At 71.5% G+C, this 114484-nt stretch carries 99 protein-coding genes, 3 pseudogenes and 1 riboswitch (1 of these 103 running past the window's edge); of the genes and pseudogenes, 61 read left to right on the top strand and 41 right to left on the bottom strand.

The window, feature by feature from the left end:
• Positions 1-4: 4 nt before the first annotated feature.
• Entirely contained in the window at positions 5-130 is a 126-nt protein-coding gene (locus ABT025_RS04675) for an AMP-binding enzyme (protein WP_350989831.1), read from the top strand.
• Here ABT025_RS04675 and ABT025_RS04670 read toward each other — a convergent pair.
• Both ABT025_RS04670 and ABT025_RS04665 read right to left on the bottom strand, forming a co-directional pair.
• Positions 100-353, bottom strand: a pseudogene (locus ABT025_RS04670) (hypothetical protein); the annotation flags it as partial. The gene ABT025_RS04675 and the pseudogene ABT025_RS04670 overlap by 31 nt on opposite strands.
• A gap of 295 nt (positions 354-648) precedes the next feature.
• Entirely contained in the window at positions 649-2691 is a 2043-nt protein-coding gene (locus ABT025_RS04665) for a SpoIIE family protein phosphatase (RefSeq protein ID WP_350989798.1), read from the bottom strand.
• A 244-nt stretch (positions 2692-2935) separates the two neighbouring features.
• Here ABT025_RS04665 and ABT025_RS04660 point away from each other — a divergent pair, with 244 nt between their 5' ends.
• On the top strand, positions 2936-4825 hold the full coding sequence (locus tag ABT025_RS04660) for a rhamnogalacturonan lyase (protein WP_350989796.1): 1890 nt from the start codon (positions 2936-2938) through the stop codon (positions 4823-4825).
• Here the strand turns inward: ABT025_RS04660 and ABT025_RS04655 are convergent.
• The gene (locus ABT025_RS04655; protein WP_350989794.1) at positions 4773-6167 is read right to left on the bottom strand and encodes a DUF6777 domain-containing protein; all 1395 of its coding nucleotides are present in this window, start codon (positions 6165-6167) and stop codon (positions 4773-4775) included. The two genes, ABT025_RS04660 and ABT025_RS04655, sit on opposite strands and share 53 nt — an antisense overlap.
• A 141-nt stretch (positions 6168-6308) precedes the next feature.
• Between ABT025_RS04655 and ABT025_RS04650 the strand changes: the two genes are divergently transcribed.
• Complete coding sequence (locus tag ABT025_RS04650) at positions 6309-7607, top strand: streptophobe family protein (RefSeq protein ID WP_350989792.1); 1299 nt, start codon at positions 6309-6311, stop codon at positions 7605-7607.
• Positions 7608-7763: 156 nt separating this feature from the next.
• On the opposite strand, the gene ABT025_RS04645 is transcribed toward ABT025_RS04650, so the two are convergent.
• The 6 genes from ABT025_RS04645 to ABT025_RS04620 form a co-directional block, all read right to left on the bottom strand.
• Positions 7764-9524, bottom strand: coding sequence for an Ig-like domain repeat protein (locus tag ABT025_RS04645; RefSeq protein WP_350989790.1), 1761 nt, complete (start codon positions 9522-9524; stop codon positions 7764-7766).
• 322 nt (positions 9525-9846) lie between these two features.
• Entirely contained in the window at positions 9847-10878 is a 1032-nt protein-coding gene (locus tag ABT025_RS04640) for a serine/threonine-protein kinase (protein ID WP_350989788.1), read from the bottom strand.
• Entirely contained in the window at positions 10878-11483 is a 606-nt protein-coding gene (locus ABT025_RS04635; RefSeq protein ID WP_350989786.1) for a hypothetical protein, read from the bottom strand. The genes ABT025_RS04640 and ABT025_RS04635 overlap by 1 nt, the downstream gene beginning before the upstream one ends.
• Before the next feature lie 9 nt (positions 11484-11492).
• Positions 11493-13838 (bottom strand): FHA domain-containing protein, encoded by a 2346-nt coding sequence (locus ABT025_RS04630; protein ID WP_350989784.1) that lies wholly within the window; start codon positions 13836-13838, stop codon positions 11493-11495.
• Between the two features lie 122 nt (positions 13839-13960).
• Complete coding sequence (gene pgm / locus ABT025_RS04625; RefSeq protein ID WP_350989782.1) at positions 13961-15601, bottom strand: phosphoglucomutase (alpha-D-glucose-1,6-bisphosphate-dependent); 1641 nt, start codon at positions 15599-15601, stop codon at positions 13961-13963.
• Positions 15602-15647: 46 nt separating this feature from the next.
• The gene (locus ABT025_RS04620; protein ID WP_350989780.1) at positions 15648-16370 is read right to left on the bottom strand and encodes a 4'-phosphopantetheinyl transferase family protein; all 723 of its coding nucleotides are present in this window, start codon (positions 16368-16370) and stop codon (positions 15648-15650) included.
• Between the two features lie 201 nt (positions 16371-16571).
• Here ABT025_RS04620 and ABT025_RS04615 point away from each other — a divergent pair, with 201 nt between their 5' ends.
• Positions 16572-17066, top strand: coding sequence for a GNAT family N-acetyltransferase (locus tag ABT025_RS04615; RefSeq protein ID WP_350989778.1), 495 nt, complete (start codon positions 16572-16574; stop codon positions 17064-17066).
• A gap of 245 nt (positions 17067-17311) precedes the next feature.
• Here ABT025_RS04615 and ABT025_RS04610 read toward each other — a convergent pair whose 3' ends face one another.
• On the bottom strand, positions 17312-17686 hold the full coding sequence (locus ABT025_RS04610; protein WP_350989776.1) for a hypothetical protein: 375 nt from the start codon (positions 17684-17686) through the stop codon (positions 17312-17314).
• Between the two features lie 627 nt (positions 17687-18313).
• Here ABT025_RS04610 and ABT025_RS04605 point away from each other — a divergent pair.
• From ABT025_RS04605 to ABT025_RS04550, 12 genes and pseudogenes are all read left to right on the top strand, one after another.
• Positions 18314-22603, top strand: coding sequence for a discoidin domain-containing protein (locus ABT025_RS04605; RefSeq protein WP_350989774.1), 4290 nt, complete (start codon positions 18314-18316; stop codon positions 22601-22603).
• A gap of 214 nt (positions 22604-22817) precedes the next feature.
• On the top strand, positions 22818-24242 hold the full coding sequence (locus ABT025_RS04600) for an extracellular solute-binding protein (RefSeq protein ID WP_350989772.1): 1425 nt from the start codon (positions 22818-22820) through the stop codon (positions 24240-24242).
• A gap of 91 nt (positions 24243-24333) precedes the next feature.
• Positions 24334-25293, top strand: coding sequence for a carbohydrate ABC transporter permease (locus ABT025_RS04595; protein ID WP_350989770.1), 960 nt, complete (start codon positions 24334-24336; stop codon positions 25291-25293).
• A 15-nt stretch (positions 25294-25308) separates the two neighbouring features.
• Positions 25309-26268: a carbohydrate ABC transporter permease gene (locus tag ABT025_RS04590; RefSeq protein ID WP_350989768.1), complete on the top strand. Its 960-nt coding sequence runs from the start codon at positions 25309-25311 to the stop codon at positions 26266-26268.
• 248 nt (positions 26269-26516) lie between these two features.
• Positions 26517-28142, top strand: coding sequence for a glycoside hydrolase family 13 protein (locus ABT025_RS04585; RefSeq protein ID WP_350989763.1), 1626 nt, complete (start codon positions 26517-26519; stop codon positions 28140-28142).
• A gap of 101 nt (positions 28143-28243) precedes the next feature.
• Positions 28244-28570 (top strand): cupin domain-containing protein, encoded by a 327-nt coding sequence (locus ABT025_RS04580; protein ID WP_350989761.1) that lies wholly within the window; start codon positions 28244-28246, stop codon positions 28568-28570.
• Positions 28571-28659: 89 nt separating this feature from the next.
• Positions 28660-29286, top strand: a complete 627-nt coding sequence (locus ABT025_RS04575; RefSeq protein WP_350989759.1) for a GNAT family N-acetyltransferase — start codon at positions 28660-28662, stop codon at positions 29284-29286.
• 99 nt (positions 29287-29385) lie between these two features.
• Positions 29386-30258, top strand: coding sequence for an ABC transporter substrate-binding protein (locus ABT025_RS04570; RefSeq protein ID WP_350989757.1), 873 nt, complete (start codon positions 29386-29388; stop codon positions 30256-30258).
• A 159-nt stretch (positions 30259-30417) separates the two neighbouring features.
• On the top strand, positions 30418-30681 hold the full coding sequence (locus ABT025_RS04565; RefSeq protein WP_350989755.1) for a type B 50S ribosomal protein L31: 264 nt from the start codon (positions 30418-30420) through the stop codon (positions 30679-30681).
• A gap of 7 nt (positions 30682-30688) precedes the next feature.
• Positions 30689-31087: pseudogene (locus ABT025_RS04560) on the top strand (ATP-binding cassette domain-containing protein); the annotation flags it as partial.
• Between the two features lie 230 nt (positions 31088-31317).
• Positions 31318-31860: a glycoside hydrolase family 32 protein gene (locus ABT025_RS04555; protein WP_350989829.1), complete on the top strand. Its 543-nt coding sequence runs from the start codon at positions 31318-31320 to the stop codon at positions 31858-31860.
• A gap of 661 nt (positions 31861-32521) precedes the next feature.
• A complete protein-coding gene (locus ABT025_RS04550; RefSeq protein ID WP_350989752.1) occupies positions 32522-33454 on the top strand; it encodes a carbohydrate kinase family protein in 933 nt (310 codons plus the stop codon).
• 322 nt (positions 33455-33776) lie between these two features.
• On the opposite strand, the gene ABT025_RS04545 is transcribed toward ABT025_RS04550, so the two are convergent.
• A complete protein-coding gene (locus ABT025_RS04545; protein WP_350989749.1) occupies positions 33777-35093 on the bottom strand; it encodes a hypothetical protein in 1317 nt (438 codons plus the stop codon).
• Between the two features lie 167 nt (positions 35094-35260).
• Between ABT025_RS04545 and ABT025_RS04540 the strand changes: the two genes are divergently transcribed.
• The 5 genes from ABT025_RS04540 to ABT025_RS04520 all read left to right on the top strand — a co-directional run bounded on the left by ABT025_RS04540 (position 35261) and on the right by ABT025_RS04520 (position 40674).
• Positions 35261-37162, top strand: a complete 1902-nt coding sequence (locus tag ABT025_RS04540) for an acyl-CoA dehydrogenase family protein (protein ID WP_350989747.1) — start codon at positions 35261-35263, stop codon at positions 37160-37162.
• Positions 37159-37332: a hypothetical protein gene (locus tag ABT025_RS04535; protein ID WP_350989745.1), complete on the top strand. Its 174-nt coding sequence runs from the start codon at positions 37159-37161 to the stop codon at positions 37330-37332. Before ABT025_RS04540 ends, ABT025_RS04535 begins: the two co-directional genes overlap by 4 nt.
• A 145-nt stretch (positions 37333-37477) precedes the next feature.
• A riboswitch (cobalamin riboswitch) is annotated at positions 37478-37664 on the top strand.
• Positions 37665-37727: 63 nt separating this feature from the next.
• On the top strand, positions 37728-38768 hold the full coding sequence (locus ABT025_RS04530) for an ABC transporter substrate-binding protein (RefSeq protein ID WP_350989743.1): 1041 nt from the start codon (positions 37728-37730) through the stop codon (positions 38766-38768).
• 98 nt (positions 38769-38866) lie between these two features.
• On the top strand, positions 38867-39889 hold the full coding sequence (locus tag ABT025_RS04525) for a FecCD family ABC transporter permease (protein WP_350989827.1): 1023 nt from the start codon (positions 38867-38869) through the stop codon (positions 39887-39889).
• Positions 39886-40674: an ABC transporter ATP-binding protein gene (locus ABT025_RS04520; RefSeq protein WP_350989741.1), complete on the top strand. Its 789-nt coding sequence runs from the start codon at positions 39886-39888 to the stop codon at positions 40672-40674. Before ABT025_RS04525 ends, ABT025_RS04520 begins: the two co-directional genes overlap by 4 nt.
• Positions 40675-40903: 229 nt before the next feature.
• Here the strand turns inward: ABT025_RS04520 and ABT025_RS04515 are convergent, their stop codons facing one another.
• Positions 40904-41944, bottom strand: a complete 1041-nt coding sequence (locus ABT025_RS04515) for a PRC and DUF2382 domain-containing protein (protein WP_350989739.1) — start codon at positions 41942-41944, stop codon at positions 40904-40906.
• 522 nt (positions 41945-42466) lie between these two features.
• On the opposite strand from ABT025_RS04515, the gene ABT025_RS04510 reads away from it, so the two are divergent.
• The 6 genes from ABT025_RS04510 (at position 42467) to ABT025_RS04485 (ending at position 49388) form a co-directional block, all read left to right on the top strand.
• Positions 42467-43267: an IclR family transcriptional regulator gene (locus ABT025_RS04510; RefSeq protein WP_350989737.1), complete on the top strand. Its 801-nt coding sequence runs from the start codon at positions 42467-42469 to the stop codon at positions 43265-43267.
• 128 nt (positions 43268-43395) lie between these two features.
• Positions 43396-45063 (top strand): OPT/YSL family transporter, encoded by a 1668-nt coding sequence (locus ABT025_RS04505; protein WP_350989735.1) that lies wholly within the window; start codon positions 43396-43398, stop codon positions 45061-45063.
• Positions 45064-45148: 85 nt separating this feature from the next.
• Positions 45149-46207 (top strand): 2,5-dihydroxypyridine 5,6-dioxygenase NicX family protein, encoded by a 1059-nt coding sequence (locus ABT025_RS04500; RefSeq protein ID WP_350989825.1) that lies wholly within the window; start codon positions 45149-45151, stop codon positions 46205-46207.
• A 128-nt stretch (positions 46208-46335) separates the two neighbouring features.
• Positions 46336-47637: an alpha/beta fold hydrolase gene (locus tag ABT025_RS04495; RefSeq protein WP_350989733.1), complete on the top strand. Its 1302-nt coding sequence runs from the start codon at positions 46336-46338 to the stop codon at positions 47635-47637.
• Between the two features lie 136 nt (positions 47638-47773).
• Positions 47774-48427: an adenosylcobinamide amidohydrolase gene (locus tag ABT025_RS04490; RefSeq protein ID WP_350989823.1), complete on the top strand. Its 654-nt coding sequence runs from the start codon at positions 47774-47776 to the stop codon at positions 48425-48427.
• Positions 48428-48482: 55 nt separating this feature from the next.
• Positions 48483-49388, top strand: coding sequence for an NAD(P)-dependent oxidoreductase (locus ABT025_RS04485; protein WP_350989731.1), 906 nt, complete (start codon positions 48483-48485; stop codon positions 49386-49388).
• 64 nt (positions 49389-49452) lie between these two features.
• Here the strand turns inward: ABT025_RS04485 and ABT025_RS04480 are convergent, their stop codons facing one another.
• The 11 genes from ABT025_RS04480 to ABT025_RS04430 all read right to left on the bottom strand — a co-directional run bounded on the left by ABT025_RS04480 (position 49453) and on the right by ABT025_RS04430 (position 63484).
• On the bottom strand, positions 49453-50721 hold the full coding sequence (locus ABT025_RS04480) for a sulfite oxidase (protein WP_350989729.1): 1269 nt from the start codon (positions 50719-50721) through the stop codon (positions 49453-49455).
• Between the two features lie 43 nt (positions 50722-50764).
• Positions 50765-51958: a homoserine O-acetyltransferase MetX gene (gene metX / locus ABT025_RS04475; protein WP_350989821.1), complete on the bottom strand. Its 1194-nt coding sequence runs from the start codon at positions 51956-51958 to the stop codon at positions 50765-50767.
• Positions 51955-53316: a bifunctional o-acetylhomoserine/o-acetylserine sulfhydrylase gene (locus tag ABT025_RS04470; RefSeq protein WP_350989727.1), complete on the bottom strand. Its 1362-nt coding sequence runs from the start codon at positions 53314-53316 to the stop codon at positions 51955-51957. Before ABT025_RS04470 ends, metX begins: the two co-directional genes overlap by 4 nt.
• Before the next feature lie 133 nt (positions 53317-53449).
• A complete protein-coding gene (locus ABT025_RS04465) occupies positions 53450-53560 on the bottom strand; it encodes a putative leader peptide (protein ID WP_350989725.1) in 111 nt (36 codons plus the stop codon).
• Positions 53561-53852: 292 nt separating this feature from the next.
• Positions 53853-54836, bottom strand: coding sequence for an RNA polymerase sigma factor SigF (locus ABT025_RS04460; protein ID WP_350989723.1), 984 nt, complete (start codon positions 54834-54836; stop codon positions 53853-53855).
• Positions 54837-55148: 312 nt separating this feature from the next.
• A complete protein-coding gene (locus tag ABT025_RS04455; RefSeq protein ID WP_350989721.1) occupies positions 55149-55763 on the bottom strand; it encodes a helix-turn-helix domain-containing protein in 615 nt (204 codons plus the stop codon).
• A 68-nt stretch (positions 55764-55831) separates the two neighbouring features.
• Positions 55832-57763 (bottom strand): ABC transporter ATP-binding protein, encoded by a 1932-nt coding sequence (locus ABT025_RS04450; RefSeq protein WP_350989719.1) that lies wholly within the window; start codon positions 57761-57763, stop codon positions 55832-55834.
• Positions 57763-58587, bottom strand: a complete 825-nt coding sequence (locus ABT025_RS04445; protein ID WP_350989717.1) for an ABC transporter permease — start codon at positions 58585-58587, stop codon at positions 57763-57765. The genes ABT025_RS04450 and ABT025_RS04445 overlap by 1 nt, the downstream gene beginning before the upstream one ends.
• Entirely contained in the window at positions 58584-59642 is a 1059-nt protein-coding gene (locus ABT025_RS04440; RefSeq protein ID WP_350989715.1) for an ABC transporter permease, read from the bottom strand. Before ABT025_RS04440 ends, ABT025_RS04445 begins: the two co-directional genes overlap by 4 nt.
• The gene (locus ABT025_RS04435; protein WP_350989713.1) at positions 59639-61774 is read right to left on the bottom strand and encodes an alpha/beta hydrolase family protein; all 2136 of its coding nucleotides are present in this window, start codon (positions 61772-61774) and stop codon (positions 59639-59641) included. The genes ABT025_RS04440 and ABT025_RS04435 overlap by 4 nt, the downstream gene beginning before the upstream one ends.
• 57 nt (positions 61775-61831) lie before the next feature.
• Complete coding sequence (locus ABT025_RS04430; protein WP_350989711.1) at positions 61832-63484, bottom strand: ABC transporter substrate-binding protein; 1653 nt, start codon at positions 63482-63484, stop codon at positions 61832-61834.
• A 319-nt stretch (positions 63485-63803) separates the two neighbouring features.
• Here ABT025_RS04430 and ABT025_RS04425 point away from each other — a divergent pair, with 319 nt between their 5' ends.
• The 8 genes from ABT025_RS04425 to ABT025_RS04390 all read left to right on the top strand — a co-directional run bounded on the left by ABT025_RS04425 (position 63804) and on the right by ABT025_RS04390 (position 70993).
• Complete coding sequence (locus tag ABT025_RS04425) at positions 63804-64541, top strand: SAM-dependent methyltransferase (RefSeq protein WP_350989709.1); 738 nt, start codon at positions 63804-63806, stop codon at positions 64539-64541.
• A 151-nt stretch (positions 64542-64692) separates the two neighbouring features.
• Complete coding sequence (locus tag ABT025_RS04420; RefSeq protein WP_350989707.1) at positions 64693-65613, top strand: NADP-dependent oxidoreductase; 921 nt, start codon at positions 64693-64695, stop codon at positions 65611-65613.
• A complete protein-coding gene (locus ABT025_RS04415) occupies positions 65610-66374 on the top strand; it encodes a GNAT family N-acetyltransferase (protein ID WP_350989706.1) in 765 nt (254 codons plus the stop codon). The genes ABT025_RS04420 and ABT025_RS04415 overlap by 4 nt, the downstream gene beginning before the upstream one ends.
• A gap of 221 nt (positions 66375-66595) precedes the next feature.
• Positions 66596-67810 carry a PP2C family protein-serine/threonine phosphatase gene (locus ABT025_RS04410; RefSeq protein WP_350989705.1) on the top strand — a complete coding sequence of 405 codons (1215 nt, stop codon included), beginning with the start codon at positions 66596-66598 and terminating at the stop codon, positions 67808-67810.
• Between the two features lie 113 nt (positions 67811-67923).
• Positions 67924-68595 carry a TetR family transcriptional regulator gene (locus ABT025_RS04405; RefSeq protein WP_350989704.1) on the top strand — a complete coding sequence of 224 codons (672 nt, stop codon included), beginning with the start codon at positions 67924-67926 and terminating at the stop codon, positions 68593-68595.
• Complete coding sequence (locus ABT025_RS04400; protein WP_350989703.1) at positions 68592-69365, top strand: SDR family NAD(P)-dependent oxidoreductase; 774 nt, start codon at positions 68592-68594, stop codon at positions 69363-69365. The genes ABT025_RS04405 and ABT025_RS04400 overlap by 4 nt, the downstream gene beginning before the upstream one ends.
• Before the next feature lie 57 nt (positions 69366-69422).
• Positions 69423-70463 carry an NAD(P)-dependent alcohol dehydrogenase gene (locus tag ABT025_RS04395; protein WP_350989702.1) on the top strand — a complete coding sequence of 347 codons (1041 nt, stop codon included), beginning with the start codon at positions 69423-69425 and terminating at the stop codon, positions 70461-70463.
• Between the two features lie 215 nt (positions 70464-70678).
• Complete coding sequence (locus ABT025_RS04390; protein ID WP_350989701.1) at positions 70679-70993, top strand: DUF6191 domain-containing protein; 315 nt, start codon at positions 70679-70681, stop codon at positions 70991-70993.
• A 111-nt stretch (positions 70994-71104) separates the two neighbouring features.
• Here the strand turns inward: ABT025_RS04390 and ABT025_RS04385 are convergent, their stop codons facing one another.
• Together ABT025_RS04385 and ABT025_RS04380 are read right to left on the bottom strand one after the other, a co-directional pair.
• Complete coding sequence (locus ABT025_RS04385) at positions 71105-71707, bottom strand: phosphatase PAP2 family protein (RefSeq protein ID WP_350989700.1); 603 nt, start codon at positions 71705-71707, stop codon at positions 71105-71107.
• Positions 71704-72374: pseudogene (locus ABT025_RS04380) on the bottom strand (DedA family protein). The gene ABT025_RS04385 and the pseudogene ABT025_RS04380 overlap by 4 nt, the downstream one beginning before the upstream one ends.
• Before the next feature lie 305 nt (positions 72375-72679).
• On the opposite strand from ABT025_RS04380, the gene ABT025_RS04375 reads away from it, so the two are divergent.
• From ABT025_RS04375 to abc-f, 3 genes are all read left to right on the top strand, one after another.
• A complete protein-coding gene (locus ABT025_RS04375) occupies positions 72680-73012 on the top strand; it encodes a BlaI/MecI/CopY family transcriptional regulator (RefSeq protein WP_350989819.1) in 333 nt (110 codons plus the stop codon).
• On the top strand, positions 73009-73947 hold the full coding sequence (locus ABT025_RS04370; protein WP_350989699.1) for a M56 family metallopeptidase: 939 nt from the start codon (positions 73009-73011) through the stop codon (positions 73945-73947). The genes ABT025_RS04375 and ABT025_RS04370 overlap by 4 nt, the downstream gene beginning before the upstream one ends.
• Before the next feature lie 242 nt (positions 73948-74189).
• A complete protein-coding gene (gene abc-f, locus ABT025_RS04365) occupies positions 74190-75833 on the top strand; it encodes a ribosomal protection-like ABC-F family protein (RefSeq protein WP_350989698.1) in 1644 nt (547 codons plus the stop codon).
• A gap of 36 nt (positions 75834-75869) precedes the next feature.
• Here abc-f and ABT025_RS04360 read toward each other — a convergent pair whose 3' ends face one another.
• From ABT025_RS04360 to dhaK, 4 genes are read right to left on the bottom strand one after another with little or no spacing between them, the layout of a single operon-like run.
• Entirely contained in the window at positions 75870-76382 is a 513-nt protein-coding gene (locus ABT025_RS04360) for an NUDIX hydrolase (protein WP_350989696.1), read from the bottom strand.
• 49 nt (positions 76383-76431) lie between these two features.
• Positions 76432-76842 carry a PTS-dependent dihydroxyacetone kinase phosphotransferase subunit DhaM gene (locus tag ABT025_RS04355; RefSeq protein WP_350989694.1) on the bottom strand — a complete coding sequence of 137 codons (411 nt, stop codon included), beginning with the start codon at positions 76840-76842 and terminating at the stop codon, positions 76432-76434.
• A complete protein-coding gene (gene dhaL, locus ABT025_RS04350) occupies positions 76839-77453 on the bottom strand; it encodes a dihydroxyacetone kinase subunit DhaL (RefSeq protein WP_350989692.1) in 615 nt (204 codons plus the stop codon). Before dhaL ends, ABT025_RS04355 begins: the two co-directional genes overlap by 4 nt.
• Before the next feature lie 53 nt (positions 77454-77506).
• A complete protein-coding gene (gene dhaK, locus ABT025_RS04345) occupies positions 77507-78493 on the bottom strand; it encodes a dihydroxyacetone kinase subunit DhaK (protein WP_350989817.1) in 987 nt (328 codons plus the stop codon).
• A gap of 185 nt (positions 78494-78678) precedes the next feature.
• On the opposite strand from dhaK, the gene ABT025_RS04340 reads away from it, so the two are divergent.
• Together ABT025_RS04340 and ABT025_RS04335 are read left to right on the top strand one after the other, a co-directional pair.
• Positions 78679-79971, top strand: a complete 1293-nt coding sequence (locus ABT025_RS04340) for an MFS transporter (RefSeq protein ID WP_350989690.1) — start codon at positions 78679-78681, stop codon at positions 79969-79971.
• A gap of 129 nt (positions 79972-80100) precedes the next feature.
• The gene (locus ABT025_RS04335) at positions 80101-80646 is read left to right on the top strand and encodes a DUF1697 domain-containing protein (protein WP_350989688.1); all 546 of its coding nucleotides are present in this window, start codon (positions 80101-80103) and stop codon (positions 80644-80646) included.
• A gap of 10 nt (positions 80647-80656) precedes the next feature.
• Here the strand turns inward: ABT025_RS04335 and ABT025_RS04330 are convergent, their stop codons facing one another.
• Positions 80657-81079 (bottom strand): arsenate reductase ArsC, encoded by a 423-nt coding sequence (locus ABT025_RS04330; RefSeq protein ID WP_350989686.1) that lies wholly within the window; start codon positions 81077-81079, stop codon positions 80657-80659.
• A gap of 92 nt (positions 81080-81171) precedes the next feature.
• Here ABT025_RS04330 and ABT025_RS04325 point away from each other — a divergent pair, with 92 nt between their 5' ends.
• Both ABT025_RS04325 and arsB read left to right on the top strand, forming a co-directional pair.
• A complete protein-coding gene (locus ABT025_RS04325; protein ID WP_350989684.1) occupies positions 81172-81480 on the top strand; it encodes an ArsR/SmtB family transcription factor in 309 nt (102 codons plus the stop codon).
• Positions 81477-82589, top strand: a complete 1113-nt coding sequence (gene arsB / locus ABT025_RS04320) for an ACR3 family arsenite efflux transporter (RefSeq protein ID WP_350989682.1) — start codon at positions 81477-81479, stop codon at positions 82587-82589. The genes ABT025_RS04325 and arsB overlap by 4 nt, the downstream gene beginning before the upstream one ends.
• Positions 82590-82652: 63 nt before the next feature.
• On the opposite strand, the gene ABT025_RS04315 is transcribed toward arsB, so the two are convergent.
• Positions 82653-83018: an ArsR/SmtB family transcription factor gene (locus ABT025_RS04315; protein ID WP_350989680.1), complete on the bottom strand. Its 366-nt coding sequence runs from the start codon at positions 83016-83018 to the stop codon at positions 82653-82655.
• Between the two features lie 104 nt (positions 83019-83122).
• On the opposite strand from ABT025_RS04315, the gene ABT025_RS04310 reads away from it, so the two are divergent.
• Positions 83123-84523: an NAD(P)-binding domain-containing protein gene (locus ABT025_RS04310; RefSeq protein ID WP_350989678.1), complete on the top strand. Its 1401-nt coding sequence runs from the start codon at positions 83123-83125 to the stop codon at positions 84521-84523.
• Between the two features lie 174 nt (positions 84524-84697).
• Here the strand turns inward: ABT025_RS04310 and ABT025_RS04305 are convergent, their stop codons facing one another.
• Complete coding sequence (locus tag ABT025_RS04305; RefSeq protein WP_350989676.1) at positions 84698-85093, bottom strand: TOBE domain-containing protein; 396 nt, start codon at positions 85091-85093, stop codon at positions 84698-84700.
• Positions 85094-85236: 143 nt separating this feature from the next.
• On the opposite strand from ABT025_RS04305, the gene ABT025_RS04300 reads away from it, so the two are divergent.
• Entirely contained in the window at positions 85237-86754 is a 1518-nt protein-coding gene (locus ABT025_RS04300; protein ID WP_350989674.1) for an MFS transporter, read from the top strand.
• Positions 86751-87782 (top strand): glutathione S-transferase family protein, encoded by a 1032-nt coding sequence (locus ABT025_RS04295; protein WP_350989672.1) that lies wholly within the window; start codon positions 86751-86753, stop codon positions 87780-87782. The genes ABT025_RS04300 and ABT025_RS04295 overlap by 4 nt, the downstream gene beginning before the upstream one ends.
• A gap of 6 nt (positions 87783-87788) precedes the next feature.
• On the opposite strand, the gene ABT025_RS04290 is transcribed toward ABT025_RS04295, so the two are convergent.
• Complete coding sequence (locus ABT025_RS04290; protein ID WP_350989670.1) at positions 87789-88298, bottom strand: tetratricopeptide repeat protein; 510 nt, start codon at positions 88296-88298, stop codon at positions 87789-87791.
• A 127-nt stretch (positions 88299-88425) separates the two neighbouring features.
• Between ABT025_RS04290 and ABT025_RS04285 the strand changes: the two genes are divergently transcribed.
• The 4 genes from ABT025_RS04285 (at position 88426) to ABT025_RS04270 (ending at position 94598) form a co-directional block, all read left to right on the top strand.
• Entirely contained in the window at positions 88426-90648 is a 2223-nt protein-coding gene (locus ABT025_RS04285) for an NADP-dependent isocitrate dehydrogenase (RefSeq protein ID WP_350989668.1), read from the top strand.
• A 344-nt stretch (positions 90649-90992) separates the two neighbouring features.
• Complete coding sequence (ctaD, locus tag ABT025_RS04280) at positions 90993-92723, top strand: aa3-type cytochrome oxidase subunit I (protein ID WP_350989666.1); 1731 nt, start codon at positions 90993-90995, stop codon at positions 92721-92723.
• Positions 92724-92752: 29 nt separating this feature from the next.
• Positions 92753-93100 carry a hypothetical protein gene (locus ABT025_RS04275; RefSeq protein ID WP_350989664.1) on the top strand — a complete coding sequence of 116 codons (348 nt, stop codon included), beginning with the start codon at positions 92753-92755 and terminating at the stop codon, positions 93098-93100.
• Between the two features lie 133 nt (positions 93101-93233).
• Positions 93234-94598 carry an NAD(P)/FAD-dependent oxidoreductase gene (locus ABT025_RS04270; RefSeq protein WP_350989662.1) on the top strand — a complete coding sequence of 455 codons (1365 nt, stop codon included), beginning with the start codon at positions 93234-93236 and terminating at the stop codon, positions 94596-94598.
• 17 nt (positions 94599-94615) lie between these two features.
• Here ABT025_RS04270 and rho read toward each other — a convergent pair whose 3' ends face one another.
• Entirely contained in the window at positions 94616-95761 is a 1146-nt protein-coding gene (rho, locus tag ABT025_RS04265; RefSeq protein WP_350989658.1) for a transcription termination factor Rho, read from the bottom strand.
• Positions 95762-96108: 347 nt separating this feature from the next.
• On the opposite strand from rho, the gene ABT025_RS04260 reads away from it, so the two are divergent.
• Positions 96109-96990 carry a GNAT family N-acetyltransferase gene (locus tag ABT025_RS04260; RefSeq protein ID WP_350989656.1) on the top strand — a complete coding sequence of 294 codons (882 nt, stop codon included), beginning with the start codon at positions 96109-96111 and terminating at the stop codon, positions 96988-96990.
• Positions 96991-97005: 15 nt separating this feature from the next.
• On the opposite strand, the gene meaB is transcribed toward ABT025_RS04260, so the two are convergent.
• The 3 genes from meaB to mutA are packed head-to-tail and all read right to left on the bottom strand — an operon-like array spanning position 97006 to position 102101.
• A complete protein-coding gene (gene meaB / locus ABT025_RS04255; protein ID WP_350989654.1) occupies positions 97006-98031 on the bottom strand; it encodes a methylmalonyl Co-A mutase-associated GTPase MeaB in 1026 nt (341 codons plus the stop codon).
• A gap of 12 nt (positions 98032-98043) precedes the next feature.
• A complete protein-coding gene (scpA, locus tag ABT025_RS04250) occupies positions 98044-100245 on the bottom strand; it encodes a methylmalonyl-CoA mutase (protein ID WP_350989652.1) in 2202 nt (733 codons plus the stop codon).
• Positions 100245-102101, bottom strand: a complete 1857-nt coding sequence (mutA, locus tag ABT025_RS04245; protein WP_350989650.1) for a methylmalonyl-CoA mutase small subunit — start codon at positions 102099-102101, stop codon at positions 100245-100247. Before mutA ends, scpA begins: the two co-directional genes overlap by 1 nt.
• Before the next feature lie 350 nt (positions 102102-102451).
• On the opposite strand from mutA, the gene ABT025_RS04240 reads away from it, so the two are divergent.
• From ABT025_RS04240 to ABT025_RS04230, 3 genes are all read left to right on the top strand, one after another.
• Positions 102452-102880 carry a DUF6325 family protein gene (locus ABT025_RS04240; protein WP_350989648.1) on the top strand — a complete coding sequence of 143 codons (429 nt, stop codon included), beginning with the start codon at positions 102452-102454 and terminating at the stop codon, positions 102878-102880.
• Between the two features lie 58 nt (positions 102881-102938).
• Positions 102939-103247 carry an SHOCT domain-containing protein gene (locus ABT025_RS04235; RefSeq protein WP_350989646.1) on the top strand — a complete coding sequence of 103 codons (309 nt, stop codon included), beginning with the start codon at positions 102939-102941 and terminating at the stop codon, positions 103245-103247.
• 443 nt (positions 103248-103690) lie between these two features.
• Positions 103691-104491 (top strand): tyrosine-protein phosphatase, encoded by an 801-nt coding sequence (locus ABT025_RS04230; protein ID WP_350989644.1) that lies wholly within the window; start codon positions 103691-103693, stop codon positions 104489-104491.
• A 373-nt stretch (positions 104492-104864) separates the two neighbouring features.
• Here ABT025_RS04230 and ABT025_RS04225 read toward each other — a convergent pair whose 3' ends face one another.
• Positions 104865-105476: a hypothetical protein gene (locus ABT025_RS04225; RefSeq protein ID WP_350989642.1), complete on the bottom strand. Its 612-nt coding sequence runs from the start codon at positions 105474-105476 to the stop codon at positions 104865-104867.
• Positions 105473-106048: a hypothetical protein gene (locus ABT025_RS04220; RefSeq protein WP_350989640.1), complete on the bottom strand. Its 576-nt coding sequence runs from the start codon at positions 106046-106048 to the stop codon at positions 105473-105475. Before ABT025_RS04220 ends, ABT025_RS04225 begins: the two co-directional genes overlap by 4 nt.
• A 239-nt stretch (positions 106049-106287) precedes the next feature.
• Between ABT025_RS04220 and ABT025_RS04215 the strand changes: the two genes are divergently transcribed.
• The 3 genes from ABT025_RS04215 to ABT025_RS04205 all read left to right on the top strand — a co-directional run bounded on the left by ABT025_RS04215 (position 106288) and on the right by ABT025_RS04205 (position 107875).
• Complete coding sequence (locus tag ABT025_RS04215; RefSeq protein ID WP_350989638.1) at positions 106288-106692, top strand: DnaJ family domain-containing protein; 405 nt, start codon at positions 106288-106290, stop codon at positions 106690-106692.
• Between the two features lie 44 nt (positions 106693-106736).
• Positions 106737-107228 (top strand): GNAT family N-acetyltransferase, encoded by a 492-nt coding sequence (locus ABT025_RS04210; RefSeq protein ID WP_350989635.1) that lies wholly within the window; start codon positions 106737-106739, stop codon positions 107226-107228.
• 131 nt (positions 107229-107359) lie between these two features.
• Positions 107360-107875, top strand: a complete 516-nt coding sequence (locus ABT025_RS04205) for a DUF6328 family protein (RefSeq protein WP_350989632.1) — start codon at positions 107360-107362, stop codon at positions 107873-107875.
• A 12-nt stretch (positions 107876-107887) separates the two neighbouring features.
• Here ABT025_RS04205 and ABT025_RS04200 read toward each other — a convergent pair whose 3' ends face one another.
• Complete coding sequence (locus ABT025_RS04200; RefSeq protein ID WP_350989630.1) at positions 107888-108715, bottom strand: VOC family protein; 828 nt, start codon at positions 108713-108715, stop codon at positions 107888-107890.
• Positions 108716-108913: 198 nt separating this feature from the next.
• Positions 108914-109246, bottom strand: coding sequence for a DUF6479 family protein (locus ABT025_RS04195; RefSeq protein ID WP_350989628.1), 333 nt, complete (start codon positions 109244-109246; stop codon positions 108914-108916).
• 196 nt (positions 109247-109442) lie between these two features.
• Here ABT025_RS04195 and ABT025_RS04190 point away from each other — a divergent pair, with 196 nt between their 5' ends.
• From ABT025_RS04190 to ABT025_RS04170, 5 genes are all read left to right on the top strand, one after another.
• Positions 109443-109835 carry a hypothetical protein gene (locus tag ABT025_RS04190; RefSeq protein WP_350989626.1) on the top strand — a complete coding sequence of 131 codons (393 nt, stop codon included), beginning with the start codon at positions 109443-109445 and terminating at the stop codon, positions 109833-109835.
• Positions 109836-110116: 281 nt separating this feature from the next.
• Positions 110117-110683, top strand: a complete 567-nt coding sequence (locus tag ABT025_RS04185) for a 2Fe-2S iron-sulfur cluster-binding protein (RefSeq protein ID WP_350989624.1) — start codon at positions 110117-110119, stop codon at positions 110681-110683.
• Complete coding sequence (locus ABT025_RS04180) at positions 110680-111666, top strand: FAD binding domain-containing protein (RefSeq protein ID WP_350989622.1); 987 nt, start codon at positions 110680-110682, stop codon at positions 111664-111666. The genes ABT025_RS04185 and ABT025_RS04180 overlap by 4 nt, the downstream gene beginning before the upstream one ends.
• A gap of 178 nt (positions 111667-111844) precedes the next feature.
• Complete coding sequence (locus ABT025_RS04175; RefSeq protein ID WP_350989620.1) at positions 111845-113944, top strand: xanthine dehydrogenase family protein molybdopterin-binding subunit; 2100 nt, start codon at positions 111845-111847, stop codon at positions 113942-113944.
• A gap of 190 nt (positions 113945-114134) precedes the next feature.
• Positions 114135-114484, top strand: partial view of an ATP-binding protein gene (locus ABT025_RS04170; protein ID WP_350989618.1) — the 5' portion only. It continues 154 nt past the right edge of the window; the window shows 350 of its 504 coding nt (coding positions 1-350); it begins with the start codon at positions 114135-114137; its stop codon lies beyond the right edge, outside the window.

Raw genomic sequence — 114484 nt, 5'->3', positions numbered from 1 at the left:
GTCGGTGCTGGTCCGGCACCCGGGCGTGCGGGAGGTGGCGCTCGTGGGCTATCCGGATCCGCGCATGCCCACCGCCGAACTGGTCTGGGCCGTGGTGGTGGCCGAGGGCACATCCCCGATCGTCGTGTAGTCGACGGCGACGAAGTTCACCGGACCGCCCCGTTCCCGCTCGCACCGGTGGGCCCGGTCCAGCACCCAGTCACGGGCGTTGACCTTTCCCGCGTCCAGCCGGCTGCCGCCCGCGACCGTGATGAAGTGTTCAGCAGGAACAGCCGTTTGCCGGTGCCCCCGCGGTGCGGAACGCAACTCATCTCGGCGGGGGAGCGGAAGGCGAACGGTGTCTCCATCCCGTACGGGAGGTCCCTGGTGACACCCGACGCCTCGGGGTCGACGAGCACCTCGTCGTACAACCGGTCGTGGGCCCCCTGGCCGTCGAGCACCGACTGGTAGAAGGCCGGCGAGACCAGGGTGCTGCGCGCGGTCGCGGTCAGGGCCGTCACCAGCGTGCACAGGGCGGCCAGCACGAACGCGGCGGCACGCACAGGGTGCGTTCCCGCGGAAGGTCTCCATGCCCGTGCCCATGCCCTCATGCTCCGTCTCCCTGGACAATGCTGCGAGCCGGAGCCGCCCGAGGACCGTGCCGGCCCGTCAGGAAGCGTCGTCGGACGGGATCTCCTGCTCGGTCCACAGGGCCTTCCCGTCGGTGCCGTACCGGGTGCCCCAGTGCGTGGCGAGCTGGGAGACGATGAACAGGCCACGGCCGCCCTCGTCGACGGTGCGGGCGTGGCGAAGATGCGGGGCCACCGGGCTGGTGTCGTGGACCTCGCAGGTGAGGGTGCGGTCCAGCAGAAGCCGCAGATGAAGCGGCGGGGTTCCGTACCGGACCGCGTTGGTGATCAGTTCGCTCACGATCAGCTCGGTCGCCTCGATCGTCTCCTCGTCGAGGTTCCAGCCCTCGAGCCGGTCGCGGACCAGGGTGCGGGCGATGGCGGGCGTGGTCCGGTCGTGGGCCAGCTCCCAGGTCGCGACCCGGTCGGGCGGGACGACGCCCGTCCTGGCGAGCAGGAGCGCGGCACCGTCGGCGTGGGCCTCGGGGGGCTGGTTGTAGACGACGGCGTCGCACAGGTCCTGGAGGGGGCGGTCCGGGTAGGCGAGCGCGTCCTGAACCCTGGTCACCGACCGGTCGCCGGACAGCAGTGAACCGGTGAGGAAGGCCAGCACACTGCCCTCGTCGAGTGCGATCGTCGCCGTGGCGAAGGGGGCGCTGTCTTCGGAGAACAGCGGCGGCCCCTCGGGCACGTCGAGGGTGATCGGACTGCCGTCCGGATGGACGGCGACCGGCGCCGGATGTCCCGCCCTAGCCACCGTGCAGGTCCGTGCGAAGGGGTCGTAGACCGCGTACAGGCAGGTCGCCGTCAGCGGCTGGCGGTGCAGCGAGTCACCCGGCGGAAGCGACCGGCGCTCACGCCGGAGGCGGTCGGCCGTGTCATTGAGGCGGGCCAGTACCTCGTCGGGGTCCAGGTCGAGACCGGCCAGGGCATGGAGAGCGGTACGCAGCTGCCCCATGGTGATGGCGGTCTGGAGCCCGTGCCCGGCGACGTTGCCGATGACCAGCGCTGTCCTGGCACCGGACAGCCCGATGGTGTCGAACCAGCAGCCGCTGTTGCGTCCCGGAAGCAGCACATGCGCGGTCTCGACGGCGATCCGGTGACCGTTGAGCTGCGGCAGGAGCCTGCGCTGGACGGTCGAGGCGATCACATGGTCGTGGGCGTAGCGCCGCGAGGTCTCGATGCTCAGCGCCGTATGGGCGGCTGCCGTCAGCGCGAGCGTGAGGTCCCTCTCGTCGAACGGCTCGGAACCGGGGAAGCGGTACAGGCTCACCAGGCCGAGGAAGGCCCCGTGGAGTTTCAGCGGTGCCACGATCAGGGAGTGGGCGCCGGTCGACGTGACCATGTGCGAGGTGGCCGGATCCGAGTCCAGCCACGGGGTGCCCGGGCCGAGCTGGACGAGCCGGGGCCGCAGATCGCCGGCGGCGAGCGCGTACGGCGTCCCCTCCGGCAGCTGCCGGGTCACGCCCACCGGCGTGTCCCCGTCGGACCCCAGCTGTGCCGCGCGGCGCAGGGGGACATCGGGCCGCACCGGGCTGAGCGGCGCGCTCGAACCGCGCAGCACCTCGTCCACCACCTCGACCACGGCGAAGTCCGCGAACTCCGGTACGAGTGCCTTCACGACGCCCTGGCAGATCGCCTCCATGTCGAGGGAGTGGCCCACATTCCTGCGGACCGCGGCCAGCGCGTCCACCCGGGCGCGCGACTTCTCCCGTTCGTTGACGTCGACGACGGCCGCCAGCAGCCCGAGCGGCCGGCCGGCCGGGTCGTCCAGGCGGTGCACGGTGACCATCAGGCTGAGGTCTGGCCCGGGCGCCCCCATGAGCTGACCGCGGATCACATGGTTCAGGACGGGCACACCGCTCTCCAGCACGCCGCGCAGCAGTTCTTCCGATTCCTCGGGGTCACGGAGCCGGTACGCCTCGGTGAAGTGCAGTCCCACGATCCGCCCGGGAGCGACCGCGTCGGACAGGGTGTTGACGCGTTCCACGCGAAGGTCCGTGTCCAGGACGTGCAGTCCCACCGCGGACTGGCTGAACAGCGTGTCCAGTAGCGCCTTCGCCATCTCGTCGGCCCGGGGCATCCCTGGGACCGGTGCACCGGCGTCCGGCACGTCGTACCCCCATCTGGCTCCGCCACCCCTGCGAATCGGCAGCTCTGCGGACAGCCTGCGCACAGCCCGCCCGGCCCGCCACCGCGCTGCGGCATACGGGTGAACGCGCCTTCGGGCTGCCGCCTCGGAGCCGTTACGCCCGGACGGCAACCTTTCCGGGCCCGGCGGGCACTGGGAGGTATCCGACCCACCCCCACTCCGGAAGGCACGCACCGTGGCTCCTGAGCATTTCCGTTCCCTCCGCGGACGCCGAACCACTCGCACCCGTACCCTGATCGGCGCCGTCACGGCGGGTCTGCTGGCCGCCGCCGGACTGGTCGCCACCGGCCAGGTCTCGCAGGCCGCGACCGCGCGCCAGGCGGAGGCACTGGACCGCGGCGTCGTCAGCGTCCACACCGACGCCGGCAACCTGATCAGCTGGCGCTGGCTCGCCACCGACGCCGACGACGTGTCCTTCAACGTCTACCGGGCGGGCACCAGGGTCAACGCCGCGCCGGTCACCGGCTCGACGAATTACTTCCACGCCGGGGCCCCCGACTCGGCGGACTACACGGTGCGCGCGATCGTCGGCGGTGTCGAGCAGAGCGACTCCGTCCACGCCGTGCAGTTCCGCAGCGGCTACAAGGACGTACCCATCAGCCCGCCCCCGGGCGGTACGACCCCCGACGGGGTGGCCTACACCTACGAGGCCAACGACGCGTCCGTCGGCGACCTCGACGGGGACGGCGCGCTCGACTTCGTACTGAAGTGGCAGCCCACCAACGCCAAGGACAACTCCCAGTCCGGCTACACGGGCAACACCGTCGTCGACGGGATCAAGCTCGACGGCACCCGGCTGTGGCGCGTCGACCTGGGCCGCAACATCCGATCGGGCGCGCACTACACCCAGTTCCAGGTGTACGACTACGACGGCGACGGCGAGGCCGAGGTCGCGATGAAGACCGCCGACGGCAGCGTGGACGGGAAGGGCACGGTGATCGGCAGCGCGTCGGCCGACTACCGCAACTCCTCCGGCTACATCCTGTCCGGACCCGAGTACCTGACCATGTTCAACGGCCGGACGGGCGCCGCCATGGGCACCGTCGACTACGTCCCCGCGCGCGGCACCGTCTCCTCGTGGGGCGACAGCTACGGCAACCGCGTCGACCGCTTCCTCGCCGGCACCGCGTACCTCGACGGCTCCCGGCCCTCCCTGATCATGGCCCGCGGCTACTACACGCGTACGGTGATCGCCGCCTGGGACTGGCGCAACGGAGCGTTCACCCGGCGCTGGACGTTCGACACCAACAGTTCGACCAACTCCGGCAAGGGATACGACGGCCAGGGCAACCACCAGCTGTCGGTCGCCGACGTCGACGCGGACGGCAAGGACGAGATCGTCTACGGAGCCATGGCCGTCGACGACAACGGCAACGCCCTGTGGACCACCGGGAACGGCCACGGTGACGCCATGCACGTCGGCGACCTGGACCCGTCCCGCGCGGGTCTCGAGGAGTTCAAGGTCGACGAGGACAGTTCGAAACCCTCGTCCTGGATGGCGGACGCGAAGACCGGCCGGCTCATCTGGTCGACGCCCGCCAACGGTGACAACGGACGCGGTGTCAGTGACGACATCTGGTCCGGCAGCGCCGGCGCCGAGTCCTGGTCGTCCGCGGCCGACGGGGTACGCAGCCCCAAGGGCACCGTCGTCGCGAGCCGCAAGCCCTCCAGCGCCAACTTCCTGTCCTGGTGGGACGGCGACACCACCCGGGAACTCCTCGACGGCACTCACATCGACAAGTACGGCACCTCCGCCGACACCCGGCAGCTGACCGGGGCATCGGTCCACTCGAACAACGGGACCAAGGCCACCCCCGCGATCTCCGGCGACCTGTTCGGCGACTGGCGTGAGGAGGTGGTCTGGGCGACCACGAACAACACCGCTCTGCGGATCTACTCCACGCCGTACGAGACCGCCACCAAGATCACCACACTGCTCCACGACACCACCTACCGCACGGCCCTGGCCTGGCAGAACACCGCGTACAACCAGCCGCCGCACCCGAGCTTCTTCATCGGGAGCGGGATGGCGACGGCGCCGCGGCCCACTGTGTCGACGCCCTGACCGACGGGCCGCCCGCCGGGGGACCGGCGGGCCGGAACGGCCGCTGCACCGGCCCGTCCGAGGTCCCGTCACCGGAGGCCGGCGACGGAGCCTCGGACTCCCCCGTCTGCGGTGTCACGGGTTCCGGGGCCGACTCCGATGTCGGTGGCGGCGCCTCGGAGGAGGGCGGAGGTGACGGTGGCGGCTCCTCGGACGCCGGCGGCGGCGAGGGCGGTTCGGCGGAGGGCTCACCTGAATCCGTCGAGGGTTTCGACGGCTCGTCGGACCCCGGGGAACGGGAGGAAGAGTCCGAGGGGCAGGGGGCGGCCGTACCGCTGCCGGACTTCGGCGGACACGGGGAGGCGCTCGAGTCGGCGGGCGGTTCGGTCTTCTTGTCGTCGTCGCCCGTGTCACCGGCGTCCCGTTCGAACCAGCCGTCGGTCCGGGGGTCGAACATGACGAACACGTTCACCGGCCGTGGAGCGGGCTCCACCACCACGACGTTCGAGGCCCGGTAGCCCGGCCAGGGATCACCCTTCACCTCGGGCGTGCCCTTCAGCGCGACGGGCGGCAGCAAGGGGTTGCCGCAGGCGCAGCGCACCCTCGGTACACCGCGGTCGTCGACCATGACCGCCGTACCGGCCTGTAGCACTGCCTGGTAGCTCGTGGCGGCGCCGTTCTCGTACCCGTGGTTGGTGACCCGGGTGTCGAGCCGGAGCCGGACCGGTGTGAGCGCGCGCAGATACGCCGGGACGCCCGATGGGCCGATGCCCTCGACGGAGGCGAAGGCCCGGTTCTTGGCGGGCTGGTCCGTGAGAGCGGTGATCTGCTTCTCCACGTCGCAACTGGCGACCCTGCGAGTGCCGCCGTACAGACCTGGGGTCGAACCGTCCACGCCCTGGGTGACGTTGCTCCCCGTCCCGGAGGCGCTCGACGCCGGACTCGGTACGGCGGTCGGCGTCGCGTCCCCGGATGCGCTGCGCGCGGTCGAACCGGTGAACGGCTCGCGGCCGGCCGAACCCGCCGCCTCGAGGAACACCTCGCCCCCCGCCGAGTCCGGGCCGTCCGGTCGAGTGAGGACGACGGCCGGCACCACCGCCGCCACGAGGGCGACGACGATGACCGCCACCTTGGGGGCCGACCGCCACCAAGGGGTGCGCGGGCCGTGCCCCGGGTCCTGCGGGGTCTCTCCAGGACCGCCCGGACCACCGGGCCCGCCATGGCCGCCGCCGGAGGGCGGACCGGCCGGCGGACCGGACGGGCGCTCGGGAGGCGGCGGTACGGGCCCCTCCTGCGAAGGGCCCGAAAGCGGTCCCGAGGGAGGCCCCGTGGGGCGGCCGGACGACGGCGGCTGGTCACTCACGGCTCATCCTCCCCGTACCAGGAACGTTTCAGAATTCTTCCGGTATCAGCCATTGTGTTCCTCGCACCGGCGAGGCCCGCAAGCCGACGCGGTCGGCTCACCCGAGGGGCGGCCCGCAGCGCGGCTGCCTAGCGTGGGCCCGTGAGCACAAAGGGATCGGACGGCCGGAGCGGTGCGGGAGTCCGCGTCGCGCACGGCTGGGGCGACGCACTCCTGACCGTTCTCGCGGGACTCGTGGTCATGTGCGTCACCGCCGCCCTCGGCCTGTGGGCGGCAGGCGCGGCGGAACTCCCCGGCGGCTCCTTCCCCCGGGTGGTCGCGGCCGTCGTCGTCATGGCGGCGGGCGGGTCGGTCGCCCTGTCGGGGAACGCGGGGGAACTCGCCAGGACGCACGCGGACATCTCGGCGCTGCCCCTCTCGGTCACCCTCGTCGGCGCGCTGGTCCTCGCCGCCGGATTTCTGCGCCCCCTGAGACACCGCGCCGTCGCCACCAGCCGCGAACTGGCCGGCTGGGCCGGCCGGATCGCGCTGCTGTGGGCTCTGGTGCTCATCGGCCTGTCCCTCCTGGCCCGGCAGACCTTCGACGTCTCCGCCGCCGACCCGACGGGCGGACTCATCGGTGACGTGCTCGACGCCTCGCCGCAGGTCGGATTCCGGGCCGAGATCCCGCTGACGGCGGTCCTCGGTCTGCTGTGGCCGGCCGGCGTCCTCGTCCTGGCCCTGCTCGTCTCACGCGGCGCGCCGCTCCCCGTCCGGCTGGTGCGCTTCCAGGAGTCGGTGCGCCCGGCCGCGTACGCGATGGTGGCGCTGTTGCTCGCCTATGTGCTGGTGGGTCTGGTCATCGCACTCGTCGTCGTCGTGACCCGGGGACAGCCGGCCGAGACGTTCGCGGTGATCCTGCTCGGACTGCCCAACCTCGTGTGGCTGGTGTTCACGCTGAGCCTCGGGGCGTCCTGGGAGGGAAAGGTGGACGGGCCGTTCGGGCTCCCGATGCCTCAGGTATTGGACTCCGTCCTGCGGACTCCGGACATCTCCACCCTGAACATCAGCACGCTCGCAGAGCAGGACGGCCGCGTCTGGTGGTGCGTCGTCGCCGCCGCACTGTTCACCCTGGCCGCGGCGTTCCTGATGGCCGCACGCTCACCGGCCCGGATGCGCCCCTGGCAGCATTCCCTGCACATGGCGGCGGCGCTCGTCCTCACCGTCCTGACCGTGTGCCTGCTCGTCAGGATCTCCGCCCACTACGGACTGTCCCTGCTGGGCCTCGGAGACCTCGGCGGCGGGCTGGGCGGCGAGGTGCTGCTGCGCCCGCGTCTGTGGGGCGCGCTCGGCCTGGCCGTTCTGTGGGGTCTGGTGACGGGCTTCCTGGGCGGGCTGCTCGCTTCCCGCGTGCACCGGCGCGGCGAGGTGGTCCCGCCGGACGGGCATCCCCGGAAGTAGGGGATGCCCGCCGCAAGCACAGGGGACTCGCGCTGTCAGGCCCGGGACAACTCCCCGACCCTGTGCGGGACTTCGACAGGCGAACCGACAGCCCCGCCCGTTCGACGCGACGGCGCCGCAGCGGTGCGCGTCCGCCGTCCCGTGCCAGGGCCCGGCTCAGCCGGTGACCAGGACCGTGACCCAGTCTGCCGAGGCGTCGTGCAACGCGTCACCGGCGTAGGAAACCGTGTAGAGGGTGCTGCCGGCGGCAGGCGGTGCATCCGTCACGGTGAAGTCGCCGTCGGGGCCGACGAGGGCGGCGGGCAGGTCGGCGACGCCCGTCCTCGACCAGCGCTGGACGGCGACGAGGGTTCCCTCGGGCAGCGGCGCCCCGGCCGTGCTCAGGGTGCCGTGCACAACCACCCCCGCGGTGGTCCCGCCCTCGGGCCGGCCGAGCGTCAACTCCGTCGGAGCCCTGGTCACTTCCACGTCCACCGTGGAGTCCGGGGCGGGGTCGTGCGCGGCGTCGCCCGCGAAGGAGACGGTGTAGGTGGTCTTCCCGGTGGTGGACGGGGTGTCCTCAAGCGTGAAGGTGCCGTCCGGGCCGACGGCCGTCTCCGGGACCGTGTGGTCGCCGTCTGCATCGTGGCGCACGGCCCTCACCCGCGCCGGCTCGGTGGGGCCCGGACCGTTCAGCCGCAGTGTGCCGGAGATCCGCACGGCCTGGCCCGCGAAGGGAGTGCCGGGCTCCACGGTCGGCGGGCCCCCGAACGCGGAGTGGTAGCGGGCGCCGGGGTTGGCGATGATGTGCAGCCAGTAGGAGTTCTTGGCGGCGTTCGTGGTCATGGCGAACAGCCGTGAGCCGTCCGGGCTGAAGGCGAGTCCGCGGTCGGCCACCCGGTCTCCGCCCGCCGATCCGTCGGTGAAGGCGTACCCCCGCGGCGTGTCGCCCTGCGCGGGGGTGGCCCGCTGGACCAGCAGGTCGGCGGACGTGCCGTCGACCGCGCCGCCGCGGGCGACGAGTGAGCCGTCCGGGCTGAAGGCGACCGCGGTGGAACTGGTGCCTGCGGGCAGCGAACCGTAGCCGGGCGCCGCGTCGGTGAGGTCGGTGGTGGACAAGGTCCTGGTGCCGGAGGCCCCGGCCGCGACCGCCACCAGAGAGCCGTCGGGGCTGACGGCGACGTCCTTCGGCGGGGCCGCCGGGTCGGTGGCGGCGGTGTACGTCCGCAGGGCCAGCTGCTTGGTGTAGGCGGTGGTGGCGTCGTAGACGCCGACGGCCAGCTTGGGCGTCCCGTAGGTCGCGTAGGCCTGGACGAGCTTGCCGGGAAGTCCCGGCGACGTGGCGAACTTCCCGCTCACCAGGCTGCCGCTGTCGGTGAAGGTGCCGCCCGTGGGGGCTCCGCTCCACAGGGTCTGGACCTCGGTGGAGCAGTCCTTCGGGTACTCCTGGCCGCCCATTCTGGTGGCCCACAGCCGACCGCCGGTGATGCCCAGGTCGCCGGAGCACAGGCCGTCCCTGAAGTCGCTCTTCACCCACCCACCGCCTATGTACGCGAAGGTGTCGGGGTCGAAGATCAGTACGTAGTCGGCTACGGCCACGTAGAGGATGCTCCCGTCCGCCGAAAGTGTCATGGCACCTGCGGCGGTCATGGCCTCGGTGGTGACCGTGCGGAGCAGGTTGCCGTCGAAGTCGTACACCAGGATCGCGTGGACGGTCGCCGACAGGCCGCCCGTGGTGACGTAGACCCGCTGGCGCGCCTCGTCGACCAGCATGCGCGAGTAGGTGCCGGTCGGCAGTTCGACCGCGACGTCGGACGGTTCGCCCGGTTCGGCCGCCTGGGCGCCCGGTGTTCCCGTGGTAAGTGCGGCGGCGCTGAGCGCGAGTGCGACGAGCAGACCTCTTGCGCGTCTGAAACGGGCGTGACTGCAGCCGTTCAAGTGGACCCCCCACTGTCGTTCCGGACGTCGCCGTGCGGGCGACATCCGGAAATTAGCAGGATGCAGAGGCTCTTGGGGAAGGTCCGCGGTGACTCGGCACGGCGCCGCGGGGCCCGGCGTGGTGGGGGCGTCGAAGCCCGGACCGGTGGTCTGCGGCGCCGAGTGGCTGTCGTGACCTCAGGGTCCGGGGCCGGTCGGTCAGGGCCGCCCGTCAAATCATGCCGGGTTCCGCGGGGTCCGGGACAGTACATCCGGCGCAAAGGACCGTCTTCCTCCCGCAGGCCGGGCGAGCCCGTCCGGGCGGCGGCCTACGGGACAGCCCTCAGAGGTTCCGGCTGTCCGGCTGTCCGGGAAACACCGGCAACGCCCACCGCGGAGGCGCGGGCGGCGGTTCGGGACCCGACTGCCATCCGCCGATGCGCCGGTCCACCCGCGTCGGCGGATGGACGTCCCGCACTTCGCCCCTGGCCGCAGCGCGCAACGCGGCCACGAACTGCAGGCAGGAGTCGTAGCGGTCGTCCGGGCTCTTGGACAGGGCCTTCGCCAGGACCGTGTCGATGCCCGTCGGGAGGTCCGGGCGCAGCCCCGTCAGCGGCGGTGGCGGATCGAACTGGTGGGCCCACAGCAGTGCCACGTCGTCGTCCCGCCGGAACGGCGGGGCGCCGGCCATCGTCTCGTGCACGACACAGGCGAGGCTGTACACATCGCAGCGCCCGTCCACCGGGCGGCCCGAGATCTGTTCGGGCGCCACGTAGTCGAGCGTTCCGACGAACTGTCCCACGGAGGTGAACCCGGTCAGCGAGAGCGACTTCTTCGTCAGGCCGAAGTCCGTCAGGTAGACATGCTCCGGATGGTCGCTGTCCGTGCCTGCCGCGACCAGGATGTTGCCGGGTTTGACGTCCCGGTGCACCAGATCGTGGTCGTGGGCGGCATCGAGCGCCGACGCCACCTGGGCCGCGATCCGGACCGCGGTCCCGAGGGGGAGCGGCCCCTGCCGGTCGATGAGAGCACGCAGATCCTGACCGGCCACGTAGCGCATGGCGATGTAGAGGATGCCCTCTGTCTCTCCGGCCTCGAAGACCGGCACGATGTGCGGGTGGTCGATCGCGGCCGCCACCCGCGACTCATGCGTGAACCGCTTGCGGAAGGTGTCGTTGCGGGCGAGTTCGGGGGCGAGCAGCTTGAGCGCGACCGTGCGGTCCAGCCGCAGATCCCTGGCCCGGTAGACGACCGCCATCCCACCGCGGCCGATCTCGTCCTCCACCAGGTAGTCCGCGATCTGCCGGCCGATCAGGTCGGAGGGCCGTCCGGGAGGCAGCGAGGAGTCGTCCGGTGAGCCGGTGGCCGGGGCCATCACGCGTCACCCGGCCGGGTCCGCGGATGCGCGGCGGGGTCGACGAGCCTGGTCGCCTCCGGTTCCGGGGCCTGTGCCGGCGCCTGCGTACCGCCGTCCGACGGGGCCCGGCTCGGGCGACCGGGGCCGGCCGGTGCCGCGTAGGTGCTCATCCGGGTCCCGTCGGTGTACACCCAGCGCTCGTGCTCGGCGTCGTACAGCCACACGGCCTCGCCGTCGACGACCACGCCGGCGCGCAGCCCCTGGGTGCGTCGTCGGAAGGCCTCACCGTCGATGCGGCCCTCGGCGAGCTCCTCGGATGCCCGGCGGAATCGGTCCAGCGACTCCTGGACCCGGGCGATCAACGGCCGTGGGTCGGCCGTGCGGGCCATCGGCTGACCGGCCTGCGGCGGGTCGTGGGGTACGGACACGAGGAGCCGGCCGTCGACCCAGGCCGACCAGCCGTTGGCGCACAGCACCTGCCCCCAGTCGCCGCGCCGGTCGAGCAGCTGCACGGGCAGCAGCGGGTCGAGCGGTTCGGCGGGCCGGGAGACATCGGGCGCCTCCCAGGCCGGGAGCCCGTCCCGGGGTACTACATGGGTGGGGCGGAAGTCCTCGCTCGCCATGGGCCGCTCCTACTTCCGCATGATGGCGGGCTCGTGCCGGCGCAGGAGCCTGGCCACCGCGAATCCGAAGACGGCGGACAGCACCAGCAGCATCCCCATGTCGAGGAGCCAGATTCCGGCGGAGTGCTCGAACAGGGGGTCCGAGGTCAGCTTCCCGGGCACGATCCTGGCCAGGTCGATCGTCCCTGCCATGGCACCCAGCGCCCAGCGGGAGGGGACCAGCCAGGACAGCTGCTCGACGCCGGGCACCCCGTGCAGCTTCAGCAGCGCGCCGCAGAAGACGACCTGGACGATCGCGAGCAGCACCAGGAGGGGCATGGTGACCTCCTCCTTGCACACCAGCGCGGACACCAGGAGGCCCAGCATCATCGCGGTGAAGGACAACAGGGCCACCGTCAGGGTGATTTCGGCAAGGGGCGGCAGGAGCACCCCTTGCCCGCCCGGGGCGTTGAGATCCACACCCACCAGACCGACCAGGGTCAGCACGACGGCCTGGAGCACCGTGATGGTGCCCAGGACCACGACCTTGGACATCAGATACGCGGATCTGGACAGGCCGACCGCACGTTCCCGCTGGTAGATCACCCGTTCCTTGACCAGTTCCCGGACGGCGTTGGCGGCGCCCGTCAGCACACCGCCGACACACAGGATGAGCAGCGCGTTCATCGCCGTCTCCTGCGTCAGCCGACTTCCGGCGAGGGCCCGTGTCATGGCGCCCATCACGAACGGCAGCGCGATCATGATGACGAGGAACGTCCGGTCGGCGCTCAGCGCGGCCGCGTACCGTCGCACGAGGGTCCGCAGCTGCGCACTCCAGCTGCGGGTCTTCGGCGGCGGTGCGACCGCCGCGGCCGCGGCGTGCGGCAACTGGGGCTGCGAACTGGCGTTGTCGATGTACCGCCGGTGGAAGGGGGAGGCGGTGAACTCCTCGGCCCAGGGCCGGTCGCGGTCGTTCTCGAAGGCCTCGAACGCTTCCGGCCACTCGGCGAAGCCGAAGAAGGCCAGCGCGTCCTCGGGCGGGCCGTAGTAGGCGATCCTCCCACCGGGTGCGAGCACCAGCAGCCGGTCGCACACGTCCAGACTCAGCACACTGTGCGTGACGACGATGACCGTGCGCCCGTCGTCGGCGAGGCCGCGCAGCATGTGCATGACCGAGCGGTCCATGCCGGGGTCGAGGCCCGACGTCGGTTCGTCGAGAAACAGCAGCGACGGTTTCGTCAGCAGCTCAAGCGCCACACTCACCCGCTTGCGCTGGCCACCGGAGAGACTGTGGATCGGCTGGCCGGCCCGCTGTTCGAGTCCGAGTTCGCGCACCACCTCGGCGACCCGCTCGCGCCGCTCCGACTTGGCGGTGTCCTGGGGGAAACGGAGCTCCGCGGCGTAACCCAGCGCTCTTCGTACGGTCAGCTGGGCGTGCAGGATGTCGTCCTGGGGCACCAGCCCGATGCGCTGACGCAGTTCGGCGTAGTCGTGGTAGAGATCGCGGCCGTCGTAGAGGACGGTCCCCTCGTCGGCAGGGCGCAGCCCGGTCAGGGCGTTCAGGAGGGTGGACTTGCCCGCACCACTGGGCCCCACCACACCCAGCAGGCACTTCTCGCCCACCGGGAAGGTGACATGGTCCAGCAGCGTCTTGCGCCCTCTGTCGACGGTCACTGCCAGGTCCTGGACGTCGAGCGACACCTCACCGGTGTCGACGAACTCCTGAAGCGTGTCCCCGACCAGGCAGAAGGCGGAGTGTCCGATACCGACGATGTCTCCGGGGGAGACGGGTGCACGGTCGGCAGGCTGGCCGTTGAGGAAGGTGCCGTTGTGCGAGCCGAGGTCGACGATCTCGTACGTGCCGTCCGTGTGGGACAGCAGCTCGGCATGGCGGCGCGAGACGCTCAGGTCGTCGACGACCAGGTCGTTCCCGGGACCGCGGCCGATCCGGACGGTACGGGACGGCAGCGGCCGGACGGAGGTCGGCTGCCGGAACGTGCCGGTCGCGGCGGGCACGGAGACGGCCGACGGACGGTCCGGAGCGGGCGCCGGTGCGGGCCGGACCCTCAGCACGGCCTGCGCCCCGTCCTCCGGGTGGCCGAAGCGGATGAGGGTGCCGGGCCCGACGTCCGATTCATGGATCCGCCGGCCACCGGTGTAGGTGCCGTTCGTGCTGCCCTCGTCCTCGATCGTCCAGCGGCCGTCCAGCGGCCTGAGCACCGCGTGATGCCAGGAGACCCGGCCGTCGTCGATGACGATGTCGCTCAAAGGGTCGCGGCCGACGTGGTATTCCCGGCTCGGACTCATCACCGTGGGTCCTGCGTCGGTTTCGAGTACCAGCTCGGGCGCAGTCGGCGCGACAGGCCGCTCTCCCATGCCCGAATTCTATCGACCGGTACGGTTATGTGCCCGACCAGTCGGCTGTGTGCGCGGGCGTACGGGGGAGGAGCGGAGCCGTCTCCCCCTGTACCGGCATGTGCGGGGGGAGACGGCTCACGTCAGGCGCTCAGGGCATCGGAGACGACGGCCTTGGCCTCCTCCTGGACGCGGGCGAGGTGCTCGGTGCCCCGGAAGGACTCCGCGTAGATCTTGTAGACGTCCTCGGTGCCCGAAGGCCGTGCCGCGAACCAGGCGTTCTCCGTCGTCACCTTGATTCCACCGATCGCCGCCCCGTTGCCCGGCGCCGAGGTGAGGACGGCCGTGACCGGTTCGCCCGCCAGGGTGCCGGCGCTGACCTGCTCGGGGGACAGCCGTGCCAGCACGGCCTTCTGCTCGCGGTCCGCGGGGGCGTCGATCCGGGCGTACGCCGGCTCACCGAACCGGGCGGTCAGCGCGGCGTAGTGCTCGGACGGTGACTCGCCCGTCACCGCGAGGATCTCGGAGGCGAGCAGGGCCAGCAGGATGCCGTCCTTGTCCGTCGTCCAGACCGACCCGTCACGGCGCAGGAACGAGGCCCCGGCCGACTCCTCGCCGCCGAAGCCGAGCGACCCGTCGGCGAGGCCGTCCACGAACCACTTGAAACCGACCGGCACCTCGACAAGCTGCCGGCCGAGATCGGCGGCCACCCGGTCGATCATGCCGGACGACACCAGGGTCTTGCCGATGCCCGCACCCGCCGGCCAGCGGTCCCTGTGCGTATACAGGTAGTTGATGGCCACGGCGAGGTAGTGGTTCGGATTCATCAGCCCCGCGTCCGGGGTGACGATGCCGTGCCGGTCCGCGTCGGCATCGTTGCCGGTGGCGATCTGGTAGCGGTCACGCTGCCCGATCAGTGAGGCCATCGCGTACGGCGAGGAGCAGTCCATCCGGATCTTGCCGTCCCAGTCCAGCGTCATGAACCGCCAGGTGGGATCGGTGAGCGGATTGACGACGGTCAGGTCGAGCCGGTGCTGCTCGGCGATGCGGCCCCAGTACGCGACCGAGGCACCGCCCAGCGGGTCGGCGCCGATCCGTACCCCGGCCGCGCGCACCGCGTCCAGGTCGAGCACCGACGGCAGGTCCGCCACGTAGGCGCCCAGGAAGTCGTACGTTCCGGTCGACGGAGCGGCCAGCGCCCTGACGTACGGCATGCGGCGCACGTCCTTGAGACCACCGGTGATGATCTCGTTGGCCCGCTCCTGGATCCAGCCGGTCGCCTCCGACCCGGCCGGGCCGCCGTTCGGCGGGTTGTACTTGAACCCGCCGTCTCCCGGCGGATTGTGCGAGGGGGTGACCACCACACCGTCCGCGAGGTGCGAGCCGCGGCCGCGGTTGTACGTCAGGATGGCGTGCGAAACCGCCGGCGTCGGGGTGTAGCCGTCGGCGGAGTCGATGAGCACGGTCACGTCGTTCGCGGCGAACACCTCGACGGCCGTCACCCGCGCGGGCTCGGAAAGTGCGTGGGTGTCGGCCCCGAGGAAGAGCGGCCCGTCCGTGCCCTGCAGCGCCCGGTACTCACTGATCGCCTGGCTCGTCGCCGCGATGTGGTCCTCGTTGAACGCGGTGGACGTCGACGACCCGCGATGCCCGGAGGTGCCGAAGGCGACCCGCTGGCCCGGATCCGCCGGATCCGGGTGCAGCGTGTAATACGCCGTCACCAGCCGTGCCACATCGGTCAGGTCTTCCGGACGTGCCTGCTGTCCGGCTCGTGTCTGCGGCATCTGCCACTCCTCCGTATCGGTCGGTCGGTACGATCTGCCCGCCCCGCTATTTTCGCCGGCCGTCGGCGTGGGCGGGTGGCCGCCCCGCCGCACGGACGGCCACCGCCGCCGCGTATCCGGCGGGTACCCCGACATCGGTGACCGTCCAGCCCGCCGGCCCCGGCCCGGGCCGGGGACCGGTGCCCACGTGCTCGGCCGCGAGGCCGCCGGCCAGGCCGATGCCCTCGCCCTTCAGGTAGGCCTCCTTACGGGTCCAGACCCGGCCGAAGGCGGCCGGCCGCTGCTCGTCGGGAAGCTGCGCCAGCTCGCGGGACTCCGCCGGGTGCAGCTGACCGGCGATCCCGGACACGACTCCGGGCTCCGGAATCCGCTCTACGTCCACGCCCACCGGCACGTCCGCGAGCGCCAGCAGCGCCACTCCGCGCGTGTGCGACAGGGAGAAGTGCACACCACCACCTGTCGCGGGACGGCCGTGCGGGCCACCACAGGACGGACACGGCTCGCGAGTGAGGGGCACTGCACCGGGAGCGACGCCCAGCCGGGCCCCGAGCAGCAGCCGCAGGGCCACATGCGCGGCGACATAGCAATCGCGGTCGGCCGCGCCGGCCAGCCGCGCCGCCCTGTCGAGTTCACCGGCATCGAGGATCTCCGGGGCGAGCCGCTGCGCATGCCCGCCGTGCCGCGCCGCGTCCACCAGCCACAGTGAGGGGACGCCGGGCGGAAGGCGGAAGGGGGCGATCCGGTGGTCGTCCTCGGGGAATGCGAACATGCCGGGCTGATACACCGTTACGTCGATTCCTTCGCCGGGGAGGGCGCCGTGAGTGCGTGTCACGGCGGAGTGGTCACCGATATCCTATGGAGATCCGGACAGGGTCCGACGTACGTTCGACCACGGTGTGGCCAGTTCATCGCGCTCACGAGGTGCGGCGGGCTTTTCGGGCCACCGGCCCCTTCGGACAGGAGACCCCGGATGTCATCGGACAGCCACCCGCACTCGGACGCGGTACTGCTGCGGGAGGCGCGCGTCGAGGACGCCGACCGCCTCACCCGGATCTTTCTCGATTCGCGCGCCGCCGCACTGCCCTACCTGACACGGGTGCACAGCGACGAGGCGACACTTGGCTGGATGACCCACGTCGTACTGCCCGACACCGACGTCTGGGTGGCCGAGCTCCCGGAGGGCGGGGGAGAGGCGGAGCCGGTCGGTTTCGTCTCGGTCGACGGCGATGAGCTCGAACACCTCTATCTGCGCCCCGACATGCGGCGCCGGGGCATCGGGACGCTGCTGCTCGCGAAGGCCAGGGAGCGCAGCCCGCAGGGGCTCGCCCTGCACACCTTCCAGCGCAACTCCGGTGCGCGCGCCTTCTACGAGCGGCACGGCTTCACCGCCGTCGAGTTCGACGACGGCAGCCGCAACGAGGAGAACGAGCCGGACGTCAGATACCGCTGGAGCCCGGTGGGCTGAACCGGGGGATTCCAGCGGTGCGTTGAACCTGCGCGTTGATCCGGTGGGCTGGATCCGGCGGAGCCCAGCGGCGCGTTGATCCGGTGCGTTGATCCGGCGTGTTGATGCTGCGCGTTGATCCGGTGGGCTGGATCCGGCGGAGCCAGCGGCGCGTTGATCCGGCGCGTTGATCCGGTGGGCGTACGCGACCGGGGGGAGACGAGCGGGGCCCGAGGCCACGGGCGCCGCTCGTCGTCGAGCCGTGATCATCTGGTCGATCGGTGAGCCGGGAGCCCGGAGACGATGTACCGGCCCCACGCGGCGCGCGCACGGGCCGTGGCCAGCACTGCCATGGCGGCGGTGGCCGCCGCAGCGATCGCGAAACCGTGGTGCGCCCCCCCAGGCGTCCACCGCGCGACCGGACATCGCTCCGCCCCGGCCGAACCCGCGGCACTCGCCGAGTTCAGCAAGGTGAACGCCTGGGTCGGAGCGGCCCGGTCCACGGACGCCGCAGTGAGCACGGAGGAGAGCACCAGGACCGGAGGGACGGCCGGACCGGTGACAGCGGGCACGAGCCCTGGCTCCGCGCATGAGCCGACCGTGAGCAGCGGCAGGCAGCTGAGCGCCAACCATGCTGTCATGAAGGACAGTTGTACCTGTGGTGCGCCCCGCCACCGTCGCAGACCGTAGAGCCGGCCGGCCGGCAGGCCGGCGCAGTTGGACAGCACGTGGAGCGGCGCGGCCGTCTCCGCCGCGCCGCGCTCCACGGCGAAGGCACCGAGACCTGCATGGCGCCGAAGTGCAGGCCCGGGTCGAGGTCGACACCGACCTGCACCGCGAACCCCCGCCGCCGCAACGGACGGCCCGCACGTTCGCGCTCGGCGGCTCCGGTCGTCGGGGGTGCTGTGCGGCGCCGCGAGACGCTCCGTTCGGCGGGCCGGCCGGTCACCCCGCCTCCCCTCCGAACTGGCACCTTTCAGCGGCTTGCATATGTGCGCAAATTCCTTGCGTGACGTCGGGGTGTGTGGACTGCTGCGCTCTGTGGCGCCAAATGCCATGCATGTCATGCAAGTTGTGGCGGCATGACGGAGTCCGTTTAGGTTCCATCTTCTGTCGGAACAGTGGACGGGTTCTCATTTCTCTGCAACTCTCTGACCGCAAAACGCAAAAGTCCATCCTGTTGGTGCAGGAATTCATGCCTTCAACAGGTACGCAGACAGAGCCGCGCCTTGGTCGCGCCCTGCGCCGAGGCCGAAGATCGGGGACATATGAGAACGCAACGCTGGCGACGGCGGGTCGTTTCCGCCACCCTCACCACCAGCCTGCTCGTGCTCGGCTGGCCGGCGCTCAACGCGTCGGCAGCCGGCGGCCCGGACATCGCCGCCGGTCACAGGACGGCAGCGAGCGGTGCCGGCGGCGGGAGAGCCGCCGGGAACATCGCGGACGGAGACCAGTCGACGTACTGGGAAGGGGCGGGCAGTGCCCTGCCCCAGTGGGTGCAGAGCGATCTGGGCAAGGTCACCCGCATCGACAGGATCACCCTGAAGCTTCCCGGGGAGTGGAAGAGCCGCCGCCAGACCCTTTCGCTCCAGGGCAGCGCCGACGGCACCAGCTTCACCACGCTGAAGACCTCGGCCTCCTACACCTTCGCCCCGGGCAGCTCAAACAAGGTGACCATCGCCATCCCGGCGACCCGGACACGGTTCGTGCGTGCGAGCATCACCGCGAACACGGCGTCGAAGAACGGCCAGCTCGCCGAGCTGGAGGTCCGGGCGGCCGCCGAGTCGTCCGTGAACCTGGCGGCCGGCCGCACGCTCACGGCCAGCAGCCACACCCAGACCTACGTGGCCGCCCAGGCCAACGACGGTAATGCGGCCAGCTATTGGGAGAGCCGCAACGGCGAGCTCCCGCAATGGATCCAGGCCGACCTCGGCTCCTCGGTGCGGGTGGACAGGGTGGTCCTGCGGCTGCCGGACGGCTGGGAGACCCGCAGCCAGACGCTGAAGATCCAGAGCAGCACCAACGGCACGGACTTCAGCGACGTGACGCAGCCCACGGCGTACACCTTCAGCCCCACGGCCGGTGAGTCGGCGACGATCCCCTTCGACGCCACCACCACCCGCTATGTGCGCGTGCTCGTCAGCGCCAACACCGTCCAGCCGGGCGCCCAGGTCTCCGAACTGGAGATCTACGGGCCCGAGTCGGGCGACACACAGGCGCCGACCGCACCCTCGCAGCTGGCGTACACCGAACCGGCCACCGGTCAGGTCAAGCTGACCTGGAAGGCGGCGACGGACGACACGGCCGTCACCGGCTACGACATCTACGCCGACAACGCCCTGCTCACCAGCGTGGCGGGCAACGTCACCACGTTCACCGACACCCGTCCGGCCGGCACCACCGTGTCGTACTACGTCCGCGCCAAGGACGCGGCGGGCAACGTCTCGGGGAACAGCAACACGGTGACCCGGACGGGAGACACCGGCGACACCCAGGCGCCGACCGCACCGGCGAACCTGAGCTTCACCGAAGCGACCGCCGGGCAGATCAAGCTGGTCTGGCAGGCGTCCGCCGACAACAAGGCCGTCACCGGGTACGACATCTACGCCAACAACGTGCTGCGCAAGAGCGTCGCCGGCGATGTCACCACCTACACGGACACGCAGTCCACCGGCACCACGGTCTCCTACACCGTCCGGGCCAAGGACGCGGCGGGCAACGTCTCGGGCGACAGCAACACCGTCACCCGTAACGGCAGCACCGGCGCGGCGTCCAACCTCGCGATCGGCAAGCCCATCACCGCCTCGTCCGTGGTCCACACGTTCGTGGCGGAGAACGCCAACGACAACAGCGTGACCACCTACTGGGAGGGTGCCGGGGGCAGCTACCCGAACACCCTGACGGTGAAGCTGGGTGCCAACGCCGACACGCAGAGCGTCGTCGTCAAGCTCAACCCGGACAGCAGCTGGGGTGCCAGGACGCAGAACATCCAGGTCCTCGGACGGGAGCAGAGCGCCTCGGCGTTCACCGGCCTGGTCGCGGCCAAGGACTACGCGTTCAGCCCGGGCAGCGGCAACACGGTGACCATTCCGGTCAGCGGCCGGGTCGCCGACGTCCAGCTGAAGTTCAACTCCAACACCGGCTCGGGTGCCGGTCAGGTCGCGGAGTTCCAGGTGTTGGGTGCCCCGGCGCCCAACCCGAACCTCCAGGTCGGCTCGGTTACGGCGGCCCCGGACGCGCCCGTCGAGTCTGACCCGGTCACGCTCACCGCGACGGTGCGCAACAGCGGTTCGGTCGCGGCACCGGCGAGCAAGGTCGAGTTCCGGCTGGGCGGCACCAAGGTCGCCACCGCGTCCGTGGGCGCGCTGGCGGGAGGGGCCTCCGCCCAGGTCAGCGCCGAAATCGGCCCGCGCGACGCGGGTACGTACGCCCTGAGCGCGGTCGCCGACCCGGCGAACGAGGTCATCGAGCAGAACGAGAGCGACAACACCTACACGAGCACGACCGGCCTCGTCGTGAAGCCGGTCGCCAGCTCGGACCTGGTCTCCACCGGGGTCAGCACCTCCCCGTCGGCCCCGTCCGCCGGTCAGAACGTGGCCTTCTCGGTCGCCGTCAAGAACCAGGGCACGGTGGCGTCCGCCGCCGGCGGCCATGCCATCACGCTGAACCTGCTCGACTCCAAGGGCGCCACGGTGAAGACCCTCACGGGCACCTACACCGGGTCGATCGCCGCGGGTGCGACCGGCGCCCCGGTGAACCTGGGCAGCTGGACGGCGGTCAACGGCTCGTACTCCGTGAAGACGGTGATCGCCGACGACGCCAACGAGCTGCCGGTGAAGCGCGAGAACAACAGCGCCACCAGCTCGCTCTTCGTCGGACGCGGCGCCGACATGCCGTACGACATGTACGAGGCGGAGGACGGGGTCGCCGGCGGCGGCGCGCAGGTAGTCGGCCCGAACAGGACCGTCGGCGACGTCGCGGGCGAGGCGTCCGGCCGCAAGGCCGTCACCCTCAACGGCACCGGCAACTACGTCGAGTTCACCACCAGGGCCAGCACCAACTCCCTGGTGACCCGCTTCTCCATCCCGGATTCCGCGGGCGGCGGCGGCATCGACTCCAAGCTGAACGTCTACGTGGACGGCACCTTCCTCAAGGCGATCGACCTCACCTCGAAGTACGCGTGGCTGTACGGCGCCGAGACCGGGCCGGGCAACTCCCCGGGTTCGGGTTCGCCGCGGCACATCTACGACGAGGCGAACATGCTGCTGGGCAGGACCGTGCCGGCCGGCAGCAAGATCCGGCTCCAGAAGGACGCCGCGAACACCAGCACCTACGCGATCGACTTCATCAGCCTGGAGCAGGCGACGCAGATCCCGAACCCGGACGCGGCCGCCTACGCCGTTCCCGCCGGGTTCACCCACCAGGACGTCCAGAACGCCCTCGACAAGGTCCGGATGGACACCACGGGCAAGCTCGTCGGTGTCTACCTGCCGGCCGGTGACTACCAGACCGCGAGCAAGTTCCAGGTCTACGGGAAGGCCGTCAAGGTCGTCGGCGCGGGTCCCTGGTACACCAGGTTCTTCGCACCCTCCGGCCAGGAGAACACCGACAACGGCTTCCGCGCCGAGGCCGGCGCCAAGGGCTCGTCGTTCGCGAACTTCGCGTACTTCGGGAACTACACCTCGCGCATCGACGGCCCCGGCAAGGTGTTCGACTTCTCCAACGTCTCGGACATCGTGATCGACAACGTCTGGAACGAGCACCAGGTGTGCCTCTACTGGGGCGCCAACACCGACAGCATCACCATCAAGAACTCCCGCATCCGGAACACGTTCGCCGACGGCATCAACATGACCAACGGCTCGACGGACAACCATGTCGTCAACAACGAGTCCCGGGCCACCGGTGACGACAGCTTCGCGCTGTTCTCGGCGATCGACTCCGGCGGCGCGGACATGAAGAACAACGTCTACGAGAACCTCACGTCCCTCCTGACCTGGCGGGCCGCGGGGATCGCCGTCTATGGCGGGTACGACAACACCTTCCGCAACATCCTCATCGCAGACACCCTGGTCTACTCCGGCATCACGGTCAGCTCGCTGGACTTCGGCTACCCGATGAACGGTTTCGGGACCGATCCGACAACGGTCGAGAACGTCTCCGTGCTCCGCTCCGGCGGCCATTTCTGGGGGTCGCAGACTTTCCCCGGCATCTGGCTGTTCTCCGCCTCCAAGGTCTTCCAGGGCATCCGGATCAACCACGTGGACATCGTCGACCCGACGTACAGCGGCATCATGTTCCAGACCAACTACGTGGGAGGCCAGCCCCAGTTCCCGATCAAGGACACGATCCTGACCGACATCTCGATCTCCGGCGCGCGCAAGAGCGGCGACGCCTACGACGCCAAGTCCGGCTTCGGCCTGTGGGCCAACGAGATGCCCGAGGCCGGCCAGGGGCCCGCCGTCGGTGAGGTGACCTTCAACGGCCTGAAGCTCAGCGGCAACGCCCTGGACGTGAAGAACACGACGTCCACCATGAAGATCAACATCAACCCGTAGCAGGAGCCGTTCCCAGGGGCACCGTCCGGCTTGCCGGGCGGTGCCCCGTGCTGCGTGCCCGCAGGCCGTCGCACGCCGCGTGCGAAGAGCTGTCAAACTTTTACGAAAACTGCGCGAGATATTGCGTTCACATGTTGCCGCTGGTTGAGTGTGCCTCGCCCCGGCAGAGAGTCGGCCGAGGGCCATCCACGCTCATGCCCAAAGGGGACCATCGATGAGAAGTGCTGGGTTGCGCCGCACACGCCGTATCAGCCGTGCCTCCGCGGCTGCCCTTGTCACCGCACTTGCCCTGACCTCGCTCGCCTCCTGCGGCACGAGCAGCAGCAAGGACGAGGACTCGAACAGTGCGTCCAAGGGATCGTCCGACCCTTCCGCCCCGCTCGATCCGAAGGCGAAGGTGACGATCTCGATCGACTGCATGCCGCCGGCGGCCAAGGCTGCGGAGCTCCGCGAGTGGAACGAGGACATCAAGACGTTCAACAAGAAGTACCCGAACGTCACGATCAACGGAAAGTCCACCCCCGGACAGTGCAACGAGCCGCCCCGCTTCACCGCCATGCTGAAGGGGAAGTCGCAACCCGACGTCTTCTACGCCTACTTCACCGACCTCCAGCAGGTGCTGGACAACGACGGGGCCGAGGACATCTCCGCCTACGTCACCGACAGGACCGTTCCCGCGCTGAAGGACATCCAGCCCCAGGTCGTCGACGTGGCCCGCAAGGACGGCAAGCTCTACGCCCTGCCGACCAGCAACTACACCATGGGCCTGATGATCAACCGGAAGCTGTTCACCCAGGCGGGTCTCGACCCGAACACCCCGCCCGCCACCTGGGACGAGGTCCGCACCGCGGCCAAGAAGATCGCGGGCCTGGGCAAGGGCATCGCCGGCTTCGGTGAGTACAGCGCCGGCAACAACGGTGGCTGGCACTTCGCCGCCACCCAGTACGGCCTCGGAGGGGATGTCGTCGACGCCTCGGGGAAGAAGGCCGCCTTCAACGACGCCTCCGGCAAGCAGGTCCTCCAGCAACTGCACGACATGCGCTGGGAGGACGACAGCATGGGCAAGACCCAGCTGCTGAAGTGGGGTGACCTGCAGAAGCAGATATCCAGCGACAAGCTGGGCATGTTCCTCGCCGCCCCCGACGACATCACCTACATGGTGCAGCAGCTCGGAGCCACGTACGAGACCTTCGGCCTGGGCCCGATCCCCGCCGCCAAGGGAACCCTGTTCGGCGGCAACAACTACATGATCAAGAAGGGTAGTTCGCCCGACCAGATCAAGGCCGCCGTCGCCTGGCTGAACTTCAAGAACCTCAGCCCGGGCAAGGGCCAGTTCGACTGGGCCCGCACCAAGGCCGACAAGCTTCCCGTCGGGCTTCCGCAGCCGAACTTCTTCCTGGGTGACAGCAAGGCCAAGGACGACGCGTCACGCACCACCAACGCCTCGATGCCCATCGAGAACTTCAAGGCCTTCATGGACAACCCCGTCCAGGGCAAGGCCGAGCCGCCGAAGGCGCAGGAGATCTACAAGATCCTCGACAACGCCATGTCCGGCGTGCTGACCAATGAGGACGCCGACATCGACAAGCTGCTCTCCACCGCCGAGCAGCAGGTCAACCAGGTTCTGGCGAACCAGTAACGGACGCGCGGGACCGGGTCACGCGGACCCGGTCCCGCATCCGGACCCGTCCGACTGCGCTCGAAGTTCACCGGCACCGAGGAGATACACCATGTCGGCCCCTACTCTGTCCTCCCGCAAGGCGACCGGGCCCCGCCCAGGACATCCGGCCCCCGCCCGCAGGAACTCCGCCCGCGAGGAGTTCCTGCGCGCCGTGCGCCGCAACATCTCCGCACACGGCTTCCTGATCGGAGCGGTGCTCTGCTTCTCGCTCTTCTCCTGGTACCCGATGGTCCGGGAGTTCGTCCTGGCCTTCCAGAAGACCGAGGACGGCGAGACCACCTGGGCCGGCTGGTCCAACCTGACCTACGTCTTCAACGACCCGGCGTTCTGGCAGGCCTGGCGCAACACCCTGCTGTTCACCGTCCTCGCCCTGCTGCTGGGCTTCGTCGTCCCGTTCGTCGTCGCCGTCGTCCTCAACGAATTCCGGCACGGGCAGGGCTATCTGCGGCTGCTGGTCTACCTCCCCGTGATGCTGCCGCCGGTCGCCTCCGTCCTGCTCTTCAAGTACTTCTACGACCCCGGATACGGACTCTTCAACCGCATCCTGGACGTCTTCCACCTGCCCGCCCAGCAGTGGCTCCAGGACACCGACACCGCCATGCTCTCGGTCGTCATCGCGGCGACCTGGATGAACATGGGCGGCGCGACCCTGATCTACCTGGCCGCACTCCAGGGCATCCCGGGGGAGCTGTACGAGGCGGCCGAACTGGACGGTGCGGGGCTGCTGCGCAAGGTCTGGCACGTCACCATCCCGCAGACCCGGCTCATCCTCTCGCTGCTACTGCTCATGCAGGTCATCGCGACGATGCAGGTCTTCACCGAGCCGTTCCTGCTCACCAACGGCGCCGGCCCGGAGGGCTCCACCACCACCGTCGTCTACCTCATCTACCAGTACGCCTTCAACTTCAACAACTACGGCAGCGCGGCGGCACTCGGCCTCGTCCTGCTCGTCGTCCTCGCGGGATTCTCCGCGGTGTACGTACGACTGAGCCGCAGCAGCGAAGACTAGGACGGGAGCACGACCATGGCATCGAACACGCTTGTCTCCCGGCGCGGGAGCGAGACGCGCGGAGCGGACCGGCGCAGGTCCGCACGCGCTGCGGACCTCGGGCGCCAGCGGACCCTGATCTCGCCGGCCCAGCTCGGCAGACCCCGCGGCAAGGCCTTCTACTGGATCGTCTTCACCGTCGTGATCATCCTGTTCACGGTGGCCTTCCTCGGGCCGCTCTACTGGATGGTCACCGGTGGCCTCAAGACCACCCAGGAAGTCGTGCAGAGCCCGCCCACCGCCTTCCCCAGTTCGCTCCACACCGAGAACTACAGCCAGGCCTGGACCGTGATGGACCTGTCCAGACTGCTGTTCAACACCCTGTACTACGCCTTCGGCGCGCTGGCCTTCCAACTCGTCTTCGACGTCGCGGCCGCGTACTCGCTGTCCAAACTCCGGCCGGTGTTCGGCAAGGTCATCCTCGGGATGATGCTGGCCACCCTGATGATCCCGGCCACCGTGCTGGTCGTACCCCAGTACCTCACCGTCCTGGACGTCCCGGTCTTCCAGCGCAATCTCGTCAACTCGCCCTGGGTGATATGGCTTCCGTCGGTAACCAACGCCTTCAACATCTTTCTGCTGAAGCGGTTCTTCGACTCCATCCCACGAGAACTCCTCGACGCCGCCGCGATCGACGGTGCCTCGCCGCTGCGCACCCTGCGCTCGATCGTCCTGCCGATCTCCCGGCCGATCCTCGGCGTCGTCTCCATCTTCGCCGTCGTCGGGGTGTGGAAGGACTTCCTCTGGCCGATGCTCACCCTGCCCGACCCCAGCAAGCAGACCCTGAACGTGGGCATCTACTCACTGGCCAGCGGTGTACCCGAGAACGTCCTCATCGCCGCGCTCACCATCGCGTCGATCCCGACGCTGCTGATCTTCCTGCTCTTCCAGCGCAACATAATGAGCGGTCTGACCGCAGGCGGCCTCAAGGGCTAGGGCCCTGCGCCCGGACCAGGCCGGATCAGGGAGCGGGGCCAGGCGTACGTGCCGGGCCCGCGAGCCCGGCCTGATCCGAACGAGAGGCCCTGGCACCCTCACCAGGACCGTGCCCCATCCAGGACCGCGCCCCGCAGCGCCGGGGTCCCGTCCGCCGCCTTCCCCTCAGCACTCCGCCGCCGGCCCTCCCGTCCTGCCCCGCTCGCCGGGCCGGCGGCGGAGTCCCACCTGCCCGAAAGGAACGCCACGTGGCAGCCAACCGTCCGTCCGAGGTCACCGCGAACTGGTGGCGAGACGCCGCCATCTACCAGATCTACGTACGCAGCTTCGCCGATGGCGACGGTGACGGCACCGGCGACCTCGCAGGGGTCCGGGCCAAGCTGCCCTACCTCGTCGAACTGGGCGTGGACGCACTCTGGTTCACCCCCTGGTACCTCTCACCGCTCGCGGACGGCGGCTACGACGTGGCCGACTACCGCACCATCGACCCGGCGTTCGGTACCCTCGCCGAGGCGGAGAAGCTGATCGCCGAGGCCCGTGAACTGGGCATCCGCACCATCATCGACATCGTGCCCAACCATGTGTCCGACCAGCACGCGTGGTTCCGGGCCGCCCTCGACGCCGGCTCCGGCAGCCCCGAGCGAGACCTCTTCCACTTCCGTACGGGACGCGGCGCCGACGGCGAGATCCCGCCCAACGACTGGGTCTCCGAATTCGGCGGCACGCCCTGGACCCGGCTGGACGACGGGGAGTGGTACCTCCACCTCTTCGCCACCCAGCAGCCCGACCTCAACTGGGCACACCCGGCGGTCCGTCAGGAACACGAGGACGTGCTGCGCTTCTGGTTCGAGCGCGGGGTCTCGGGCGTCCGGATCGACTCGGCGGCCCTGCTCGCCAAGGACCCGGCGCTGCCCGACTTCGTCCGGGGCAGCGACCCGCACCCCTTCGTCGACCGTGACGAGTTGCACGACATCTACCGCTCCTGGCGTGCCATAGCCGACGAGTACGGCGGCGTCTTCGTCGGCGAGGTGTGGCTCCCGGACACCGAGCGGTTCGCCCGCTATCTGCGCCCCGACGAACTGCACACCGCCTTCAACTTCAACTTCCTGGCCTGCCCCTGGGACGCCGGGCTGCTGCGGACCGCGATCGACGGCACACTCGCCGAGCACGCGGAGGTGGGCGCACCGGCCACCTGGGTCCTGTGCAACCACGACGTGACCCGCACCGTGACCCGCTACGGCCGGGCGGAGACCGGGTTCGACTTCGCCGCGAAGGCCTTCGGAACCCCGACGGACCTCGTCCTCGGCACCCGCCGCGCCCGCGCCGCGGCCCTCCTCTCCCTGGCCCTGCCCGGCGCCGCCTACCTCTACCAGGGCGAGGAGCTGGGACTGCCGGAGGCCGACATCCCGCTGGACCGCATCCAGGACCCGATGCACTTCCGCAAGGGCGGCACCGACCCCGGACGCGACGGCTGCCGGGTACCGCTGCCCTGGTCGGCGCAGGAACCGTACGCAGGATTCGGCGCCGCCACCGCGCCCTGGCTCCCGCAGCCGGCCGGCTGGTCCGCGTACGCCGCCGACCTCCAGGGCGGCGACCCGGACTCGATGCTCAGTCTGTACCGCGAGGCCCTGCGACTGCGCCGGACCGAACCAGGGTTCGACACGGCGGGCGAGCCCGGGATACGCCGGCTGACCTGGCTGGACGGGGGGCCCGAGGTGCTCGCGTTCACCCGGACCGACGGTCTCGTCTGCGTCGTCAACCTGGCCGCCGAGGCCGCCGAGCTGCCCCCGCACGCCAGGGTCCTCCTGGCCAGCGGCCCCCTGGACGAGACGGGGAGGCTGCCGCAGGACACCGCGGTCTGGCTTCGCGTCTGACCGCCCGGCCCAGGCCAACGTGCCCACGGACCCGGTCGCGCGCGGCACGACCGGGTCCCGCAGGATCGCGGGGGAGAGAGGGCTGCGGCACAGTGGGGCATATGGACGCACCGAACGATCTGAATGCCCTGGCCGACGAGCACCTGGCCGCAGCCCGCACCTCCCCGCACGGCCGCAGCGCCCACCTCCTGCTCCATGAGGACCCGCTGCGCCAGACCGTCATCGCACTGGCCTCGGGCCGAGCCCTCGACGAGCACAACGCCCCGCCCGCCGCCTCCCTGCAGGTGCTGCGTGGCTCGGTGCGGCTCACCGCCGGGTCGGGCGATGTGGAACTCGCCGCCGGACAGCTGCACCCGATCCCGCAGGAACGGCACGGGCTGCTCGCCCTGGAGGACGCGGTGGTGCTGCTGACGGCCGTCAACGGCTGACGGTCCGGCCGCCCGGCGCGGCTGTGGTGGTCGGCGAAATCCCCTGCGGCACCTTGTGGGAGCGCTCTCAGGATCGGCAGGATGGGCCGGTGACCCTGCTTCCCGGCCCACGGGCCTATCAACCGGACGACCGCGCGGCCCTCGCCGACATCTGCGTCCGCACGGCCGACAACGGCGGCGACTCCCGGCACCTGTACCCGGACCACGAGCTGATGCCGTCGATCTTCGCCACGCCCTACGCCTACCTCGAACCCGACCTGGCCTTCGTTCTCGACGACGGGACGGGCCGGGCGGTCGGATACATCCTCGGCACCGCCGACACGCCCCGCTTCGTGACGGAGTTCCGCACACGCTGGCTGCCCCTGGTCGAGGACCGCTACCCGCGGCCGGACGGAGCGCCGCGGACGCCCAGCGACGCGATGATCGGCCTCCTGCACAACCCGGAGCGGATGGTCCTGCCCGAACTCGTCGACCATCCCGCCCACTTGCACATCGATCTGCTGCCCGACTGGCAGCGCCGGGGGTACGGGAAGGAGCTGATGCGCACCTTCCTCGCGGCCCTGAACGCCAAGGGTGTCAAGGGCGTTCATCTGTCCATGCTCACCTCCAACACCCCGGCCAGGGCCTTCTACGACCGGCTCGGTTTCGCCGAGACCGAGGTCCCGGACCCCGGCCCCGTCACCTACCTCGTGCGCTCCACGGTGGCGGACCTGTAGTCCGTCGCCGCCGCCGCGGGTGCCACGCGGGTTCGCTGGGCAGGAAGTCCGGGACGAGACCGCGCGGGGGCGGGCAGCCAGTGGCGAGAGGTATGTGAAGTGAGGGAGCGGACCGTGTGGGAATTCTCCGACGACCGTGGACAGGTGGCGAGTGCCGGCAGGCGCCCGACGCGGGTCCTCGCCTATGTCCAGGCCGGTGCGACCTTATGGGATCACGGCGTCCGCCCGAGCGGGATATTCGGCTCGGGGCACGACGATCCCGCGGTGCCGGACGCGGCGAAGACCGGATCGCTGCCCCTGGCCGACGTCGCGTACGTCGGGGCGGGCGCCACGCTGGACGTGGACACGCTGCTGAGCGGTGAGCCGGACCTGGTGGTGGCCGTCAGTTACGGCGGCGGCCAGGTCTACGGCCTCGATCCGGAGACGGCCAAGCATCTGGAGGGGCACGTCCCGGTCGTCGTCATCGACGTGGGCCAGGCCCGCACCCTCGCGGAGATCGGTGACCGGTTCGCCGAGCTGGCCCGGTCGCTCGGCGCCGAGGAGCCCGCGGCGGCCACCCAGGAACTGGACGCCGCCCGGGACCGGCTGCGCGCACTCGCCGCGGGCGCGGACAGGGCGAGGGTCCTCGCCCTGTCCCCGGCCGGTCAGGAACAGGCGCATCTGGCCCGCCCCCGCATGTGGCCCGAGCTCCGGGTGCTGGCCGAGCTCGGCGTCGGCCTCGTGGAACCCGCCGAGGGGCCCGGCGCGAACTGGTCCACGGTCGGCTGGGCGCAGGCCGCGGCGCTGCGCCCGGCCGTCGTGCTCGCCGACATCCGGGCCAACGCCACCCCGCTCGACGAGCTTGGGACCAACGAGCGCTGGACGTCGATCGAGCGCTCCGCGCGCGTGGTCGCGTGGAACCCCGAGCCGGTGTGCAGCGCCCGGGCCCATGCGCGGTTCCTGGACCTGGTGGCCGACGCGCTGGAGGCGTAGCCGCGAGGAGCGGCGCGAAGGCGGACAGGTCCGGTTGCCCAGAGGCCGCCCCCGCCCCGCCGATGACCCGTACGGACGTGTGCGATCGCGAGGGCCGCCCCGGTTGGCCAGGCTGGCCGGGAGCGCCCGCGCCCTTACCCGCACACTCCAGGAGCAGGCATGCAGCAGGACAAGCATCCTTCGTACCGCCCCGTCGTCTTCCGTGACCGCTCGGCGGGCTACGCCTTTCTGACCCGGTCCACCGCGTCGAGCGAGCAGACGATCGACTGGGACGACGGCAACAGCTACCCCGTCATCGACGTGGAGATCTCGGCGGAGAGCCACCCGTTCTTCACGGGGAAGGCGCGGGTCGTCGACTCCGAGGGGCAGGTCGCCAAGTTCGAGCGCAGGTACGGCGAGGAGGGCGGCGCCGGCGCCTCCTGACGGGAGGATCGTCGCCCTCGTCGGCGAGTCCGGCAGCGGCAAGTCCACCCTGGCGCGCTGCCTGGCCCGCCTCGAACAACCGACCGCGGGACAGGTCCTGCTGGACGGCGAGGACCTGCTGAGGACTCAGCGGCACCGGGTGTCCCGCGCCTACCGCGGGGCCGTGCAGATGGTGTTCTAGGACCCCTTCGGCTCCCTCAACCCCGTGCACCGCGTCGAGCACTTCCTGCGCCGGGCCCTGCTCGTGCACGGGCGGCCCGCCGGGGCGACGGAACTGCGCGACCTCGTCACCACGGTCGGCCTCACCGAGGACATGCCGGAGTCCTACCCGCACGAACTCTCCGGCGGCCAGCGCCAGCGCGTCGCCGGCGCCCTCGCTGTCGACCCGCGGCTCGTCCTCGCCGACGAACCGACGTCGATGCTCGACGTGTCCGTACGCATCGGCATCCTCAACCTGATGCGACGGCTGCACGACGAGCGCGGCATCTCGATGCTCCACATCACCCACGACCTCGCGTCGGCCCGCCATGTCGCCGACACCACCCAGGTCCTCTTCGCCGGCGAACTCGTCGAGGTCGGCGACCCGCTCGCCCTGATGGACCGCCCCGCCCACCCCTCGCCGCCGCCCACCACCGCATCCACTGGGGCCACGCCACCAGCCGTGACCTGGTCAGCTGGACGGACGAACCCGTCGCCCTGGTCCCCGGCACCGACGGCCCCGACCGGGACGGCTGCTGGTCCGGTGTCCTCGTCGACGACGGAGGCACCCCGACCCTCGTCTGCTCCGGCCGGCACGGGGAACGTGAACTGCCCTGCGTCGCCACCGGATCGCCCGACCTGCGCAACTGGCGCAAGGACCCCGCCAACCCCGTGATCGGCGCCCCGTCCGAGGGCGATCTCACCGCCTTCCGCGACCACTGCGTCTGGCGCGAGAACGGCACCTGGCGCCACCTCGTCGGCTCCGGCATCCGCGGCGTCGGCGGCACCGCGTTCCTGTACGAGTCCGAGGACCTGCGCGACTGGCGCTACGTGGGCCCGCTCCTCACCGGCGACGCGAGCAGGGGAACGGCCGCGGACCTCGACTGGACCGGCACCATGTGGGAGTGCGTCGACCTCTTCCGGATCGACGGCGCGGACATCCTCGCCTTCTCCGCCTGGGACGAGGGCACCACCCACTAGCCGCTCTACTGGACCGGCCGCTACGAGGGCGACACCCACGCCGTCGGAGGCACGGCCCGCATCGTCACGCTGACCGTCCACCGGCTCCGGGACGTGTTCCGGGTGACGGCCGACGACCCGGCCACGCCCGCACTCCCGGCCGGCGGGACCTTCCGCAGCGGCGGGCTCGGTGACCTCACCGTCGTGCCGGCGGGTCACTGGACCACCCCACCGGGGCCGGCCGCACCGGCGTGTTCGACCGGGACTCGACCAGCGTCTCCGGCACCGAGTGCGGCGGCCTGGCACTGACCACACGCCTGCGCTTCGGCGGCCCCGACGGTGCGAGCGGCGCCGGATCGGTGTTCCTGCGCACCACGCCCGACACCGCCGACGGATACGCGGTCAACCTCGATCCGAATCTGCGCACGGTCCGGCTGATGCGCCGGGACGGCGGACGGACGACCGTACTCGCCGAAACGCCGCTGCTGATCCGGACGGGACTGACCCTGGCGCTGCGGACGGTGGCCCGGGGCGGGCGGATCGAGGTGTTCGTCGACGGCCGGCCGGTCCTCGACGTGACCGATACCCGCTATGCGCACGGCAGGATCGGGCTCAATGTGTTCGGAGGCCGTGCCGCCTACCAGGACACCTACGTCACCGCACTCCAGGAGGCCTCACCCTCATGCTCGACAGAATCGACCTGCTGGTCATCGGCGAATGCGTCGCCGACATCGTCCGGCTGCCGGGGGAGGCCGACCGGGTCCACCCGGGCGGCAGCCCGGCCAACGTCGCGTACGGCCTGGCCAGGCTCGGACACGGTGCGACCCTGCTCACCCAGCTCGGGGCGGACGGGAACGGGCGGCTGATCCGGGATCACCTGGCCGGAGCCGGGGTCGACGTCCGTACGGACGGTTCCACCGCCCCCACCCCGTCCGCAGCCGTGACGCTGGACGGCGCGGGCCAGGCCGCGTACACCTTCGAGATCACCTGGACCCTCGGTCCGGTCTCCCCGGACCGGCCGCCCGCACACGTCCACACCGGGTCGATCGCGGCGGTCACCGAACCCGGCGCGGCTGCGGTCGTAGCCGCCGTCGAGTCGCTGCGGGCCGCCGCGACGGTCAGCTACGACCCCAATGTGCGGCCCGAGCTGATGGGGGACCACGAGGCCGCCGTGCGCAAGGTCGAGCTCTGTGTGGCGCTCAGTGATGTGGTCAAGGCGAGCGACGAGGACCTGGAATGGCTGTATCCGGGCCAGGACCCGGTGAAGGTGGCCGAGCGGTGGCTGGCCGGCGGCCCGGCCGTCGTCCTCGTCACCCGGGGCGGCGACGGGGCCTTCGCGGTCCTGCCCGACGGCCGGGTGAGCATCGAGGCGCTGACCACGGAGGTCGTCGACACGGTGGGGGCGGGGGACGCCTTCATGTCCGGCACGCTGCACGCGCTCGCCGCCCACGGACTGCTCGGGCCGGACGGCCGGGAACGGCTGCGGTCGCTGGACCGGGCCACCGTGGCCGACGTCCTGCGGCACGCGGCTGCCTCGGCGGCGGTGACCGTCTCGCGGGCCGGCGCCAACCCGCCCGACGCGGCGGAACTCGGCGCGGCGCTCCGCCGGATGTGAAACACCTCGGTGCCACCGCCCCCCCCACGGGGACGGTGGCACCGCCACGCGACGGGCTTCCACTCGCTCCGGGTCTCGATGACGATCCACGCCGGCCGCCTTGCGTAGCCAGCCGGCCAGCCAGCCAGCCGGCCCGCCAGCCGCGCCTGTGGCACCGGCCTTCACGAGCAGGGCGTCGCGAGCCGGAGCAGGCGACGCTGCTCCGCCTTGCGGCGCACCGCATCCGACGTCGTGCGCCGTGACGCTGCTCCGCCTTGCGGCGCACCGCATCCGACGTCGTGCGCTGATCCACGCCGATCCATCAGGGAGTGCGGGACGGCCCTCAGGAACCGCCTGCCACCCGCCCGTCACCCGGCTCCGCCAGGTGCGGAGTGCTGTCGTCGTCTAGGAACTCGACGACGGCCAGGGCGAACAGGGCACACAGCGCGATCCACACCGTGACCAGGCCGGTCGGCCGGTCCCACGCCACCAGCACCGCGACGGCCACCACGACCACGGTCCAGTTCAGCGGCCGCCTGGCCCGGTGCACCCACCTGCCGACCGGACCGCCAGTGAAACCTGCCGCGTCCCGTACGGCCCCGATGCCGCCGCTCCACATCGCCATGACCCGGGTCGCGGCGCGGCCGCCGCCGGTGAGCCAGGCCGCGAGCGCCACCACCGCACCGACGGTCACCACCAGCCGGGCCCCGGCGCGCAGATATCCCGCCAGCGCGTCGAAGACCGCCCCCGCGGCCGGCTGCGAGACGTCGGAGGGAAGACTGTCGAGATAGAAGGCGCGCCCCGCCCACAGCCCGAGCGCGAGCAGGGCGGCACCCGCAGCGGCCGCGAGCGCGGCGGTGACCAGGGCCCGTCGCCGGCGCACCGCGAGCAGTACCCCGCCCGCTGCCAGCACCAGCGTGAACACGGGAAGCCAGAATCCGAGGAGTTCGAGCGCCCGGAACGCCTGCTTGGCCTTGCCGACCGAGTCCGAGGTCAGGACCGTGAAGTCGGTGTGGATCTCCGGGATCTTCTCGGCGACCGTCAGACCGCGGTCGACGAGGCGCTGCTTCACCCGGTCGATGACGGGGGCGAGGTCCAGCGTGACGGTGTCGTCGGTCAGCTTCACCGCGCCGCCGCCCTCGCCCGTCAGCGCCTTCACGACGGAGGCGTGCGCCTGCCGGTTGAGGTCACTCCACAGCCGCTCGAAGGCGTCGCTGGTCACGAACTTCTCGACGGTCCCGTGCACGAAGTTCGTGACACCCGTGGTCAGCGGGCCGCCGAGCTTCTCGAGGGCCTTGTCGACGACCGGCCGGTCGGCGGGAGCCACGTCCGCCAGCAGCGCGTCGATGTCCAGGTGGGTCATGACGGCGGTGGTCACGCGGTCGGTCACCGCCGCCTGCACATGGGGGTCGGAGGCCAGCGGATCCATCATCGCCACATAGCGGTCCGTGTCCCCGGCGACGTCGCTCGCCCAGCTCGACACGATGCTGAGCGGTGTCAGCACGGCCGCCACCAGGATCAGCAGGACCGCGAAGAACGAACGGAGCCGCAGCCTGTGCCGGGCCGGGGTACGGGCCTCCAACTGGGCCACCCGTACCCGAAGGGCTTCCAGTTCGGCGTGCTCGTCCGGCGCGGCCGACCGGCCGGGATCGCGTTCCATGACCCCAAGGGGATGTCCTGGCCGACCGCGGAGCACGGTGGGTTGCTGCATACAGGTGATGGGCGGGGGCCGGTACGGTGTCGTCGGGGCCATGCCGGGCGAGGACGAGTCGGCCTGGACACCGATCGTGGGGGTGTCCTGGGCGTTTTCTGATCGTTTGTTCTTCTATGACCACTATTTTCGACGGCGTCGGCCCCTCGGGAGCCCGAACCGGGCCGGTCGCCGACCTGCTCACCACAGCGCTCCTCGGTCCGGACGCCCGCCGCGAGCACGGCTTCTGGCGCCGGCTCGTCACCACAGAACCGTTCCGCCGGCCGCTCTGGCCGCCTCCCGGCCCCACCCCCGACGAGCGGCTCGCCCTCGCCCACGCACGGCTGCGCACACTCAACAGTGCGCTGGACAGTGCCGCCAGGCCGGCCTCCGATCCACGCGCCCTTGCCGCCATGCACGAATGGCTCGCCCCTGTGGACCCGGCCCTCGCCACCGTTGCGGGCATTCATTACAACCTTTTCCTCGGAAGCCTTCTCGACCACGACGCCGACGGCACCCGCGACCTGTCGGAGTTCCTCCGGCTGCGACGGATCGGCACATTCCTCTGTACGGAGGTGGCGCACGGCAACGACGCCGCCGCCGTCGAGACCACCGCCACCTTCGACCCCGCCCGGGACGGGTTCGTGCTCCACACCCCGCACGCCGGTGCACAGAAGTTCATGCCCAACACCAGTCCGGCGGGCGGCCCCAAGTCGGGGCTCGTCGCCGCCCGGCTGATCGTCGGGGGTGCCGACCACGGAGTCTTCCTGCTGCTGGTGCCGCTCACCGATGCGTCCCGGGCCCTGCCGGGGATCCGGGTGCGCCGGCTTCCCGCACGGATGGGCAGTCCCGTCGACCACTGCCTGACCTCCTTCGACCAGGTCTTCGTAGGGCGAGAGGCGCTGCTCGGCGGCGTACAGGGGCGGGTCGGCGAGGACGGGGTGTTCCGCAGCGACACCGAGGGGCGCAGGCGCCGCTTTCTCGCGTCGATCGGACGGGTCACCGCGGGCCGGATCTGCATGAGCGCCAGCGCGGTGGGGTCCGCACGCGCCACGCTGGCCGTCGCCGTCCGCTACGGCGGCCACCGTTTCGTCTCCGGTGGCCGCCCGTCGCCGCCCGTCCCGGTGATCGCACACCGCAGCCACCACGGGCCGCTCGCCGAGGCCATGGCGACCGTCTTCGCGATGAGCCTGCTGCACCGGAGGGTCCTCGACCGCTGGGAAGAGGCGGCGGCAGGACCGCCGGCCGGCCGGGAGGCGGCCGAGCGGCTGGTCGACGTGGCCAAGGGGTGGATCACGTGGCAGGCCCGGTCCGTCATCGTCGAATGCCGGGAACGGTGCGGCGCCCAGGGGCTGCTGGAGAACAACGGGATGGCCGAACTCGTCACCGGCGTCGAGGGCGCCATCACCGCCGAGGGGGACAATCTGGCCATCCACTCCAGGGCGGCCGCCGGCCTGCTCTTCGAGGCCGCACGGGACCCGGACGAAGAGCCGGCGGCCGCTGCGCCGGGCGGCGACCTCACCGATCTGCGCTTCCTGGGCCGGCTTCTGGACCAGGTGGAGCGCATCTGGTTCGCGCGGGCGGCCGCCCGGATGGCGCGGGTCCCGCACGGCAACCCGCTGGAGCGCTGGAACGAGGCGTCCGGGACCGCTCTGCGGGGGGTCGAGGCGCATGCGTACCGGCAGGCGGCCCACGCGTACGAGCACGCGCTCGCGGCTCTGCCCGGCGGCGAGGCCCGCGAGCGGCTGGGCGAACTGGCCCGGCTGTTCGCGCTGCGCTGGGTCGCGCGCAACAGCGGGGATCTGCTGGCCGCCGGCCATCTGACCGCCGGTCAGGTCGAGGGGCTGACCGATGTCACCGAGCAGCTGATCGCAGCCGTGAGCGGTCATCTGCCGGAACTCGCCGAGTCCTTCGCGTTGCCCGGCGAACTGCTCGCCGACTGGCCCATCGCGGGAGCCCGCTACACGGACGCCTACGACGACCCGGGCGCCTCCTGGCACACCGCTGCGGACCGGGAACCTGCCGGGGGCGCGCGATGACGGACACACCGCAGGGAGCCGCAGCGCTGCCGCACCGGGCGGCGGACGCGGTCCGGTGCCTGGGCGTCCGCGTCGTCCTGCTGGGCTTCTGGGGGACCGCGGCCCTGCTCTCGCGGTGGTGCGAGGGTGCACGCACCATCGGTGGCGAATCGGTTCACCGCAAGGCCTGACCGGAGCGAGGCCGCCCCGGCACTCGGGCGTCGGGCGGGCGCTCGGGGCGGCGTGCGCGGCGCGCGCACGCAGCCCGGCCCCGACCGCCCGTCCGCCCACCGCTCGTGCCCGGGCGCACCGCCGCTGAGCTGCGCAGAGGCACGTGGTAGCGTGCCGGGAGCCAGTCGAACTCCACGTAGGGGTCAGGGAATCCGGTGCGAATCCGGAACTGACGCGCAGCGGTGAGGGGGACGGGCGGGGCCACAGCCACTGGGAGACCCACGGTTTCCCGGGAAGGCGTCCCGTCCGCGTGAACCCGAGTCCGAAGACCTGCTGGCACCCGCGGTCCGGGACCGGATCGCGGAACTCCGTACAGCGGGTCCCGCGCATGGGCCCAGAGACGACGAGGTACTCCGTGCCGCCCATAGCCGGCCCCGCCCGCACCGCTGCCCTGCTCACTGCCGGACTGATCCTGCTGACCGCCTGCGGCGGCGGGAAGGGCAGTACCGCCGCCAAGGCCCGGGGAGCCGACGGCTATCCGGTGACCCTGAAGAACTGCGGACGGACCGTCACCGTGGAGGCAGCTCCGAAGCGCGCCGTGCCGGTCGACCAGGGATCGACCGAGATCCTGCTCTCGCTCGGCCTCGCGGACCGGCTCGCCGCCACCGCCACCTGGACCGACCCCGTGCTGAAGGGCTTGGAGAAGGCCAACGCAGGCATCCCGAGGATCTCCGACAACCGGCCCTCGTCGGAGAAGGTCCTGGATCAGGAGCCCGACTTCGTCAGCGCCTCCTTCGAGTCGACGCTCGCCAAGGGAGGCGTCGCCCCACGGGAGCAGTTCGAGAAGCTCGGCGTCCCCACCTACGTCTCACCCGCCGACTGCACCGCCAAGGACAACAGCAAGGACGGTGACGGTGTCCGCACGGGCGCCCTGACCATGGACAGCGTCTACGGCGAAGTGCGGGACCTGGCCAAGGTGTTCGGCGTTCCGGAGCGCGGCGAGAAGCTTGTTGCCGAGCTGCGTGCCCGGGTGCGCAAGGCGACCGGGGGCATCGATGCCTCCGGGGCCTCCCTGATGTACTGGTTCGCCAACTCCGAGGCCCCCTACCTGGCCGGCTGCTGCGGAGCACCCGGCATCATCACCCGGGAGACCGGTGCGAAGAACGCCTTCGACGACACCCACGAGGAATGGCCCCAGATCAACTGGGAGACCGTCGCCGACCGCAACCCGGACGTGCTGGTCATCGGCGACCTGACGCGCAAGTCGCAGACCGCCGAGAGCGCCACGAAGAAGATCGCCTTCCTGGAGTCCAACCCCGCCACGAAGAACATGGACGCCGTCCGGCACAAGCGCTACGTGCTGCTCAGTGGCCAGGCCATGAACCCGACCATCCGGACCGTCGAGGGCGTGGAGCGCGTGGCCGCCGGCCTGCGTAGCTTCGGGCTCGCGAGGTGACGGACACCGAACGGGCGGCGGCACCGCACGAGGACGCGCGTGTGCAGGGCCGGCCCGACATCCGGGGTGTCCGTGGCCTCCCGGGTGTACGGGGCCTCCTGGGCGTCCGGGGCCTCGGGGGCGGACTCCTGTGGGCCGGCGGGATCCTGCTGCTCGTCCTGTCCGTCGCGGTCGCCGTCACCATCGGCCCCGCCCGGATCTCCGTCGCCGACGTCTGGTCCACGGTCGCCTCCCACCTCGGTGCCGGTGAGTCGCGGCTCAGCCCGATCCGCGACGGCATCATCTGGAACCTGCGCATGCCGCGCACCCTTCTCGCCGCCGTCTGCGGCGCGGGGCTCGCGGTCTGTGGCACCGTCATGCAGTCCCTGCTGCGCAACCCGCTCGCCGACCCGTTCGTCCTCGGGGTCTCCTCCGGGGCCTCGACCGGCGCGGTCGTCGTCGTCGTTCTCGGCGTCGGCGGGGGAGCGGTCTCCCTGTCGGCCGGGGCGTTCATCGGGGCGCTCTGCTCATTCGCCCTCGTCATGCTGCTCAGCCACACCCTCGGTGGCAGCACCGACCGCGTCGTGCTGTCCGGCGTCGCGGCCATGCAGCTCTTCTCCGCGCTCACCTCCTTCGTCGTGATGACCGCCGCCGATGCCGAGCAGACCCGCGGGGTGCTGTTCTGGCTGCTGGGCTCACTCGGCGGCGTCGGCTGGAGCGACGTGTGGATCTGCTCCGCCGTGCTCGCAGTGACGCTGCTGATCTGTCTCGGCCACGCCCGTACGCTCGACGCCTTCGCCTTCGGCCAGGACGCGGCAGCCACCCTCGGCGTCCACGTCGGCCGTACCCGGATCGTGCTGCTGTGCACGACCGCGCTGCTGACCGCCGCACTCGTCAGCTCGGCCGGTGCCATCGGGTTCGTCGGACTGGTGCTGCCGCACGCGGCCCGTGCGCTCACCGGTTCCGGGCACCGCAGGCTGCTGCCGGTCACCGCGCTAGCCGGGGCCGTCTTCCTGGTGTGGGTCGACACCCTCGCCCGGACCGTCCTGGACCCGCAGGAGGTTCCGGTGGGAGTCGTCACCGCCCTGATCGGGGTACCCGCCTTCGTGCTGGTTCTCTACCGCACCCGGCGGGCCTCGTGACCCCGGCCCACCCCGGCGGCCTGCGGGCCGACCGGGTCAGCAGGGAGGCGGGCGGCCGGCTCATCCTGGACGGTGTCTCGCTCGCCCCGCCGCCGGGCGCCACCATCGGACTGATCGGCCCGAACGGTTCCGGGAAGTCCACCCTGCTGCGGATCCTGGCCGGAGTCCTGGCCCCGGACGCGGGCGTGGTCACCCTCGACGACGATCCGCTGGCGGCCGTCGGGCGCCGCACCGTGGCCAGACGGGTCGCGGTGGTCGACCAGCACGCCGTCACGCAGGTCGAGCTGAGCGTCGTGGACGTCGTACGCCTGGGCCGCATCCCGCACCGCCGTGCCTGGTCGGCGCCGGGGGCTGCGGACGAGACGGCGGTGCGTGAGGCGCTGGAGCGGACCGGCCTCGCCGGACGCCGCGACCAGTCCTGGCACACACTCTCCGGCGGGGAGCGCCAGCGCGTCCAGATCGCCCGCGCGCTGGCCCAGCAGCCGCGTGAACTGCTCCTGGACGAGCCGACCAACCATCTGGACATCCAGCACCAGCTGGAACTCCTGTCCCTGGTCACGTCGTTGCCGCTGACCGCCGTCGTCGCCCTGCACGACCTCAACCTGGCCGCGATGTTCTGTGACCGGATCGTGGTGATGAACGAGGGACGGGTGGTCGCGGGCGGCAGCCCGGCAGAGGTGATCACCGAGGAGCTCATCGCCGATGTCTACCGGGTGTCCGCCGTCGTGACACCGGACGGCCCGCAGGGGCGGCCCTCGGTCCGCTTTCGTCCGGAGCGGGCCTGACTTACGCAGCGGGTCTCAGCGGGCCCGACTCCCGGAGCCGGCCCGACCAGGGAGCGGGCCCGACTCCACGCGGCGGTCCGGGTGCCTGTGACGTCGAACGCGAGGGCGGCCCCTCGTGCGTGCGGCGGTCCGGGTGCTCCGTGCCGTGGTGGACCGCGAGGGGCGGACCCCCGTGCGGGGCCCGCCCCTCGCAGGTGCGGTACGGCCGTGCGGCGCGGTACGCGGGGAGTCAACGGCGACGTCCCTGACCGGATTCACCGCCCATGTCCCTGCCACCCATGTCCTTGCCGCTCTTGGTGGCGCCGTCCGCGTAGTCGATCTGTTCCTTGCGCAGTTCGGCGGAGACTTCCTTCTGTTCGGTCACCTTCTTCGTTTCCATCCGCACCCGCTCGACCGGCACGGTCTCCTTGCGCATCGTGGCGCGTTCGGCGTGCAGGGTGACCTCCACGTCCTGCTCGCTGATGTCGGCCCGGCCGGTCTTGTCGCCCGGCCGGAGCGGTTCCCGGACCACGCGTACCTCTTCGTGCGACACGGGCACGGTCCGGGTGACGTTCTCGGTGACGACGTACTTGTGCAGGCGGGCCTTTCCGGCTTCGTACTCCTCGGTGCCGATGTGGAGCTGTTCCTCGGAGCGGATCATCTCGTCCTTGCCACCGAGGTCGGCGGTGGAGCGTTCGGTGCCCGCCCCGGCTCCGACCAGTGGACGGGACGTGCCCGAGGTCTCGGTGTCGCGGTGCCTGCCGGTCCCGGTGCCCGCGCCCGTCGTGCCGGCCGATGTGGTCCGGTCGGTCGTGCGCCCCGTGCCCGCGGCACCCATCGCCCCTGCCCCGGCTGCCGCTCCGGCTCCGGCTCCGGCCGCGCCCATGGTGCCCGTGCCGGTCGTCGTCGGTGCGTCGGCACTCGTGGTGCCGCCGGTCCCGGCACGGTCGGCCATGTTGGCCTTCGCGTTCCGGTTCAGGCCGTAGTGCCGGTAGAGCTCCTCCTCCTCGGAGACGGACAGATGGGCGTCCGCGTCCACCCGGGGGGCTTCCTTGACACGGTCCTTCGGATGCGAGATGTGCAGGTCGGAGCCCACGCGACGGGCTCCGGCGAGGGGCACGAAACTCTCCTTCATACCGAACAGGCCGGTCTTCACCGTGATCCAGTCCGGTCGGCCGGTGTTGTCGTCGACATACACCCGCCCCACGTTGCCGATCTTCTCGCCCTCGGTGTCGTACACGGTCAGGCCGTCGAGCTCTCCGGAATCCGTGAAACCGTCAGCGGCTCCCATAACCGGTTCCTCCTCGCCCGGGCGCGTCCTGTGGGTGGGTCCAGCAGGGGAGGCGCGTCCGGATTCCATCGCGCCTCACCCGGATGGACGCTGCAACCGCCCGGCCGTCGGAGGCCGGGTGCCGCACCCGCCCGACGTCGGTGCAGGCCCCGTGCGATGCCGGTGAGGGACCGCCGCCCCGACTAGGCCAATCGAGTGAACGGGGCCGCGGGGCGCCCCTCGGCCCCGTTCCCGGAAGAGGGCCGCCGGCGCCGTATCGCGTGACACGCCCACCGGGCTCCACGCACCCGTCCGCAACCGCCCCTGAACAGGAGGTTCCCGCCGCCGGGCGAATTTCCGGGAAACCCTTGACACCCGCTGGACGCAGCCGCATCCTTTCGCCAGAAATCGCAACGGCGTTGCGATTTCCGCACCGACAGGCCGGTAGACCGACAGGCAGCAGACAGGCCGACAGATCGACAGGCCGACACCGACAGACAGAACCGGCAGACGGAACGACGTGGACGAAGGAGGCCCGGCCCCATGGCTGAGCACGGCACGGACACCACCAACCCGGCACCGGCCGGACAGCAGGCCCCCGGCGTGCTGCAGACCGTGGACCGGGCTCTGCTCGTGCTGCTCACCTTCACCGAGCAGCGGCCCGAGTGGGGCGTCAGCGAACTGGCCCGGCACCACGGCTGGGACAAGGCGGTCGTCCAGCGCCTGCTCACCACCCTGAGCGCGCGCGGCTTCCTGCTCTGCGACGACAGCAGCCGCCGCTACCGCCCGGGTCCTGCCCTGTCCCGACTGGCCCGAGTCAGCGAGCACAGCGGAGTGCTGTCCTCGATCTCCCGGCCGATACTCGCCCGGCTGCTCCGCGAGACCGGCGAGAGCGTCGTCCTCAACGTCCCGCACGGCGGCAGCTACCGCTGCGAGGCCGCCGTCGACGGCACCGGACCCGTCCGCTACACGGCGATCATCGGCGCGGTCATGCCCGGCCACGCCGGAGCGTCCGGGCACACCCTCTTCGCGTACCACCCCGAACGCGAGATCCGGCAGATGTTCGGCGCCACCGGACTGACGCGCTTCAACGACCGCACCATCACGGACCTGGACGCACTGCTCGCCTGCTACGCACAGGTCCGCGCCGACGGGTACTGCATCAGCCACGGTGAGTACGACGAAGCCGTGACCGCGGTATCCGCCCCCGTCTTCCAGGGAGACGGGGTCCCCGCCTCCCTCACCGTCATCGGCCCCTCCCACCGTGTGGACCGGGCCGCCGAATCCCTCGTGACGCAGGTACGCGCCGGAGCGGCGGAGATCACCGCCGCCCTCGGCGGCTGAGCCCGCACCTCGTACGGACCCGCCCCACCGCGGCCGCTCCGCGCCGCCGGCCTGCCCCGGGCCCCGCCCGCCGGGTGTCCCGCCGGGGCCACCGACCTCCCAGCCCTGCTCACCGAAGGGGGTGCCTCATGGCGCACCACGTCTCCGCGCCGCACCCTGCCCCGCCGCCGCCAGGTCCCGACGAGACCCGTTCGCACCCGAGGGTGATGGAACCCGTCCTGCTGGTCATCCTGGTGGTGCTCTCCGCCGTGGGAGCCGTCATCGGCATCGACCTGGTCTCGAAGCTGGGCATCTCCGCCAACACCTCCGTGGTCGGCGCACTCGTCGCCATGCTGATCGGACGCATTCCGCTCGGCTTCCTGCGCCGGATGCGCTCCGTGCACCGGCAGAACCTCGCCCAGAGCGCCATCTCCGCCGCGACCTTCGCCTCGGCGAACGCTCTGCTGACATCCGTCGCGGTGCCGTACGTCTTCGGCCGCAAGGACCTGGTGTGGCCGATGCTCGCGGGTGCCTTCATCGGCCTCGTCGTGGACGCCTGGGTGCTCTACCGGGCCTTCGGCTCCCGGCTGCTGCCCGCCGACGCCGCCTGGCCGCCCGGAACCGCCGCCGCGGAGACCATCAAGGCCGGCGACCGGGGAGGACGCCGTGCCCTGGTCCTGGCCGGCGGAACCGCGGTCGGACTCGCCGGAACCCTCTTCAGCCTGCCGCTCTCCGCGGCAGGTGTGGCCTTCCTCGGCAATGTGTGGGCGCTGATGATGTTCGGCATCGGCCTGATGCTGCGCCAGTACAGCCCCGACATCCTCCACACCGATCTCGGCGCCGGCTACATCCCGCACGGCGTCATGGTCGGCGCCGGAATCGTGGCACTCGGCCAGGCCGTCCACCTGCTCATGGGCCGGCGCGAACGCAAGCGGAACGAGGCCGCCGCCGAGGCTTCGAGCGTCGCGACCGTCCGGGACACGGACCCGAGCACCGCCTGCACCGTCGACGAGCGTGCCCTGCGCCTCTCCCTGATCCGCGGCTACGCGCTGTTCACCGGGGGCGCCGTCGTCCTCGCCGTCCTCGGCGGACTGATCGGCGACATGAGCCCGCTCGGCATCGTCGGCTGGGTGCTGTTCGCCGCCTTCGCGGCTCTGGTCCACGAACTGATCGTCGGCCTCGCCGCCATGCAGTCCGGCTGGTTCCCGTCCTTCGCCGTCACACTGATCTTCCTCATCCTGGGCCTCGCCATCGGCATCCCGTCCGTGCCGCTCGCCCTGCTCGTCGGGTACGTCTCGGCCACCGGACCCGCCTTCGCCGACATGGGCTACGACCTCAAGGCCGGCTGGCTGCTGCGACGCGAGCACCGCCCCTGGGACCCCTTCGAGCGCGAGGGCCGCCGCCAGCAGTTCCTGGCCGCCCTCATCGGATTCGCCGTCGCCCTGGCCGTCGTCGCCCTCGCCTGGCGCTCCTACTTCGGACAGGGCCTCATCCCGCCCGTCGCCAAGGTGTACGCCGACACCATCAAGAGCGGGCTCAGCGACCCGGACGCGGTACGCACCATGCTGCTCTGGGCCATCCCTGGCGCCGCCATCCAACTGCTGGGCGGCACTCGCCGGCAGATGGGCGTCATGCTCGCCACCGGTCTGCTCATCCTCACCCCGCAGGCCTGCTGGCTGGTCCTCGGCGCCCTCGTCGTCCGGGTCGGCTACCGGAAGCTGCGCGGTCCCGCCGCCGACGAGGAACTCAACCTGGTCGGTGCCGGACTGATCGCGGGCAGCTCGCTCGGCGACTCGGCCCAGATCCTCAAGGCCTGACGGCCGGCCACCCCCTGAACCACATTCCGTACCACCGCACCACTCAGCACCACCCGCTCGGCAAGGAGAACCCCCCCCCGTGGACATGTACAGCAGGCTCGAACCGCGCCCCGAGTACCTCAGCTTCGAACTCGCCCTGGCCGCCCGCAAGCTCGTCGAGGAGGTCATGCTCGTCAAGCGCGGCGAGCACGTCGTCCTCACCGGCGACACCAGCAGCGACCGCCGTGTCATCGAGGCCACCGCCCAGGCCGTCGCCGCCGCCGGCGCCCACCCCGTGGTCGTCTGGTACGAGACGCTGCCCGGCGCCTCGATGGAGCCGCCCAGGCCCGTGGCCGGAGCCATCGCCGACGCCGACGTGTGGATCGAGTTCGCCGTCTCGTACCTGATGCACTCCAACGCCTTCCGCGCCGCCATGGCCAACGGCTGCCGCTACACCAACCTGACCGCGATGGACGTCCAGATGCTGGTCGCCACCGTCGGCCGCCCCGACTTCCAGGGCGTCATACGGCTCGGCAAGGCGCTGGTCGCCCTCCTGGAGGCCGCCGACGAGGTCCGGATCACCTCGGCCAACGGCACCGACCTGGTCGGCCGCAACGGTGACCGGCCGATCAACCTGCGCGGCAAGCCCGCCGAGAAGCCCGGCGAGACCGTGATGCTCTCCGGCCAGATCTCCTGGAACCCCCTCGAAGAGACCCAGGACGGCGTACTCGTCTTCGACGGCGCCCTGTGGCCGCCGGACGAGATCGGTCTGCTGCGCTCCCCGGTCCGCTGCACCGTCGAGAAGGGCGTCGTCACCAAGATCGAGGGCGGCGCCGACGCGGACACCTTCCGCCGCTGGATGGAGTCCTTCGACGACCCGAACATGTTCCGCGTCGCGCACTGGTCGCTCGGCTTCAACCCCGGTGTCCTCGCTCCGACCGGCCGCATCGTCGAGGACGAGCGCGTCTTCGGCTGCGTGGAGCTCGGCATCGGCACCAAGGGCGCGTGGATCGGCGGCGAGCCGTGGGTCGCCGCCGCCCACACCGACGGCAGCGTCCTCGGCCCGTCCATCTACCTGGACGGCGTCGCCATCGAGGAGAACGGGCGATACGTGCACCCCGAGCTCGTCGAGATCTGCCGCGACCTGGGCGTCGCCGGCTACTGACCCGGAAACCCCGCCGGCCGCCCCGCCCGCGACCCCGTGGCCGGGCCCGCGCCACCCCTGGTGCGGGCCCGGCCACCGCCCGTGAAACCGTTCTGCCGCCGCGAGTTGCGCGACGTAAGAGGAGCACCATGTCCACCCCCGCCCCCGCCTCCTACCGCCACGGCGGCCTGGTCTGCACCGATCACACCCTCGACGTACCGCTCGACCACCACGCCCCGGACGGCCCCGCCATCGGCCTGTTCGCCCGCGAGGTCGTCGCCGAGGGCCGCGAGCACGAGGACCTGCCCCGGCTCCTCTGGCTCCAGGGCGGCCCCGGCGGCCGCGCCGAGCGCCCCAACGCCTCCGGCGCCTGGCTGCGCCGCGCCCTCGTCGACCACCGGGTCGTCCTGCTGGACCAGCGCGGCACCGGCCGCTCCACCCCGGCCGACCGGGTCACCCTGGCCCGCTTCGGCACGGATTCCCGCGCCGCAGCCGGTTACCTCGCACACTTCCGTGCCGACTCCATCGTTCGCGACGCGGAACTCCTGCGCCGCCACCTCCAGGGCGACCAGCCGTGGAGCGTCCTCGGACAGAGCTTCGGCGGCTTCACCACCCTCACCTATCTCAGCCTCGCCCCCGAGGGCCTCACCCAGGCCTACATCACCGGCGGGCTGCCGACCCTGACCGGTCACGCCGACGACGTCTACCGTGCCGCCTACGCCCGCACCCTCGCCCACAACGAGCGCTACTTCACGCGCTACCCCGGTGACCAGGCCCTCGCCGACGCCGTCGCCGCACACCTGGACACGCACGACGTCCGCATGCCGACCGGCGAACGCCTCACCGTGCGCCGCTTCCAGACCCTCGGCATCACGTTCGGCACCGCGGCCAAGTTCGACTCGCTCCACTACCTCCTGGAGACGGCGTTCACCGACGGAGCCGACGGCCCGGCTCTCACCGACACCTTCCTGCGGGGCGTCGACGCTGCCGTGTCCTTCGCCGAACGGCCTCTGTACGCCGCGCTCCACGAGCCGATCTACGCCCAGGGCGGCCGCCCCACCGACTGGTCCGCCCACCGGATCCGCCAGGAGTTCCCCGCCTTCGACGCCACAGCCGGTGGCCCTCTCCGGTTCACCGGCGAGATGGTCTACCCCTGGCAGTTCGAGGAGGACCCCGCGCTCGTTCCACTGCGCGGCGCCGCCGAGGCGCTCGCCGCCCGTACTGACTGGTCCGCCCTCTACGACCTGGACCGGCTCGCCGCCAACGAGGTCCCCGTCGTCGCCGCCGTCTACCACGACGACATGTACGTGGACCGGGAGCACGCCCTGACCACCGCCGGCGCCGTACGCGGACTGCGCACCTGGGTCACCGACGCCTACGCCCACGACGGCGTCCGGGCCGACGCCGCCGTACTGGACCGGCTGATCGCCATGGCCCGCGGCGAAGCCTGACCCCTCGCGGCGCCGGACCCGCGGCAACGGGCAGGGCGCCCCCTGGGGAGCCCTGCCCCGGCGCCTATGATCGACGGGTCCGACGCCGACCGCCGTCCAGCCGCACCACCGGGGGTACCCCATCCGTTCCGTACGCATCCGGCTGCCCGAACAGCGCGGTGAGCTGCTGGCCCGGCGCGAGGACGGTCTGGAGCTGCACCATCTCGTGTGGCGGCTCGGGCCCGGGTGGCGGGTGTGCAGCAGCGCCGTGCTCGGCGGCGGCATCGGTCCGCGTCACTGGATCCTCAACGCCCAGGTACCAGGCGGCTATCCGCGCATGGATCCCGACCGGCACCTTGCCGAGATCGCCGCGGCCGAACGGCTCAGCGGTCCCGGCGCCGGACTGATGACGGCCGCCGACGTCACCGCGTACACCGTCGCCGCCGAGGAGGGCGTCACCGCGACCGCCACCTGCGGCCTCGGGGTGCGCGGCTGGGCGGCGGTTCCCGCCGAAGGCACCGAGGGGCCGCCCCGGCCGGGGACGGTCAACATCGTCGTCACGCTTCCCGTTCCCCTGTCCGACGCCGCACTCGTCAACGCCGTCGCCACCGCCACCGAAGCCAAGGTGCAGGCCCTCCTCGACGCCGGACTCGACTGCTCCGGCACGCCCACCGACTCCGTCTGCATTGCCGCCCCTGCCCCGGACGCAACCGGGGGCGAGCCGTTCGCAGGGCCCCGGTCGCGCTGGGGCGCACGACTCGCCAGAGCCGTGCACGCTGCCGTTCTCGACGGCGCGCTCCGGCAATCCTGAGCACACGAAGCGCCGCGATACGGATTCCGCGCGGCCGACGAAGGGAAACGCACTCATGACCGCAGAACCCGAAGCAGCAACGGTGCGGCCGGTCGTCGCCGTGCTCGGCACCGGAATCATGGGTTCGGGGATGGCCCGCAGCCTGCTGCGGGCCGGGCTCGACGTCCGCGTCTGGAACCGCACGCACGCCAGAGCGGTCCCGCTCGCCGCCGACGGCGCCACGGTCGCCGATACCGCGGCCGAAGCCGTGCGCGGGGCGGACGTCGTGCTCACCGTGCTCAACGACAGCACCGCCGTCGCCGCCGCGCTCACCGCGGCGTCCGACGGGGTGCACCGCGGCCAGGTCCTCCTGCAGAGCTCCACCGTCGGGCCGGAGGCCACTGCGGAGCTGGCGCAACGTGCCGTGGACCTCGGCCTCGTCTACCTCGACGCGCCGGTCTCCGGCACCAGGCAGCCCGCGGAGCAGGGCACGCTGACCGTCTTCGTCTCCGGTCCCTCCGCCGCACGCGCGGTGACCGGTCCCGTGCTCGACGCCATCGGTCAGCGCACCGTCTGGGTGGCGGAGGAGCCGGGAGCCGCCTCGCGGCTCAAGCTCGTGGTCAACACCTGGGTGATCAACATGGTGGGCGGCGTCGCGGAATGCCTCAACCTCGCCGAGGGACTGGGCGTGGACCCTCAGTCGTTCCTCGACGTCATGAAGGGCGGGCCGCTCGACTCCGCCTATCTGCACGGCAAGTCCGCCGCGGTCCTGTCCGGGGACCTCACCCCGAGCTTCGCCGTGTCCACGGCCCTCAAGGACACCCGTCTGATTCTCGACGCCGCCGAACGCTCCGGTGTCCGGCTGGACCTGACCGAGGCCTCGGCCGCCCGCTTCGAGCGCGCCGAAGCGGCGGGCCACGGCGACGAGGACATGATCGCCACCTACTACGCAGGCCGGCCCGCCGAGAAGGACGGGGCCTGACCTCTGTCCTCCCGCCGGGGGCCGGAGCGAACTGACGCTCCGGCCCCCGGCCCCTGCCGTACCGTCAGACGACCTGTACCTCGTGCCGGACCACCGCGTCGAACAGGTAGCCCTGCGTGTTGTGGGCGGCGGTCTCCGGCTGAGTGCGGCCCGAGCGGTCCGTCGCCCGTGCCAGCAGAACGGCCGGTCCCCGGTCCTTCGGCAGCCAGTCGGCCGACCAGCGCACCCAGCTCCCGCTCCGGGGCTCGTCGCGCAGCCGTGCACGACGCCACCGCACGCCCCCGTCGGTGCTGACCTCGACCGTACGCACGGGCGCTCCGCCCGACCACGACCGCCCCGTCAGAACCTGGCGCCGGCGGGCCGGGAACGTCGCGTCGGGCGTCAGCTCGAAGGCGCTCTTCAGCGTCTGGCGGGTCAGAGGTGCGCTGCCCTCCGCCGGGTAGCCGGGGCCGAAGAGCCGGTAGAGACCGGTGTTCCACGGGGAGACCAGCGGCTGGGCGCTCACCTCGATGTCGCCGATCCACTTGATGTTCGCGATCCCGATCCAGGACGGCACGATCAGCCGCACCGGATAGCCGTGGTCGGGCGGCAGCGGTTCGCCGTTCATCTCGTACGCGAGCAGGACGTCGTCCAGTGCCTTGGCCACCGGAAGCGGCCTGCGCACATGTCCGAGATTGATTCCGTCGCTGATCACCTCGTCGTCCAGACCGCGCGGCAGCACGTCGACCGCGTGCCGGGCGATGCCCGCGCGGTGCAGCACGTCGACCAGCCGCACCCCGCGCCAGCGGGCCGTGCCGATCGCCCCCAGGGTCCAGGCGGTCCCGCTGACCTGCTGGCCCTGCTGCGTGCTGTAGTAACTGCGGGCGTTGCCCGCGCACTCGACGAACGAGGTACGGGTGACGGAGGGCAGAGCCCGCAGCTCGTCGTACGTGAACTCCACCGCCGGGCCCTTCAGCCCGTCACCCCATATCTTCAGCCGCCAGGTGGACGCGTCGATCCGCGGAGTGACGGTGTGGTTGCGCACGAAGAAGCGGTCGGCCGGTGTGAGCAGCCCGGTGTCGCGCAGCGCCGCGAAGTTCGTCTCCGCGTTGGTACCGCGGACCGTGAACACCTCGGGCGGCAGCGGCTTCACGATGCCCGGGGCGGCGGAAGCGGTCCCGGACGCCGCGTGCGCGGGAGCGGCGAGCCCGGCCAGTGGGCCCGCCACCGAAGCCGCGGCGACCAGCCGGAGCAGGTCACGGCGCTCGATCCCCGCGGAGCGTGCGGCGCCGCGCGACCACTGGCGCAGCCGCATTCCGTCGTAGGCGGCCTCGGACGGCGGAACGGATCTCATGGACATCTCCAGGGGCTGGTGGATGGGGACGGCAAGGATGGATTCAGCGGTCCGGCTCCGGCTCCGGCTCCGGCTTCCGCCGAGCGGCCGGCAGCAACTCCCTCACGAGCGCGCCCACCTGACCCGTCTCGATCAGGAAGCCGTCGTGGCCGTGGGGGGACTCCACGGTCCTGACCCGGTCGGCCCCGGGTAACAGCGCGGCCAGCTCCGCCTGCTGGGCGGGCGGATAGAGCCGGTCGGAGTCGATCGCGGCGACGAGCGCGGGCATGGCGGCCCGGCGCAGCGCCCGAGGCACACCACCACGTCCACGCCCGACATCGTGCCCGTTCATCGCCGCGGTCAGGGTCACATAGCTGCCCGCGTCGAATCGGTGCGTCAATTTGGCCGCGTGATGGTCGAGATACGACTCCACCCGGTACCGTCCGCCGTGCCACGGCTGCTCACCCGGCTGCGGCTCACCGCCGAACCGGGCGGCGAGCTCCGGCTCACTGCGGTAGGTGACATGGGCGATCCTGCGCGCCAGACCGAGGCCGCGATGCGGCCCCTCGCCGGGGGCGGAGTCGTGGTAGTGACCGCCGCGCCACCCCGGGTCGGAGCGGATCGCGGAGATCTGCAGCGATCCCCAGGCGATCTGCTCCGCCGACGCCGCGACGGGCGCGGCCAGCACCAGTAGTGCTCCGGTACGCTCCGGCAGGCCCACCGCCCATTCGAGAGCGCGCATGCCGCCCATCGATCCGCCGATCACCGCCGCCCATCGCCCGATGCCGAGCGCGTCGGCCAGCAGTGCCTCGGCGGCGACCTGGTCACGGACTGTCAGATACGGGAAGTCGCCGCCCCAGTGCGCCCCTTCGGGCCGTCGGGAGGACGGACCGGTGCTGCCCTGGCAGCCGCCGAGCACGTTCGGCGCGACGACGAACCACCGGTCGGTGTCCAGCGCCCGGCCGGGACCGACCAGCGCGTCCCACCAGCCCGCCGTGGGGTGCCCGGGCTCCGCCGCCCCGGCCACATGGCTGTCGCCGGTCAGGGCGTGCAGCACCAGCACGGCGTTGGAGCCGTCGGGTGCCGGGCGGCCCCACGTCTCGTACGCCAGCCGGACACCCGGCAGCATGCCGCCGGACTCCAGGGACAGCGGCCGCGCGGGCCGGAACCAGGAGCGGCGGCCGGGCGGGTCCCCCTCCCGCCGGCCTCCGGTGGCCGGCGGGAGGGGGAGTGCGAGAGAGGGGGCGGTCCGGTTCAGGACGCCGCCTTCGCGGCCCGGAACCCCGCGTCCAGGTCCGCCTTGAGGTCGTCCACGTTCTCCAGCCCCACGGAGAGACGGACCAGCCCGGCGGTGGCCCCGGTGGCGGCCAGCTGCTCCTCGGTCAGCTGGCTGTGCGTGGTCGAAGCCGGATGGATGATCAGGCTCCGTACGTCACCGATGTTGGCGAGGTGGCTGAAGAGCTCGACCGCGTCCACGAACCGCTTTCCCGCCTCCACCCCGTCGCGCAGTTCGAAGGCGAGCACCGCTCCTGCGCCGCGCGGCAGGTAACGGCGCCCCGCCTCGTACCACTTGCTCGACCTGAGGCCCGCGTAGTGGACGGCCGAGACCTCGTCGCGCCCTTCCAGCCATTCGGCCAGCGCCAGGGCGTTCGCGGTGTGCCGTTCCAGTCGCAGGCTCAACGTCTCCACCCCCTGCAACAGCAGGAACGCGGAGTGCGGGGAGAGCGCCGGGCCGAGATCGCGCAGCAGCTGGACCCGCAGTTTGACCGCGAAGGCGCTGGGTCCGAGGTCCGGCCAGTAGCGCAGGCCGTGATAGCTCGGGTCGGGGGAGCTGAAGTCCGGGAACCGTTCGGCGTGCGCCCCGAAGTCGAACGTACCGGCGTCGACCACCACACCGCCGATCGTGGTGCCGTGGCCGCCGAGGAACTTCGTCGCCGAATGGATGACGACGTCGGCGCCGTGCTCGATCGGACGCAGTAGGAACGGGGTGGGCACCGTGTTGTCCACGATCAGGGGTACCCCGGAGGCGTGTGCCGCTTCGGCGACCGCCCGGATGTCGAGGACGTCGCCGCGCGGGTTGCCCAGCGTCTCCGCGAACAGCGCCTTCGTGTTCGGCCGGATCGCCGCCGTCCACGCCTCGATGTCGTCCGGGTCGTCGACGAACGACACCTCGATGCCGAACCGGGGGAGCGTGTGACGCAGCAGGTTGTACGTGCCGCCGTACAGCGAGGTGGACGAGACGATGTGGTCGCCCGCACCGGCCAGCGTCAGCAGGGCAAGGGTCTCGGCCGCCTGCCCGGAGGCGAGCGCCACTGCGGCGACTCCGCCTTCCAGGGCGGCGATCCGCTGCTCCAGCACGTCCTGGGTGGGGTTGTGGATCCGGGTGTAGATATTGCCGGGCTCGGCCAGCGAGAACAGGTCCGCGGCGTGCTGGGTGTCGCGGAAGACGAACGAGGTCGTCTGGTAGATCGGCACCGCGCGGGCACCGGTCGCCACGTCGGGCGCGGCCCCCGAGTGGATCTGCTTGGTCTCGAAGGACCAGGCGGCAGAGGGTTCCTGACGGTCGGTGTCCTCGGGGGTGTGGCCTGCGGTGACGGAGTCGACGGGCTGGCTCATGGTGGTCCTCTGCGGTTCTCGGTACGGAGGGGGACCGGGCAGCGGCCGGGGCGTCGTCGGGATCCGGAGCCGGACCGTCCGGGCCCTCGTGGCCGGCGCGCGGGAATCGTCGTCGCGTCGGCGCCGGGGCGGGTCAGCCGCTCGACGGTGCCGGGGCGCGGCAATGGCCGCGACGACACGCGGCGGACGCGAGGCGTCCCAGATCGACGTGGCGCCGCGAGAAGAGAACCGGAGTCTCGGGCATGCGGGAGAGCGTGTCAGTGGCTCAGGGGGGCGTCAACAGCGCCTCGTGCGGCCGGAGTGCCTGCCGGAAGGGTGGGTGGCCCGGACCGCCCACCGTCCTGTCGCCGCCTCCGGCCCGTCCGACCTGCCCGGATGTGCCGCCGGTGGGGAGCGCGCCGGTCGGCGGGGGCGGGAGGCCGACGGGTCGGCCAGGGGCCGCGGCCCACCGCTGATTTCACCGGGCCGCAATGTTCGGGGTACGGAAACGGCGAGGGGGCTCCCGGCCGCTTCGGCCGGGAGCCCCCTCGCCCCGCTCACTCCTCGACGAACATGCCGTCGCGCAGCTTGTGCAGAATCCGGCTGATCAGCCGGGAGACGTGCATCTGCGAGATGCCGAGCTCCGCGCCGATCTGTGACTGCGTCATCTCCTGGCCGAACCGCATGTCGATGATGCGTCGTTCACGCTCGTCCAGGTCGCCGAGCAACGGAGCCAGCGTGTGCAGGTTCTCCACGGTCTCCATGGCGGGATCCGGGCTGCCCAGCACATCGGCGAACGTGCGCCCTGCCGCGCTGTGCTGTCCCGCGTCGGCCGGAGCGGCCGGCATGTCCAGCGATCCCGCTGTGTAGCCGTTGGCCGCCACGATGCCCTCGGTGACCTCGCCCTCGCTCAGCCCCAGTTGCTCGGCGAGCTCGGGGACGGTGGGGTCCCGGTCGAGCTCGGTGGCCAGAACCTCCTTGGTCTTGGCGATGTCGACGCGCAACTCCTGGAGCCGACGCGGGACATGGACCGACCAGCTGGTGTCACGGAAGAACCGTTTGATCTCCCCGGTGATGTACGGGACCGCGAAGGAGGTGAACTCGACCTCGCGGGACAGGTCGAACCGGTCGATGGCCTTGATCAGCCCGATGGTGCCGACCTGGACGATGTCCTCCATGTCGCCGCTGCCCCGGTTCCTGAACCGGCCGGCGGCGAACCGGACGAGGGAGAGGTTCATCTCGATTAGTGTGTTGCGTGCGTACTGATGGGCGTGCGTGCCCTCTTCCAGGACCTGGAGCCGGTCGAAGAACACCCGGGACAGTTCCCGCGCGTCGGTGGGTGCGACCTTGCCCGCGTCCTCGATCCACGGCAGCTCGCCGAGGTCCGCGGGCGCCGATGAGGAGCCCGTGGCCGGCAGTGCGGAGCCCGCGGGCTCCTCGTGTTCGGCGACAGCGGCCGGGGCCGCGCCGCTGTCGGCCGGTGCCGACCGTGCACTCTCCGCTCGCTCCGCATGGGCAGTCCGCGCGGTGTGCGCCGTCATCTCGTCACGCTCCCCTGGTGGTAGGCCATGAGGTCTAGGCGTCTGCCCCGTCGTAAGGCTCCCATGCACACAAACGGAAGTTGATCAGGTCACAGTGCCTCAATGGCCGGGATGCGACGTGATTCGACGTCATATCCCGGTTGAATCGGGCGTACTGATACGAAGAACCGCCCCACCGGTACGGGGGAGCCCGGTGGGGCGGTCGTCACCAGGGTGCCACAGACACGGGCGCCAGGGGGGTCGGGCGGCGCATATCCGGCGGTAGTTGAGTCAAAATCGACGGTGCTCCGAGCAGGGCCCGGCGGCGACGGCTCAGTCGCGCGGGTATCCGACGACCGTGTGCGTGACCGCGGGCGAGTCCTCGGTGGTGTAGTAGTGGCTGCACTGCGCCGAGAACCGGGCGGTGTCCCCCGCCTCCAGGAGGTACGGGACGTCGTTCACGACGAGTGTCACCTGACCGGACATCACGAGCACGTACTCCACCGAGTCCGTGCCGTGCGAGCTGACCTGGCTCTGGGCGTGCGGGTGCAGCCTGGTCCGGTAGATCTCCATGCGGGCCTGCTCATGGCCGGAGTACAGCAGGTTCACCGAGGTCTCGTCCTCGGGTTCGTCCAGCGAGGCGGCGCGGATGATCTCCGGCTCCAGCAGCGGCTGGCGCAGCAGATCCGTGCAGTTGGTACCCAGCACGTCGGCGATCCGGACCAGCACGTCGACGGTCGGATTGGCTTCGGCCCGCTCTATCTGGGACAGCAGCCCCTTGCTGACGCCGGTCGCCGCCGACAGCTCGCGCAGGCTCCAACCGCGGGCGAGCCGACGGCGGTTGAGGTTCCCGGCCAGGGACACCCGCACACCGAGGGCGCCGGACTCCTGGGCCTGCGGCGGGCGCGCGGTCGCGGGCGCCCCGGCGGCGGCGGCCGGTTCGGACACCGTTCCTCCTCGCTCTCGGTGGTACGCGCAGGTCAGCGGCACACTCTACCCGCGTGGGCGCGGCCCCGTCAGGGGGTGCGGCCGATGTCCGCGGCGCCGGGCAGGGCGTCGAGCATGCGCCGGGTCCACGGGTGCTGCGGCGCGTCCAGGACCTCGGCGGCCACGCCCCGTTCGACGATCCGTCCCCGGTGCATCACGGCCACCAGATCGGCGATCTGCCTCACCACGCCCAGGTCGTGGGTGATGAACAGCACCGCGAAGCCCTCGGTGCGCTGGAGCGTGACGAGCAGGTTGAGCAGCTGGGCCTGGACCGACACATCGAGCGCCGCCACCGCCTCGTCACAGATCAGCAGCCGGGGCCGGGCGGCCAGCGCCCGAGCCAGGGCCACCCGTTGACGCTCACCGCCTGAGAGCGCGGCCGGACGGCGTGAGGCGTACGAGCCGGGCAGCCCGACCTGCGCGAGCAGGGCGTCCACCCCGGACGCGTCACCCCGTCCCCGGCCACCCGCAGCGGCGGCCAGGGCCTCGCGCAGTGTCGCGCCCACGGTGCGGAGCGGGTTGAGCGAGGAGTACGGATCCTGGAAAACGATCTGCACCTGCTCCGCCAGACGCCGCCGGTCCGCCGTTGTGGGGCGGCGCCCCGCAGGCAGCGGGATCCCGCCCACGGACACGGTGCCGCCGTCGAACGTCTCCAGGCCGACCGCGATCCTGGCAAGCGTCGTCTTGCCCGAGCCCGACTCACCGACCAGGGCGACGACCGTGTTCCGCGGAACCGTCAGACTCACGTCGAGCAGGGCGGCGTGGTCCCCGGCCGACGAGCGGAACGTGCGGTCGACGGACGTGGCCACGAGCGCCGCGTCCCGGTCGGGCCGCTCGTCGGCGCTCTCGCCGGGCGCCGTCGCGGGTTCGGCGGTCCTGCGCGCCGCCGGTGCCACGAGCGCGCCGCCGATCTCGGCGATCCGCACACACGCGGACAGCCGGCCCGCACCGTCCGCCGGTGCCCCGGCCTTCTCCGGTGGCAGCAGCAGGACCGGTTCGCTGCGGCACACCTGAGCCGCGTGGGCGCAGCGATCGGCGAACGGGCAGCCCGGCCCCCGGGAGCCCGGCGCGGGCACGGAGCCGGGAATGGCCGGAAGTTCCGCGAACCGCTCGCGCACGGACGGCTCGGAGGCCAGCAGACCAGCGGTGTACGGATGCAGCGGGCCGGACTCAAGCTCCTGCGAGTTGCCGTGCTCCAGCACCTGGCCCGCGTACAGCACGTACACCCGGTCGCAGGCGGAGAACGCGACCCGCAGATCGTGCGTGATGAGGACCAGCCCCATCTGCCGGCTCTGCTGCAGGCCGCGCAGCAGCTCCAGCACGGCGTGCTGGTTGGCGGCGTCCAGGGCGGTCGTCGGTTCGTCCGCGATCAGCAGCTCGGGGTCGCCCGCGAGCGCCGCCGCCGCTGCCACACGCTGTCGCATCCCTCCCGACAACTCGTGCGGATAGCGGTCGGCGACATCGGGGCCGAGCCCGACCTCGGCGAGCCGCCGCTCCACTTCCTTGCGCCGGGCCGCCTTCGCCGCACGCCGGCCCTGTCCGCCGTCGAGGTCGCGGAGACCGTCCGCGATCTGGCGCCCGCAGGTGAGCTGCGGGTGCAGCATGGTGAACGGGTCCTGCATCAGCAGCGTGACGCTCCGGCCGCGCAGCGCGTGGCGGTCGCGCGGCGAAAGGGTGAGGACCTCCCGGCCGTCGATGCGTACGGAGCCTCCCGTCACTCCGGTCCCGGACGGCAGCAGCCCCGCCACCGCTCGCATGGCCAGGGACTTGCCGCTGCCGGACTCGCCGACGATGCCGATGCACTCGCCCCGGCCGACCTCCAGCGAGATGCCGTCCAGGATCGGGACCGGGCCGGCCGGCCCGGCGGTCGCCGCCACCCGCAGACCCTCGACGGCGAGCAGCGGCCGGGCGGCCGGTTCGGCAGGGGTGGTGCGGCTGGCCGCCGTCGCCTGCGCTGTCATCAGGACCTCCCACGGTCGGAGAACGCCTCGAACAGCCGGTCGCCGAGGAGGTTGAGGGCCACGGCCGCCGCGACGATGAGCACGGCCGGCGCGAGGGCGGCGGACGGGTTGTCGTACAGCAGGGTGCGGTTCTCGGAGAGCATCCGGCCCCAGTCCGGGGCGCCCGGCGGCACACCGAGCCCGAGGAAGGACAGAGAGCTCAGTGCGACGATCGCCCCGGCGAAGTTCAGCAGAGTGTTGGCCACCACGACGGGCAGCACATTGGGCCAGATGTGCCGGGTCATCACCGTGAAGCGGGAGAGTCCCAGGGTCTCCGCCGCCTCGACGTACGCGCGGTGCCGCTGCTCCAGCACGGCGGACCGGACCAGCCGGATGTCGGCGGGCGACGTCAGTACGACGAGCACGCCGACAGCCAGCGCGTATCCGCCACCGCCGATGCCGGCGACGACGATCGTCACGAGGAGGGCGGGCAGCGCCAGCAGCAGGTCGGCCCAGCGCCGCACGACGGTGTCGATCCAGCCGCCCCGGTATCCGGCGAGGAGACCGAGAACATTGCCGATGATCATCGACCCGATCGCGACCAGGGCCGCACCGACCAGCGTGCTCCGGGCACCGGCGACCACCATCCGGGCGATGTCGCGGCCGAGTTCGTCGGTGCCGAGCAGATGCCCGCCGCCCGGCATGGCGGCGCCGGTCGTGAGATCCTGCGCGTCCCAGCCCGGCAGGACCAGCTGGCCGACGGCCGCTGCCAGGGCGAGCAGCACCAGCAGAACCGTGCAGCAGACGGTGAGCGGGGAGAACCTGCGGGCGGTTCGGGTCTTCATGCGTTCTCCTCCTCACGGACGCCGGACGGCGCAACCGCAGCGGACTCCTTCGCCAGGGCCGGTGTCCTTGCCGCTGGTGCGGTCCGCAGCTGCGGATCCAGCAGCGGTTGTACGAGATCGGTGACGAGGTTCGCCAGGCAGACCAGGGCGGCTATGAGCAGCGCCTCGGCCTGCACGACGGGCACGTCCCGGAAGGTGACCGAGTCGACGAGGAGGGAGCCCAGCCCGGGCAGCGCGAAGACCTGCTCCACCATGACCGTTCCCGCCAGGAGGTAGGCGAGGATCAGCCCGATGCCGGTGAGGACGGGGACGACGGTGCCGCGCAGCACGTACCGCAGCAGGATGTCCCGCTCCGGCACGCCCCGGGCGCGGGCGAACGTGACGTGTTCCCGGTCCAGTTCCCGGATCACCGCCGCCCGGGTCAGTTTCAGCAGTACGGCGGTGACGGCCAGTCCGAGGGCCAGGGCCGGAAGCACCAGATGCATCAGCCGGTCGGTGCCCCGGCCCTCGCCGGGTCCGTAAGCGGGGAACCAGCCGAGCATCAGCGAGAACACGTAGATGAGCACCAGCCCGCCCGCGAACGCGGGGGTGGACAGCGCCACCACGCCGAGGCTCTGCACCGCGCGGTCGGCGGCGCGCCGGTTGCGCAGGCCCGCCAGGACGCCCAGCGGCACCCCGAGGAGCAGCGCCACGGCGAAGCCCAGTCCGACCAGCTGCCCGGTGAGCGCCAGCCGGTCGCCGAGCGCGGCGGCGACGCTCTCGCCGGTGCGGATCGACGTACCGAGATCGAGCCGGACCGCGTCGCTCAGCCAGTACCAGTACTGCACGGCCATCGGGCTGTCGAGGTGGTAGCGGGCCCGGACGGCGGCCAGCGCCTCGGGGGTGGCGCTGCGCGGGCCCAGCAGCGTCTGGGCCTGGTCGCCGGGTGCGGCCTGGAGCAGGGCGAAGACGGCGACGGACAGGACGACGAGCAGTCCCAGCGTGCCGCCGAGGCGGCGCACCACGAGTCCGGCGGGGAGCGCGGCGCGCAGTCGCGACCGGGTGGTGACCGTCATCGCTCTCCTCCGGCCGGGCCGGCGGAGACCGCGGGGAGGGTGGCAGGACCGGACGGTTCCAGGGGGGTGTCACCGTCCGGTCCTGCCGTGGAAGCCGTGCCGGGGATCGGCTCGGGGGAAGCGTCCCCCGGCACGGCGGTCTGGTGGGCGGCCGCGGGATGCGGCGCCAGGTGGGTGGCGAGCCACTGTTCGACCCGGTCCGCGGCATCGAGGAGATGGCCGCCGTCGGTGAACTCGTGGCCCTCGCCGGGGTACACGTACAGCTCGACGGGCGCGCGGCCCGTCCGCAGCAGTGAGCGGTACAGCTCGTGGGCCTGGCCGACCGGCGTGACCCGGTCCGCCGACCCGTGCACGATGAGCGTCGGTGTGCCGCTGCCGCCGCGGGTGAAGACCGGCGAACGCCGGATCAACTCCTGCGGGGCGTCCGGGTCCCCGATCGCGTACGTCCGGTCGTAGCCGCCGCCGATGTTGCTGGTGTGCGTGAAGCTGAGCCAGTCGGTCGGGGCGGACACGACGACCGCGGCCCGGAACACATCGGTGCGCGCCGCGGCCTGTGCCGCGAGGAACCCGCCGTAGCTGTGGCCCAGGACGGCGGTGCGGTCCGGGTCGGCGAGCCCGGCGTCGACCAGGTGGCGCACGCCGGACAGCACGTCGTCCAGGTCGGCGCCGCCGATGTCGCCGACCACGGCACGGGCGTGTTCGAGCCCTCGGCCGCTGCTGCCGCGGGGGTTGGGCAGCAGTACCAGGTATCCGGCGGCGGCCAGGGCGGGCGCGAGTCCCAGTACGTCGCCCGGCGCGTATCCGGCGGACCAGAGCCAGGCGGGGCCACCGTGCACGAGGACGGCGAGGGGGCGGGGCCCGGTGTTCTCGCCGTCCTCGCCGGCGGAGAGGACGAGCCCCTGCACGGTACGGCCGTCGGGTGCGGACCAGAGAGTCTGTTCGGTACGGACACCCGCGAGCTCGGGGGCCGCCGGTGTGTTGAGCGCGGTGACCGGCGTCCAGTCCCAGGCGCCCGGTCCTTCGGTGCGGGCGACGACGGCCTCGGGGGGACGGCCCGGTGCGTCGAGCACGGTCGCGGCCAGCAGCCCGTCGCCGCTGAGCGACAGCTCGGGCTGGTAGCCGGCCCCGCCGAGGGTCGCCGGCCCCGACCAGCGGGTGCGCTCGGGGTGCCCGGTGTGTCCGACGCGGGAGCCCGTGCCGTCCCAGCCCGCGAACCACAGGGTGCCTGGCGCGGAGTCGTCGAACCGCAGCCAGGTCGCGTCCTCGACGCCGGGCACCACGGAGGTGTCTCCCGTCGTCAGATCGGCCAGGACCGGGCGTCCGGCGACGATGGAGATGCCTTCGCAGACCGCCGCGGACCGGCCGTCCGCGGCGAGCGCGGGGGCGCCCAGCTGCCCCTGGGGCGTGTGGACGGTCCTGGCGGTACGGGCGTCGAGATCGAGGGCGGCGAACCGGGCGCCGTAGTACCCGGCAGGCAGTGTGTCCTCGCAGACCGTCGCGACCGCGGTCGCCCCGCCGCGCCAGGCGACGTTCCACACCGTGAGGCCCGCGGGTCCCACCTCCCGCACGGATCCGTCGGCGAGGCCGACGAGGTGCAGCGAGCGGCGGCCGGTTCCCGGGGCGAAGCGTTCCGGTGCCGGTACGGATCCCAGCCGCACCGGCAGTCCGAGGTGCATGCCGTCACGCTCTGCGCCGTCCGCCGCGCACAGCACCAGCGCCTGGCTTCCGTCGTCGGAGACCAGCAGTTCCTCCACCGCACCGGGTGCCTCCGCGACGGTGCGTACGGTGCCGGAGACCGTGTCCAGCGCCACGATCCGCACCTCTGCCCCGGCCGGGCCCGCGCTCTCGGCGACGTGCAGCAGGGTCCGGGAGTCCGGCAGCCAGCGCGGGCTGTGCCGGTCCGTGGGGGCGTCCTGACCGGCCGGGGCGCGGAGCACGGGCGGCTGGGTGCCGGTGCTCCCGCCGGACAGCTCGGCGGGTACCGGGGCGAGGACCAGCTCGGCCTGCTCGGGACCGGCGGCCGCCACGGCGACCGCGCGGCCGTCCGGGCTGATCCGGGCCTCTACCGGGTGGACCAGGCGCAGCATCGCCTCGCGGACGCGCCGCACGACGGTCGCAGCGGTACTGGGCATGGTTGTCCGTTCCTTGGAGGTGGAGGTGGAGGTGGAGGAAAGGTGGCGGTGGGAGGGTCAGGCAGACTTGCGGATACGGGTCGCCCACGGTCCGATGAACGCGAACGGCCCCTGGTCCAGCAGCACGAACTCCTTGGAGAACGCGGACGCGGTCTGCGCCCACCACAGGGGGAGGTACGGCAGGTCGTTGCCGGCCGTCTGCACGGCCTTCATCAGTTCCCGGGCGCGGACATCCTTGTCCGTGGCGGACTTCGCCGTGTCCAGCGCGGTGTTGACCGTGCTGTTGTCGTAGTGCGCGATGTCCGTCGCGGTGGCCGCCGCGTTGAGGTACGGGTCGGCCAGTTCGGCAGGGTCGCCGGTGACGGGGAAGTACCACAGGAACTGCAGCGGCTGCTTGCCGGAGCCGAGCTCCGCCACCCACTGCTCCAGGGTGATCTCCTTGACGTTCAGTGTGATGCCGATCTTCTTGAGCGAAGAGGCGAGCGCGAGCGCCGCCTTGCCCAGCTGAGGACCGCTGTTGGGGTAGTGCAGTTCGGTCGTGAAGCCGTCCTTCGCCGAGGACTTGGCCAGCTCGGCCCGCGCGGCGTCCAGGTCGAAGGGCAGGGCGGGGATGGCGTCGTAGCCCGAGCGGACCTCGTCCGCCGGCATCAGATCGCCCCACATCTCGCGGGAGGGCAGCGCGTCTGCGACCTCGGCCCGGCCGTGCAGGATGCCCTTCACCATGCCCTCGCGGTCGGCCGCGTGGGCGACGGCGCGGCGGACGTGTACGTCGTCGAACGGCGCCTTGGCGGTGTCGAAGGCCAGCGACACCACGGAGCGGTCGCCGGTGTAGGTGACGCGTGCGCTGGACTCCCAGCCACGGGCCTCGTCCGGTGCGAGGCTCAGGGCGCCGTCCACCGCACCCGACTTCATCGCGACCAGCCGCGTACCCGCGTCGGGGACGAAGGAGAGCTTCAGCTTCCGGACGGCGGGCTTCTCGCCCCACCAGGCGTCGTTGCGTTCCAGCAGTACGTGGTCGTCGGCGGCGAACTCGGTGATCCGGTACGGGCCGGTGCCGAGCAGCAGCGTCTTCGCCGTACCGATTTTGCCCTTGTTCCGGGTGAGGAAGGCACGACTGCTGACGAGGAGTCCGCCGGCGGTCGTCGTCCAGGCGAACATGGCGTCCGGTGCCTTCAGCCGGATGGTGACTTCATGGTCGCCGGTGGACTTCACCGACTCGACGCCCGCGTACGCGTAACCCAGGGCGGAGCCGTTCTTCGGGTCCCGGATCGCGTCGATGGACGCCACCACGTCGTCCGCCGTGAACGGGGTGCCGTCGGTGAACGTGACACCGCGGCGCAGTGTGTACACATACGTCCTGGCGTCGGGCTGCTTCCAGGACGACGCCAGCCCGGGCCCCAGCTTCCCGGACGGATCGACCGCGAGCAGGGACTCCTGGGCCAGCACCGCGACCAGGTAGTTGAGGACGCCGGACTCCCGGCCCACGTCGAGGCTGGAGAGGGAGGAGGGCAGGGCGAGGGTGAGCGTGCTGATCGGCACGTCCGCGCCCTGCGCACCGGTCCCCGAGCCCGCCGCGCTGTCACCGGCGTCCTTCGCGGGAGGAGGCGCACACGCGGCGAGCACACCGGACGCGGCGAGGACGCCCATACCGGCGCCGGCGAGGCGTAGCAGTCGGCGTCGGCTGAGGTTGCCACCCGGTTCCGAGTTCATCGGGAACCACCCATCTCACTTTGTCCACTGTTACTGCCCAACTGGGCGTGGACAGTAGCCGAATGGCTTTGGGGGCGTCAAAGGGTCCCTAATGAGCGTCCAAGGGGTGGACATTCGGCTGGTATTAATGCCGATAAATAGGGCGAATGACGCACCTCGTTCTCGATGGGCGGATGGGCGGATGGGCGGTGGAGCGGAGGGGTCGGTCGGGCCGGTCGGGCGGTTGTCCGGGCAGGACCGGGCACGGGCCGGGCGCCGGTGTCCCGGACAGTGCCGAAATCCACGTGCGTACGGCCGGTGGTGCTGTCACGCTGCGCCCGTGAACCGTGATCAGCTCTCCGCCATTGCACATGCCGGCCATCCGATCAAGGCACCGCTCGACGACGACTCGGTGAGACAGCTCCTGGACCACGCCGTCCCGCACGGCGACGCGAGGGCGCTCGATCTGGGCTGCGGGGGAGGGGAATGGCTGCTGCGCGCCCTGGCCGGTCACCAGGGACTGCGGGCCGAGGGTGTCGACATCTCCCAAGGCGCCCTGCGGCAGGCTGCCGAGGCGGCGGACCGCCTCGGTGTGCGCGAGCGCCTCGTACTGTACGAGCGGGACGGGGCCGAGTTCTCCTCCGCGCAGCCGTTCGACCTCGTCCTCAGCGTCGGGGCCGCGCACGTGTTCGGCGGCCTGCTGCCGACGCTGGCGGCGGCCCGCAAGCACCTGGCACCGGGCGGCCGCGTGCTGATCGGGGACGGCTTCTGGGAACGCGAGCCGTCACCGGAGGCCGTCGCGACGCTCGGGGACTTCGCCGACCTGGCGACCACCCTGGACCGGGTCGCCGCCGACGGATGGACGCCCGTGCACGGACACATCAGCTCGAGAGGCGAACTGGACGCCTACGAGTGGGCCTGCTGGGGCTCGCTGGCCGCCTGGGCCCTGGACCATTCGGCCGACCCGGACAGCGCGGAGGTGCTCGAAACCGCGGCGACCCGCCGCACCGAGTGGCTGCGCGGCTACCGCGAGAGCTGGGGCTTCGTGACCCTGGTGCTGCGCCGGACACCCGGCTGACCTCCGACGGGGTCTCCGGGGCACCCGGCCGTCGCCGCTGCGTTGCGGGCCGGTGAACGCTCCCGTCCGCGGGGAATACGTGTGCCGCGACCGGACTTCCTCCTGCTGGGGCAACCGGCACGGGTGCCCGTGCCATGAACGGAGAGAGCCGATGTCCAAGGCGTACGTGTTCACCCGCAACGGCGGGCCGGAGGTGGAGGCCCTCGTCGACCGGGACAGGCCGGTGCCCGGCCCCGGGGAACTCCTCGTCGCCGTCCGGGCGGCCGGGGTCAACCCGGTGGACTGGAAACTGCGCACGGGGTACAGCAGGCCCGGCAGTGAGCCGCAGCCGTTTCCCACCGCCTTCGGCAGCGAGGCCGCGGGCGTCGTCGAGGCGGTCGGCCCGGGAGCGGAGGGCTTCGCGGTCGGGGACGAGGTCTTTGGAAACCCGGTGGCCGGGGGGTACGCCGAGCACACCCTGCTGCCCGTCACCGTGACCGCCCACAAGCCGGCCGGGCTCTCGTTCACCGACGCGGCCGTGCTGCCGGTCGCGGCGGCCACCGCGTACGACGGAGTGCACCAGCTCGGCCTCGCCCCGGGTGCCACGCTCCTGGTCACCGGAGCCGGGGGCGGTGTGGGAACCGCCGCCGTCCAGATCGCACGGCACGCGGGCGTTCATGTCATCGGTGCGGCAAGCGCGGCCAAGAAGGACTTCGTCGAGTCGCTCGGCGCGGTGCACGTCGCATCCGGGGCCGGACTCGCCGACCGGGTGCGGGCGGCGGCGCCCGACGGGATCGACGCGGTCTTCGACCTGGTGGGCGGCGACACGCTGCGCGAGGCGGCCACGCTGCTCGCCGACCCCGCCGCGCTGGTCAGCGCCGGCGGCAAGCAGCTCGCGGCCGAGCTCGGCGGGGCGCCCGTCGAACGGGCCCGCACCGCAGCGGTGCTCGACGCCGTGGCGGACCTCGTCGTCGAGGGCGTCCTGCGCACGTACGTCACCCGGACCGTCCCGCTCGCCGGGGCGGGCGAGGCGCTGCGCGCGGTGGAGGACGGCCACGCCCTCGGGAAGTCCGTGATCGAGGTGACGGCATGAGCGGCCCCGGAATCCCCACCGACGGTGTGCACCCCCTCGACGACCCGGTGGGTGCCGCGCTGAGGGGGCCGCACGCCCACCTCGCCGAGCGCCGCGGCCGCATCCTGCGCTATCCGCCGGAGGTCACTCCCTGGGTCGCCCTGCCGGACAGGCCTGAGGCCGCTGACTGGGCCGATGCCGCCGCGCTCGCCGGACCCGGTGGCGCCGTCACGATCACCGCCTTCCGCGAGCCGCCGCCGGACGACTGGGAGGTCGTCTTCCACGCCGAGGGCGTGCAGCTCGTCGACGTGGGGGTCGATGCGGCCCCGTATCCGGAGGCCGTCCGGCTCGGCCCCGCCGATGTGCCGGAGATGCTGGACCTGGTCGCACGCACCCGGCCCGGCCCCTTCGAGGCACGCACGGTCGAGCTCGGCACCTACCTCGGTGTACGGCGTGACGGGGTGCTCGTCGCCATGGCCGGCGAGCGCATGCACCCACCCGGCTGGAGCGAGATCAGCGCGGTCTGCACGGACGAGTCGGTCCGGGGGCAGGGGCTCGCGGGTGGGCTGGTGCGCGCCGTCGCCCACGAGATCCGGGAACGCGGCGAGACTCCGTTCCTGCACGCGGCCGCCTCCAACACCAACGCCGTCCGGCTCTATGAATCACTGGGCTTCGCGCTCCGCCGCCGTACGCCGTTCCTCTCGGCGATCATTCCTGAGGACCCGCCGATACGGGTGCCCGGCACCGTGCGGGGCGACGTCCGTGAGGCAGCCACCCGCTGACCGCGGGGCCCGGGACTCCGGGCCGGCGCCGACCTGGCCGGGGGAGGTCCCGGGCCGGCGCCTCCGGCCCGGACGGCGGGCCCGAGCCACCTGCCGGCGCTGTTTCCGGGACCTTCGGCGCGGTGTGTGAGGCCGTAAGCCTCGTGTGCCGCCTGCCGCGACTCGGGTGCACTGGTACGGAACGCCGGCGTCGGGCCGGCAGGCCCCGGGAGGAGACGGCTGTGACGATCGGGCTCCAGCACCTGTCGACGACGCGTGGAGCAACGCTCACGGGTACGGAGGCGGGCGAGGCGGCCGTCAGGGCGCCCAGAGTTGGAAACCGGGCGCTGTTCGGCGGTCTGGCTCTGCTGACCGCGATGATCGTCCTCCTCGACATGGGGTCCGGCGACGAACTGCGCATCGTGCCGCTGCTCGTCGTCGTGCCCGCACTCGTCTCGGTCTTCGCGACGATCCGGCAGACCGTGGGTGTGGCCTCCTGGATCATGGTGGTGGCCGTCACCTCGCGGCTGGTGACCGGTGGGACGTTCTGGGACATCACCAGCAGCGTCGTCTTCACGGTGCTCGCCTGTTTCCTCGGCGTCGGCGCGTGCGCGCTGCGTATCCGCCATGCCACCGAGATTGCGCGGCTGCGCTCCGCCGCCGTCGCGCTCCAGCGTCAGATCCTGCGCCCGCTGCCCATCGTGACCGACCAGGTCGTCGCCGACGGCACCTACGCGCCGATCGAGGAGGACCGCCTGGTCGGCGGTGACATCTACGAGGTCGTCCAGTCGCCCTACGGAACCCGGGTGATCATCGGTGACGTCCAGGGCAAGGGCCTCCCCGCGATCGGAGCGGGCTTCGCCGTCCTCGGTGCGTTCCGTGAGGCCGCCATCCGTGAGCCCTCCCTGACCGGGGTCGTCGACGCACTGGAGGACGCGGTGGCCCGGCACAACGCCTTCTCCGCCCAGACCGGTGAGATCGAGCGCTTCGTCACCGCGCTGGTGCTCGGCTTCGACGGCGACGGGCGTGTCCAGGCCGTCAACTGCGGCCATCTCGCACCCCACCTGCTGCACGAGAACGTGGCCCGCCCCGTCCCGCTGCGCCGTACGTCGGTTCCGCTGGGCCTGGCGGAGCTCAGCAGCGAGGCGCGTGTCACCGAACGGCTGGACTTCCCTGCCGGAGCGACGCTGCTGATGTTCACCGACGGAGTGACCGAGGCCCGTGACGCCGCCGGAACCTTCTATCCGCTGGACACGCGGCTGGGCCGCTTGGCGCAGCTGGCCCCCCGGGAGCTGCTCGACGCACTCCATCGCGACCTGGAGGAGTTCTCCGGCGGTGTGCGACGCGACGACATCGCCGTGCTCGCCGTGCGGCGGACACCGTCGGGCGCCTCCTGCGGGCCCACACCGGCGGGCCATGGCGCGAAGCGGGCCGCGGAGGCGTTCAGCGGGCGGTAGCGGCCATGCCCCTCACCGCAGGCGTACCCTGCGCCACCCGCGCCGCGGCGGACCACGTATGTCCCAGCGAGACTTTTGTCGCGCCGGGACATTTTTGGGTGTACGGTGCAGTTATGAACCGGGAACGGAAGACCCCGGAGAGGCGGAGCCGCAAGGCGCGCCGCACCCGGGACACACTGGCCGAGGCCGCGTTCGAGCTCGTGCTCGACCGGGGTCTGAGGGACGTGACGGTCGAGGAGATCGCGGAACGCGCGGACGTCGACCGGCGCACGTTCAGCCGGTACTTCACAAGCAAGGAAGCCGCCGTCCTGGACTCGGTCCGGGGTGACGGCGACCGGATCAACGACGCCCTGCGGGCCCGCCCCGCCGGCGAACCCCCGCTCACCGCGTACCGCCGGGCCGTTCTGGACTGGCTGGCGGACCCCGGGGCGGAGGCCTGGCACCGCCGCCCGAGGATCTTCGAACTGCTGGTCCTCGCCGAGCAGGAACCGACCCTCTACGCGGCGTTCCACCACATCCGTGTGGACGCCCAGGAGGACTCGGTCGCCATCGTCGCCGAACGGCTCGGCACCGACCCGCGGCAGGACATCCGCCCCGCCGTCACGGTCGCCGCCGGAGCCGGCGCGCTCCTCGTCGCCCAGGCCGCCTGGGTGCGCGGAGGCTGCCCCGACGAGTTGCCCCGACTCGTCGAGCAGGCATTCGACGCCCTTGCGGGGGAGCTGCTCGCGCAGCCTCCCGCCGGATCGGCGTCACACAGCACCACGGAAGGAAACGGAACATCATGAGCACCACCCCCACCCCCGCCGACCAGGAATTCGCCGGCCGCACCGCCCTCGTCACCGGAGGGGCCTCCGGCATCGGCCTCGCCCTCGCACACCGGCTGGCCGCCGCAGGCGCGTCCGTCGTCGTGGCCGACTACGACGATGAGAGTGCCCGCAAGGCGGTCGCCGCACTGGAGAGCAGCGGCGCCAAGGCCGCGGCGGTGGTCATGGACGTCACCGACCCGGCCTCCGTGGAAGCCGGCGTGCGCTTCGCCGTCGACACCTTCGGCGCACTGCACCTCGCTGTGAACAACGCCGGCATCGGCGGCCCGAGCAGCCCGACCGGCGACTACGCCGTCGAGGACTGGAACCGGGTCGTCGCCACCAATCTGAGCGGCGTCTTCTACTCGATGCGCTACGAGCTTCCGGCCATCGTCGCCGCGGGCGGCGGCGCCATCGTCAACATGTCGTCGATCCTCGGCACCAACGGCTTCGCCGGCTCGCCCGCGTACGTCGCGGCCAAGCACGGTGTCGTCGGCCTCACCAAGACGGCCGCCCTCGAATACGCCGCGCAGAACGTCCGCGTCAACGCCGTCGGCCCCGGCTTCATCGACACCCCGCTGCTGCGCAACACCGAGGGCCCCGCCCGCGACCACCTGATCTCGCTGCACCCGGCGGGACGGCTCGGCACGGCGGAGGAAGTGGCGGAACTCGCCGCCTTCCTGCTGTCCGACCGCGCGTCCTTCATCCACGGCAGCTACCACCTGGTGGACGGTGGGTACTCCGCCTCCTGACAGGCGGACGGGGGCAGGGGGGCGAGAAGAAGAGGGACAGAGGTCAAGGAGGACCCCATGAAGGCTGTTCAGTACCGCGAAGTCGGCGCCGCACCCGAGGTCGTCACCGTTCCCGACCCGGAGCCCGGCCCCGGACAGGTGCTGCTGAAGGTCACCGCGGCAGGCGTCTGCCACTCGGACATCGCGGTGATGAGCTGGCCCGCGGACCAGTTCCCCTACCCCCTGCCGTTGACGCTCGGCCATGAGGGCGTCGGCACCGTCGCCGGACTCGGCGACGGCGTCAGCGGGCTCTCCGTCGGCGAGTCCGTGGCGGTCTACGGCCCCTGGGGCTGCGGCACGTGCGTCAAGTGCGCAGAGGGCAAGGAGAACTACTGCCTGCGCGCCAAGGAACTCGGTATCAACCCGCCCGGACTGGGATCGCCCGGCGCCATGGCCGAGTACATGATCGTCGACGACCCGCGCCACCTGGTGCCCCTCGGCGACCTCGACCCGGTGCAGGCCGTGCCGCTCACCGACGCCGGCCTCACCCCGTACCACGCGATCAAGCGCTCCCTGCCGAAGCTGGTGCCCGGAGCCACCGCCGTCGTCATCGGTACCGGCGGCCTCGGCCACGTCGCCATCCAGCTGCTGCGGGCCATGACTGCCGTCCGGGTGATCGCTCTCGACGTCACGGAGGACAAGCTCGCGCTGGCCCGCGCGGTCGGGGCGCACGAGACCGTCCTGTCCGACCGGCACGCCGCGGACCGGATCCGTGAACTGACCGGTGGCATCGGTGCCCAGGTCGTCCTCGACTTCGTCGGAGCGCCGCCGACCGTCGCCACGGCCGGTGCCGCGGCCGCGATCGACTCGGACGTCACGATCGTCGGCATCGGAGGCGGAGCGCTGCCGGTGGGCTTCGGTTCCCTGCCGTTCAGCACGACGGTGACCGCTCCGTACTGGGGATCCCGTTCCGAGCTGGCCGAGGTGCTGGAGCTGGCCCACGCGGGCGCGGTGAAGGTCCACGTCGAGACGTACTCGCTGGACGAGGCGCCGCTGGCGTACGAGCGGCTGCACGACGGCAGGATCAACGGACGGGCGGTCATCCTCCCCAACGGCTGACCGGACCGGGCCCGCCCTCCGATGGCCGACCGGGGCCGGACCCGCTCCCCGACGACCGACCGGGCCGAGCCCCCTCCCTCACGACCTTGCGGGCCGTCGCATGTGCGCCGGCCCGCATCGTCATGCCTGAGGGCCTTCGCGCACCCGGGCCATATGCGGAGACCGCCGTATCCGAGGCCGTTGCGCACCGGGATGCAAACGACGAAACTGCCCGGATGGGTTTCCTCGCGCTGATGACGCTGCCCGGACTGGTGATCGGGCTGACCGCCGTCGCCTTCCTCGACCAGCTGCTGCTGCGCGCGGGGCGGGCCGGTCTGCTGCCGTGGCGCAACAGTGCCCGGCAGGGCCAGATCTCCGCGACCGGGTTCGAGCAGCTGCACGCGACGTTCTCACCCGGCAAACAGAGCGAGCTCAAGGAACGGCAGAGCGCCCTTCTGCTGCGCGACGACGAGGAGGACGGCGCTCCGCCGCACCGCTCCACGGTCGACCTCGACGGCGGCCTCGCCGTCATCCGCCTGCCGGGGCAGTGAAGGGCGCCACCCGCGCAGTGCGGGGCGCCACCCGCTGAGGGCTGCGTGTCGCCACCGGTATCCCGCCCGGAGCGTGCCGGTCGAGCGGCCCGGGGCGTCGCGCGTCCTGCGTCACCCCGCCGCCACCAGCGGGCGCAGCCGGCTGTCGCGCAGCCGCACCACCGCCGGCGCGCAGCGGCGGGCCGCCACCGTCAGTGGCCAGGCGACCAGGGCGCCGGCCAGCAGGCCGATCAGCACATCGTGCGGGTAGTGCGCCCCGACCCAGATCCTGGAGGCGCCCATCAGCAGCGCGGCGGCGACCGCGACCGCACCGATCCGGCGGTCCGTCAGCCAGATCGCTGTCGCCGCGGCCGCCGCGATGGCGGCGTGATTGCTGGGGAAGGACCAGTCGCCGAGCGCCGGGCACGCCTCCACCGTCACGACATGCAGCGTCCGGCAGGGCCGCTGTTCATGGAAGACCGACTTGACCAGGTCGTTGACGAGGTACGCGGTCACCACGACGAGCGGGGTGCAAAGAGCCATGGCGGTCCGCGCGGGATCAGCGGGCCGGGAGCGCCACCAGGACGCGAGCATCAGCACGGCGAACAGGGCCAGGCCGTAGTCCGACCAGAGGCGCACGGCGGAGTCCAGGGCGGCGGGGGAACGCCGGGCCAGCTCGGTGACCCAGGTGTAGAACCCACCGTCGATCGAGGAGGCGGCTGAGGCGAGTGTCATCGGTGGGTGTCTCCTTCGGGGGTGCGCTTGGCACGTGAGCGGATCACTTCGGCAGCGAGCGGGACGAGGGAGACCGCGACCACCACGGCGACGATCGGCAGCAGATACCGGTCGACGTTCGGCACCGAGGACCCCAGCCCGTATCCGGCGAGCACCAGTCCGACGGTCCAGACCACACCGCCGGCCGCTTGCCACACGATGAACGGCCGTACCGGGACGCCGAGTGCCCCGGCCAGCGGGTTGAGCACGGTCCGCACCACGGGGACGAAGCGCGCCAGCACGATCGCGCGGCCATGGCCGTATCTCGCGAGCAGCTCCTCGGCGCGGGCGGCGCCCTCGTGGAGCCGTCCGGCGCCGCTTCGGGCCAGCAGCGCCCGCCGCCGCGCCGCCCGATCCAGTAGCCTGCCTGAGCTCCGATCAGCGCACCGGCCACCGCGGCGACCAGCACCTGCGGCAGCGACAGCTCGACCGGACCGTGCGTGCCTGGCACGCAGAGGAGGCCCGCCGTGAACAGCAGGGAGTCGCCGGGCAGGAAGAAGCCGACGAGCAGCCCCGTCTCGGCGAAGAGCACGACGGCGATGCCGAGTGCGCCGAACGTGCCGAGCAGTGAACCGGCGTCCAGCAGGTTCACCGCTTGAGGCAGGGGCGCCGACGAAAGTACGGACACGGTGGCGGGTCTCCATAATGGTGAGCGGGCGGCCTCGCGGAACGCCCGGACTGACTACAGTGATGTAGACGGTCTACGTCACTGTAGACGCTCGAACGGGGAGGAGAGTTCCCATGGCCCAGGTGAACGGGATATCGGGCGGGGAATCCGCCCACCGTCGGCCGTCCGGCGCGCCGGCATCCGAACCGACGGCACCGGACACGGCCGGGACGGGAGCCCCCGCCCGATCCGCGTCCGGCCGACCCGACCACGCCGGTGCCGAGCGACGCCCTTCCGGTGAAGCCGAGCGACGCCCCTCCGGCGAACTGGAGTCCACGATCCTGGCGGCCCTCTGGGCGGCCGGAACCCCGCTCACACCCGGCCAGGTGCAGCAGACGATCGCAACGGAGCTCGCCCGTACCACCGTCACCACGATCCTTTCGCGCCTCTACGAGAAGGGCTCGGTCACCCGCAGCAGGGCTGGGCGCGGTTTCGCGTACACGCCCACCGAGGACGCGGCCGGACTGACCGCCCGCCGGATGCACAGCGAGCTGCGCAAGGAACAGGACCGCAGCACGGTGCTGGCCAGGTTCGTCTCACAGCTCACGGACGAGGACGAGAAGCTGCTCCGCGATCTCCTCGACGGTGACACCCGGTGATCTACGCCGTGTGGATTCCGCTGCTGGTGCCCTTCTTCGTCGTTCCCGCCGCCCGTCGGCTGGCCGACGCCCTGGCGCCCGCACGGGCCGTGCGACTCCTCGCCGCCACCGGTGCGGGCCTTGCGGTGTGCACCGTGCTCGCCCTTGCGCTCCTGGTGGTGCCCGGTGCGGGCCGGCTGTCCGCCGTCGCCGCGGCGGGGGAGTTCGTCCACCCGCTCGCGGCCCCGGTACCGGGCACGGCCGTCCCGCTCGCGGCCGCCGCCCTGGTACTGATCGCCGGCTGCGCCGCCGCCGTGACGCATGCGGTGCGCGGCCACTGGGGCCGGCTCCACCGGGCCGTCCGCCCTGACCGGAGCGACGGGGGAGAGCTGGCGGTACTGCGGGACGAGCGACCGGACGCCTACGCGCTGCCCGGACGGCCCGGCAGCCCCGGCCGGATCGTCGTCACCACCGGCATGCTGCACGCCCTCGACCCCGCCGAGAGGGAGGCGCTCCTCGCCCACGAACGTGCTCACCTCGCCGGCCGCCACCACCTGTACCTCGCGGTCGCTGAACTGTCCGCGCGCTGCCATCCCGCCCTGCGCGCCCTGCGCGACCCCATGGGGTACGCACTGGAGCGCTGCGCCGACGAGGCCGCCGCGCAAGCGGTGGGGGACCGCCGGGTCGCCGCCCGCGCCATCGGGCGTGCCGCACTTGCCGCCCGGGCCGCCGGAGAGCCGTCCGCGCCCCGCCCGGCGGGGGCGCTCGCGGCGGCCGCCGGGCCCGTCCCGCGCCGTGTCGCCGCTCTGCTCGGCCGGGCCGCCGCGCGCCCGGCCGTCGGCAGGGCCGCGGCCGCGACCCTGCTGGTCTGCCTGGCGGTGTCGGGCGCTGCCGCTCTCGACGCGACGTACGACCTGCACAGCGGTATCGAGATCGCGCAGGGCGAGAACCCGTAGGAGCCGGTCCGGCTCCTACGGAAATCTGAGTGCTCCCGGCGTGCCGCGGCTACACTCACCTGATGGGTTCGTACTACTTCTTCCGCTGATTCCGGGCAGGCAGGCCGCCGCGCGACGCCGAGCCGTCACCTTGTGACGCCACGTCATGCAGCGTGCGCCCGTCCCCTCGGACCGTCCGGAAGCCCCGCCCGCCGCGCCCTGCCATGGGCCGCCGAGGCATGTATCCCCAGGGAAGACCAGCCATGCCCCTCCCGTACGACCGCGCCCAGCTGACCGTGAAGGACGTCTCCAAGGCATACGGGGACCGCGTGGTCCTCGATCAGGTCTCGCTCACCGTCCGCCCCGGCGACCACGTCGGTGTCATCGGAGAGAACGGATCCGGCAAGTCCACGCTCCTGCGGCTGATCGCCGGTACCGAGACGCCGGACAGCGGCGAGATCACCGTCCGCTTCCACGGAGGCACCGGCTGCCTCACGCAGACGCTCGCCCTCGACCCCGCCCGCACCGTCCAGGACGCCGTCGACGCGGCCCTCGCCGGACTGCGCGCACTGGAGCGGCGGATCCGCGCCGCCGAAGAGGCACTCGCCGCGCCCGGAGGCGCCGACGAAGTACAACTGGCCGTCTACGGAGACCTTCTGACGGAGTACGAGGAGAGCGGCGGATATCAGGCCGACGCCCGGGTCGACGCCGCACTGCACGGCCTCGGACTCGCGCACCTCACCAGGGAGCGCACGCTCGGCAGCCTCTCCGGGGGCGAACAGTCCAGGCTCGCGCTCGCCTGCGTACTGGCGTCGGGCCCCGAACTGCTGCTCCTCGACGAGCCGACCAACCACCTCGACCTCCGGGCCACCACCTGGCTGGAGGACCACCTGCGCGCCCACCGCGGCACCCTCGTCGTGATCACCCACGACCGCGCCTTCCTGGAACGGACCACCACCGTCATCGTCGAGGTCGACCGCGATCTGCGCAGCGTCGTCCGGTACGGGGACGGCTGGGACGGCTACCGCACGGCGAAGGCCGCGGCACGCCGCCGCTGGGAGCAGGACCACCAGGAGTGGCTGGACGAGCTGGCCCGCACCGAAGAACTCGTGAACGCCGCGGGCAGGCGGCTCGCCGCCACCGGAAAGGACCCGGGGGAGGGCTGGGGCAAGCACCGCCGCTCGCACGAGGCGAAGCTGTCCGCTCAGGTCAGAGCGGCCGGAACGCGACTGGAAGGGCTGCGCAGGGCGCCCGTGCCGGCTCCGCCCCAGCCGCTGCGGTTCTCCGCCGGACTGACCCCGGCCACCGAAGGCGACCGGGCACCGGGGCCACTCGTGGAGCTCGCGTCCGTCGCGGTCGGCGACCGGCTGAGCATGCCGGAGCTGCGGGTGGACAGCGGCCAGCGCCTGCTGGTCACCGGGGCGAACGGCGCCGGGAAGTCGACCCTCCTGAGGGTCCTGGCGGGCGACCTCGCACCCGACACGGGCACGATGCGCCGCCGGGCACGGATCGGCTACCTCCCTCAGGAACTCCCCGCTCGGCCGACCCGCCGCACCTTGCTGGACACCTTCGCGGCCGGACGGCCCGGCCACGCCGACGAGTACACCAGCATGCTCCTCGCGCTCGGCCTCTTCCGTCCGGAGGACCTGTCCGTGCCGGTTGCCGCGCTCTCCGTCGGACAGCAGCGGAGGCTGGCGCTGGCCCGGCTGGTCACCCGGCCCGCCGATCTGCTCGTGCTGGACGAACCGACCAACCACATCGCCCTGGACCTGGTGGAGGAACTGGAGGCGGCGCTCGCGGCGTACGGGGGAGCGGTCGTGGTCGTCTCGCACGACCGCAGCTTCCGTAGCCGTTTCACCGGCGACCGGCTGGACCTCCACGCAGGCAGGCCCGTCGCCCGCGCCTGACCTCGGTGACGCACGACGACGGGGCGGGCACGGGCTTCAGGCACCGTCGTCGTGCACGGCAGGGTCCTGCCCGCCCGCCAGACGGCCCTGCAACCGGTCCAGGAAGACCCGCTGCCCCTTGACGAGCCGCTCGGCCGCCACCTCCGGCGCGCACCAGGCGAACCGGTCGATCTCGGGGAACTCCCGCTGCACACCGGACCCCCGCGGCCACTCCATGGTGAACGTCCCCGGCACCGCCGTGGCCGGATCGAGGTCGGCCTCCACGGCCCACACGGTCACGGTCTTGCCGCCGGCCTGACGCGACTCGCCGAGCGCCACCCACGCACCGTCCGGCACCGGGTGGCCGAACTCCTCCTCGAACTCCCGCCGCGCCGCCGACTCCGCTCCCTCCTCGGGTCCGTACTCGCCCTTGGGGACCGACCACGCCGCACTCTCCCGGCGCGCCCAGAAGGGGCCGCCCATGTGCCCGACGAGGACTTCGAAGCCGGTGCCGCGGCGACGGAACAGGAGGAGACCGGCGCTGCGTCCGGGGCGCGTGTGGGGTGCCATGCCGTCAAGTGTGAGTGCCGGGCCCGGCACCGTACGGACGACAGGCCGCCTACACCTTGCGGTAGTCGTACGCCTCCGAGGCCGCGGCCACCACCGCGTCGATGCCGCCGCCCGCCGACGCGGTGACCACCGCGGCCACCGCACCCTCCACGAAGGGCGCGTCCACCAGACGTGCCCCGTCCGGGAGCTCGTCGCCCTCGGCCAGCATCGCCTTCACCGTGAGCAGGGCGCTCCCCAGGTCGACGAGCACCGCGACCCCGGCGCCGCCGTCGACGGACCGGGCCGCCTCGGCGATGAGTTCCGTGCTGGTCCCGAGCCCGCCCGCGGGCGTACCGCCGGCCGCGGCCACCGGCGCCGTCGTCCCACCGGCCGCGAGCCCCCGCGCCAGCTCGGCGACCGCCTCGGCCACCGGGCCGCTGTGCGAGACCAGTACGATCCCGACCTGCCTGTCCGCGCTCACGCGTCACCTCCGGCCGCACCGGCGGTCTCCGCGAGCGCGGCGATCAGCAGCGCGGACGACGTCGCCCCCGGGTCCTGATGCCCGATACTCCGCTCACCCAGATAGCTCGCCCGGCCCTTGCGTGCCTGCAGGGGAACGGTCGCCAGTGCGCCCGCCCGGGCCGCGTCCCGGCCCGCCTCGAACGACGTCCCGAGCGCCTCGACCGCCGGCAGCAGCGCATCGAGCATCGTCTTGTCACCGGCCTGCGCGCCGCCCAGCTGGGCCACCGCCGCCACGCCTGCCCCGAGCGCCCGCGCCAGCCCCTCGGGGCTGACGGCGGGTTCATCGCCCAGTTCCTTGCCCGTGCGCCGCAGCAGCGTCCCGTACAGCGGGCCGGACGCCCCGCCGACAGTCGAGATCAACTGCCGCCCGGCAAGCATCAGTACGGCCCCCGGCGTCCGAGGCCGCTCCTTGTCCAGTGCGACCGAGACCGCGGCGAAACCGCGCTGCAGATTGCTGCCGTGGTCGGCGTCCCCGATCGCGGAGTCGAGTTCGGTCAGATGCGCCGCCTCGCGGTCCACCGAGGCGGCGGTCGTGGTCATCCAGCGGTGGAAGAAATCTGCGTCGAGCACATGCGCTCCTCGGTACGTCGAACGAAACGGCGGGCCCCGCGGGGGACGGGCGGTCAGCGGCCCCAGCGCAGCGCGGGAGTCTGCACCGGAGCGTCCCAGAGACGTACCAGCTCCTCGTCCACCTGGCAGAGCGTCACCGAACAGCCCGCCATGTCGAGCGAGGTCACATAGTTCCCCACGAGCGTACGGGCCACCACCACGCCACGCTCGGAGAGCACCCGCTGCACCTCGGCGTTGAATCCGTACAGCTCCAGCAGCGGTGTCGCGCCCATCCCGTTGACGAGCGCGATGACCGGCCCCTGCGGCCGCAGGTCCTCCAGCACCGCGTCCACCGCGAAGTCGGCGATCTCCCGCGAGGTCATCATCGGACGCCGCTCCCGTCCCGGCTCGCCATGGATCCCCACCCCGAGTTCGAGTTCGCCGGGCGGCAGATCGAACGTGGGGGAGCCCTTGGCCGGCGTGGTGACCGAGGTCAGCGCCACCCCGAAACTGCGCGACGCGTCGTTGACCTGCCGCGCGATGGCCGTCACCCGGTCAAGCGGCGCGCCCTCCTCAGCCGCCGCCCCGGCGATCTTCTCGACGAACAGGGTTGCTCCCGTGCCCCGTCGACCTGCCGTGAAGAGGCTGTCGGTCACCGCCACATCGTCATTGACGAGCACCTGGGCGACCCGCACGCCTTCCTCGTCGGCGAGTTCGGCGGCCATCTCGAAGTTGAGCACGTCCCCGGTGTAGTTCTTCACGACGAACAGCACGCCCGCACCGCTGTCGACGGCGGCGGCGGCCCGCACCATCTGGTCCGGCACGGGCGAAGTGAAGACCTCGCCCGGGCACGCGGCCGACAGCATGCCGGGACCGACGAACCCGGCGTGGAGCGGCTCGTGCCCGGACCCGCCGCCGGAGACCAGGGAGACCTTTCCGGCCACGGGGGCGTCGCGTCGTACGACGACACGGTTCTCGACGTCAACGGTCAGTTCGGGATGGGCGGCGGCCATGCCGCGCAGCCCGTCGGCGACCACGGTTTCGGGGACGTTGATCAGCATGCGCAACGGAATCTCCCAGGAAGGCTGTCGACGCTGGACCACCACCGTAGGACGCAGGACGTCCCGTGCGAAGAACCTCACGTGCCCGCTCTCCCGCGATGTTCCCGGTGCAGCCGGAAAATGACGGGCACTCGCACCCCCTGGCACATACCGTCGGGGCCGTACCGGACCGAGGAGGGCGCGCAGTGGGTGCAGCTGAACCGTCGCAGAAGGAGCCGACGGAGGCCGCCGGCGAAGCCGTTGCTCCTTCACTCCGGAGAAACCCCGCCTACCGGATCTTTCTGGTGATCCAGGCCCTGTCCGCCCTCGGGGACTCCTTTTCGTACGTGGCGATTCCGCTTCTGGTGCTGCACAGCACGGGGTCGGTGGTCCAGATGGGGGTCGTCACCGGCCTCACGGGAGTCGCGTCGATCGTCACGGGCGTGTTCGCCGGTGTGATCGCGGACCGGTTCGATCGCAGGCGGCTTCTGATGATCAGCGACGGAGCCCGCTGTCTTCTCTACGCGCTCATCCCGCTGGTGTGGCTGTTCGCGACACCGATCTGGCTGATCTACACCATCGTTCCGGTCGTCGGTGTCTTCTCCATGCTCTTCCAGGTCACCTACGTGACCGTGGTCCCGGCCATCGTCGCGCCGGACCAGATCGCGAGAGCCAACGGGCATCTCTTCGCCACCTTCGCCGTCGCCGGGGTCGCGGGCCCGGCACTGGCGGGCTTCGTGGCGGCGGCCGCCGGCCCGGCCGCCGCCATCGGCATCGATTCCGTGACCTTCATGGTCTCGGCCATCGGTGTGCTGTTCGTCCGGATCCGCACGACTCCGCGCGTCGATGCCGACCGGGCCGGACACGGCGCGGTGCGGCGGGAGTTCCTGGCCGGTGCGCGGTTCCTCTGGGCGCATCCGGTGCTCCGGCCGCTGACCGTGCTGCTGTCGCTGCTGACCTTTCTCACCTACGGGATGACGGACCTCGTCATCTATCTGCTGAAGCACGACCTGGGCCACCGCGACACCACGGTCGGCTATGTGCTGGCGGCCGGCACGGTCGGCACGTTCATCGCCTCCGCCGTGGTCGCCCGGGTCCGCGCGCGGATGGGGTTCGGGGCCAGCTGGATCACGGCCTTCGCGCTGGCAGGGGTGGCCGTCGCCTGCATGGGGCTTTCGCGGAGCGTGCCGGTCATCGCCGTCCTGATGACGGTCAACGTCATGTGTACCGGTGTCGCGGGCATTTCCTCCATGTCGCTGCGTCAGGAGGTGACTCCGAGTCGGCTGCTGGGACGGGTCACCTCCACGTTCTGGACCCTCCACTCGGCCCTGGGCCCGCTGGGCGCGGCCGCTGCCACGGCGGCCGCGGCCGGTGTCGGGGTCACCGCGGTCTTCGTCGTCGCCGGGATCGCCGTGCTGTGCATCGCGCTGGCGGGCACGGTGACCGGGATCGCGCGATCCCGGTCACCCGCCGAGGTGGCGTCGGGGGACGCCGTGTGACCCGGCAGCGAATCCGCCGGAGGGCGCGGGCCTGCTGTTCCCCCGTCAGGTGACGCACGGGCTACTCTGGCGGACGCCGGTCGCGGCCCCTCCTCTTGCGTACATCTCCTTGCGGACAGGTGATCTGATTTGCTGTACATCGCGTTCCTGCGAGGGATGAACGTGCCGGGCCGCTCGGTGAAGATGGAGTATCTGCGCGGTCTGTTCACGGACATGGGATTCGACGCCGTACGCAGCTACATCCAGAGCGGCAACGTCTTCTTCGAGTCCGACGAGACGGACCGGACCGTGCTCGGCGCCCGGATCGGTGCGCACCTCGAACGGGAACTCGGCTACGAGGTCGCGGTCTGTCTGCGTACGGTGCCGGAGCTGGAGGCGCTGATCGCGCTCGACCCGTTCAAGGACGTCACGGTCACCGACGACCTGCGCTGCTGCGTGGTGTTCACGACCGAGCGGATCGATCCGGAGCTCTCTCTGCCGATGCTCTCCCCGAAGAAGGACATGGAGATCATCGGCAGCACCGGGTACGACGCCTTCGTCGTCTGGTATCTGATCAACGGCAGGGCGCCGGCCGCGAAGGGTTTCCAGGAGCGCGTCCTGGGCCACGACGCGACGACGCGCTTCTTCCACACCGTGGTGAAGATCCTCGGTGCGGCCAGGAAGGGCGCGGCCTGAAGGACCGCCGTCAGGCTCCGGTGGCGGGGGCGATCTCCTCGATGAGGCTCTCGACGAGCGCCCGGATCTCGTCGCGGACGGTGCGCACGGCCTCGACTCCCAGGCCGGCCGGATCGTCCAGTTTCCAGTCGAGGTAGCGCTTGCCGGGGAAGACGGGGCAGGTGTCGCCGCAGCCCATCGTGACGCACACGTCCGACTCCCGGACCGCGTCGGCCGTCAGGACCTTCGGGCTCTCGGCCGAGATGTCGATCCCGGCCTCCGCCATCGCCTCGACGGCGGCGGGATTGACGCGAGTGCCCGGCGCCGAGCCGGCGGAGCGGACCTCGACACGGTCCCCGGCCAGATGGGTCAGCCAGGCCGCGGCCATCTGCGAGCGGCCGGCGTTGTGTACGCAGACGAACAGGACGGACGGCTTGCCGCCGGGCTCGGCCATGGTGATCGTGCTCCCTCGTCGTGTGACGGACCAGCCGTCGATGAATCAGCCCCCGCTGGTATCAGTGGGCGATGATGTGACAGTATCAGCGCATGCTGACTTCAGTCGATGCTGATCTGATGCGGGTGCTGAGCGATCCGCTCCGCCTCCGGATCGTGACCCTGCTGGCGGGCGAGACCCTCTGTACGACGCACCTGGTGGAGGAGACCGGCGCGAAGCAGACCAATCTCTCGAACCACATGAAGGTGCTGCGGGAGGCCGGTGTGGTGGAGACCGAGCCGTGTGGCCGCTTCACCTACTACAAGCTGCGCCCCGACGTCCTTGCCGGGCTCTCCGCGCAGTTCGCGGCGCTCGCGGAGTCGGCGAGGGCCGCCGACGGAAACAAGAGGGCCTGTCCGTGACCCCCACCGAGTCCGCTGCCCCGCCGGTCCGGTCCGCCGCGGACGCGTCCGTCGTCCGGAAACTCTCCACCCTCGACCGCTTTCTCGCGGTGTGGATCCTGCTGGCCATGGCTGTCGGCCTGGGCCTGGGGCGTCTCGTTCCGGGTATGGGTGACGCCCTGGCGAAGATCGAGGTCGGCGGAATCTCCCTGCCGATCGCGCTCGGCCTGCTCGTCATGATGTACCCGGTGCTGGCCAAGGTCCGCTACGACCGCCTCGATGCCGTGACCGGCGACCGGAAACTGATGGTGTCCTCGCTGGTCATCAACTGGATCATCGGACCTGCGGTGATGTTCGCCCTGGCGTGGATCTTCCTTCCCGATCTGCCCGAGTACCGCACCGGGCTGATCATCGTCGGTCTTGCCCGCTGTATCGCCATGGTCATCATCTGGAACGACCTCGCCTGCGGTGACCGCGAAGCGGCGGCAGTGCTGGTCGCGCTGAACTCCGTGTTCCAGGTGATCGCGTTCGGTGTACTGGGCTGGTTCTACCTCGACCTGCTGCCGCGGTGGCTGGGCCTGGGCGACGGGCAGGGTCTCGATGTGCCCGTCTGGCACATCGCGCTGAACGTCGTTGTGTTCCTCGGTGTCCCGCTGCTCGCCGGATTCCTCACCCGTCGCATCGGCGAGAAGAGGATGGGCCGCGAGTCCTACGAGGCGGAGTTCCTCCCGAGGATCGGGCCGTGGGCGCTGTACGGGCTGCTGTTCACGATCGTCGTCCTGTTCGCCCTGCAGGGGAAGACGATCACCTCGCAGCCGCTGGACGTCGTGCGTATCGCGCTGCCGCTGCTGGTGTACTTCGCGATCATGTTCTTCGGCTCCTTCATGCTCGGCAAGGCCCTCGGGCTGGCCTACGACCGCACCACGACCCTGGCCTTCACCGCGGCGGGGAACAACTTCGAGCTGGCCATCGCCGTCGCCATCGCCACCTTCGGCGTCACGTCCGGCCAGGCGCTGTCGGGTGTCGTCGGCCCGCTGATCGAGGTCCCGGTGCTGATCGGGCTGGTGTACGTCGCACTGGCCTGGCGCAGCAGGTTCGAGTCGCCCGTGAGGGTGGGGCGGGAAGTCTGAGGCCATACCGAAAGCCCCGTCCGTCCGCAGCGCTTGCGGGGGGACGGGGCTTTCCGTGCGACTTCAGGTGCGCAGGTCCAGCATGGCGGACATGGCCGCCACCACGGGTGGGGCGACCTTGTAGTACACCCAGGTCCCGCGTCGCTCCGATGTCAGCAGGCCGGCCTCGCGCAGCTTCTTCAGGTGGTGGGAGACGGTCGGCTGGGAGACGCCGACGTCGGAGATGTCGCACACGCACGCCTCACCGCCCGCATGCGAGGCGACCTTGGAGAACAGGCGCAGCCGCACCGGGTCGGACAGCGCCTTGAACATCGCGGCCATCTTCTCCGCGTCGCCCTGCGACAGCTCCCCGGCGGTGATCGGCGGACAGCACGGCACCACCGCCCCGGCGTCCGGGGCCGGCAGCTCCACAAGCTCTGGCTTTGACATATGTCTATGTTGACACTCATCGATACGAGTAGCAAGCTATGGATATAGACAGCGATCGAAGCAGCGGCCGCGCATGGCCGCCCACCCTGGAGGAGATCACCGCCATGACCACCACTGCAGACCTTCCGGTCGTCGTCATCGGCGCCGGCCCCGCCGGACTGGCGGCCGCCGCCCACCTCGTCGGGCGCGGCATCGAGCCTCTCGTTCTGGAGGCCGGACCCGCGGCCGCCACCTCGGTGCGCGGCTGGTCGCACGTGCGGCTCTTCTCCACCTGGGGCGAACTGACCGACCCGGCCGCCGAGAAGCTCCTGGCGCCCACCGGGTGGACCAGGCCCGCCGCGGACACCTACCCGACCGGCGGGGACTGGGTCGGGCAGTACCTCCAGCCCCTCGCCGACGCCCTCGGGGACAAGGTCCGCTACGGCGCCACCGTCACCGGCGTCTCCCGCCTCGGCCGCGACCGGATCGTCGACGCCGACCGTGAACAGCAGCCCTTCACCCTCCGCGTCACGCGCGCCGACGGCACCGAGGAGCGCATCCTGGGTCGGGCGGTGGTCGACGCCTCCGGCACCTGGTCCACCCCGGGCCCGATCGGCGCCGACGGGCTCCCCGCCCTGGGCGAACGCGCCGCGTCCGCCCGTATCTCCTACCGCGTCCCCGACCTCAAGGACCCGGCCGTCCGCGCCCGCTACGCGGGCAGGCGCACCGCCGTCATCGGCTCCGGCGCCTCCGCCTTCACCGCCCTGGCCGCCCTCGCCGACGTGGCGAAGAACGAACCGGGCACCCACTCCGTGTGGATCCTGCGCCGCGGCATCAGCGGCTCCACCTTCGGCGGCGGCTCCGCCGACCAGCTCCCCGCCCGCGGCGCCCTGGGCCTGGCGGCCAAGTCCGCCGTCGACGACGGGTACGCCGACGCCGTCACCGGCTTCCGCACCGGCAGCATCGAGCCCACCGACGACGACCGCCTGGTCCTGGTCGGCGAGGACGGCCGGCGCCTCGACCCCGTTGACGAGGTCATCGTCCTGACCGGCCTGCGCCCCGACCTGTCCTTCCTGTCCGAACTCCGCCTCGCGCTGGACGAGCGCCTGCAGGCACCGGTGGAGCTCGCCCCGCTCATCGACCCGAACCAGCACTCCTGCGGCACCGTCTACCCGCACGGCCACCGCGAGCTGTCCCACCCCGAGCGGGGTGTCTACCTGGTCGGCATGAAGTCCTACGGCCGCGCCCCGACCTTCCTCGCCATGACCGGCTACGAGCAGGTCCGCTCCGTCGCCGCCGCCCTCGCGGGTGACACCGAGGCCGCCGACCGCGTCGAACTCACCCTCCCCGAGACCGGGGTCTGTGGCGGCGCCGGACTCTTCGACGACCCCGCCGCCGGCCGGGCCGACGAAGGGGGCTGCTGCGCCGCTCCCGCTCCGGCCCTGGTGCAGATCGGCGGCTTCGCTCCGGCCGGCCCCACCGAAGGAGCGGCGGAGTCCCCGGCCGGCGGCTGCTGCGGAACCTGAGGGCCCCGGATCGGCGGTACGGGCACGCGCGCGAGGGTCCGGGGGATACCGGGCCTCACCGCTTGCGCGACAAGGGGACGGGCGCACGCGCGCGAGGCTCCGCCGGCGTCTCGGCGGACGGGCCCGTCGCCCGCGGCGCACATACGGCCGCGGACGGCGGGCCGGACGGGTGGGTCAGGTCCGGTCGATGTGGACGCTGGTCGACTTCACGCGGGCGGTCGCCGTCATGCCCACCTCGAGCCCGAGGTCCTCGACGGCCTCCCGGGTCAGCAGTGACACGAGCCGGTGCGGACCGGCCTGGATCTCCACCTGCGCCGCCACGTCCCCGAGCTTGACCGCGGTGACGATGCCCGGAAAGGCGTTGCGCGCGGAGGTGTAGGAGACCTCCTCCTCGCCCGTGCCGTTCTGTGCGACCTCGACGGAGAACGCCGCCAGGTCGCGGCCGTCGATGAGGCGGCGACCGCCCTCCTCGCGATGGGTGGCGACGCGGCCGGCATCCGCCCAGCGCCGCGCGGTGTCCGGGCTGACGCCCAGCAGGCGGGCGGCCTGCCCGATGGTGTAGGTCTGCATATGCCGCACCCTAGAGTCACCCGAGCTGCAAATGCAAGCATAAATCTGCTAAATGCTGGTGGATGCAAGTTTGATACCCGACCGGTGGGCCGGGTGGCCCTGCCGGGATGAGGAATCGGGGCGTGCGACCTAGTGTGCGAGCCATGGCAGAGAGTGCGGGGTACCGGGGTTCTGCGGGGCGGGATGCGGGCTCCGCCGCCGGACCGGACACCCCCGACCCCCGGCGGTGGCAGGCGCTCGCAGTCTGTCTGGTGGCGGGCTTCATGACCCTCCTGGACGTGTCCATCGTCAACGTGGCCCTGCCATCCATCAAGGAAGGGCTGAACACTCCGGAATCCGACCTGCAGTGGGTGCTCTCTGGGTACTCGCTCGCCTTCGGTCTCTTCCTGATTCCCGCCGGGCGTCTCGGCGACGCCCGTGGGCGCCGCGAGGTCTTCATGGCCGGGCTGGTGCTCTTCACCCTGTCCTCCGCAGCCTGCGGCGCCGCCCAGTCCAGCACCTGGCTGGTGATCGCCCGACTGGTCCAAGGACTGGCCGGCGGTCTGGTCTCGCCGCAGATCTCGGCCCTCATCCAGCAGATGTTCTCGGGACGGGAGCGGGGCCGGGCGTTCGGCATGTTCGGCACGGTGGTCGGCATCTCCACCGCGGTCGGCCCGCTGCTGGGCGGACTCCTCATCCAGGCGGCCGGGGCCGACGAGGGCTGGCGCTGGGTGTTCTACGTCAACCTGCCGCTCGGGCTCGTCTGCCTCCTGCTGGCGCGGCGGCTGTTGCCGGACACCCCCTCCGCGGGCCCGGTGCGGCTGCGGGACCTCGACCCCCTCGGGGTCCTGCTGCTGGGAGCCGGGGTGCTGGCCCTGCTGCTGCCGTTCGTCCAGGCCCATCAGTGGCACGGCAACGCGAAGTGGCTGCTCCTGGCCGTCGCCGCGGTACTGCTCGCCGCGTTCGTTGCCTGGGAGTCCCGGTGCGGTCGCCGCGGCACCCAGCCGGTCGTCGACCTCCGGCTCTTCCGCGTCCGCTCCTACTGGCTGGGCTGCCTGCTGATCCTGCTGTACTTCGCCGGATTCACCTCGATCTTCTTCATCACCACGCTCTACCTGCAGAGCGGGCTGCACTACTCCGCCCTGCAGGCGGGCCTGTCGATCACCCCGTTCGCCCTGGGCTCCGCCATCGCCGCAGGCCCCGGCGGCAGAATGGTCGGCCGGTACGGGCGCCCCCTCGTCGTGGTGGGCATGGCCACGGTCGCGGTGGGACTGGCAGCCACCGCGCTCGCCGTCCACCTGGTGCCCGGCAGGGGTGCCGGCTGGGCGATGGCAGCCCCGCTGCTGCTGGCCGGGCTGGGCAGTGGTCTGGTCATCGCACCCAACCAGACCCTGACCCTGTCGCAGGTACCGGTGGCCACCGCGGGAAGCGCCGGCGGCACCCTGCAGACCGGCCAGCGCGTCGGCTCCGCGATCGGGATCGCCGCCGTGGGTTCGGTGTTCTTCGCCCAGGTGGGCTCCGCCGCCTGGTCCACCGCCTACGACCACGGACTCATCGTCTCCGTGGCCTTCGTGATCGCCGGACTCGTCGTCGCGCTGGCCGACGTGGGCGGGGCCCGACGGGGCAGAATCCGTGCACAGCAGTCCGCAGCACCCCCGGCGGCCTCCAAGGAGACACGATGAAGGACCCCGACGGCACCGCACCGGACGGCAACCGTTCGTACGGGCACAAGCCCTTCAAACGGTCCCGGAGTCATTTCGCCGACCGCATCACCGCCGACGGCCGCGACGGCTGGCCGGTCGAGGCCGGCCGATACCGTCTCGTCGTCAGCCGCGCCTGCCCCTGGGCGAGCAGGGCCCTGGTCTCCCGCAGGCTGCTGGGTCTGGAGAGCGCCCTCTCGCTCGCCGTCGCCGACCCGCTGCAGGACGACCGGAGCTGGCGCTTCACCCTGGATCCGGACGGCCGGGACCCGGTACTCGGCATCCGTTACCTGAGCGAGGCGTACGACGCCAGGGAGCGCGGCTACCCCGGCGGCGTCAGCGTCCCCGCGATCGTCGACGTCACCAGCGGCAGGCTGGTCACCAACGACTACCAGCGGATCACCCTGGACTTCGCCACCGAATGGACCGCGCTGCACCGCCCCGGGGCGCCCGACCTCTACCCGGAGCCGCTGCGCGACGAGATCGACGAGGTGATGGACGAGGTCTACCGCGACGTCAACAACGGCGTGTACCGGGCTGGATTCGCGGACGGCCAGAGCACGTACGAGAGCGCCTACGAGGCACTCTTCCGCCGCCTGGACCAGGTGTCGGACCGGCTTGCGGACCGGCGCTACCTCGTCGGCGACACGATCACCGAGGCCGACATCCGCCTCTTCACCACACTGGTGCGATTCGACTCCGTCTACCACGGCCACTTCAAGTGCAACCGCTCGAAACTGGCCGAGGACCCGGTCCTGTGGGCGTACACCAGGGACCTCTACCAGACCCCAGGATTCGGGGACACCGTCGACTTCCACCACATCAAGCAGCACTACTACCGTGTCCACACGGGCATCAATCCCACCGGCATCGTGCCCGTCGGGCCCGACCTGTCGGGGTTCCTGACCCCGCACCACCGCGAGCGGCTCGGCGGCCGCCCGTTCGGCGACGGCACCCCGCCCGGTCCGGTGCCGGCGGGCGAACAGGTCCCCCCGCGGCACCGCCCCTGAGCGGCCCTACTCCGTCTCGTCGAGACGATCGGCGTAGTACTCGATCGCCGGACGGTAAGCCCGGACCTGCGGATCCTCGCTGGTGGCGGCCGACACCAGCAGGAGCGTCCGTACGGCTTCGCGGGACTCACCCAGGTTGTAGAGCGTCATGGCCAGGAACGTTTGCAGCGCGGCATCCTGGGCGAACTCGCCCAGGCCCCGCCGGAGCACCTCGCGCGCCTGCGCATGGCGGCCCAGCACCCGCAGCGTGCTGCCGAGGCCGAGGAAGGCCCCGTGGCGGTCCTGCGGCGAAAGGCCCGTTCCGTCCAGTGCGCGCTCGTAGAACGGCACGGCCTGAGCCTCGAGGCCGAGGGAATCGTGCGACCAGGCGGCCTGGTAGGCGATGGCGGCATCGTGCGGATGGTGCGCCGCCAGGGCCACCAGCTCCTCGTGTGCCTGCGGGGTCTTCCGCTCGCGCAGGCGCACCGCACGCGCGAGTGCCGTGTCCGCCGTCGCGTGTTCGTTGTCGGTGCTCATGCAGCCGCACGCTGCCAGGCCGAGGGGCGCAGCGCAAAATCATGTGGGGCAGGGCCCTGTCGAGACAGCGGCGATCACGAGATATCTTGATGTCAAGCAATGTTGCAGACGTGGAGCGGAGCACAGGGTGACTGACTCGACCATCATCTATACACACACCGACGAGGCCCCGGCCCTGGCGACGTATTCGTTCCTGCCCGTGGTCGAGGCCTATGCCTCGAAGGCCGGGGTCACCGTGGAGAGCCGTGACATCTCCCTGGCGGGCCGGATCATCGCCAGCTTCCCCGATCGCCTCCAGGAGAGCCAGCGCATCGACGACGCTCTTGCCGAGCTGGGCGCGCTGGCCACCACTCCCGGTGCGAACATCATCAAGCTGCCCAACATCTCGGCCTCGATCCCGCAGCTGAAGGCCGCGATCGCCGAGCTGCAGGGGCAGGGCTACGCCCTCCCGGACTACCCGGACGACCCGCAGAGCGACGAGGACAAGGACGTCCGCGCCCGTTACGACAAGGTCAAGGGCAGCGCGGTCAACCCCGTCCTGCGCGAGGGCAACTCCGACCGCCGCGCCCCCGCGTCGGTCAAGAACTACGCCAAGAACCACCCGCACCGCATGGGTGCCTGGTCGGCCGACTCGAAGACGAACGTCGCCACCATGGGCGTCGACGACTTCCGCTCGACCGAGAAGTCCGCCGTGATCGCCGAGCCCGGCTCGCTGCGCATCGAGCTCGTGGGCGACGACGGCACGACCACGGTGCTTCGTGAGTCCGTACCCGTGCTCGCCGGCGAGGTCGTGGACGCCGCCGTCATGCGTGTCGCCGCGCTGCGTGAGTTCTTCACCGCACAGATCGCCCGGGCCAAGTCCGAGGACGTCCTGTTCTCCGTGCACCTCAAGGCCACGATGATGAAGGTCTCCGACCCGATCATCTTCGGCCACGTGGTCCGCGCCTTCTTCCCGAACACCTTCGCCAAGTACGGCGACGTCCTCGCCGCCGCGGGCCTGACCCCGAACGACGGCCTCGGCGGGATCCTCAAGGGCCTCGACTCGGTGCCCCACGTCGGTGCCGAGATCAAGGCGTCCTTCGAGGCCGAGCTCGCCGAGGGCCCCGCCCTGGCGATGGTCGACTCCGACAAGGGCATCACCAACCTGCACGTCCCCAGCGACGTCATCGTGGACGCCTCCATGCCGGCCATGATCCGCACCTCCGGCCACATGTGGGGCCCGGACGGCCAGGAGGCCGACACCGTCGCCGTCCTGCCGGACAGCAGCTACGCCGGTGTCTACCAGGTCGTGATCGACGACTGCCGTGCGAACGGCGCCTTCGACCCGTCCACCATGGGCTCGGTGCCCAACGTCGGTCTGATGGCGCAGAAGGCCGAGGAGTACGGCAGCCACGACAAGACCTTCGAGATCCCCGTCACGGGCACGGTACGGGTCGTCGACACCGCCGGCACCACCGTCCTGGAGCAGGCCGTCGGCGCCGGTGACATCTTCCGGATGTGCCAGACCAAGGACCTGCCCATCCAGGACTGGGTCAAGCTCGCCGTCACCCGCGCCCGCGCGACCGGCAACCCGGCCGTGTTCTGGCTCGACGAGGACCGCGCCCACGACGCGCAGCTCATCACCAAGGTCAAGACCTACCTGGCCGACCACGACACCGACGGTCTCCAGATCGAGATCCTGACCCCGGAGAAGGCCACCGCCTTCTCCCTGGAGCGCATCCGCCGCGGTGAGGACACCATCTCGGTGACCGGCAACGTGCTGCGTGACTACCTCACCGACCTGTTCCCGATCCTGGAACTCGGCACCAGCGCGAAGATGCTCTCCGTCGTGCCGCTGATGAACGGTGGCGGTCTGTTCGAGACGGGCGCCGGCGGCTCCGCGCCCAAGCACGTCCAGCAGCTCGTCAAGGAGGACTACCTGCGCTGGGACAGCCTGGGCGAGTTCCTCGCCCTCGCGGTCAGCTTCGAGCACCTCGCGCAGACCACGGACAACGCGCGCGCCCAGGTCCTCGCCGACACGCTGGACCGTGCGACCGCCACGTTCCTCAACGAGGACAAGTCCCCGAGCCGCAGGCTCGGCGGCATCGACAACCGCGGCAGCCACTTCTACCTGTCCCTGTACTGGGCCCAGGAGCTGGCGCAGCAGAGCACCGACGCCGAGCTCGCGACGGCGTTCGCCCCGCTCGCCAAGACGCTGGCCGAGCAGGAGCAGACGATCGTCGGCGAACTGGTCGCGGTCCAGGGCAAGCCGGTCGACATCGGCGGCTACTACCAGCCCGACCCGGCCAAGGCCGAGGCCGTCATGCGCCCGTCGGCGACGTTCAACCAGGCGATCGCGAGCCTCGCCTGAGGTAAGCAGGGCGAGGGGGCAGGTGCCCGCACCTCTGCCCCACAGCCCGTACAGCCCAGTCGCTGTTCCGCCCCGGCCGACCTTCCGTCGAGCCGGGGCGGAGCTGTTTTCGGCACCGCTCCCCGCGCATACCGTCCGGCTCGTCCTCGGGGGTCCGGAGGACGCCCTGACGAGTGAAAGTGGCGCCGTGGCGGGCGCCGGGCCGCCCTCGGCGGGCCCGTGGCTGGTTTGCTGCAACCGGAAACATGCGCGACGCGCGGGAAGGGCCGTTCGGCCGACCCGCTGGAGCGGCGCCACGCCGGGTGCGCAGTCCACCCGCGGATGACAACCGAAGGAGCGTCCCAGTGACGACGACGGGCACAGCAGAGCCGACGGACGAAGAGGAGTCGTACGCCAACGAGCTTCCGGTGCACAGCAAGGAGCCGGGCAACGTCGTCATCAAGTGGCTGACCACCACCGACCACAAGACGATCGGCTCGCTGTACCTGGTCACCTCGTTCGCGTTCTTCATCGCCGGCGGCCTGCTCGCGCTCGTCATGCGCGCCGAGCTGGCCCGTCCGGGCACACAGATCGTGTCGAACGAGCAGTTCAACCAGGCGTTCACCATCCACGGCACGATCATGCTGCTGATGTTCGCGACGCCGCTCTTCGCCGGGTTCACCAACTGGATCATGCCGCTGCAGATCGGCGCGCCCGATGTGGCGTTCCCGCGGCTGAACATGTTCGCGTACTGGCTGTACCTCTTCGGCTCGCTCCTCGTGGTGGCCGGTTTCCTCACCCCGAACGGCGCGGCCGACTTCGGCTGGTTCGCCTACTCCCCGCTGACGGACGCGGTCCGCTCGCCGGGAATCGGCGGAGACATGTGGATCATGGGCCTGGCCTTCTCCGGCTTCGGCACGATCCTCGGTTCGGTCAACTTCATCACCACGATCGTCTGCATGCGTGCCCCCGGCATGACGATGTTCCGCATGCCGATCTTCGTCTGGAACGTCCTGCTGACCGCGGTCCTGGTCCTGCTGGCCTTCCCGGTGCTCGCGGCAGCGCTCCTGGCGCTGGAGGCGGACCGAAAATTCGGTGCGCACGTCTTCGACGCGTCCAACGGCGGCGCGCTGCTCTGGCAGCACCTCTTCTGGTTCTTCGGCCATCCGGAGGTGTACATCATCGCGCTTCCGTTCTTCGGGATCGTCAGCGAGATCATCCCCGTCTTCAGCCGCAAGCCGATCTTCGGCTACATCGGCCTCGTGGCCGCGACGATCTCCATCGCCGGGCTCTCGATCACCGTGTGGGCGCACCACATGTTCGTCACCGGCGCCGTGCTGCTGCCCTTCTTCTCCTTCATGACGTTCCTCATCGCGGTGCCCACCGGGGTGAAGTTCTTCAACTGGATCGGCACGATGTGGAAGGGCTCGTTGTCCTTCGAGACACCGATGCTCTGGTCGATCGGCTTTCTCGTCACGTTCCTCTTCGGCGGTCTGACCGGTGTCATCCTGGCCTCGCCGCCGATGGACTTCCACGTCTCGGACTCGTACTTCGTGGTCGCGCACTTCCACTACGTCGTCTTCGGCACCGTGGTGTTCGCGATGTTCGCCGGGTTCCACTTCTGGTGGCCGAAGTTCACCGGCAAGATGCTGGACGAGCGGCTCGGGATGATCACGTTCTGGACGCTGTTCGTCGGGTTCCACGGCACGTTCCTAGTGCAGCACTGGCTGGGCGCGGAGGGCATGCCGCGTCGGTACGCCGACTACCTCGCCAGCGACGGATTCACCGCGCTGAACACGATCTCGACGATCTCCTCGTTCCTGCTGGGCCTGTCGATGCTGCCGTTCTTCTACAACGTCTGGAAGACCTCCAAGTACGGCAAGAAGATCGAGGTCGACGACCCGTGGGGCTACGGCCGTTCGCTGGAGTGGGCGACTTCCTGCCCGCCGCCGCGGCACAACTTCGTGACCCTGCCCCGGATCCGTTCCGAATCCCCGGCGTTCGACCTGCACCACCCCTCCGTACGCGAGCTCGACGAGGCCTCGAACCGCGGTGACCGCTCCGCGACGGTGGCGCCGGGGGACAGGCAGACGTGAGCAGGACCGCAGAGGGAGAGGAGAGACGCATGGGTACCGATCCCGAGAAGGACAGCGCCCGCGGCCTGGCCCAGATGGAGGGCTATCTGCTGTGGAACGCCGAGGTCGAGGAGGCGAGGCGGCGCGCCCACCGGTTCACGGACGAGCTGCCGTGGCTCACGTCGGCCCAGCGCGAGGACGTGGAGCGCGTCTACACGGCCGACCGGGCAGCCGCCTCGCGGGCGATGCTGGTACGCGTCTCGGCCCGTGCCGCGGAACTGCGGGGCGAGTACAACGAGCGCTACCGCAGGCTCAGAACGCGCTGCGTCGCCACAGCGGTGGTCTGCGCGGGCACCGCAGGCGGAGCCTGCACGGTCGCGGCCTACCTGGCCAGATGACCCGCTGAGGTCGTCCGTTCTGCCGCCCCAGCAGGCGGACTCGCGCCCGTCTCGTAAAGATGAGAGGTGACGGGCGCGTGTGACGGGGCAGGCGAACCGACGACCGTGCAGACCCCGAGAAGGGACGAACACTGTGGCACGACCCAGGATTCTCGTTGTCGGAGCCGGATTTGCCGGGGTCGAGTGCGTACGCCGTCTGGAGCGCGGGCTCCGCCCGGGCGAAGCGGACGTCGCGCTCGTCGCACCGTTCTCGTACCAGCTCTACCTGCCTCTGCTGCCGCAGGTCGCCTCCGGCGTCCTCACCCCGCAGTCCGTCGCGGTGTCACTGCGACGAAGCAGCCGGCACCGCACGCGCATCATTCCCGGTGGGGCCATCGGAGTGGACCCGAAGGCGAAGATCTGCGTCATCCGCAAGATCACCGACGAGGTCGTCCACGAGCCGTACGACTACATCGTGCTCAGCCCGGGCAGCGTCACCCGTACCTTCGACATTCCCGGACTGCTCGACAACGCCCGCGGCATGAAGACGCTGGCCGAGGCGGCGTACGTACGTGACCACGTGATCGCCCAGCTCGACCTCGCGGACGCCAGCAGCGACGAGGAGGAGCGGGCCTCCCGACTGCAGTTCGTGGTGGTCGGCGGCGGGTACGCGGGTACCGAGACGGCCGCCTGTCTGCAACGGCTCACCAGCAACGCGGTCAGGCACTATCCCCGGCTCGACCCGAAGCTGATCAAGTGGCATCTGATCGACATCGCTCCGAAGCTGATGCCCGAGCTGGGCGACAAGCTGGGCGAGAGCGCGCTGAAGGTCCTGCGGGAACGCGGCATCGAGGTGTCGCTCGGTGTCTCCATCGCTGAGGCGGGCGCCGAAACGGTGACGTTCACCGACGGCCGGGTACTGCCCTGCCGCACGCTGATCTGGACGGCCGGTGTCACCGCGAGCCCGCTCGTCAGCACGTTCGACGCGGAGACGGTACGTGGCAGGCTCGCGGTGACCCCCGAGATGAACCTCCCCGGCTACGACGGCATGTTCGCCCTCGGCGACGTGGCGGCCGTGCCGGACCTCGTCAAGGGCGACGGCGCGGTCTGCCCGCCCACCGCCCAGCACGCGATGCGTCAGGGCCGCAGGCTGGCCGACAACCTGCTCGCGACGCTCCGGCACCAGCCGCTGCGCCCGTACGTCCACAAGGACCTCGGACTCGTCGTGGACCTCGGCGGCAAGGACGCCGTGTCCAAGCCTCTCGGCATCGAGATGCACGGGATCACGGCCCAGGCCGTGGCCCGCGGCTACCACTGGTCGGCGCTGCGGACCAACGTGGCCAAGGCGCGCGTCATGACCAACTGGCTGATCAACGCGGCGGCGGGCGACGACTTCGTCAGGACCGGATTCCAGTCCCGCAAGCCCGCGACACTGCGGGATTTCGAGTACACGGACAGCTATCTCACCCCGGAGCAGGTCCGTGAGCACACCGCGTCGCTGAACGCCCGGATGAAGTGACCGGGCGACCGCACCCGTCAGGCCGACGGCACGGTGGTGCGGATCAGGCGCAGGAAGGCGGCGTTGTCGTCGGTCTTCCTGATCCGGTCCAGCAGCGTTTCGAGTGACGTCTGGGCGTCCCTGGAGTGCAGCGCGCGGCGCAGCCCTCGTACGGCGGCCAACTCATCTGCCGACACGAGGAGTTCGTCGCGGCGGGTACCGGAAGCGGCAATGTTCACCGCCGGGTGGATGCGCTTCTCGGCCAGCGAGCGGTCGAGCCGGAGTTCCATGTTGCCGGTGCCCTTCAGCTCCTCGAAGAAGTACTCGTCGGCCCGGGAACCGGTGTCGACGAGTGCCGTGGCCAGAATGGTCAGGGAACCGCCCTCCTCGGTGAGGCGGGCGGCGCCGAAGAGCCGCTTGGGGCCGAGCAGTGCGGCGGCGTCCACACCACCGCTGAGGGTGCGTCCGCCGTTGCCGGCCGCATTGTTGTGGGCCCGGCAGAGCCGGGTGAGCGAGTCGAGCAGCATGACGACGTCCCGGCCCTGCTCGACCAGGCGCTTGGCGCGTTGCAGCGCGAGTTCCGCGAGGGCGATGTGCTCCTTGGCCGGCCGGTCGAAGGTCGAGGCGTAGACCTCGCCGCGCACCGAGCGGCGCATGTCGGTGACCTCCTCGGGCCGTTCGTCGAGGAGCACCACCATCAGATGGGACTCCGGGTGGTTCTCGGCCACGGCCGCCGCGATCTGCTGGAGGAGAACCGTCTTACCGGTCCTGGGCGGTGCGACGATCAGCCCGCGCTGCCCCTTGCCGATCGGGGCGACGAGATCGACGATGCGCGTGGAGGCGCCGCCGGACGGAGTCTCCAGTTGCAGTCGCTGCCGGGGGTGGAGCGGGGTGAGGTCGCGGAAGTGCGGGCGGCCGCGCAGCGACTGGGGTGGCAGCCCGTTGACCCGGGCGACGGCGCTCAGGGCGCGGGGCCGCTCGCAGGCGCCCTCGACGACATCCCCCTTGCGCAGGCCGTACCTGCGGATGAGCGCGGCGGGGACCTGTACGTCTTTGGGGGTGGGGCGGCCACCGGCGGAGCGCAGGGAGCCGTGCCCCTGCTGCGCGATGTCGAGGATGCCGGCGGCGGCGGTGGCCGCGGGCCGGGCGGTGGCGGATACGGGGTGTTCGAGTGTGGTGGTCATGCGGGGTGGTCCTTTCGCGGACATGCGAATGAAGGGGCCCGGCTGAGACGGGGGCGGAGATCTCACGCCCCGGAAGACGGGCAGGAAAGGCCGGTGGACGAGAGCCCGGACCGGACTGGGGAATCAATGCGATGAAGCTGGATCGCCGGTCGGAAACGACGGGCGCATCAGCTGGTGTAAATGAATCGGTACCGGAGCCTGAATGAGAGGCATGCACATGTACCGATTGCAATGTAGCACGGATCCCGGGTGCCGATGGCGGATGTGGTGCGGGTAACCCCGTTGCGGCAGGGGAGTGAGGGTGGTTTCGTACTCCGGGCGCATCCCCTCCCGACTCCGGAGCCACCTTGCCGATACAACTCACCGCCCTGACCGACCTCGACCACGGGGCCGACGACCACCGCCTGGTGTGGCTGGCGTCCGACGAGGCCGGGGTGCCCGTCGGATCGGCGTTCCTCAGGGTCTTCACACGGGAGGGGCAGGACCACCTCGCCGAACTGGAGATCCATGTGCACCCGGCGGAGCGCCGCCGGGGGACCGGCTCCCGACTGCTCGAAGCGGCCTCCCTGGCCGCCAGGGAGCACGGCCGCCGCTCCGTCGTCGCGCAGACCGAGGCCGGGTCCCCGGGAGACGGGTTCCTGCGGGCCAGGGGGCTGCGCAGGGTTCTGACCCTCACCTACGCCCGGCTGTCACTGGAGGCCGTGGACACCGCGGCCCTGACAGCCGTCACCCGGGAGCCGCATCCGGGCTACCGGCTGGAGTCCTGGGACGGCACCGTCCCCGGACCACTGGCGCAGACGTTCGCAGCGTCGCGCCGCGCCATGGACGACATGCCCATGGACGACACCGACTACGGCGCCGTCGCGTGGGACGTGGACCGGGTCATGGCCGTGGCACGGGCCGTCGAGGACCGCGGCGACCGCCTCCACACCGTCGCAGCCGTCGACGAGACCGACGGCACGATCGCGGGCTTCACCGAACTCGTCGTGCCGGGCGACGGACAGGGCGACGGCCGGCACTACGGGACGGGCGTGCTTCCCGAGCACCGGGGCCACGGGCTCGCACGCTGGATGAAGGCCGCGTCCATCCTGCGGGCCCGCGAGCGCCATCCGGACCTGGGCGGCCTGCTCGCGGACACCGCCGACAGCAACACGTACATGCGGAGCATCAACGACGCGTTCGGATACGAGGCGACGCATCGCTCGTTCGAGTACCAGCTCGACCTCTAGGGTCCGTCGTCCCCGTCAGGCCGGGCCCGGTTCCTCGTCACGCCCGGCCGTCGAGCCCAGTCCCCGGAACACCTCCAGGATCTGCTCGGCGGCCAGCGTGGCGGGCAACGAGCCCTCCCGCACACGTAGTTCGAGCTCCGGCGCGAGCGCGCGCACCCCGGGATGGCTGCGCAGGCTGTCCAACAGGTCGTCCCGCACCATGGTCCAGGTCCAGTCGACCTGCTGCTCACTCCGCTTGGCCGCGAGCCGACCCGTCGACTCGAGCAGTTCACGGTGTTGCTCCAGCCGCTCCCACAGGGTGTCCAGTCCGCTGGACTCCCGGGCGCTGCACGTCAGCACCGGCGGAGTCCAGGCCGCGTCCACGGGGTGCATCAGCCTCAGTGCGCCCGCGAGTTCACGTGCGGCGGAGCGGGCATCGCGCTCGTGCGGGCCGTCGGCCTTGTTCACCGCGATGGCGTCCGCCAGCTCCAGCACACCCTTCTTGATGCCCTGGAGCTGGTCACCGGTGCGGGCCAGCGTCAGCAGCAGAAACGTGTCGACCATATTGGCGACCGCCGTCTCCGACTGGCCGACGCCGACCGTCTCCACCAGCACCACGTCGTAGCCCGCCGCCTCCATCACCACGACGGACTCCCTGGTCGCCTTCGCCACGCCGCCCAGCGTTCCGGCGGTGGGGGAGGGGCGTACGAAAGCGGCCGGGTCCACCGCGAGCCGCTCCATCCTGGTCTTGTCGCCCAGGATGGAGCCGCCGGTGCGGCTGGAGGACGGATCCACGGCGAGCACCGCGACCCGGTGCCCGAGCCCGGTGAGCATCGTGCCGAGGGCGTCGATGAACGTGGACTTGCCGACCCCGGGCACACCGCTGATGCCGATGCGCCGGGCGTTGCCCGAGTGCGGCAGCAGTTCGCGCAGCAACTGCTGCGCAAGCGCCCGGTGATCAGGCCGGGTGGACTCGACGAGGGTGATGGCGCGCGCGATGTGCGCCCGCTTCCCGTCGAGTACCCCCTTCACATAGCTGTCGAGATCGATCTTCGGAGCCATCTGTTCAGCGGCTCACAGCTCGTGACCGAGCGAGGCGCCGAGCCGCGTCACCAGATCGTGGGCGGCGTCCGGGATCACCGTTCCCGGCGGGAACACGGCCGCCGCGCCCGCCTCGTGCAGCGCGTCGATGTCCGACGGCGGGATCACCCCGCCCACCACGATCATGATGTCCTCACGGCCCTCGGCCGCGAGCTCCTCACGCAGCGCGGGGACGAGCGTGAGGTGGCCGGCGGCCAGGGAGGAGACGCCCACGATGTGCACGTCCGCCTCGACCGCCTGCCGGGCGACCTCGCCCGGCGTCTGGAACAGCGGGCCGACGTCCACGTCGAAGCCCAGGTCGGCGAAGGCCGTCGCGATCACCTTCTGGCCGCGGTCGTGCCCGTCCTGGCCCATCTTGGCGACCAGGATGCGCGGACGCCGCCCTTCCGCCTCCTCGAACGCGTCGACCAGCGCGCGGGTACGGTCCACGGACGGCGACTCCCCTGCCTCGTTGCGGTACACACCGGAGATCGTACGGATCTGGCCCGCATGCCGGCCGTACACCTTCTCCAGCGCGTCCGAGATCTCACCCACGGTCGCCATCGCACGCGCCGCGTCGACGGCCAGCGCCAGCAGATTGCCCTCGAGCCCGGGACCCGGGTCCTTCCCGGCCGCCGCCGTCAGCGCGTGCAGCGCGTCCTGGCAGGCCCGCTCGTCGCGTTCCTCGCGCAGCCGCCGCAGCTTCTCGATCTGCTGGGTGCGGACCGAGGAGTTGTCGACCTTGAGCACGTCGATCTTCTCATCGGTCTCCACGCGGTACTTGTTGACGCCGATGACCGGCTGGCGCCCGGAGTCGATGCGCGCCTGCGTACGGGCGGCGGCCTCCTCGATGCGGAGCTTGGGGATGCCGGCGTCGATGGCCTTGGCCATGCCGCCCGCCGCCTCGACCTCCTCGATGTGCTGCCAGGCCCGCCGCGCCAGGTCGTACGTCAGCTTCTCCACGTACGCGCTGCCGCCCCACGGGTCGATGACCCGTCCCGTGCCGGACTCCTGCTGGAGGAGGAGCTGGGTGTTGCGGGCGATGCGTGCCGAGAAGTCGGTGGGCAGGGCGAGGGCCTCGTCGAGGGCGTTGGTGTGCAGGGACTGGGTGTGGCCCTGCGTCGCCGCCATCGCCTCCACGCAGGTGCGCGTGACGTTGTTGAACACGTCCTGCGCGGTCAGAGACCACCCGGAGGTCTGTGAATGGGTGCGCAGCGAGAGGGACTTGGGGTTCTTCGGCTCGAACTCCTTGACCAGCTTGGCCCACAGCAGGCGGGCCGCCCGCAGCTTCGCGACCTCCATGAAGAAGTTCATGCCGATCGCCCAGAAGAACGACAACCGCGGTGCGAACGCGTCGACGTCGAGTCCGGTGTCGCGTCCGGCCCGCAGGTATTCCACCCCGTCCGCCAGGGTGTAGGCGAGCTCCAGGTCGGCCGTGGCTCCGGCTTCCTGGATGTGGTAGCCGGAGATGGAGATCGAGTTGTAGCGCGGCATCTTCTGCGAGGTGTACGAGAAGATGTCGGAGATGATCCGCATCGAGGGCTTCGGCGGATAGATGTATGTGTTGCGGACCATGAACTCCTTCAGAATGTCGTTCTGAATGGTCCCGGCCAGCTTCTCGGGTGGTACACCCTGTTCCTCGGCGGCCACGATGTACAGCGCGAGGACGGGCAGCACCGCGCCGTTCATCGTCATCGAGACGGACATCCTGTCCAGCGGGATGCCGTCGAAGAGCTGGCGCATGTCGTAGATGGAGTCGATCGCGACACCGGCCATGCCGACGTCACCGGTCACCCGCGGGTGGTCGCTGTCGTAGCCGCGGTGTGTCGGCAGGTCGAAGGCGACCGAGAGACCCTTCTGCCCGGCCGCCAGGTTGCGGCGGTAGAAGGCGTTGGACTCCTCGGCCGTGGAGAACCCCGCGTACTGCCGGATCGTCCAGGGCTGGTTGACGTACATCGTCGGGTACGGACCTCGCAGATACGGGGCCACCCCCGGGTACGTACCGAGGAAGTCGATCCCCTCCAGGTCCTGCCCGGTGTACAGCGGCTTGACCGCGATGCCCTCCGGGGTCTCCCACAGAAGGTCACCGTCGGAAGTCCCGGAGGACTCCTTGACCGCGGAACGCCACTGGTCCTCGGTCACCTCGGCGCCGCCGCCCGGCCCGAGCTCGATGTCGGAGAAGTCGGGGATCCGCATTACGCCACACCCATACGGTCGAGAACGGAAGAGAGCACGGCCACCACGTCGCATCCGGCGAAGACGTACTCGTCGACGCCCGTGTACGTACCGGGCCGTCCGGCCAGGTACACCCGCTGCGCACCGGCTGAGACGAGCGCCTCGGCGACATCGCCGGCCTGTTCGGCGTAGAGCGCGTCACTGGAACACAGACAGACCACGTCCGTACCCGCGTCCGCGAACGCCGCGGCGGCCGACGAGGCGTCCACCTGGACAGGCTCGTGGACGGTTTCGATGCCGCCCGCCCGGAACAGGTTCGCGGCGAACGAGGCGCGCGCGGTGTGTGCCGCGGCAGGCCCGAGCGCGGCGATCAAGACCCGCGGCCGGGCGCCGGTCGCCGACAGATGGGCGTCCGAACGGGCGCGCAGCGCCTCGAAGGCCTCGTCGCGACGGACGACCGGAAGGCCGCCACGCGCCGGGGCCGGCGGCAGCGGCTCGCGTTCCACGGTGCGCTCCGCGAGTTGCGGGAACTCGCTGACGCCGGTGATCGGCTCCTTGCGCCGCGCCAGATCCTTGCTTCGGGCGGCCCAGGTGGCCGCGATGCGCTCCGCGACCATGCCGGAGCCGAGCGCCGCGGCCTGACCGCCCGTCCGCTCGATCTCCTGGAAGAACGCCCAGGCGGCGTCCGCGAGTTCCTCGGTCAGCCGCTCCACATACCAGGAGCCGCCCGCCGGGTCGATGACCCGGGCCAGATGGGACTCCTCCAGGAGGATCGTCGACGTGTTGCGGGCGATGCGCCGGGCGAACGCGTCCGGCAGGCCCAGCGCGTGGTCGAAGGGCAGCACGGTCACGGCGTCCGCACCGCCGACTCCCGCGCCCAGACAGGCCAGCGTGGTCCGCAGCATGTTCACCCACGGGTCGCGGCGGGTCATCATCACCGGCGACGTCACCGCGTGCTGGCGCTGCGCCCCGGCCGCCGGTGCCCCGCAGACCTCGGCGACCCGCGCCCACAGCCGGCGCGCGGCCCGCAGCTTTGCGATCGTCAGGAACTGGTCGGCGGTGGCCGCGTACCGGAACTCCAGCTGAGCGCACGCCTCTTCGACACCGAGCCCGGCCTCGGTCAGCGCCCGCAGATAGGCGACGCCCGTGGCCAGCGAACTGCCCAGCTCCTGGGCGGCGGACCCGCCGGCCTCGTGGTAGGGCAGCGCGTCCACGGTCAGGGCCCGCAGTCCGGGGAACCCGGCCGCGCAGTGCTTCGCCCAGCGGACGGCCGACATCGTATCCGCCGCGCCGCCGCTTCGGGCAGCCTGCCCCAGCGGGTCGGCGCCGAGGTTGCCGCGCACCGAATCCGCCGGTACGCCGCGCTCCGCGTGGAGCCTGAGCAACTCCGCCGCAGCGGCGTCGAGTTCGTCTCCGGCTTCGAGTACGAGCGGTGCCAGGTCGAGGTGCACGCCTTCCAACGCCCGAGCCAGACCGGAGACCGGCACACCGCCGGCGCCCCCGACGGTCAGCCACAACGAGGTGGCGCCGTTCTCCAGATCACCGAGCAGGGCCTCGTTGAGCCGAACGGGATCCGTCGACGCGTGCCGCTGCCGTACGCCCCAGCCGCCCGCCGCAGTGCCCTGCGGTGTGCTGCCGCGGGTGAAGGGGGCGAAGCCCGGGAGGCCGGCATCGGGCGCGTCGTCGCGCGAGGTGTAGAGGGGGCGGGTGATGAGCCCGTCCTCCACCGTGGTGGACAGTGCTTTCTCGGCGGCCGAACCCGAAACATCCTTGCCCGACTTGCGCAGCACACCTTCGACAAGGCTCTGCCACTGCTCGTGGGCGGGATCAGGGAACTCGGCGGCCAACGAAAGCCCGTCGGCAGGCAGGACCGTCATGCCCAGATGCTAGGACAGGTCTCAGATGAGCAGCAGAGGCTCGACCTGTGACCTTGCCCTCTCCGAGCGCACTTGATCCTGTACATACGGTCGCGTAACCCATCGGTCGTACGGACCTGCGGATCACTGCGGTCCGGAACGTCCGGTCGCGTACTCCGCTCGTACGGACCTGCGGCTCACCGCGGTCCGGAGGTCCTGCGCCGGCCCCCACCGGCACCGGACGACGCACCGCCGCCGCAGTCGTGGCCGCTGCCCGATGCTCCGCCGACTGGTGATGATTTGCCACAATGCAGCAATAAATGTCCGAAGTTATGCTGCTGGCAATTCATCCTTTCGGAGAGGACACGCCCGTGGCTGTCGGACCTGTGGAGTACCTCGTCGTCGCCTTCCCCGGCAGCCGGTTCACCGGGGCCATCGCCCCGGCGCTGGCCGAAGCGGTCGCGTCCAAGGCGGTGCGCATCATCGATCTGACCTTCGTGTACCGGGCGGAGGACGGTTCGATCGACATCGTCGAACTGGAGGACCTCGACCCCGACGACCTCGTCTCCTTCGAGCCGGTCGAGGGCGAGGTGAGCGGCATGCTGAACAGCGACGACATCAGGACGCTGGGCGAGAGCGTGCCGCCGGGCAGTTCCGCGGCGCTGATCGTGTGGGAGGACCTCTGGGCGCTGCCGCTCACCGAGGCGGTCCGTGCGTCGGGCGGTCAGCTAGTCGCCCATGAGCGGATTCCCGCCGATGTCGCGGAGGCCGCTGTCTCCGCAGCCGCTTCGGCACGCTGATCCCGCACGGCACCGCACTGGAAAGGCCTATGACATGCCGATCTTTCGAGGACCTGGAATGAACCGTCGCGGACCCGGCCTGCTCGGGGCGGTGGCGCGTACGGCGGTTGTCGCGGGTACCGCCTCCGCGGTCGGCGGCCGCGTCCAACGGCACCAACAGGCGAAGTTCGCCGAGGACGACGCCGAGCAGATGGCCGCGGAGCAGGCGCGCGGACAGACGCAGGCGCAGTCCGCCCGGCAGCAGGCGGCCGAGCCGCCCGTCGACGATCTGATCAGCCGCCTGGAGCGCCTGGCCGAGCTGAAGAAGCAGGGCATTCTGACCGATGCCGAGTTCGATTCCCAGAAGAGAAAACTTCTGGAGGAGTGATGTGCGCCGGGCGGGCAGTCGCCCGCCCGGCGGAATCCCTGGTAGCGAACCCGTTCTTCCCGCGGCCGTCCCGGCGCTTCCCGACGCTTCGCGGCGCGTGAATGCGCGGTGTGCGCAGCGATGTATTTCGTCCGACTGATCAGTGGGGCCCGGTGCGGTCCCCGGTCTGGTCCGGCGGGGCGGCACCGATCCGGCCCGGGGCTTCCCGGCTTCGCGCGGACCCGCGGCGGACCTGGCGGACCTGGCGGACCTGGCCGGAAGTCCTGAGTGGCGATTCCCTCTTCCTCTCTTCCTCCCTTCCTCTCATTCCTTTCGGCTGCCCGGCACGCCCGATCGATGATCACCGGCGTTTTACTTTGTCGATTTCCCGACATCATGCGACTTTTGATCCGGCCAGGCCGAAATCAATTTCGGATCCGTGTCGGGAAAAGAGGAAGTTCATCGTGCAAACCGCCAGGGCCGTCCCGGCAGCCTCTGTTCTCAACCTGCGGGACCTGGGCGGCATCGCCTTGGGACCCGGCCGGCAGGTGCGGCCGGGCATGGTGCTGCGCTCCGGTCAGCTCAGTGGCTTCGACCCGGTGCACGACGCGGCGGTGGCCGAACTGGGCATCCGTACCGTCGTCGATCTGCGGACCGCGGACGAGCGGGCCTCGGCTCCCGACCGTCTGCCGCCCGGAGCCCGCCTGTTCGTCGCCGACGTGCTCGGGGACGACCCGGGCGTGGCACCGGCCCGGCTCCGCGCCCTGCTCGCCGATCCGGTCGAGGCGGAGAAGCTGCTCGGCGGCGGGAAGGCCGAGGAGATGTTCGCGGAGACGTACCGGCAGATGGTGCTCTCACCGCGTGCGGCTGCCGCCTACCGGGCCTTCGTGGAGACGGCCGCCGACGACGCCGCGCGCCCCGTGCTCTTCCATTGCACCGCGGGCAAGGACCGCACGGGTTGGGCGACTGCCGTGCTGCTGCTGCTTCTCGGCGCTTCGAGGGACGTCGTGAGGACGGAGTTCCTCGCGGTGAACCCGGTGGTGCGCGTGGCCTTCCGTCCGCACGTGCAGAGCTTCCTCGACGCCGGCGGTGACCCCGAGATCGCCTCCGCGATCATCGAGGTCCGGCCCCGCTATCTCGACACGGCTCTGGACGCGATGGACGAACGCTGGGGAGGGCTTGACGGGTACGCGCGCGACGGGCTGCGTATTCCCGTCCCCGTGCTGCGGCGGCTGCGCGGCGAGCTCGTGGCGACCGACCAGTGACTTGAGCCGCGGATTCCGCGGTCCCAGGACACCAACTGCTGTCGGGTGCCGGAACACCTCTGTGCCACCCCGATGCGCGCGGGTCGGCGGACGGAAGCCGCGCTGCTCCTCTGAAGTCACGGCGGCCGCAGCCTGATGGTGCTGCCTGCCGGTCAGCAGTGCTGGCAGTGCGTTCGGTCCGCGCCGAAGCCCGCTGTGCCCGTCCCGTGACACGGGACGGGCACAGCCGACGGGCCCGGCCAATGGTCACGGCATGCCTTTCGCCGCCCGCGCGTGTGCGCCGGCGGCGAAAGGCAGGTCTGCGGGAGAGGCGGAGGCCGGGGTCATGCGTGCACGTCCGCGCGCGGGCCCGCGGCGTGGGCGACTGTGCGCCTCACACGTTCAACAGCCGTTCGGTGAGGTCGCGGTAGTGCTGCAGGGTGACCCGCAACTCCTCGGTTCGCATACCGGGGTCGTCGTCCCGTCCCGCGGTGCCGAGTGTGCGCCGGTACTCCCTGAGCGCGTCCGTGAGGCCGTCGACAGCGGTGTCGAACGTGCTCTCGGCTTCCTCGACCGCCCGGCGCGGGCTCTCGACGAACTCGCTCACCGCGTGCTGGAGCCGCTCGGAGAGCCGGTGGTGGTCAGCGTCCGGGAAGAGGGGGCGGGCTGCGCCGGGTGTGCCTTCCCCGGCGGACGACCGGTGGCCGGATACCGAATCGCCGGGCAGGGCGTCTCCGGGCAGGGCGGCCGCGGCGGGGGCCTTCACACGCGGCTTCCCGGCCGGGGGACCGCTCGGCTTCCGTGCGGTGTCCGTCGTTCCGGCGTCCTTGGGTCCGGAGTCCACCGCGCGGGCGTCCGTTGCGCCGTGGGCCGGTGCGCGGTCGGGGGCGGCGGCCCTGGGCCTCTCGGCCATTTCGGGGGCCTCGGTCGGGGTGGCCCTGGGCTTCTCGGCCACTTCGGGGACCTCAGTGGGGAAGCGAGGTGTGGATCCCGTGTCGTGAGTCATGCCGTGCCACTTCCTTCCGCGTGGTGCGGGTGCCGGCGAACCGGCCGGTCCGTGCCGTTCGATGCGAGTACGTCGAACAGGCCGCGGGCCTCCAGCATTGCCTCCCGCATCTCCTCCGTACCGCCGTCGCCCTGTCTGGCGGCGTGCACCCGGCGATAGCCGTTGACATGTTCGGCGTGGTGAACGGAGAGTGCGGCGCTCTGCTCCCCGAAGTCCCTGCCGTCGGGGAAGCCCAGGTCGCGTGCCAGTTCGGCCAGCAGGGCGTCCGCCTCGGCGACTGCCTGCTGGGGTGCGTCCACGAAGCCGGCCTCGATCCGGGTCCACCGGTCCTCGTACTGGGTGCGCGCCTCGGGCGTCAACGGACGCTCGTGCAAGGAGCGGTGCCGCTTCAGCCGCTCGTGCAGCTCGTGTTCGGCGGCCTTCGCGTCGCCGTTATGGCGTGCGACGGTCCGGTCGTACTCGGGTCCGAAGCGTCGCCGAATCCCGCGCCCGCCCGTCTGCCGTGCGTAGCGGAAGGCCAGTGCGCAGGCCGCCACGAGGACGACCGCGACGATGATCACTACGGTCGTCATGGTCACCACTCCTGTCGGTTCTCGGTCCGCATGTCGCTGTGTTCCACTCTCACCATCCCTTTCGGATCGTTGCCCCGGCGCCGTATCGGCCGGGCGTGCTGCTCGTGTACCCCGCCGGCCGCGTTCAAGGCCCCGGCCTTGCCGCCGACTGCGTTCCTGGCGGGCTCCGGCCGCCGCTGAACGGCCGTTGGGTATCGTGAAGGGGCTGCATCACACGCATCTCCGAGAGGGGCATCACGGTGACCGAGCGCAAACCTGCGGGCGTCAGTTTCGAGTCGTGGGTCGACAAACAGATTCGTGAATCCGAACAGCGTGGTGACTTCGCCCAGCTGCCGGGATTCGGGAAGCCGCTCGAAGGCCTCGACCGCCCGTACGACGAGGCGTGGTGGATCAAGGCGAAGATGCAGCGCGAGGGCATGTCCGTGCTCCCGCCTTCGCTGGCCCTGCGCAAGGAGGCGGAGGACACTCTCGCGGCGGTGCCGGGGACACGGACCGAGGCCGAGGTGCGGCGGATGCTGAACGAGGTGAACGAGAAGATCACCGAGGCCGTCAGGCGTCCGCCACAGGGACCGCCCCTGAACCTGAAGCCTTTCGATATCGAGGTCCAGGTCGAGGAGTGGCGCGCCGCCCGACGCTCCACCTGAGGCTGTCGGCGGCTTGCCCGTCCCGGGTGCGTAATACTCGATACATGAGATCAGGCATTACGTCGCGCGGTCGCCGGGTTCTGGGCGAAGAAGTGTCGATCAGACGGGCCGAGGCCCGGGACACGAAGCGTCTGACCCGGCTGGTCCGGACCTCCGGTGCCTATGAGGGGCCGTACGCGCCCATGGTCGCCGGATACCAGGTGGGGCACGACTACGTCGAGACGCACAGGGTCTTCGCAGCCGTGGGCGAAACCTCTGATCGGCTGCTCGGCTTCTACGCCCTGATCCTCGACCCGCCCGAACTCGACCTCATGTTCGTCGCCGACGACGCGCAGGGCGCAGGCATCGGACGCGTGCTCATCGGGCACCTGAGGGACGAAGCGCACGAGGCCGGCCTCGCCGAGGTGCGCATCGTGTCGCATCCGCCGGCCGAGGGTTTCTACAGGAGTGTGGGAGCCCGGCGAACCGGCACCGTGAGAGCCGCGCCGCCGGCGGTGATGTGGGACCGTCCCGAACTGGTACTGCCGGTCGACTGAGGCGGGCAGGGGGCCGGAGTGCTCGCGACATGGGCCGGTACCCGCTCACTGGACGGGCCACGGCCCACCCGGAGGTCTACCGTGTGGAAACAGGGCGCGTCACAGGCGCTGCGCGTACCGGACGGAGGTCCATGGTGAGCCCACCCGGGGAGGAGCGCGGACAGGACCGGGGCTGGGGGCGCCAGGAGACGGCGGAGGAGCGGGCCGACCGCCGGTGGACCGATCTGCTCCAGGAGCTTCGCGTCGCCCAGACCGGCGTGCAGATCCTCTTCGGCTTCCTGCTCGCCGTCGTCTTCCAGCCGCGTTTCGTGGACCTCTCCGACACCGATCGCACGATCTACGTGGTCACGGTGATGTTCGGCTCCGCCACGGCAGGTGCGCTCATCGGACCGGTGTCGTACCACCGGCTCCTCACCGGACGGCGGCTGAAGCCCCAGACGGTCACCTGGGCGTCACGCCTGACCGTGATCGGGCTGATCCTGCTGTTCTGCACGATGTGCTCGGCGCTCCTGCTCATCCTGCGGGTGGCGTTGCACAACGCGCTCGCCCTCTGGCTGGTCGGCGGGATGGCGCTGTGGTTCCTGGTCTGCTGGTTCGTCTTCCCGGCCTGGGCGCTGGCCCGGTCCCACGGCCGCCGGGAGGGATGACGGCGCCCGCGGTCAGTCCGTGCCGGTGGCCCCGGCCTTGTGGACGTCCGTGAGGGTGAAGAGTCCGCCGTCCGGATCGATCAGCGTCGCCTCGCGTCCCTCCGGCCGGGACAGCTCCTCGACCAGGGAACCACCGTGCTCGTGTGCCGAAGCGATGGCGGCGCTGACGTCGTCCACCGGGAAATTGACCTGCCAGTGCGGACGGACCAGCGGATCGGGGGCCGCCTCGTCGGCCCCCGAGCTGATTCGGGCCAGCTGGCGTCCACCGCACTGCACGACCACCTCGTCCTTCGCGTACTCCACCTCGCAGGAGCCGGGCCGGCCGGTGGCCCAGTCCAGGACCTCGCCGTAGAAGATCGCGGCGTCGAAGGCGTTCCGCGTGCGCAGCCGCAGCCAGGCGTGCGCATGGCCGTCCGGGGCGGGGGGTGAGGTCGCGGGCGCGGTCCGCTCCCAGATGCCGAACCCCGCGCCGTCCCGGTCGGCGGCCAGTGCGCCGCGCCCCTTGCCCAGTGCCAGCGGGCCGACCGCCACGGTGCCGCTGCGCTCCCGGATCCGGGCAGCTGTCACATCCGCGTCCTGGACGGCGAAATACGGTGTCCACGCCACCGCGACGCTGAAGGTGGTCGCCACAGCACCGATCCCGGCGACGGGTACGTCGCCGCGGCGGGCGACCGAGAACTCCTGACCGAGCTTGCCCGGCCGGAACGTCCAGCCCATCACCGGGCCGTAGAACTCCTGCGCGGATTCCAGGTCCCGGGTCATCAGGTTGACCCAGCAGGGCGCCGCCGGCCCGGTCAGGGGTGCGGGCGCGGATGCCTTGCTCGGGGTGCTTCCGGTCATGGTCCTACTGCCTTCATCGGGAGTGCGGCAGATGTGTGCCGGTGGCCTTCGGGACGTGACCAGCCTCGCCGCGGGCGGGTGCTCCCGCAACACGCGGCCCCGCCACCCGGTGCGGTCGCCGAAAGGGCGGCCCGGGTGGCGGGCAGGTGTTCCGGGACGGTGGTGGAAGCAGTCCCCGGAACCGCGACGCAAGGCCGCTCAGTCGCGCCGTTCGTCGTTGTCCCGGTGGATGGTCTCGTTCCCGTGGTCGCCGAGCTCGTAGGGCGACAGCCCCCGGCCGTCGGCGGGGAAGTCGTCGTCCCCGTGGACGTCGCGCTCCTCGACGTGGGTGCGGTGGTCCGGTGCCACCGGCTGCTCCTCGGGCCTGGGCGGCGGCAGCTCCTCGGCGCGCCGACGCCTGCCCAGCCAGACGGCGCCGATCAGCACAGCCACCAGGATCACGCCGACAACGCCCAGCACCGCCCCGGTCGCGCCCCGTCCGTCCGCGAGGGTGAGGGCCAGGGAATTCAGGGCTCCATCCGATACGTCCATGCTTGCCGGATACCCCGGGGCGGGCCCGTCACTCGACTCTGGCGTCGAATTCATGTTTTAAGTGGATATCAACACCGAAAGTGTTTGGGACGCGTGAGGCTGCCCGCCGCGTACCCGGCGGATACCCGGGTCGCCCGTGTCGCAGGCCGCCGCCTGCGGGGTGAGCCTGGAGGTAACCCCTTGGGAAGGAACCGCGGTGAACAGCACACAGGACAAGCAGCAGTCCGAGGCGAGCCGGGACGGCCGTGAGGTGTCGGTCGTCGTCAGCGGGTGCGAGAAGGACGACGCGCGCACGGTCTTCGACGTGCTGCGGGCGGCCTTCGTCACCGACCGGGCCTCGGTCGACGTACCGCAGGACGTCACCGGCAAGCGGCCCACGGCATGGGTCGTGACCGTCGACGTAACCGAGGCCCGAGTGGTGTCCGGGCCGGTGCGGATCGGTGCGCCCGTCACCGCCGACGTGCAGGGCGGCTACTGGGCGGTCGACCGGCTCCGGCAGAGCCTGGCGGGCGCCTTCGCCGTACGGGTCGTGGGCACCGTGTCCGGTGACCAGGAGGAGGAGGTCCGCCTGCGGCTGGAGAACAAGTAAGGGATGTCCCGTAATCCCTGGCGGGCGCGCGACGACGGCTACGGCACCTCGCGGCGTTGTCGGAACGCCCGAATGCGTCCAGTACGCGTGCTGCCCTCTGCCTTGCGATGCACTGCATCCGACGCTTGCGATGCACCGCATCCGACGCCGCGCGCCGATCCACCACGGACTACGGGACAGCCCTTAGGCCGAACGCTCCGCCTGCCCGGGTTCATGACGCGGAGCCGCCGCCCGACTGGTAGAAAGCGGACGAAACGACCTCTTTCGAAAGGTACAGCCACGTGGAGCCGACCAGTCCGAGGAGGGGCGGCGAGGGGGAGGAGCGGGCGACCGGCCACCATTCCGCCCTCACCCTGAACATCAACGGAACCGAGCACACCCTGACGCTCGACCACCGCACCACGGTCCTGGACGCACTGCGCCTGCACCTGGGCCTGACCGGGGCGAAGAAGGGGTGTGACCACGGCCAGTGCGGCGCCTGCACCGTGCTCGTCGACGGCCGTCGCGCCAACAGCTGTCTGCTTCTGGCCGTCGCCCACGACGGAGCCCGGATCACCACGGTCGAGGGCCTGGCCGACGGCGACCGGCTGCACCCGCTCCAGGCGGCCTTCCTGCAGCGGGACGCACTCCAGTGCGGGTACTGCACGCCGGGCCAGATCTGCTCGGGCATCGGGGTGCTGGGCGAGGCTCAGGACGGCTTCCCCTCCCACGCCACCCCGCACACCGCGCCCGTCGTCGCCCCGATGCCCCTCGACGCCGCCGAGATCCGCGAACGGATGAGCGGCAACCTGTGCCGGTGCGGCGCGTACCCCCGCATCGTCGAGGCGATCGTGGACGTCGCGTCGTGAAACCCTTCGCATATCTGCGCGCGGCATCGGTCGCCGAAGCGGTCCGCGAGCGCGCCGCCCATCCCGGTGCCCGGTTCCTGGGCGGTGGCACCAACCTGGTCGACCTGATGAAGCTCGGTGTGGAGAGCCCAGGCCTGCTCATCGACGTCAGCCGGCTGCCACTGGACCGGGTGACGGACACCGCCGACGGTGGACTGCGCATCGGAGCCACCGTCCGCAACAGCGATCTGGCAGCCCATCCCGCAGTGCGTACGCGCTATCCCGCGCTCTCCCAGGCACTGCTGGCGGGGGCCTCCGGGCAGTTGCGCAACACCGCCACCACCGGCGGCAATCTGCTCCAGCGCACCCGCTGTCCGTACTTCCAGGACACGTCGAAGCCCTGCAACAAGCGGGAACCCGGCACCGGCTGTCCGGCCCGTGAGGGCGTCCACCGCGACCTTGCCGTCATCGGTCACTCCTCCGCGTGCGTCGCCACCCACCCTTCGGACATGGCGGTGGCGCTCGCCGCCCTCGACGCCGCGGTCCTCCTGCGGGGACCGGACGGCGAACGGACCGTGGCCGTCACCGACTTCCACCGGCTGCCCGGGGACGAACCGAGCGTGGACACCGTGATCCGGCCGGACGAGATGATCACCGAGGTGGTCCTGCCGCCGCTGCCCGACGGTGCGGTCTGCCTCTATCGCAAAGCCCGCGACCGTGCCTCGTTCGCGTTCGCCCTGGCCTCCGTGGCTGCTGTCCTGCGGGTACGCGAAGGGCGGATCGAGCACACCGCGCTGGCGTTCGGCGGACTCGCCCACCGGCCGTGGCGCGCCCGCACCGCCGAGGAGGCGCTGCGCGGCGCACCTGCCACCGATGCCGCGTACCTGAGCGCGGTGGACGCCGAGCTCGCCTCGGCCCGGCCGCTGCGCGACAACGCGTTCAAGGTGGCCCTGGCCCGCAATCTGGCCGTTGACGCCTTGGCCGCACTCGCCGCCCGCCCCTGAAGCCGCCCGCCCCTGAAGCCGCCCGCCCCTGAAGCCGCCCGCCCCTGAAGCTGCCCGCTGCCGAAGCTGCCTGCTCCCGAAGGCGCCCGCCCCTGAGGGCCGCCCGTCTCTGAAAGCCACCCGCTCCCGAAGGCGCCTCCCCCCGACCGCCCGCACCGAAGAGCCGAGGAACCCCGCCATGAGCCACGCCCCCCAGCCGCTCGGCGCCCCCGTCGTCCGCCGCGAGGGCCGGGACAAGGTGACCGGCGCCGCGCGCTACGCCGCCGAGCTCAACCTGCCCGGCTGTCTGTACGCCTGGCCCGTGCCGGCCACCGTGCCCCGCGGACGGGTCACCGCGATCCGGACCACCGACGCTCTTTCGCTCCCCGGCGTCCATGCCGTCCTCACTCACGAGAACGCGCCACGGACCCAGGAGCCGGACGACCCGATCCTCGCCGTACTCCAGAACGACCGGGTGCCGCACCGGGGCTGGCAGATCGCCCTCGTGGTGGCGGACACCCTCGAAGGCGCGCGGGCAGGCGCGGAGGCGCTCCACATCACCTACGAGAGGGCCGCGCACGACGTCGTCCTCACCGCGGACCACGCCGGCCTGTACACCCCGCAGAACGCCAACGGCGGATACCCGGCCGTGCGTGAACGCGGCGACTTCGACCGGGCCTTCGCGGCCGCACCCGTTCAGGTGGACGCCACGTACACGATCGGGCCGCTGCACAACCACCCCATGGAGCCGCACTCCTCGACCGCCCACTGGTCGGCGGACGGACGGCTCACCCTGTACGACTCCAGCCAGGGCGCCACCAAGGTGCGCGACAGCCTCGCCACCGTGTTCGGACTCCGGCCGGACCAGGTCACCGTCGTCTCGCGGCACGTCGGCGGCGGTTTCGGCAGCAAGGGCACGCCGCGCCCCCAGGCCGTGCTCGCCGCCATGGCCGCGCTCCACACCGGGCACCCCGTGGAGCTCGCCATGCCGCGGCGCCACATGGCGGCTGTCGTCGGCCACCGGGCACCCACCGTGCAGCGCGTCCGGCTCGGTGCGGATAGCGACGGCACGCTCACCTCGGTGGCCCACGAGGTCATCACCCACACCTCCAAGGTCAAGGAGTTCGTGGAGCAGGCCGCCGTACCGGCCCGCGTGATGTACGGATCCGCACACAGCCGGACCGTCCACCGGGTCACCGCGCTCGACGTCCCGAGCCCTTCGTGGATGCGGGCCCCGGGCGAGGCGCCCGGCATGTACGCCCTCGAGTCGGCCGTCGACGAACTCGCCTCGGCCGTCGGGCTCGACCCCGTCGAACTGCGGCTGCGCAATGATCCGGCCGAGGAGCCCGACTCCGCCAAGCCCTTCAGCAGCCGCAACCTGGCCGCCTGTCTCCGGGAAGGCGCGGCACGCTTCGGCTGGAGCGACCGTGACCCGCGTCCGGGAGCCCGCCGGGAAGGCGCCCTGCTGCTCGGTACGGGCGTCGCCGCCGCCACGTACCCCGTCTACGCCGGCGCCTCCCACGCCTCTGCGCACGCGGCGTCCGACGGCTCCTACCGCATTGCCGTCGACGCCACCGACATCGGCACCGGCGCACGGACCGTACTCGCCCAGATCGCCGCGCACGTGCTTCGGACGCCGGTGGAGAACGTGACAGTCGACATCGGCGACAGCGATCTGCCGGACGCCCCGCTGGCCGGCGGCTCCTCGGGGACCGCTTCCTGGGGCTGGTCCGTGCATAAGGCGGCCACCGCCCTTCTGGAGCGGCTCGGCGGGCACGCCGGACCGCTGCCCGCCGGGGGAGTGACCGTCACAGCGGACACCGTCGAGGAGACGGCCGCCGAGTCCGCCTATGCGCGTCACGCGTTCGGGGCCCATTTCGCGGAGGTCGCGGTCGACTCCCGGACCGGCGAGGTCCGAGTGCGCAGGATGCTCGGCGTCTTCGCGGCCGGGCACATTCTCAACTCGCTCACCGCACGCTCCCAGTTCATCGGCGGCATGATCATGGGGCTCGGCATGGCCCTGACCGAGAGCAGCACCGTGGACCCGGTCTTCGGTGACTTCACCGAGAGCGACCTCGCCTCCTACCACGTGCCGGCCTGCGCCGACGTGACCGGCCTGGAGGCGCACTGGATCGACGAGGACGACCCGCACCTCAATCCCATGGGCAGCAAGGGCATCGGGGAGATCGGCATCGTCGGCGCGGCCGCGGCGATCGGCAACGCCGTCCATCACGCCACCGGCATCCGGTTCCGCACGCTTCCGCTCACTCCGGACCGCCTGCTGCCGTGTCTGTCCTGAGATCGGCCCGGCGCCCACGGGTGCATCGGTGCCGGTCACCGGGGGTGCGGGGCCGGATGTGTTGCGCAACCGGCTCTGCGGCCTCACCCTAAGGAGTGACCCAGAAGTGACATCTGCTCACTCTTCGTATTCGGGGGTCGTTGGTTGAACGAGGCGAAGCACGTGGGCCTCGATGTGAGGAGCCTCGACGATGACCGTTCCACTCGACCGGCACTATCTGGTCGAACTCCAGGTATCGGCAGAGCGTGTGTCCCAGCTGCGACGAATCGTGGCCGCACATCTCCGCCACTGGAGTCTCGAACTCCACATCCGGCCCGTGTGCCGCGCTGTGGAGGAGCTGCTGACCAACGTCCAGCGGCACGTCGGTGACGACAACACCTGTGTCCTCGAACTCCGCTGGTCCGGACGGCACCTCACGGTCTCCGTCGCCGACAACGGATCCGATATGCCGCGGCTGCTCCACGAGGGCGGCGGCCTGAGCCGGGTCATGGCCCTCAGTGACAGCTGGGGCACCTGCCGGACCACCGAGGGCAAGGTCGT

Source organism: Streptomyces sp. NPDC002809 (assembly GCF_040295435.1).
GTDB lineage: Bacteria > Actinomycetota > Actinomycetes > Streptomycetales > Streptomycetaceae > Streptomyces.
The sequence above is the reverse complement of the archived record's forward strand: the minus strand, read 5'-3'. Positions and strand labels throughout refer to the sequence as shown.

What these genes read in the sequence shown, in the direction of transcription:
- ABT025_RS04665 (WP_350989798.1), bottom strand. Translation starts at nt 2,691, where the DNA reads ATGCCCCGGGCCGACGAGATGGCGAAGGCGCTACTGGACACGCTGTTC.
- ABT025_RS04640 (WP_350989788.1), bottom strand. Translation starts at nt 10,878, where the DNA reads ATGGCCCCGGCCACCGGCTCACCGGACGACTCCTCGCTGCCTCCCGGA.
- ABT025_RS04635 (WP_350989786.1), bottom strand. Translation starts at nt 11,483, where the DNA reads ATGGCGAGCGAGGACTTCCGCCCCACCCATGTAGTACCCCGGGACGGG.
- ABT025_RS04630 (WP_350989784.1), bottom strand. Translation starts at nt 13,838, where the DNA reads ATGGGAGAGCGGCCTGTCGCGCCGACTGCGCCCGAGCTGGTACTCGAA.
- pgm (WP_350989782.1), bottom strand. Translation starts at nt 15,601, where the DNA reads ATGCCGCAGACACGAGCCGGACAGCAGGCACGTCCGGAAGACCTGACC.
- ABT025_RS04620 (WP_350989780.1), bottom strand. Translation starts at nt 16,370, where the DNA reads ATGTTCGCATTCCCCGAGGACGACCACCGGATCGCCCCCTTCCGCCTT.
- ABT025_RS04615 (WP_350989778.1), top strand. Translation starts at nt 16,572, where the DNA reads ATGTCATCGGACAGCCACCCGCACTCGGACGCGGTACTGCTGCGGGAG.
- ABT025_RS04610 (WP_350989776.1), bottom strand. Translation starts at nt 17,686, where the DNA reads ATGACAGCATGGTTGGCGCTCAGCTGCCTGCCGCTGCTCACGGTCGGC.
- ABT025_RS04605 (WP_350989774.1), top strand. Translation starts at nt 18,314, where the DNA reads ATGAGAACGCAACGCTGGCGACGGCGGGTCGTTTCCGCCACCCTCACC.
- ABT025_RS04600 (WP_350989772.1), top strand. Translation starts at nt 22,818, where the DNA reads ATGAGAAGTGCTGGGTTGCGCCGCACACGCCGTATCAGCCGTGCCTCC.
- ABT025_RS04595 (WP_350989770.1), top strand. Translation starts at nt 24,334, where the DNA reads ATGTCGGCCCCTACTCTGTCCTCCCGCAAGGCGACCGGGCCCCGCCCA.
- ABT025_RS04590 (WP_350989768.1), top strand. Translation starts at nt 25,309, where the DNA reads ATGGCATCGAACACGCTTGTCTCCCGGCGCGGGAGCGAGACGCGCGGA.
- ABT025_RS04580 (WP_350989761.1), top strand. Translation starts at nt 28,244, where the DNA reads ATGGACGCACCGAACGATCTGAATGCCCTGGCCGACGAGCACCTGGCC.
- ABT025_RS04565 (WP_350989755.1), top strand. Translation starts at nt 30,418, where the DNA reads ATGCAGCAGGACAAGCATCCTTCGTACCGCCCCGTCGTCTTCCGTGAC.
- ABT025_RS04550 (WP_350989752.1), top strand. Translation starts at nt 32,522, where the DNA reads ATGCTCGACAGAATCGACCTGCTGGTCATCGGCGAATGCGTCGCCGAC.
- ABT025_RS04545 (WP_350989749.1), bottom strand. Translation starts at nt 35,093, where the DNA reads ATGGAACGCGATCCCGGCCGGTCGGCCGCGCCGGACGAGCACGCCGAA.
- ABT025_RS04540 (WP_350989747.1), top strand. Translation starts at nt 35,261, where the DNA reads ATGACCACTATTTTCGACGGCGTCGGCCCCTCGGGAGCCCGAACCGGG.
- ABT025_RS04535 (WP_350989745.1), top strand. Translation starts at nt 37,159, where the DNA reads ATGACGGACACACCGCAGGGAGCCGCAGCGCTGCCGCACCGGGCGGCG.
- ABT025_RS04515 (WP_350989739.1), bottom strand. Translation starts at nt 41,944, where the DNA reads ATGGGAGCCGCTGACGGTTTCACGGATTCCGGAGAGCTCGACGGCCTG.
- ABT025_RS04510 (WP_350989737.1), top strand. Translation starts at nt 42,467, where the DNA reads ATGGCTGAGCACGGCACGGACACCACCAACCCGGCACCGGCCGGACAG.
- ABT025_RS04505 (WP_350989735.1), top strand. Translation starts at nt 43,396, where the DNA reads ATGGCGCACCACGTCTCCGCGCCGCACCCTGCCCCGCCGCCGCCAGGT.
- ABT025_RS04500 (WP_350989825.1), top strand. Translation starts at nt 45,149, where the DNA reads ATGTACAGCAGGCTCGAACCGCGCCCCGAGTACCTCAGCTTCGAACTC.
- ABT025_RS04495 (WP_350989733.1), top strand. Translation starts at nt 46,336, where the DNA reads ATGTCCACCCCCGCCCCCGCCTCCTACCGCCACGGCGGCCTGGTCTGC.
- ABT025_RS04485 (WP_350989731.1), top strand. Translation starts at nt 48,483, where the DNA reads ATGACCGCAGAACCCGAAGCAGCAACGGTGCGGCCGGTCGTCGCCGTG.
- ABT025_RS04480 (WP_350989729.1), bottom strand. Translation starts at nt 50,721, where the DNA reads ATGAGATCCGTTCCGCCGTCCGAGGCCGCCTACGACGGAATGCGGCTG.
- ABT025_RS04470 (WP_350989727.1), bottom strand. Translation starts at nt 53,316, where the DNA reads ATGAGCCAGCCCGTCGACTCCGTCACCGCAGGCCACACCCCCGAGGAC.
- ABT025_RS04465 (WP_350989725.1), bottom strand. Translation starts at nt 53,560, where the DNA reads ATGCCCGAGACTCCGGTTCTCTTCTCGCGGCGCCACGTCGATCTGGGA.
- ABT025_RS04460 (WP_350989723.1), bottom strand. Translation starts at nt 54,836, where the DNA reads ATGACGGCGCACACCGCGCGGACTGCCCATGCGGAGCGAGCGGAGAGT.
- ABT025_RS04450 (WP_350989719.1), bottom strand. Translation starts at nt 57,763, where the DNA reads ATGACAGCGCAGGCGACGGCGGCCAGCCGCACCACCCCTGCCGAACCG.
- ABT025_RS04445 (WP_350989717.1), bottom strand. Translation starts at nt 58,587, where the DNA reads ATGAAGACCCGAACCGCCCGCAGGTTCTCCCCGCTCACCGTCTGCTGC.
- ABT025_RS04440 (WP_350989715.1), bottom strand. Translation starts at nt 59,642, where the DNA reads ATGACGGTCACCACCCGGTCGCGACTGCGCGCCGCGCTCCCCGCCGGA.
- ABT025_RS04435 (WP_350989713.1), bottom strand. Translation starts at nt 61,774, where the DNA reads ATGCCCAGTACCGCTGCGACCGTCGTGCGGCGCGTCCGCGAGGCGATG.
- ABT025_RS04430 (WP_350989711.1), bottom strand. Translation starts at nt 63,484, where the DNA reads ATGAACTCGGAACCGGGTGGCAACCTCAGCCGACGCCGACTGCTACGC.
- ABT025_RS04420 (WP_350989707.1), top strand. Translation starts at nt 64,693, where the DNA reads ATGTCCAAGGCGTACGTGTTCACCCGCAACGGCGGGCCGGAGGTGGAG.
- ABT025_RS04415 (WP_350989706.1), top strand. Translation starts at nt 65,610, where the DNA reads ATGAGCGGCCCCGGAATCCCCACCGACGGTGTGCACCCCCTCGACGAC.
- ABT025_RS04405 (WP_350989704.1), top strand. Translation starts at nt 67,924, where the DNA reads ATGAACCGGGAACGGAAGACCCCGGAGAGGCGGAGCCGCAAGGCGCGC.
- ABT025_RS04400 (WP_350989703.1), top strand. Translation starts at nt 68,592, where the DNA reads ATGAGCACCACCCCCACCCCCGCCGACCAGGAATTCGCCGGCCGCACC.
- ABT025_RS04395 (WP_350989702.1), top strand. Translation starts at nt 69,423, where the DNA reads ATGAAGGCTGTTCAGTACCGCGAAGTCGGCGCCGCACCCGAGGTCGTC.
- ABT025_RS04390 (WP_350989701.1), top strand. Translation starts at nt 70,679, where the DNA reads ATGGGTTTCCTCGCGCTGATGACGCTGCCCGGACTGGTGATCGGGCTG.
- ABT025_RS04385 (WP_350989700.1), bottom strand. Translation starts at nt 71,707, where the DNA reads ATGACACTCGCCTCAGCCGCCTCCTCGATCGACGGTGGGTTCTACACC.
- abc-f (WP_350989698.1), top strand. Translation starts at nt 74,190, where the DNA reads ATGCCCCTCCCGTACGACCGCGCCCAGCTGACCGTGAAGGACGTCTCC.
- ABT025_RS04360 (WP_350989696.1), bottom strand. Translation starts at nt 76,382, where the DNA reads ATGGCACCCCACACGCGCCCCGGACGCAGCGCCGGTCTCCTCCTGTTC.
- dhaK (WP_350989817.1), bottom strand. Translation starts at nt 78,493, where the DNA reads ATGCTGATCAACGTCCCCGAAACCGTGGTCGCCGACGGGCTGCGCGGC.
- ABT025_RS04330 (WP_350989686.1), bottom strand. Translation starts at nt 81,079, where the DNA reads ATGGCCGAGCCCGGCGGCAAGCCGTCCGTCCTGTTCGTCTGCGTACAC.
- ABT025_RS04325 (WP_350989684.1), top strand. Translation starts at nt 81,172, where the DNA reads ATGCTGACTTCAGTCGATGCTGATCTGATGCGGGTGCTGAGCGATCCG.
- ABT025_RS04315 (WP_350989680.1), bottom strand. Translation starts at nt 83,018, where the DNA reads ATGTCAAAGCCAGAGCTTGTGGAGCTGCCGGCCCCGGACGCCGGGGCG.
- ABT025_RS04310 (WP_350989678.1), top strand. Translation starts at nt 83,123, where the DNA reads ATGACCACCACTGCAGACCTTCCGGTCGTCGTCATCGGCGCCGGCCCC.
- ABT025_RS04305 (WP_350989676.1), bottom strand. Translation starts at nt 85,093, where the DNA reads ATGCAGACCTACACCATCGGGCAGGCCGCCCGCCTGCTGGGCGTCAGC.
- ABT025_RS04300 (WP_350989674.1), top strand. Translation starts at nt 85,237, where the DNA reads ATGGCAGAGAGTGCGGGGTACCGGGGTTCTGCGGGGCGGGATGCGGGC.
- ABT025_RS04295 (WP_350989672.1), top strand. Translation starts at nt 86,751, where the DNA reads ATGAAGGACCCCGACGGCACCGCACCGGACGGCAACCGTTCGTACGGG.
- ABT025_RS04290 (WP_350989670.1), bottom strand. Translation starts at nt 88,298, where the DNA reads ATGAGCACCGACAACGAACACGCGACGGCGGACACGGCACTCGCGCGT.
- ABT025_RS04275 (WP_350989664.1), top strand. Translation starts at nt 92,753, where the DNA reads ATGGGTACCGATCCCGAGAAGGACAGCGCCCGCGGCCTGGCCCAGATG.
- rho (WP_350989658.1), bottom strand. Translation starts at nt 95,761, where the DNA reads ATGACCACCACACTCGAACACCCCGTATCCGCCACCGCCCGGCCCGCG.
- meaB (WP_350989654.1), bottom strand. Translation starts at nt 98,031, where the DNA reads ATGGCTCCGAAGATCGATCTCGACAGCTATGTGAAGGGGGTACTCGAC.
- scpA (WP_350989652.1), bottom strand. Translation starts at nt 100,245, where the DNA reads ATGCGGATCCCCGACTTCTCCGACATCGAGCTCGGGCCGGGCGGCGGC.
- mutA (WP_350989650.1), bottom strand. Translation starts at nt 102,101, where the DNA reads ATGACGGTCCTGCCTGCCGACGGGCTTTCGTTGGCCGCCGAGTTCCCT.
- ABT025_RS04235 (WP_350989646.1), top strand. Translation starts at nt 102,939, where the DNA reads ATGAACCGTCGCGGACCCGGCCTGCTCGGGGCGGTGGCGCGTACGGCG.
- ABT025_RS04225 (WP_350989642.1), bottom strand. Translation starts at nt 105,476, where the DNA reads ATGACTCACGACACGGGATCCACACCTCGCTTCCCCACTGAGGTCCCC.
- ABT025_RS04220 (WP_350989640.1), bottom strand. Translation starts at nt 106,048, where the DNA reads ATGACGACCGTAGTGATCATCGTCGCGGTCGTCCTCGTGGCGGCCTGC.
- ABT025_RS04210 (WP_350989635.1), top strand. Translation starts at nt 106,737, where the DNA reads ATGAGATCAGGCATTACGTCGCGCGGTCGCCGGGTTCTGGGCGAAGAA.
- ABT025_RS04205 (WP_350989632.1), top strand. Translation starts at nt 107,360, where the DNA reads ATGGTGAGCCCACCCGGGGAGGAGCGCGGACAGGACCGGGGCTGGGGG.
- ABT025_RS04200 (WP_350989630.1), bottom strand. Translation starts at nt 108,715, where the DNA reads ATGACCGGAAGCACCCCGAGCAAGGCATCCGCGCCCGCACCCCTGACC.
- ABT025_RS04195 (WP_350989628.1), bottom strand. Translation starts at nt 109,246, where the DNA reads ATGGACGTATCGGATGGAGCCCTGAATTCCCTGGCCCTCACCCTCGCG.
- ABT025_RS04175 (WP_350989620.1), top strand. Translation starts at nt 111,845, where the DNA reads ATGAGCCACGCCCCCCAGCCGCTCGGCGCCCCCGTCGTCCGCCGCGAG.